Below are 84,182 nucleotides of genomic sequence, written 5' to 3'. Positions count from 1 at the left end.
GGGCCACGATGTCGGGCGCGGGTTGCAGCTCCAGCGGCCGGGTCTCCACGGACGGTGTCCGGAAGCCGTCCGGCACGACATGCTCGGTCATTCCTGCTCGCCCTCCGACAAGACGCATGAGGTCAGGTCGTGCCCGATGGTTACGATACCCGTGACCGCCCGAATGCCCAGCCGTGAGTAGGACGTCCATGCCCGTCGAGTCCCTGTTCGAGCAGCTCGAGCCGTTGCTGGCCCGGGTGTCCAAGCCGATCCAGTACGTCGGCGGCGAGCTCGGCGCGACGGTGAAGGACTGGGACGGCGCCGAGGTCCGGTGGGCGCTGATGTACCCCGACGCGTACGAGGTCGGCCTGCCGAACCAGGGCGTGCAGATCCTGTACGAGCTGCTCAACGAGCAGTACGGCGTGCTGGCCGAGCGCACCTACGCGGTCTGGCCCGACCTCGAGCAGCTCATGCGCGAGCACGGCATCGGCCAGTTCACCGTCGATGCGCACCGTCCGGTCGCCGCGTTCGACCTGCTCGGCGTCTCGTTCGCCACGGAGCTCGGCTACACGAACCTGCTGACGGCGCTCGACCTCGCCGGCGTCCCGCTGCTGGCCACCGAGCGCGGCGACGAGCACCCGGTCGTCGTCGCCGGCGGGCACTCGGCCTTCAACCCCGAGCCGGTCTCGGACTTCCTCGACGCCGCCGTGCTCGGCGACGGCGAGGAGATCGTGCTCGCGATCACCGAGGTGGTGCGCGAGTGGAAGGCCGAGGGACGTCCCGGCGGCCGCGACGGTCTGCTGCTGCGGCTGGCCGCCGGCGGCGGGGTCTACGTGCCCAAGTTCTACGACGTCACCTACCACGACGACGGCGCCATCGCGGCGGTCGTGCCGAACCGGCCCGGCGTGCCGGACACCGTCCGCAAGCACACCGTCATGGACCTCGACCAGTGGCCGTACCCGCGCAAGCCGTTGGTGCCGCTGGCCGAGACCGTCCACGAGCGGTACAGCGTCGAGATCTTCCGCGGCTGCACCCGCGGCTGCCGGTTCTGCCAGGCCGGCATGATCACCCGGCCGGTGCGCGAGCGGTCCATCGAGACCGTCGGCGCCATGGTCGCCGAGGGCGTCAAGAACTCCGGCTTCACCGAGGTCGGTCTGCTGTCGCTGTCCAGCGCCGACCACTCCGAGATCGGCGCCATCGCGAAGGGCCTGGCCGACCAGTACGAGGGCACCAACACGTCGCTCTCGCTGCCGTCCACCCGGGTCGACGCGTTCAACGTCACCCTCGCCGACGAGCTGTCCCGCAACGGCCGCCGGTCCGGACTGACGTTCGCGCCCGAGGGCGGCACCGAGCGCATGCGCCGCGTCATCAACAAGATGGTCAGCGAGGACGACCTGATCCGCACCGTCAGTACGGCCTACGGCAGCGGCTGGCGGCAGGTGAAGCTCTACTTCATGTGCGGCCTGCCGACGGAGACCGACGACGACGTGCTGGCCATCGCCGACCTCGCCAAGCGCGTCATCGAGGCGGGCCGGAAGGCGTCCGGGCGCGGCGACATCCGCTGCACCGTGTCCATCGGCGGGTTCGTGCCCAAGCCGCACACCCCGTTCCAGTGGGCGGCGCAGGCCTCGCACGAGGTGGTGGACGCCAGGTTGCGCAAGCTGCGCGAGAAGGTGAAGTCCGACCGCCAGTACGGCAAGGCGATCGGCCTGCGCTACCACGAGGGCAAGCCGAGCATGGTCGAAGGCCTGCTGTCCCGCGGCGACCGCCGCGTCGGCCGGGTCATCCGCGCGGTGTGGGAGGACGGCGGCCGGTTCGACGGCTGGGGCGAGCACTTCTCCTACCAGCGCTGGGTCGACTGCGCGGAGAAGGCGCTGGCCGGCGAGCCGGTCGACCTCGCCTGGTACACGACGCGTGAGCGGGACCGCGACGAGGTGCTGCCCTGGGACCACCTCGACTCCGGGCTGGACCGCGACTGGCTGTGGGACGACTGGCAGGACGCCCTCGACGAGGTCGAGCTGGACGACTGCCGCTGGACCCCCTGCTTCGACTGCGGCGTCTGCCCGTCGATGGGCACCGAGATCCAGACCGGCCCCACCGGCCGGACGCTGCTCCCGCTGACGCCCGTCTGACCCGGTCATCCGGCAGGCCGCCCCGTGGTCGTGCGTGAACTGATCGCCGGTGTCCGGCGCCTGCCGCCGCGCGCCTCGTCGCATGAGCGGCAGTACGAGCTCAGGTTCCACGACGGTGGTGCCGCCTCGTGCTCGGTCGAGCGTCTCGGCGACCTGCTCGAGGGCGCACGGACACCGAGAGACCTCCAGGCGGTTGTCGACGCGGCCGACTCCGCGTTCGCGGCCGGTGACTCGTGGACGTTGTTCGAGTGGCCGTCCGGCCGTCCGCTCCCAGCACAGCCGCCGTCGTCGTCGCCGGGCGAGACCCTGCGGCACCGCGGATCCCACGCTCGTCCTCTACCGCGACTCGATCCCGCCGGATCGGCCCGAGGTCCTCGAGCGGGTGATGCGTCTCTGGCTCTGGTCCGGCGTCGATGTCGACCTGTCCCCACCGTGAGGTGGGGGCATTCCGGACCTGTGGGATCGCGGCCGAGGGCGGCCCGGCGGCCTCGTAGGCTGGGAACCGTGCGGATCCTCGTCGTCGACGCGTTCACCGATCAGCCCTTCGGCGGCAACCCGGCCGGCGTGTGCCTGCTGGACCGCACGGTCACCGACGAGTGGATGCAGTCGGTCGCGGCCGAGCTGAAGCACTCCGAGACCGCGTTCGTCGAGCCGGTCGACGGCGACGAGGCGGCCCGGGCCACGCCGGCGGTCGACTACCGGCTGCGCTGGTTCACTCCGGAGGTCGAGGTCGACCTGTGCGGCCACGCGACGCTGGCGACGGCGCACGTGCTGTTCGAGCGCGGCGAGTCGGGCCCGATCCGGTTCAGCACCCGCAGTGGCGTGCTCACCGTCACCCCGGACCGGTCCGGCGCCGTCACCATGGACTTCCCGGCGCTGCCGGCCCGGGCCGCGGCCGCCCCGGACGGGCTGGCCGAGGCGCTCGGCGTCACGCCTGTGTGGACCGGCCGGAGCCGGTTCGACGTGCTCGTCGCCGTCGCCGACGAGGCGACGGTGCGCGGGCTGACGCCCGACCTGGCCGCGCTCGCCGCCGTCGACGCGCGGGGCGTCATCGTCACCGCCCGCGCGGACGAGGAGCCGTACGACTTCGTGTCGCGCTTCTTCGCCCCGTCGCAGGGCATCCCGGAGGACCCGGTCACCGGGTCGGCACACTGCGTGCTCGGCCCGTACTGGGCGAAGGAGCTCGGCCGGGGCGACGGCAAGCGGCTGACCGGCGCGCAGCTGTCGGCCCGCGGCGGCGTCGTCGGCGTGACGCTGCGCGGCGACCGGCTGGAGCTCACCGGGCACGCGCGCACCGTCCTCGAGGGCGAGCTGAGGGTCAGGCCGGGGTGATGTTGTGGTTGCGCCGGAACAGGTTCGTGGGGTCGTACCGGGCCTTGACGGAGGCCAGCCGCGCGTAGCCGACCTCGCCGAACCCGGCCACGACCCGCTGCCTGCCCTCGTCGCCGATGAAGTTGAGGTAGACGGCGCCGGTCCGCCAGGGCCGCACGGCGGCGCAGACGTCGTGGGCCCACCGCCGGCCGCGGGCGTCGTCGGCGGGGTCGGTCCACAGCCCGAACGGATGCACCACCCAGCCGGCCTGACGCCACGGGATCGGGTAGTCGTCCGGGCCGCGGGCCACCGCGCCACCCATGCAGAACAGCACGTGCTGCGACGCCGACGGCACGATCATGCCGGCCGCCTGGGCACAGAAGGTGTCGATGGCCTCGTCCGGCAGCGACTCCAGGTGCTCGGCGGACCAGTAGTTGCGGTAGCCGGGCGGATCGTCCAGCGCTGACTGCAGCTCGTCGTAGGGCAGCTCGGCCACCATGGCGCCGGCCGGCGCCGCTGCGAACAGCGGCGCCGCCAGCTCGCGCAGCGACCGCTCGCTCCCGGCGTGCACGAGCACGACGGCCAGCGCGAGCCGTCCGGCCAGCTCGGCCGGCACGAAGTCCTCGCCCTCCGGGCCGGTGAGGTAGATGGCGCCGCCGCCGAGCGTGTCCGGCGCGTCGTGCATCAGGTCGCGGAACGCGCGGACGATCGCCGGCCCGTCCTCCGGCGGCCAGAGCAGCAGCGCCAGCGTCGACTCCGGCAGCGGGCGCAGCCGCAGCGTCATCGACGTCACGACGCCGAAGTTGCCGCCGCCGCCGTGCAGCGCCCAGAACAGGTCGGGGTGGCTGTCCGCCGCGGCCCGGACGATCTCGCCGCCGGCCGTCACCACCTCCGCCTCGACCAGGTTGTCGCAGGCCAGCCCGAACAGCCGGTCCAGCCAGCCGGTCCCCCCGCCGAGCACGAACCCGCCGACGCCGGTCGTCGAGACCCGGCCACCGGTGGTGGCCAGGCCGTACGGCGCGCAGGCACGGTCCAGGTCGGCCATGGTGGCGCCGCCGCCGACGGTGGCCGTGCGGGCCTCCGGGTCGACGCTGACGGCGTTCAGCCGGCGCAGATCGACCACCAGGCCGCCGTCGGTGAGCGCCAGTCCGCTGACGCTGTGGCCACCGCCGCGCACGGCCAGCTCGAGGCCGTTCTCACGGGCGAACGTCACGGCCAGCACCACGTCGGCGCGGCTCGCGCAGCGCACGATCACGCCCGGCCGGCGGTCGATCATGGCGTTGAAGACGGTCCTTGCGTCGTCGTAGCCCGGGTCGGCCGGGGTGAGCAGGTCGCCGTCCAGCAGCGACCGCAGGCCCTCATGAAGTCCGGTCATCGCTCTGCCCCCCGAAGTCGGATGACTGGTGGGATGGAACGTACGCCCGCCGCATCCGCGTGACAATGGGTCCTTCGACCCGCACCGCCGAGAGGACCGACCCCTGAGCACCGCACCGCACCAGCAGCTACCCGCCGTGCAGCGGCTGCGCGTCCGGTTCGCCAAGCGCGGCCGGCTGCGTTTCACCAGCCACCGCGACTTCCAGCGCGCGTTCGAGCGGGCGCTGCGCCGCGCCGACGTGCCGATGGCCTGGTCGCAGGGGTTCACGCCGCACCCGCGGGTCTCCTACGCCGGCGCCGCGCCGACAGGGGCGGCCAGCGAGGCGGAGTACCTGGAGCTGGCGGTCACCCGGGTCTGCGACCCCGACGAGATCCGCGCCGCGCTGGACGCGGCGCTGCCGCCGGGGCTGGACGTCGTGCAGGTGGTGGCGGCCGGCCCCGGCGCGCTGGCCGACCGGCTGCAGGCCTCCAGCTGGTCGATCGAGCTGCCCGGCGCGGCGCCGGAGCAGGCCGCGGCCGCGGTGACGGCGTTCCTGGCGGCGGAGTCGGTGCCGGTCGAGCGGCTGACGAAGAACGGCGTGCGGAAGCTGGACCCGCGGGCCGCCGTCCTGTGGCTCGCCGCCGACACCGCCGCGGACCCGGTCACACTGCACGCCGTCGTCCGGCACCAGTCGCCGACGGTGCGGCCGGACGAGGTGCTGGCCGGGCTGCGCCTCGTCGCCGGGTTCACCCCGCCGCAGCCGCCGCGCGCCGTCCGGCTGGCCCAGGGGGAGTGGGACGACGCGACCGGCACGCTGGCCGATCCGCTGGCGGACCCGCCCGAGGGCCGCGACACGTGACATTGCGCGACGTGATCTACCGCACACCGTAAGGCGACGGTGCTGACCTGCGGCGATGCCTGACGCCCGAAGCGGGGTCGACACGGTGCGGGCGGCCGCCGTCACGGTTTCCGGGCGGACATGTGCGATACTCGGAACTGGCCGTGCGGTACACGCCGCTCGGTCCGACGACGTCCTCGCCGACGTCCCGCGCGGGTCCGGCTCGGCGCCACCGCATCACCGCACCGGTGATCGGCAGGCGACACTGGTCCCCGCGGAGTCGCTCGGCACGCTGGGATCGCCATGGCGGACCAGCCGCGAGGCGCCCCACCCAAGGGTGCGCCGCCGCGGCGGGCGCTGAGCGGCCCGACGACGCACAGTCCGGTGGACGTCGCCGATCACAGGCTTTCCACCTGTAGCGGCCGAGCCCGGGCGCTCCAGGTGGCCCGATGTAGTCCCCGGTGGACGAGGAGCAGCGCGCCGACGATGGCGCGGCGCCCCATCCGCTGGGCCGACAGGAGTGCACCACATGACGGAAGAGACCCCCGGCTCGTCCGGAGATGTCACCACCCAGCCACGCCGCCGCCGCGCCGCGAGCAGGGCCGCCGGACCGCCGGTCGAGCCGACGCTCCACGACGCCGGCGAGCCCACGACCAGCGCGGACGCTCCGGCCAAGAAGACGGCGAAGAAGGCGGCGGCCAAGAAGACCGTCGCGAAGAAGGCCGCCAAGAAGGCCCCGGCCAAGAAGACGGCCGCCCGCAAGGGCGCCGCGCCGGACCCGCTGCCCGACCCGGAGGCGGCCGACCTCGTCGCCGCGCCGGAGGTCGCCGAGGCGCCCGCGCCGCGCAAGCGGTCCCGCTCGCGCAAGGCCGCGGCGCCGGCACCCGAGCCGATCGCGGTGCCGGCCGACGAGGCCGACGAGGAGCTGGCCGAGGCCAGCCCGGCGTTCGCCCCGTCCGGCCTGGAGAGCGCCGAGACCGAGGCCCGCGCCTCCGCCGTGCTGTTCCAGGCCCCGGCGTTCTCCGCGGCGCCGCTGTTCGCCGCGCCCGACCCCGAGGCCGCGCAACCGGTCCGCGGCCGCCGCCGCGCGAAGGCCGAGCCCGAGCCGGAGCCCGAGGTCGAGGAGACCGAGGAGGAGCCCACCGCCGCCGAGGCTGACGACGCCGATTCCGACATCGACTCCGACATCGACTCCGACGACGACGGTGACGGCACCCGCCGCCGGCGCCGCCGCCGGGGTGGCCGCGGCCGCCGCCGTCGCTCCGACGAGGGCGCCGAGGCCGGCGACGACGACTCCGACGACGAGCAGGGCCGCTCCGACGACGGCGAGCACGAGGCCGACGACGCGGCCGGCGACGACGACCAGTCCGACTCCGACTCCGACGAGGGCGGCAGCCGCCGTCGTCGGCGGCGCCGGCGCCGGCGCAACGACGACGGTGACGAGTCCCGTCCGGACGACCCGCCGAACACCGTCGTGCGGGTGCGCGACAGCCGCGACGTCGACGACGAGGTCACGTCGGTCAAGGGCTCGACCCGGCTGGAGGCGAAGAAGCAGCGCCGCCGCGAGGGCCGCGAGGCCGGCCGGCGCCGTCCGCCGATCCTGTCCGAGGCCGAGTTCCTGGCCCGCCGCGAGGCCGTCGACCGCGTCATGGCGGTCCGGCAGTCCGGCGACCTCACCCAGATCGCCGTCCTCGAGGACGACGTGCTGGTCGAGCACTACGTCAGCCGCGCCTCCCAGCAGTCGCTGATCGGCAACGTCTACCTGGGCCGCGTGCAGAACGTGCTGCCGGCCATGGAGGCGGCGTTCGTCGACATCGGCCGCGGCCGCAACGCCGTCCTGTACGCCGGCGAGGTCGACTGGAGCGGTCTGGGCAGGAACGACGGCCCGAAGCGCATCGAGGACGTGCTCAAGTCCGGCCAGGCGGTGCTCGTGCAGGTCACGAAGGACCCGATCGGCCACAAGGGCGCCCGGCTGACCAGCCAGGTCAGCCTGCCGGGCCGGTACGTCGTGTACGTGCCCGGCGGGTCGATGAACGGCATCAGCCGCAAGCTGCCCGACGTCGAGCGGACCCGGCTGAAGAAGATCCTCAAGCAGGTCGTCCCCGAGGACGCCGGCGTCATCGTCCGCACCGCCGCCGAGGGCGCCTCGGAGGAGGAGCTGACCAACGACGTCGCGCGGCTGAAGGCCGAGTGGGCGGCGCTGCAGAAGAAGGCCTCCGGCAACGCGCCGCAGCTGCTGCACGGCGAGCCCGACCTCGCCATCAAGGTGGTCCGCGACCTGTTCAACGAGGACTTCACCAAGCTCGTGGTCTCCGGCGACCGTGCCTGGGACACCATCGACGAGTACGTGTCCAGCGTCGCGGGGTCGCTGCGCGACCGGGTCGAGAAGTGGGTGGGCACCGACGACGTGTTCGCCGCCTACCGCATCGACGAGCAGATCGCGAAGGCCATGGACCGCAAGGTCTGGCTGCCCAGCGGCGGCTCGCTGGTCATCGACCGCACCGAGGCGATGACCGTCGTCGACGTCAACACCGGCAAGTTCACCGGCTCCGGCGGCAACCTCGAGGAGACCGTCACCAAGAACAACCTCGAGGCGGCCGAGGAGATCGTGCGCCAGCTCCGGCTGCGCGACATCGGCGGCATCATCGTCATCGACTTCATCGACATGGTGCTCGAGGCCAACCGCGACCTCGTGCTGCGGCGGCTGGTCGAGTGCCTGGGCCGCGACCGCACCAAGCACCAGGTCGCCGAGGTGACGTCGCTGGGTCTGGTGCAGATGACGCGCAAGCGCATCGGCACCGGCCTGCTCGAGGCGTTCAGCGAGCCGTGCCCGCACTGCAAGGGCCGCGGGCTGCTGATCCACGCCCACCCGGTCGAGTCCGGCTCGGGGTCGTCCGGTTCCGGCTCGGCCGGCTCCTCCGGGTCGTCCGACGAGGGCCGGTCCGGCCGCGCGGAGCGGCGCGGGCGGCGGCGCAAGGCCGAGCAGCCGGCGGCGCCGGCCCCGGTCGAGGCGCTGACGCCCAAGCTCGAGGCGCTGGCCAGTCCCGGCGAGGCGTCCCCGGCGGACCTGATGCCGGTCGGCGCCAACGGCAACGGCCACCACCACCCGGCCGAGCCCGCTCCGGGCGAGGCGGAGCCGACGCCCCAGCCCGGCGCCGGCCCCGGCACCGATGCGGAGGACGCGACGGCCACGCCGCCCGCGCCGCGACGCCGCCGGCGGGCTCAGCGCGCCGCCGGCAGCAGCACGGCCGCCGGCACCGGCCAGGCGATCGTGACCGGGGGCGACCCGGCGGCACAGCCGGCGGACCAGGCGTCCACCGGCGACTCCGGCGGGCCGGGCTCCGGCCAGCCCGCCACGGCCACCAGCGCCGCCGGTGCGAGCGACGCCACGCCGGCCGACGCCGGCGGCGCCGGCCGGTCCGGCGCCGTGGACGCCACGGCACGGTCCACCAGCAGCGCCGGCGACGCCAGCGGATCCGGCGCCGTGGACGCCACGGCACGGGCCACCAGCGGCGCCAGCGGCATCGGCGCCGGGGACGCCAGCGGGTCCGGCGCCGACGGCGCCGCGCCGTCGTCGTCCACGCCGCCCCCTCCGCCTCCGCCACCCGCGCAGGCGCTGGTCACCGGCCCGGCGCAGGTCGAGGCCGGCGCCACCGGCCAGCCGGCGGCGACCCAGCCGCCGTCCGGCCAGTCCGGCGACCAGGCGGGGGAGCAGACCGGCGAGCAGGCTCCCGAGCCGACCCGCCCCCGTCGTACCCGCCGCCGGGCCGAACGGCCCGCCGGCAGTCCCGTCCCCTGAGTTTGACCCGACCCTGACCAATTCCGTACCCTAGGGCGTCGGCGCTCTTCGCGCCCATACCCGCGTGCCCGCTCCACAGCGGCGGCATGCGCGCCCGAAGCCGAGTGAGAGAGTGAGTCCGCGGTGTACGCGATCGTCCGCAGCGGCGGTAACCAGAGAAAGGTCTCCGTCGGAGACGTCATCGACGTCGACCGGCTCGACAACGCCGAGGTCGGCGCCACCGTCACGCTGCCGGCGGTCCTGCTCGTCGACGGCGAGACCGTGACCACCGACGCCGCCAAGCTGGCCGGTGTCTCCGTCACGGCCGAGATCGTCGGCGCCACCAAGGGCCCGAAGATCCACATCCTCCGGTACAAGAACAAGACCGGGTACCGGCGGCGCCAGGGGCACCGCCAGAAGTACACCCAGGTCAAGGTCACCGGCATCGAGACGAAGTAGGCAGGAACTCGAGATGGCTCACAAGAAGGGCGCCTCGTCCAGCAAGAACGGGCGCGACTCCAACGCTCAGCGGCTCGGCGTGAAGCGCTTCGGCGGCCAGCAGGTCAACGCCGGCGAGATCATCGTCCGCCAGCGCGGCACCCACTTCCACCCGGGCGACAACGTCGGCCGCGGCAAGGACGACACCCTGTTCGCCACGTCCTCCGGCGCCGTCGAGTTCGGCGTCAAGCGTGGCCGCAAGGTCGTCAACATCGTCGTGCCGGCGGGGGAGTGACCCCCGCTCCACGCGAGCAACACACCTGACTCATCAGGGCGGGCCGGTCACATGACCGGCCCGCCCAATTTTGTGAACGACACAGACTGAGGACATACCAGACATGGCCATTCCGTCGTTCGTGGACCGCGTCGTCCTGCACCTGGCTGCGGGTGACGGAGGGCACGGCTGCGTGTCGGTCCACCGCGAGAAGTTCAAGCCCCTGGGCGGCCCCGACGGCGGCAACGGCGGGCGCGGCGGTGACATCGTCCTCGTCGTCGATCCGAACACGACGACGCTCCTGGAGTACCACCGCTCGCCGCACCGCAAGGCGAAGAGCGGCGCCCAGGGCGAGGGCAGCAACCGCGACGGCGCCAACGGCGAGGACATCGAGCTCAAGGTCCCCGACGGCACCGTCGTGAGCACGCGCGACGGTGAGGTGCTGGTCGACCTCGTCGGCGCCGGCACCCGCTACGTCGTTGCGCAGGGCGGCAACGGCGGCCTGGGCAACGCCGCGCTGGCCAGCAAGCGCCGCCGGGCGCCCGGCTTCGCGCTGCTCGGCGAGCCGGGCGAGACCAAGGACGTCGTGCTGGAGCTGAAGAGCGTCGCCGACATCGGCCTGGTCGGCTTCCCGAGCGCCGGCAAGTCCAGCCTCATCGCCGCGATCTCCGCGGCCCGGCCGAAGATCGCCGACTACCCGTTCACGACCCTGGTGCCCAACCTCGGCGTCGTCGAGGCCGGCGACGTCCGCTACACCGTCGCCGACGTGCCCGGCCTGATCGAGGGCGCCAGCGAGGGCCGTGGCCTGGGCCACGCGTTCCTGCGCCACGTCGAGCGCTGCAAGGCGCTGCTGCACGTCGTCGACCTCGCGACCATGGAGCCCGGCCGCGACCCGCTCACCGACATCGACCTCATCGAGTCCGAGCTGGAGAAGTACGGCGGTCTGGACAAGCGGCCGCGGATGGTCGCGCTGAACAAGATCGACGTGCCCGAGGCGCGCGAGCTGGTCGAGCTGGTCCGCGCCGACATCGAGGCGCGCGGCTGGGAGGTCTTCCCGGTCTCCGCCGCCACGCACGAGGGGCTGCGCGAGCTGACCTACGCGATGGGCTCGCTGGTCGCCGCGGCCCGGGCGGCCGCGCCGCCGCCGGAGCCGACCCGCCTGGTGCTGCGCCCGTCCGCCGTCGACGACTCCGGGTTCACCGTCACCGACGAGGGCGAGCGGTACCGCATCCGCGGCGTGAAGCCCGAGCGGTGGATCCGGCAGACCGACTTCACCAACGACGAGGCGGTCGGCTACCTCGCCGACCGGCTGGCCCGGCTCGGCGTCGAGGAGGCGCTGCTCAAGGCCGGCGCCAAGGCCGGCGACGAGGTGGTCATCGGCGGCGAGGACGCGGTCGTGTTCGACTGGGAGCCCAGCGTCGAGTCCGGCGGCGAGCACCTCGGCCCGCGCGGCACGGACTCCCGGCTGTCATGAGCGACGCGGCGGCGACGCGCGCGAGCCTGGCGTCCGCGCAGCGGGTGGTCGTCAAGGTCGGGTCGTCGTCGCTGACCACGGCGCACGGCGGGCTCGACGACGCCAGGGTCGCCCTCGTGGTCGACGCGCTGGCGAAGGCGCGCGCGTCCGGCCGCGAGGTGGTGCTGGTGTCGTCCGGCGCCATCGCGGCGGGTCTGGCGCCGCTGGGGCTGGCCACGCGGCCGCGGGACCTGGCCCGGCAGCAGGCCGCCGCCAGCGTCGGCCAGGGGCTGCTGATGGCGAACTACACGTCCGCGTTCGCCGGCCACGGCCTGCGGGTCGGCCAGGTGCTGCTGACCGTCGACGACGTCACCCGCCGTTCGCACTACCGCAACGCCTACCGGACGCTGCAGCAGCTGCTGAAGTTCGGCGTCGTGCCGGTCGTGAACGAGAACGACACCGTCGCCACCCACGAGATCCGCTTCGGCGACAACGACCGGCTGGCGGCGCTGGTCGCGCAGCTCGTGCACGCCGACCTGCTGGTGCTGCTCTCCGACGTCGACGGCCTCTACGACGGCAACCCGCACAGGCCCGGCGCCACCCGGCTGACCGACGTGCACGGCCCGGCCGACCTCGACGGCATCGACGTCGGCTCGGCCGGCCGGTCCGGGCTCGGCAGCGGCGGCATGGTGACGAAGATCGAGGCAGCCACGATCGCGACCGGCTCCGGCATCGACGTCGTGCTGGCCTCGGCGCCGGAGGTGTCCGCGGTGCTGGCCGGCGACTCGGCCGGCACCTGGTTCCACCGCCGGGCCGCGCGCCGGGCGACGCGGCTGCTGTGGCTGGAGCACGCGACCGACGGACGGGGCTCGCTCACTCTCGACGCGGGCGCCGTCCGCGCCGTCGTCGAGCGCGGCGCGTCCCTGCTCCCCGCCGGCATCACCGCCGTCACCGGTACGTTCACCGCCGGCGACCCGGTCGACCTGCTGGACGAGGCCGGCCGCGCGGTCGCCCGCGGCGTCGTCAACTACGACGCCGCCGAGCTGCCGGCGTTGCTCGGCCACTCGACCAAGGAGCTGGCCCGCGACCTCGGCCCGGAGTACGAGCGCGAGGTCGTCCATCGCGACGACCTCGTCCTGCTCGGACGCCCCCGCCGCTGACGTGGCCTGCGCCGTGCCGTTACATGTAACATCGATGGCATGGCGACGGAGAGCAAGGCTCGGGTACGGGCACATCGCGAACGGCTGCGGGCACAGGGCCTGCGGCCCCTCCAGATCTGGGTTCCCGACGTCACCTCGCCCGAGTTCGCCGCGGAGGCACACCGCCAGTCCGTTCTGGCCGCGGCGAGTGCCGACGCTGCTGATGACCAGGCGTTCGCCGATGATCTGCAGGCCTCCGCTTGGGATCAGGGCGAGTGAGGCGTGGCGAGGTCTGGACGTCTGCCGGACCCGGATATGCGAGCAAACCGCGACCGGTCGTCATCGTCCAGGACGACCGATTCGACGCCACGGCCTCTGTCACCGTGGCGCTGCTGACCACAGACCGGACCGAACTGCCACTGTTCCGCATCCCTGTCGAGCCGGCGCAGATCAACGGTCTGCAGAAGCCGAGTTCCGTGATGGCCGACAAGATCATGATCGTCCGGCGGGATCAGCTCGGTGAACGCGTCGGCCGGTTGACCGACGAAGACATGGTGCGCCTCAACCGGGCCTTGGTCGTGTTCCTCGGCATCGCCGGCTGAGCCCGTAGCCGCTGACAGGCGCGGTCAGGAGACGATTTTCACGACCTGCTCGGCGGCGCCGCGGGCGGACTGCGGGTTCTGGCCGGTGACCAGGCGGCCGTCCACGACCACCTGCTCGGTCCACATCGGGCCGGGAACGTGCGTCGCACCGTGCTCGACGAGGGCGTCGGCCAGCAGGAATGGGACGACGTCGGTGCGGCCGGCCGCGGCCTCCTCCTCGTTCGTGAACGCCGCGACCCGCTTGCCCGCCACCAGGTGGGTGCCGTCGGAGAGGCTCAGGCCGACCAGGGCGGCCGGGCCGTGGCAGACGGCCGCGACCACGCCGCCGCGCTCGTAGACGCCGGCGGCGAGCCGCTGCAGCGCGGCGTTGCCCGGGAAGTCCCACATGGTGCCGTGCCCGCCGGCGAAGAACACGACGTCGTAGGACGACGGGTCGAGGCCGGCGGCCGCCGGCAGGGCGTCGAGGTCGACGGTGGCGAAGAACTCCCGCTGGTCGGTGTCGGACTCGTCGTGGCCGTCGACCGTGGGCCGGCCGCCGGCAACGGAGGCCACGTCGACGTCGAGGCCGGCGCGGCGGAACGTGGCCCACGGCTCGGCGGCCTCGCCGGCGTGGAAGCCGGTGCTCAGGCCGGTGTCGCCGAGCCGGGAGTGGCTGGTGAGAACGATCAGTGCTCGTGTCATGCTCCCATCGTCGGCGCGTCGAGCCATAGCGCACCAATAGCCTTACATGGTCGAGCCATAGAATTCCTGATGTGAACGTCTCCCTGGACCTGCTCCGCAGCTTCCTCGCCGTCCATCGGTCCGGGTCGGTGACGGCGGCCGCGCAGGTGCTCGGGCTCGCCCAGCCGACCGTGACGGCGCAGCTCAAGGCGCTGGAGGCGGCCCTCGGCCGGACGTTGTTCGACCGGCTGCCGCGTGGCGTGGCGCCGACGGCGGCGGCCGACGAGCTGGCCCGCCGCGTCGCCGAGCCGCTGGACGCCCTCGAGTCGGTCACGCTCGCCGACGACGACCCGGCGGCGGTGCACGTGGGCGGCCCCGCGGAGTTCGTCTGCGAGCAGGTGCTCCCGGCCCTGGCCGGGCTCATCGCCGGCGGACTGCAGGTGCGCACGACGTTCGGCCTGCCCGACGGGCTGCTCGACGGGGTGGCCGACGGACGGCTCGACCTCGCCGTGCTCAGCGTGCGGCCCCGGCGTCGCGGCATCGTTGCGGAGGCGTTCTACGACGAGGAGTTCGCGCTGGTGGCGGCGCCGGTCTGGGCCGACCGGCTGGGGCGGGTCGCCGCGCCGGGCGAGCTGAGCTCCGTCCCGCTGATCGCGTACGGCGAGGAGGCGCCGATCCTGCGCCGGTACTGGCGCACCGTCTTCGGCGTCCGGCTGACACGCACGCCCGAGCTCGTCGTGCCGGACCTCCGGGGCGCCCTGGCCGCCACGCTGGCCGGCGCGGGCGCCACCGTCCTGCCGGAGTACCTGTGCCATGCCGGGCTCGACGACGGCGCGCTGCGGCTGCTCGCCGAGCCCGAGCTGCCGCCGCTGAACACCCTCTTCCTCGCCTACCGCCCGCCGGCCACCGCACGGCGGGCCGTCGCCGCGGTGCGCGAGCGGCTGCTCGGCGAACTGCGGCGGTGACGGGCCACTAGAATGGCGGGGTGACCTCCACCGTCGCCGACCTGGGCCGCGCGGCCCGTACGGCCGCCGCCGACCTCGCCGTCCGCACCCGCGCCGAGAAGGACGCCGCGCTGCACGCGATGGCCGACGCGCTGGTGGCGAACGCGCCGGCGATCATCGAGCGCAACGCCGCCGACGTCGAGCGGGCCCGCGAGACCGGCACCGCCGAGGCGATGATCGATCGGCTGCGGCTGGACGAGGCGCGCATCGACGGCATGGCCGGCGGCCTGCGCCAGGTCGCCGGGCTGCCGGACCCGGTCGGCGAGGTGGTGCGCGGCTACACGCTGCCCAACGGCCTGCAGGTCAGCCAGCGCCGGGTGCCGCTGGGCGTCGTCGGCATCATCTACGAGGCCCGGCCCAACGTCACCGCCGACGCCGCCGGGCTGGCGCTGAAGAGCGGCAACGCGGTGCTGCTGAAGGGTTCGTCCAGCGCCGCGGCGTCCAACGAGGCGATCGTCGGCGTCCTCGCGCGGGCGGTCGAGGCCGCCGGGCTGCCCGGCGCCGCCGTCCAGCTGGTCCCGGGCGGGCGCGAGCAGGCCAAGGAGCTGATGCGCGCCCGCGGCATCGTCGACGTGCTGATCCCGCGCGGCGGCGCCGGGCTGATCCGCAGCGTCGTCGAGGAGTCCACCGTCCCGGTCATCGAGACCGGCGTCGGCAACTGCCACGTGTACGTCGACGCCGACGCCGACCTCGCGATGGCGCTGCAGATCCTGCTGAACGCGAAGACGCAGCGGCCGAGCGTGTGCAACGCCGCCGAGACGCTGCTCGTGCACGCCGGCGTCGCCGCCGACTTCCTGCCCACGGCGCTGACCGCGCTGCGCGACGCCGGCGTCACCGTCCACGGCGACGAGCGGGTGCGCGGCTACGACGACACCGTCGTGCCGGCCACCGACGACGACTGGGCCGCCGAGTACCTCTCGCTGGACCTCGCCGCCGCCGTCGTCGACTCGCTCGACGACGCCGTCGCGCACATCCGGCGCTGGGGGAGCGGGCACACCGAGGCGATCGTCACCGGCTCGCTGGCCGCGTCGCGCCGGTTCGCCGCCACCACCGACTCCGCCGCCGTCATGGTGAACGCCTCCACCCGGTTCACCGACGGCGAGCAGCTCGGGTTCGGCGCCGAGATCGGCATCTCGACGCAGAAGCTGCACGCCCGCGGCCCGATGGGGCTGCCGGAGCTGACCACCACGACGTACGTCGTCACCGGTGACGGCCACGTGCGCGGGTGACGGTAGGCTTGCCCACCATGAACACCGTCGTGCTGCTGGCCGAGGAGGCGCACTCCTCGTCGTCGGAGGGTTTCCCCGCGTGGGGCTGGGGCCTCTCCGCGTTCGGCATCCTCGTGCTGCTGCTGTGGATCGTCGTGTCGTTCGGCAAGGGCCGGCCGCACGCCTGAGCAGCGGACAGGCACTACGGTGTCGTCGGTGAACAGTCCGAAGCGCCTGGGTGTCATGGGGGGCACGTTCGACCCCATCCACCACGGCCACCTGGTCGCGGCCAGCGAGGTGCAGCACTGGTTCCACCTCGACGAGGTGGTGTTCGTGCCCACCGGCGAGCCGTGGCAGAAGAGCGACCGCGTGGTCACCCCGGCCGAGGACCGCTACCTCATGACGGTCATCGCGACGGCGTCGAACCCGGTGTTCTCCGTCAGCCGGGTCGACATCGACCGCGGCGGGCCCACGTACACCGTCGATACGCTGCGTGACCTGCGCGCGCACTACGGCGAGGACACCGAGCTCTACTTCATCACCGGCGCGGACGCGCTCGGCCAGATCCTGTCCTGGCGCGACCACGACGAGCTGTTCGAGCTGGCCCACTTCGTCGGCTGCACCCGTCCCGGCCACGATCTGTCCGCCGTCGGGCTGCCCGAGGGCAAGGTCACGCTGGTCGAGGTGCCGGCGCTGGCGATCTCGTCCAGCGAGTGCCGCCACCGGGTCGTCGGCGGCGAGCCGATCTGGTACCTGGTGCCCGACGGCATCGTCCAGTACATCAACAAACGTGGCCTCTACGTCGAGGCATGAGACGCTGGACCGGTCACATCCGGTCCCCGGAAGAAGAGAGGAACGCCGCTTGAGCGCAACCGATCGCGCGATCCAGCTGGCGGTCGCCGCCGCGGAGGCAGCGTCCGACAAGCTCGCCGACGACATCGTCGCCTTCGACGTGTCCGAGCGCATGGCCATCACCGACGTGTTCCTGGTCTGCTCGGCCTCCAACGACCGCCAGGTGCGCTCCGTCGTCGACGCCGTCGAGGAGAAGCTGCGCGGCCTCGGCGCCCGCCCCGTCAGCCGTGAGGGCGAGCGGGAGGGCCGCTGGGTGCTGCTCGACTACGTCGAGATCGTCGTGCACGTGCAGCATGCCGAGGAGCGGGTGTTCTACGCCCTGGAGCGGCTGTGGAAGGACTGCCCGACGATCGAGCTGCCGGAAGAGGTGAACGCCGGACGAGGCCCCCGCTCCGGAGACGGGGCGTGAGCCGCCGCGTCGTGCTCTGGCGGCACGGCCGGACCGAGTGGAACGCCACCGGGCGGTTCCAGGGCCAGACCGACGTCGACCTCGACGATCTCGGCCGGGAGCAGGCCCGCGAGGCGGCCGCCCGGCTGGCCGCGCTCGCGCCGGACCTGCTCGTGTCGTCCGACCTGCGCCGGGCCCAGGACACCAGCGCGCCGCTGGCCGCCCTCGTCGGCCTCGACGTCGAGCTGGACCCGCGGCTGCGCGAGACCTTCGCCGGCGCGTGGCAGGGCTGCACGTCGGCCGAGATCGCCGCGCGCTGGCCCGACGAGCACAAGGCCTGGCGCGGCGGCGACCCGCTGCTGCGCGTCGGCGGCGGTGAGTCCCGCCAGGAGGTCGCCGAGCGCATGTTCGCCGCCGTCACCGACGCCGCCGCCCGGCTGCCCGAGAACGGCCTCGCCGTCCTCACCTCCCACGGCGGCTCCTCCCGGCTGGGCATCGCCGCGCTCATCGGCATGCCGCTGCATCGCTTCACCAACATCGGCGGGCTGTCCAACTGCTCCTGGTCCATGCTCCGCGAAGGCGACGACGGCTGGATCCTGGTGGAGCACAACGCCGGCACGCTGCCCACTCCGGTGGTGATCGAAGAGGGGTGACCTGATACTCTCTCCGAGGTCGTTCGGGCCGCCGATGGGCGGTGCAGCGGCCGATTATGAGGTTCACCTCGCCGTCGGCTAAGCTTACGAAGCCGTTCGGCACGGGGCTGTGGCGCAGCTGGTAGCGCACCTCCATGGCATGGAGGGGGTCAGGGGTTCGAGTCCCCTCAGCTCCACCCAATCCGCTGGTCAGTGGCCATGTTCGAAGTCCTCATCGAGGACCGCATGGCCGCTCACCACAACTCCCCACTTTCCGACGCGCGCCCCCATCGAGCACGTCGCGCGCCGTTGGATCGTGGCCACCATGCCCGGTTCCTCCGGACGCGATTCACCCTCCGGGGGTGATGCGGCTCCTCGCCGCGGGGGAGAGGGTCTGGAGCAGCCCGGTGCGAACCACGTGCCGGCAATCGACCGCCCGAGGGCAGGTGCGACATGACAGACCCGCACATTCCCGGAGAGCTGCAAGACGACTATCGCGAGCCGAGTATGTGGGCCGTGGGCTGGACCGTCTTCGCCTCAGTCATGATGGTCATGATCGGCGTGTTCCACGCCATCGCCGGACTGGTCGCCATCTTCGACGACGACTTCTTCACGCAGGTGCGTGAGTATGTCTTCGACTTCGACGCGGACACCTGGGGCTGGATCCACCTGATCCTGGGCATCGTGCTGGTGTTGGCCGGCGCCGCCCTGTTGACCGGGTCCGTCGCGGCGCGCGCCGTGGGTGTGATCCTGGCCGCCCTGAGCATGCTGGCGGCGTTCGCGTGGCTCCCGTACTACCCGATCTGGTCCGTCGTGATCATCGCCGTGGCGGTCACCGTTGTCTGGGCGCTGACCGTCCACGGCCGAGACGTCACGGCCGTCAGATGACTCCGGCACCTGACGTCAGCGCCGGATGGCGATCATGGAGCGGACGGCTTCAGCCGCCTCGGCGCGCGAGTTGACACCCAACTTGCGGTAGATGAGCTTCACGTGGAACTTCAGGGTGTTGACCGAGATGCAGAGCTCGTCGGCGATCTCAGGAAGAGAGAGCCGACTGGGCAGGAACCGCACTACGTCGCGCTCACGTCGGGTGAGTGCTTCCCCGGCAGCCCCGCCTCGACCCGCAGGCAGCTCGCCGCGGAGCGGCGCCGCGATCCGTCGCAGCCGGTCCAGCCAGGAGCTCGGTAGTTGCCAGGCGGCATGTTCGATGAGCTCCACGACCTCCGGGCCCTCCGAGACGACGGTCTGGACCAGGCCGTTGACGGCCGCCGTCTCAGCTGCGGCGGCGGCGTACGACACTGCCCTCTCGCGTGTGTCGGTGGCGCGCGACAGCAGGAGATTGCGTACCACCTGGTGGCGTACACAGCGCGGTCGCGCGGATTCCAGGGACGCGGTCGCAGCCAGCTGCTGTCCTTCGGCGAGCAGCAGCCTGGCGCCGCAGACCTCCCGCCAGAACGGATCGATGATCTGAGCCGACCAGCGGCGTGCCCGCTCGATGTCGCCCGTGGCGAGACTCAGCCGGGCAGCGACGCGGGCCACCAGAGCTCGGCTTCCCGGACCGGTCAACTCGGCCTCCGCGAGGCTCTGCGCGCGGTCGAACACCTGCCGGGCGGTCTCGAGGTCGCCGTCGTCGACGTGGGCCTCTGCCCGGTTGAGTAGTGCCAGCACTCTGCAGTACAGCACCGGGTCCGGCGCCGTCTCGGCGATCTCGGCCGACTCGGCGACAGCACGAGCGCGATCGCCGAGCTCGCGGTGCGCGAGCGCTTCGGCCGTCGACACCTCCGCTCCCAGGATCGTCATACTGGCGACAGACGCGGCGTGCCGCACACCTGAGGCGACCCGTACGGCATTGATGGGTCGTCCCGCCAGGGCTTCACCGAGTGCCCTGGTGCCCTCGAAGGCCAGCCGGCGACGAGGATCGATACTCAGTGCGATGCCGGCGGTGCGGATGTCCTCGGAGCTGTCATCCCACCGCTCATCGAGGGCGAGGGCACGTGCGACGGAGTTCCATCCGAACCTCCCGATCGGGTCGCGCCACCACGCCGAGTCCAGGTCGTCGCTGGTTCGGAGGGCCAGGTTCGTCCCGGATGCCCAGTCGCCCAGCATGGTCGCGGCGATCGCACGGAGCATCGTCAGCCGAGCAGACGCGACGCGGGCCAGGTGCTCGGACCGCGCCGCCCACCAGCTGATTCGATCGACGGCGTCGAGGAACCCGCGGCGATCGACCAGGACGTGGCACCAGGCAAAGTCCAGCATCGACGCGAAATCGGCCATGGCCACCCGCGGCGGGATCTTGCCGAGCGTCTGGACGATCGTCGCCTCCTGACCCGCGTCGTACAGCTCGACGTTCTTGGCCGCCAGGAGCCGGAGCGCTGCTCGTGGCAGGCCCGCACGCAGCCAGTGATCGAGTGCCAGAGGGGTCTCGTCAGCCCCTTCGAACCACCTCGCCGCGCGCGCGTGCAGATCCGCCAGGAGATCGGCGGACTGTCTGCTGAGCTGGGCGACAAGGACCTGGCGAACCAGCGCGTGCAGCTCGAACCATCCCGAGGTGTCGACGCGCGTCAGGAAGAGCCCACGCGCCTCGGCCTGGAGGAGCAGGTCGAGGATGTCATCGCGGTCGGTGAGCGCCTTCGCGAGGCTGACGTTGACGCGTTCGACGACAGCGATGTCCGCGAGCGCCGTGGTCACGGCGGGGCTCTCCGCGCCGAGCACCTCGCGCACCACGTAGTCCTCGATCATCAGGCCGGCGTGGGCGGCGGGCCGCGCGGCTCGCTGCTGCGCGTGGGCCGCACGTGCCGCGAGGGCCATCAGCCGGATCCCCGCAGCCCAGCCGTGTGCGTGACGCACCGTGTCGGTCACCTGGTCGCGCGTCAATGCCGGGGCAAGCCGGGACAGCATCTCCGCTGCCTCATCGGGCATGAACCGCAACTCGGCGAAGTGGATCTCGCGGAGTTGGCCGCGGGCGCGCAGGCGGTCCAACGGCAGCCGTGGATCGCGCCGCGAGAGCAGCACCACATGCAGCCAGTCCGGCAGATGAAGCAGGAACAGAGCCAGCGACCGGGCGGCGGTGGTGTCGCCGTCCACCAGGTGAAGATCGTCGACGATCAGCGCGGCCGGTGGCCGGCCGTCGGCGTCGAGACCGTCCACGAGCCGGTGGACGGCCGTGGTCACCGTGCTGGGACGCAGGAACAGGGGAGACGCGTCGTGTCCGCAGCCCGGTGCCAACGTCTCCAGGGCGGCTACCACACCTGACCACAGCCTGGCGCTGTCGGCGTCGGTCTCGTCGAACGACAACCACGCGGTGGGCGTCGTCGTCTCCGCGGCCCAGCCGGACACGAGCGATGTCTTGCCGGCCCCCGCCGGAGCCGTCACGACGGTGAGCGGAGCTCTCACCGCTTCGTCCAGGAGCGAGGTGAGCCGCACCCGGCGCACGTGGTGCTCTGGTGTCCACGGCGGCCGAAGCTTCGACCTGAACGACGACGACGTGGCAACTGACGTGCGCGGCGGCTGGCTCTGCGTCTCTCGGTGCACCGTCCCACCCCCCTGACGGTGCCCCCATACTAGCCCTGATCTTGCGTGTGCAGATCGCGTATGGGCTGGTGATCGCTCCCTTCACCCGGCCTTGGGGCTCACCCCTCGATCAGGGGATCGAGCGCGGCGGCGGCCGTGATCAGCGCCAGGTGACTGAACGCCTGGGGGAAGTTGCCGAGCTGCTCGCCGGCGCTGCCGATCTCCTCTCCGTACAACCCGAGATGGTTGGAGTACGTGAGCATCTTCTCGAAGGTCAGCCTGGCGTCGTCGAGCCGTCCCGACTTGGCGAGTGCGTCGACGTACCAGAAGGTGCACATCGAGAAGGTGCCCTCGCTGCCGCGCAGGCCGTCGGGCGAGGCGCTCGGATCGTAGCGGTAGACCAGGCTGTCCGAGACCAGTTCGTCGTCCATCGCGCGAAGCGTGGACCGCCACATCGGATCGCGCGGCGAGACGAATCCGACCAGCGGCAGATAGAGGTTGGCCGCGTCGAGCACCGACGTGTCGTAGTGCTGCACGAAGGCCTGCCGGTTCGGGTCCCAGGCCCGGTTCATGACCTGTCGGTAGATCGCATCGCGCGCGCCGGTCCAGCGGGACAGGTCGGCCGGCCGCGCGCGTCGCGTCGCCATGCGAATCGCGCGATCGAAGGCCACCCAGGACATCACCCGCCCGTAGGTGAAGTGCTGACGCCCTCCGCGGGTCTCCCAGATCCCGTCGTCAGGGGAGTCCCAGTGGTCGTACAGCCAGTCCACGAGGCGCGTGATGCTCTCCCAGCCCCGGTGCGTCAGCGGCAGACCGTGTGCATCGCCGAGCTCGACCGAGTCGAGGGCTTCGCCGTAGATGTCGAGCTGCAGCTGGTCGAACGCGCCGTTCCCGATGCGAACCGGCCGGGATTCGCGCCATCCTGCGAGGTGGCCGAGAATCTCTTCCGTGAGGTCGGACGACCCGTCGACGCGATACATGATCTTGAGTGGCGAGACGTGGTCGCCGCCGGCGGAGTCGACCGCCTCGTCGACCCGGTCGCCGAGCCAGCGCAGGAATGCCTCGGCCTCGGCGGCGTACCCCAGACCCAGCAGGGCATAGATGGAGAACGACCCGTCGCGGACCCAGGTGTAGCGGTAGTCCCAGTTGCGCTCACCGCCCACCTGCTCGGGCAGGCCGGCCGTCGGCGCGGCCACCACCGCACCGGTCGGCTGGTACGTGAGCAGCTTCAGCGTCATCGCGGACCGCTCCACCTGCTCGCGCCAACGCCCGCGGTACCGCGAGCTGGCCACCCATCGCCGCCAGAAGTCCCGGGTGTCTTCGAAGACCGCCAGGATCTCGTCGCGGGTGAGCTCCCGCGGCGGGCCCTCCGGTGCGGTCTCCAGGACGATGCCGCCGACGTCACCGGCGGAGGCGCTCACGACGGCGCGGAACCCCTCACCGCTCGGTGACAGCCGCGCCTGGTCCGCGGCGGCCCCGCCTGGGCGACGGACCACGTGCACGGCGACGTCGGGACCGTTCGCGCCGTGGAACAGCACGCCTGAGTCGGAGATCTCGGTCTTGTGCGATCCCCTGCCGTAGTCGAAGCGCGGTTGACAGTCGATGACGAACCGCATGTGCCCGCGGACGACGCGGACGACGCGGACGATGCGGTGATGCCGGGTGGCGGAGCCCTGGAGCACCGGCATGAAGTCGATGACCTCGCCCACACCCTCCGACGTGAGGAACCGCGTGATCAGGATCGCGGTCCCGGGAAGATAGAGCTGCTTGCTCTGCCAGCCGTCATGGTCGGGCGCGATGCGGAAGTGGCCGCCCCCCTCGGCATCGAGCAGCGACGCGAAGATGCTGGGCGAGTCGAACCGGGGGCTGCAGAACCAGTCGATCGTGCCGTCGCGCGCCACCAGCGCGCTGGTCTGGAGGTCGCCGATCAGCCCGTGATCCTCGATGGGTGGATAGCGGTTCATGGGTCCTCCCGATGCCTTGCGGCCTGCTGCCTGGGAGGATCGCTGTCGCCATCTCGACCTCCCCGCCTGAGACCACGACGCGATCCTCCTGCCCGATCGGGTGGCGCGGCACCACCCGCGGAGGGGCGGAGCGCCAATCTCCGCGGCCGGCGACGTCGACGTGGCCGTCAGCCGCTCGGCCGGCGTCGCGATGGCAGGCGCAGGGCGGCAAGCAGGCCGATCAGCCCGGCGGCGGCGAGGACGGACATGGCCAGGCCGTAGGACCGCTCCGGTGTCGCGGTGAGCCCGGCCACGAGCACGGTGCCGGCGATCGCCGTCCCCAGAGTCGAGCCGAGATTCGAGATGCTGCGAGACAGCCCGGAGATCTCGCCCTGGAGGTCCTCGCCGAAGCTGGACTGCACGACGTTCACCGACGGCGTCAGCATCGCGCCGAGCCCGAGGCCGATCAGCAGCAGGCCGGGCGCGAAGGCCCACGCCGAGGGCGAACCGACGACCATGAGCAGCAGGACACCGATGCCTGCGATGGTGAGGGCGAATCCGGTCACGATGAGGGTCCGCTGGGCGCGGCGCCTGGCCAGGCGCTCGGCTGCCAGCGACGACATCAACAGCCCGGCGGTGGCGGCGGTGAAGATCAGGCCGGTCTCGATGGCGTTGTATCCCCGTACCACCTGCAGGAACGTCGCTACGACGAACGAGGACCCCATGAGCAGCAGCCACTGGGCGTTCTGCGTCACCAGGGCGAGGTTCGCCGTCCGGTTGCGGAACACCGCCGTCGACAGCAGGGCCTCCTCGCCGGCTCGTTCCTTGGCCCGGATGAACAGCACGAACCCTGCCAGGATGAGCGCGCCGACGACCAGCAGCACCAGCATCAGCCAGGCGTTGTCGTCGGCGGCCAGGATGCCGGTGACCATGAGGATCAGGCCGGTCGCCGAGAGCACCGCGCCACGGACGTCGAAGGTGCGGTCCGGCTCGGGCGGCAACGGGTCGTGCAGGTCACGGCTCATCCAGACGATCACCGCGATCACGAGCGCCTGGAACACGAACGCCGCCCGCCAGCTGATCGCCGACGTGATCAGGCCGCCGATCAGGGGGCCGGCAGCGCCGCCGATGCCGCCGAGCGCGCTGATCACGCCGAAGGCTCGCGCCCGCGAGGTGACCTCGGTGAACAGCAACGTCGCCAGGATGTAGACCGGCGGGATCAGCAGCGCTGTGCCGATGCCCTCGAGGATCGAGTTGCCGAGGATCAGCACTCCGAGCCCGGGTGCGGCCGCACTCAGCAGAGCCCCGACACCGTAGATGATCAAGCCGGCCAGGAAGCACCGTTTCCGGCCGTATTTGTCGGTCAGCTTGCCGCCCGGGATCATCAGTGCCGCCATGACCAGGAGGAAGATCGTGATGGCCACCTGCACGCCCTGCACCGTCGTGTCGAGGTCGCGGCTGATGTCGTTGATCATCACGTTCATGTTCGAGCCGGCGAAGCTGCAGATGAACTGCGCCAGCGCGAGCGGGACGAGGACCCTGCGCAAGGCCTTCGGCGGCCGCCCCGACGACGTCGTGTTCTCGACCACGATGCACCCCCTTGCCGGGAGATCGCCTGCGACCCGGCCCGGCGGACGCCCTCGCGGGACGCGCTCCACGGCTGTCTCGATGCTGTCACGATCACCGGCACGTGACCAGGTGTTCGGCGGGTCGATCCCGCCGGGCCGGCCACGGCGTGCTCAGGACTGCGAGTTGGACGCGAGCGCCAGGACGCGTGTCCGGGCAGCGTGGAGGTGCTCACTCAGCCGCGCACCGGCGGCATCCTCGTCGCCGGCGAGGATCGCGGCGAGAATCGCGGCATGCTCGGCAGGGATGGACTCGCGGGACGCGGCCTTGTGCGCGGAGAACAGGCCCATGGTGAGCTCGACCTCGCCCAGGATCAGCTCATGCATGCGGCTGAGCCGCTCACTGGCTGTGCCGCGGACGAGGGCGGCATGGAAGGCGATGTCCGCGGCGACGATCTCCTCGTAGTTCCCGCCTGACGTCGCGGTCTCGAGCGCGCGCTGCGCTCGGCTCGCGGGCTCGGGTACGCGCGCTTCACGGGCAAGGATGCGGACGGCGGCACTCTCGACGGTCTCGCGGCTCAGGAAGAGGTCGACGATGTCACGCTGGCTCAGCTCGGGGACGACGGCGGTCTTGTGCGCCGATCGCCTCAGCAGGCCGACGACCACCAGTCGCTCGACGCACGCCTTGGCGGTGGGTCTGGCGACTCCGTATTCGCTGGTGAGACGGGCTTCGGTGACCTTCTCGCCCGGCTTGAGCTCCTCGTTGATGATCCGCCGTCGCACGGATTCGTACAACGCGTCGGTGAGTGACGCGGGAGCGAGCGCGAAGGCCTGCCGATTGCTCACGGACCCATTGTGCCAGATCGGCGACCAAAGCTCGTTGTCATTCAAGCTGACTTGCCTGGCATTTCAGGAGAGCCAGTGTGATCGAGCATGGCGGACGCGATGCGCTCAGGTGCCGCCGCGGGAGCCATGTGGGCGACGTCGTCGAGGATCATGAGCCGAGCGTCGGCGATCCCATGGGCGATCAAGCGCTGGTCCGACGGTGGTGTCGCGGTGTCCTCGCGTCCGCCGATCACCAGCGTCGGTGCGGTGATCGACGGGAGGTCGGGCCTCACGTCGGCGTCGGCGAGCAGGTCGCAGGCGAGGCTGTAGCCGGCGGGATCGGTGGCTCGTAGCATGCCCACGAAGGCGCGCACGACCTCGGGTGAGCGCCGGACGAACGCCTCGGTGAACCACCGCTTGGTCACGGTCGGGACGAGTGGCCCCAGGCCGGCGGCGCGCACCGCGGCGGCGCGCTGGAGCCAGGTGTCGCGGGGCAGGACCGGCGCGGCGCAGATGACGGCGAGGCTGGCGACGCGGCCGGGGAACCGGGCCGCGGCACGGATCGCGGTCATGCCGCCGAGCGAGATGCCGGCAAGGTGCGCTCGGTCGACGCCGGTCGCGTCGAGAACCTCGACGAGGTCGTCGACGAGGTCGTCCAGGCCGAACGGTGTGCGGGTCACGTTGCTCCCGTGCCCTCGCAGCTCGAAGCGGACGACGTCGACCCGCGCCGTCAGCACCTCGAGCAGCTGGTCCCACATCCTGGTGGTCGTGCCGAGGGAGTTGACCAGGACGAGGGTCTGGGATGAGCCCTCGGTCGCACTCGACGGGTCGTGGCGGATGCCGAGTGCGGACGTGGTGAGGTCAGTCAAGGCGCACGACCTCGACATCGGTGACCGCGACCTCGATCGCGAGGTCCGGGCCGTCGAGGGCGGTCTCGAGCCGGGCCCGGCGCGTCAGCGACGTCGCGACCGGCTGGGCGGAGAGGAGCCTTCCGGGCACGTGCACGATGCCGGCGGCGGGCTGGGGATCGATCAGCCGCTCCGGCACACCGCCGGAGTGGTTCAGCAGGTGAATGACGAGCGAACCGCCGGCACGGCCGAGGACGATCTCAACGGAGCTGCTGATCGTCGCGCGCACGGTGCGTTCGTCACCGAGGAGGTCGAGGACGGTGTCGGTGACGAGGCCGGCGACGGAGGACAGCCCGGAGCGGCGTTTCGTGACGCCTGCTGTCCATGGCAGGTAGGCGATCGTGCCCTCGCCGATGCGGTGGCGGAACCGCAGCGGATGGGCGGTCAGGGTCTCGTTGCCGTAGGTGAGCTCGGGCGGGCCGAACGGCGCCTGGTCGGAGAGGAACCAGCCGTCGCCGGTCGCACCCGCCACGGCCCAGAACGTCCCGAGGACGGGCAGGCGGTCACCGAACGCGCCGTCCGGGCGGACTCCGAACCGGCCGCCGAGCTCGCGGACCCCGTCGAGTGTGCGCTCGACCCGGATTCCCGCGGGCAGCGTTCCGGCGGCGGCGGGATCGCCGGTGAGGACCACGGCGCCGCCCTGCTCGGCGTACCGCCGGACGGAGACGGAGAGGTCGTCGGTCGCCACTCCGCCCGGCATGGCGATGACGCGGTAGCGACTGAGCACGTCGCGGGCGACGAGTTCGCCCATGAACTCCGCTCCGAGCACGTCGAACGGCACGTGCGCCTGCTGCAGGGACTCGAACAGGCCGCGGTACTCCTCGAAGTCGGATCGGTCCTGGAGGGCAGCGAGTGCGGATCCGCCCCGCGGGCGCACGACGGCCACTCGTGCGGCCGGCTCGAGTGCGCCGTACATCGCGTGTTCGCGCTGGTAGAGCTGGAGGAGGGGTACGGCTGCCGGCAGCGCGGCGAAGTGTTCGGTGGTCGGCGGCCCGATGACGACGGCGGACGGTCGTGCTCCCCGGGCCAGCGCCTGGCCGACGTACCGGGTGTACTGAGCGGGCTGCTCGCCGATGAGGCGGTACGGCAGCCCGACGTTGACCGCCGAGTGCACCATGGCCGGCACCTCGGGATGCGCGATGACGTTCGCGCTGGCCAGCTCGCTGGGGGTGTGGGCCCACCAGTGGGCGGCGCCGCCCAGCGGGCTGTTGGTCTCCAGGAACACCATGTCGACCCGCGCGTCGGCGAGGAACAACGCTGCTTCGGGCCGCCGCGCCTTCAGCAGGGCGGCGAACCGGTCCGCCAGCCGCTGCAGATGGCGGCGGTTGAGCGCGACGAGGGAGCCGTAGGAGTCCCGATCCGGGCCGGTGGGGTAGTCGGCGGACGGGTGCTCCCGCGCGAACGCGTCGAGGCACCGCGTGCAGTGACACGGGCCGTAGTAGTCCATTCGATAGGAGGCCTCGGGGAACTGCAGCCAGTTGAAGAACAGGCCGTCGACGTCGTAACGGTCGACGAAGTCGGTGAGGATCTCGGCGGCCCGGATCTCGTAGTAGTCGCTGCGCGGACAGATGTTCGTCAGCCCATCCGCGGTGCAGACGTCGCCGTCGGCCGTCCGGTAGGCCCACTCCGGGTGAGCGTCGACGAAGCGGCTGGGCAGCCGGGAGAAGTCGAACCGGGCGACGAACCGCAGCCCGTTCGCCCGGCTGTCGCGCAGAGCGTCCCCGATGAGATCGCCGGACTCGCGCTGTTTCAGGTACGGGCTCGTCTCCTGATCCGGGCCGTCCACGGGATAGAAGTAGGTGATGCCGCCGGCGTTGAGCAGTCAGACGTTGAAGCCGAGGTCGCGGATGAGCCGAGTGCCGGCGGCCGTATCGAGCCCGGCGTCGATCACCCTGATGTTCGATTGGAACAGCTGAAACGGTTCCTGCCACCAATGCGTCACTTGATTCCCGTCGTCGCGATTCCGGCGATGAAGTACTTCTGGAAGAACAGGAAGACCAGAACGATGGGCGCGATCGTGAGCACGGACCCCGCGAGACTCACGCCGTAGTTGATCGTGCCGTCGCCCTGGGAGAGGAAGGCGAGGGCGACCGGCAGCGTGTAGAGGTCCTTCGTCTGGGCGACCACGAGCGGCCAGAGCAGGCTGTTCCACGATCCGAGGAAGGTCAGGATGCCGACCGTGGCCAAGGCCGGCCCGCACAGCGGCAGGACGACCCGGGTGAAGATGCGGAACTCGCCCGCGCCGTCGATCCGCGCGGCCTCGAGCAGCTCGTCGGGGATGTCGAGCAGGTACTGGCGCATCACGAAGACGCCGCCGGCGCCGACCAGGAACGGGATGATCAGTCCGCCGTAGGAGTTCGCCAGCCCGAACGCGTTGACCGTGACGAACAGCGGCACGAACATCACCACACCCGGCACCATGATCGTCACCAGGACGGCGAGCAGCACGATGCGTTTGCCCGGGAACGACAGCTTCGCCAGCGCGTAGCCGACCATCGAGCACAGCGCCATGTTGCCGACGACGCTCGCGACGGCGACCACCGTGCTGTTGGCGAAGTACCGGACGAAGTCGTCGGCGAGGAGGTCGGCATAGTTCCCGAGCGTCGGATTCTCGGGGAGCAGCTCCGGGGGAATTCGGATGATCTCGGCCGACGGCTTGAACGAGCCGAGGAGTGACCAGGCGAGCGGGAAGACCGTCAGCCCGGCGGCCACCGCAAGGAAGCAGTAGACGAACCAGGAGCGCCACCGGCGTGGCCGCCGCGACGGGCTGTGCGGAGGGCTCGCCACCGGGGCCGGGGCGACGGGTGTCTGCAGCGCGGTCATGTGCGCCTCCTGAAGACCCGGAACTGGACCAGTGCCAGCACGGCGATCGCCAGGAAGAGCACGTAGCTGGCCGCGGACGCTTCGCCGTACCTGCCGAAGCCGAACAGGTCGTAGACGAACAGTGACGCCGTGGTGGTGGAGGAGAGCGGCCCGCCCTGGGTGAGAACGAACGGCTCCTCGAAGACCTGCACGAACGTCACGCTCAGGAGCACCCCGGCCAGCAGCAGCGTCGGGACCAGCAACGGTACCGTGATCGAGCGGATCTGGCGCCAGGTGCCGGCGCCGTCGACCCTGGCGGCCTCGTACAGGTCGGACGGGATGCCCTGCAGGCCGGCGAGGAACAGCACCATCACCAGGCCGGTCATGCGCCACACCGCGAGCAGGATGATCACCGGCATCGCCCAGGCCGTGTCCTGCAGGTAGTTGGGCCCGTCGATGCCGACCAGGCCGACGGCCCAGTTCACGACGCCTCGATCGGCGAACAGGAACTTCCACGACACCGCCACGGCCACGGTGCTCGTCACGACCGGGACGAAGAACGCGGCCCGGAACACGCCCTTGAGCCGGCGGATGCCGCTGTTCAGGGCGATGGCCAGCGCGAGCCCGCACACCATCGTCAGCGGGATGGCGACCACCACGAACACGCCGGTGTTGAGCAGCGCGCGCCGGAACGTCGGATCCGCGAGGAGCCCGGAGAAGTTCTCGGTGCCGACGAAGTTCACCGCGAACGGCGAGCGGAGGTCGCGGCTGGTCATGTCGGTGAAGCCCATGGCGAACGACGACAGGATCGGCCACAGCTGGAACAGCAGGAAGAGGACCATGAACGGCGCCACCATCAGCAGGCCGGCAATGGACTGCGGCCGCCGCTGCGGCCCGAACCAGTTGGTCCGGGTGGGTGCGGGGGCGCCGCGGCTCACGAGGTCTGCCCCGTGCCGATCGACTCGGCCTGCTGCTGCAGCTGCGCCGCCGCGTCCTCCGGGCTGATGGCGCCGCGGGCGAGCTGCTCGCCGATCTCCGACATCATCGTCCGGACCTCCAGCCAGGTCGTGATCGTGGGCGGCGCCAGTGCGATCTCCAGGGAGGACCGGAACACGTCGAGCTGGGGATCGGCGGTGAGCGGGGACTCGTCCCAGGCCGCCGTGGCTGCGGGCAGGACGCCGGCGGCCTCGAAGAACGCCGCCTGGACCTCCGGCTGGGTCAGGTAGCGGATGAACTTCCAGGCGCCGTCCGCGTTGGGTGCCTCCTCGAACACCGAGAGACCCGACCCGCCCAGGTAGGAGCTGTTGCCTGCCGGCCCGCCGGGCAGCGGCGCGATGCCGATCAGGGCCGGGTCGAAGCCGGCGGCCTCGGCCGTCTGCTTGAGGAAGCCGTAGGCGAAGGATCCGGACGTGTAGGAGCCGATGCGCCCGTCGGCCACCGCGGACTCCGTCTCGCCGAGCTGCGTGGGCGCCCACTCGGTCGAGGCCGCGCCGGAGGTGAAGAGGTCCTGGTAGGTCGTGAGCGCCTCGACGACCTCGGCGGTGTCCAGGCGGAACTCGCCGTCGTCGACGACAGCGCCGCCGTGCTGGTAGATCAGCGGCAGGATGAGGTTCCACGACCCGGACGGATCGAAGGGCGCGGCATAGCCGAACTCGGCACCTTCCGACCCGACGGCCTGGCTGAACGCCGCCATGTCCTCCCACGCCTCGGGCGGCTCGACGCCGGCGGCTTCGACGAGATCGGTGCGGAAGTACAAGGCCTGGACCGTCACGTACCACGGCACCGCGTACTGCACCCCGTCGACCGCACCGGCGTCGACGGCGGCGGGGAAGAAGCCCGCCGGGTCCATCACGCCGTCCGGCACCTCGGCCAGGCCACCGGTCGCCACATACGTCGGCAGCGCGGTGCTCGGCTGGACGATGTCGGGCACGTTGCCGGTCGCGAGGGCCGCGTCGACCTTCCTGGGCAGCTCATCGTTGGGCACCGGCGTGATGACGACGTCAGCGTCGGGATTCTCCACCTCGAAGTCCGCCGCGATCGTCTCGAGGGCCTCGCCCTCGCTGCCGAAGGCCCAGACCTGGATCTCCCCGGTCGCCGGCGAGTCGTCGATGGCCTGCGCGGCGGGCTCGCCGCCGGACGTACCGGAGGTGTCCGCGGAGCGGCCGCAGCCGGCGACGACCGCGAGGCTCATGAGTGCTGCGACGACGGCGCAACCCATACGGAGGTGCTGGTTCGCGGTAGGCACGATCACTTCTCTCTTCCTCGAGAGACGCTCGGCGAGCGTTTGGTGGAGCGTATGGCAGGTATTCTTGTATGTCAATCTCTCCTGGCATGCAGGAATACGGGCAGAAGGCGCCCTTCGGAAGTCAGAGGTCGGCGACGATGAGCCGGTTGAGGTGACCCCGTAGCTCCTCGGCCATGTCCACCGAGTCGCGGTCGAGCAGCCACTGGATCTGGAGGCCGTCCATGAGCGCGATGGTGGTGCGGGCCGCGCTTCCGGCGTCGACCCCGGGGTTCAGGGCGCCGGCGGCGGCCAACCGCTCGAAGGTCGCGGTGAGGCGGCTCCGGGCAGACTCGTAGCGGCCGACGAAGTAGGCATGTGCCGGATGGTCCGGCGACGTCGCCTCGGCGGAGAGCATGCAGTAGAGCTCGACGACGCCGGGTGTCGAGGCGTTGTAGCCCGCCAGCCGCACCAGCCACCGCAGCGACTCGGGGCCGTCCTCGTCGTCCGGCGGGACGAACCGCTGCGATTCCGCGTCGCGGTGTTCCAGCACTGCGACCAGCAGCGCGCCCTTGCTGGGGAAGTGGTGCAACAACCCCGCCTCGCTCATCCCGACCCGGTCGGCGACCGCGCGCAGCGCACCGCCCCGGTAGCCGGACTGGGCGAACACCTCCAGTGCCGCATCGAGGATCGCGCGGCGCACGCCCTCGCTCTTCGCATACGGCCCGCGCGTGCCGGCGGCGCGCGCGGGCGAGCCGTCCGAGCCGGTCATGGTCCTCCTGTCGATGGCCGCTCGGGTCACCATACCGACGGCTGCGGTCATCCCGCAGGCCAATATCTAGTGCTCACTCGGTTTTGGTGTTACGGTCCCGGATGTGACCGCTGACGACCACGCACGGCTGACCGGACTGATCCGGCAGCTCACTCTCGAGGAGAAGGTTGCGCTCGTCTCGGGCGCCGACGTCTGGACGACGACGCCGATCGAGCGGATCGGGCTGCGCGCCATGGTCCTGTCCGACGGCCCGGCCGGCGTGCGGGGACCGGTGTGGGATGAACGCTCACCGTCGCTGAGCCTCCCGTCCGGGACGGCCCTGGCGTCGTCCTGGGATCCGGCGCTGGCCTACCGCTTCGGTGCGGTTGCCGCCGCCGAGGCGCGCCGGCAAGGGGTCGACGTCGTGCTCGGCCCGACGATCAACCTGCACCGGTCGCCGCTCGGGGGCCGGCACTTCGAGTGCTTCAGCGAGGACCCGCTGCTGACCGGCGAGCTGGCGGCCGCCTATGTTCGTGGCCTGCAGGATCACGGTGTCGCGGCCACGCCGAAGCACTACGTCGCGAACGACTCCGAGACCGAGCGGTTCACCGTCGACGTCCGGGTCGGTGAGCGTGCCCTGCGCGAGCTCTACCTGCGGCCGTTCGAGCTGGCCGTGGAGGTGGGCGCCTGGGCGGTCATGAGCGCCTACAACTCCGTCGGAGGCGTGACGATGACGGAGAACGCGTTGCTCGAGACGCCGCTGAACACGCAGTGGGGGTTCGACGGCGTCGTCGTCAGCGACTGGACCGCGGTGCGCAGCCTCGACGCGGCGACGGCTGCCCAGGATCTCGCCATGCCCGGCCCGGCGCCGGCGTGGAGCGATGCGCTGCTCGCGGCCGTCCGGGACGGGCGGGTGGGTGAGGAGCAGGTCGACCGCAAGGTGCTGCGACTGCTGCGGCTGGCCCAGCGCGTGGGCGCGCTGGACGACACCGCGACGCCGGCGAGTCCGGTCGCCGTCGACGGTGTCGCGTTCGCGCGGGAGGCGGCGGTCGAAGGCACGGTGCTCCTGCGCAACGAGGGCGAGCTGCCCTGGGACCGGCCTGCGCTGCGGCGGGTCGCCGTCATCGGGCACAACGCCAAGGTCGCGCGCACCCAGGGCGGCGGCAGCGCCACCGTGATCCCCGAGCACGTCGTCAGCCCGCTCGACGGCATCCGCGCCGCGCTGCCGGAGACGCAGGTCGACTACGAGCTCGGTGCGGTGGTCCAAGAGGGTGTCGCGGAGCTGCCGCTGGACCGGCTCACCAATCCGGTCACGGGCGAACCGGGCATCCGGGTGGCGTTCCTCGACACCGACGGCGCCGAGCTGCTCGGCGAGGACCGCCGGTCGACGGCGCTGGTCTGGCTGGGCGGCGACGCGCCGATCGCCGCGGCCAGCCGGATCGAGCTGACCACGACCTTCACCCCCGAGGCCGACGAGGACGCCCGCCTCGGGTTCGCCGCCGTCGCCACCGGGCGCGTCTACGTGAACGACGAGCTGATCATCGACGAGACCCCGGCACTCGACGGGGGCGACCTCGCCGCCGCCTTCCTGGCGCCGCCCTCGGTGACCGAGCCGGTCCGGCTGGTCGCGGGCCGGCAGCTGCGGATCCGTGCCGAGTTCGACCTCGGCCCGGCGGAGGGCCCGCTGACCGCCTTCGCCGTCACCCTGGGGCTTGCCTCTGGCGCCGCGGACCCCGACGATCTCATCGCCGGCGCCGCACGCGCGGCTGCGGACGCCGACGTCGCGGTCGTCGTGGTCGGCACCAACGCACGGGTCGAGTCCGAAGGCTACGACCGCACCGCGCTCGCGCTGCCCGGCCGCCAGGACGACCTCGTCCGGGCGGTCGCCGCGGCCAACCCGCGCACCGTCGTGGTCGTCAATGCCGGCGCACCGGTACTGCTGCCGTGGCGCGACGAGGTCGCGGCCGTCGTGCTCGGCTACTTCGGCGGCCAGGAGGCCGGCGCGGCCCTCGCCGACGTGCTGCTCGGCGCGGCCGAGCCCGGCGGCCGGCTCACCACCACCTGGCCCGCCGCCGTCGAGGACGTGCCGGTACTGGACGTCACGCCGCACGACGGCGTGCTCGACTACGACGAGGACATCCACATCGGGTATCGGGCCTGGCTCAAGGCCGGCACGGAGCCGGCGTTCCCGTTCGGGTTCGGCCTCGGCTACACGACGTGGTCGCTGGACGCTCTGCAGGTGGACGGCGACGTCGCCTCGGGGGCCGCTGTGGCTCGGGTGACGCTGACCAACACGGGCACGCGTCCTGGCAAGCAGGTCGTGCAGCTGTATGCCGAGCGGGACGAGTCGGCCGTCGACCGGCCGGTGCGTTGGCTGGTCGGCTGGTCGGTCGTGCGCGCGGCCGCCGGTGAGCATGGTGTGGTCGACATTCCCCTGCCGAGCCGCGCGTTCGAGCACTGGGACGGCGGCCGCGACGGGGGCTGGGCGCTCGAGCCGGGCGACGTGCGCCTCCGCGCCGGCGTGTCGGTCACCGACCTGCCGCTGGACGTCACCGTCACGGTCCCGGGGGTGGACCTGAACGCCGTGCGATGAATGGGTTCACGGCATCCGGGATGATGAGGCCGGGAGACCAGCACCTCCGACGAGGAACAGGTGACGATGCACGACAAGGCGGACACGCCGGCGTCTCGTACGCTCGCGGTCAACTGTTCGATCCTGCTGAAGCAGCTCCCGATCGCCGAACGCCTTCGAGTCGTTCGCGATGCGGGGTTCGACGCGGTGGAGTTCTGGTGGCCCTTCAGCTCGGCGCGGCCCAACCGAGCCGACGTCGACGGGTTCGCCACCGAGATCGAGCGGTCCGGGCTGCGGTTGGTGGGATTGAACCTCTACGCGGCGAACATGGCCGCCGGCGACCGCGGCGTCCTCTCCTTGCCCGGACGCGAGGAGGACCTGATGGCCAGCGCGCGAATCGCGGTGGAGCTCGCCGCGCGGCTGGGCACCCGCCGCTTCAACGTGCTCTACGGGAACCGGCTCGACGAGGTCGCGCCGGACGATCAGGATGCGCTCGCCGAGGCGAATCTGCGCCGGATCGCGCCGCTCTTCGAGTCGCACGAGGGAGTCCTCATGATCGAGGCCGTCAGCGGCGCTCCGGCCTACCCGGTCAAGACCGCCGCGGACGCCGCGGGGATCGTCGCACGTGCCCGGGCCCGCGGCGGACCGGACAACATCGGCGTCCTTCTCGATCTCTATCATCTGGCGGCCAACGGGGACGACGTCGATGCGGCGATCGAGGCGCACGGTCCGGACGCGGCACACGTGCAGATCGCGGACGCCCCGGGGCGGGGAGCGCCAGGCACCGGCGACCTCCCGCTCGTCGGCTGGGTGCGCCGTCTGCGCGAGCTCGGCTACGGCGGCCACGTCGCGCTGGAATACGCCGACTCGTCGGCCGACCCTTTCGACCGCCTCGACACGGCCAGCTGGAAGGAACTCGCATGACCACCATCGGATTCATCGGGCTCGGGGTCATGGGTGCTCCGATGGCCGCCAATCTCGTCGGCGCGGGCTACGACGTCATCGGCTACAACCGTTCGCGTGGCAGGGTGGACGCCCTCGTCGCGAAGGGTGGCCGGGCCGCGTCCTCCGTCGCCGAAGCCGTCCGCGGCGCGGAGGTCGTCATCACGATGCTCCCCGACAGTCCCGACGTGGAGCAGGTGGTGATGGGTGAGGACGGTGTCCTGCACCATGCCCAGGCGGGCACCCTGCTCGTCGACGCGAGCACGATCCGTCCCGACGTGAGCCGCGCCATCGCCCAGGCGTGTCGAGCGCGTGGTGTCCGCGCGCTCGACGCGCCGGTGAGCGGCGGCGAGGCGGGCGCGATCGAAGGGACTCTGTCGATCATGGTCGGCGGAGACCCCGCCGACTTCGACGCGGCGCACGAGGTCCTACGGGCGGTCGGCTCCACGATCGTCCACGTCGGGCCGGCGGGCGCCGGCCAGACCGTGAAGGCGGCCAACCAACTGATCGTGGCCGGCACCCTCGAGCTCCTCGCCGAGGCGCTCGTGTTCCTGTCCGCGCACGGGGTCGATCTGGCCTCCGCGGTCGAGGTGCTCGGCGGCGGCCTCGCCGGCAGCGCCGTCCTCCAGCGCAAGGCGCCGGCGATGCTCGACCGCCGCTTCGAGCCGGGCTTCCGCGTCGACCTGCACCACAAGGACCTGGGCATCGTGCTCGACGCGGCGCGAGCAGCCGGCGTGGCCATCCCGCTCGGCGCGCACGTGGCCGACCTCCTCGCCTCTCTGCGGGCCCAGGGCGGTGGTCAGCTCGACCACTCGGCCCTGCTGCTTCAGGTGGAGAAGCTGTCCGGCGAGGACAACGAATTGGCGCCGAACCGGGCGGCCTCGCGATGAACCCTGGATGACGGGGGCAGCCTCATGGCAACGAGACCCTCGCCGCGGCGGCGGGCTGCGTGGGAGCCCGGAACCTTAGGTTAGGCTAACATTCTCGCGTGCCGCCGACTGCCTCCGTGCTGACGGAGGAGATCCCCCGAATCGAGCGCCGTGGCCTGGTGGGCCCGGCGTCGCTGCGTGGGCTGGGGCTGGTGGCGGGCCTGGTGTGTCTGGCGGTCGTCACGCTGCTGTCGCTGCGCTACGGCGCGAAGCCGATGTCGACGGGCACGGTGTTCGACGCGGTGGTGGCGTACGATCCGGCGCTCGAGGATCACGTGATCTTCCGGGAGTTGCGGCTGCCGCGGACGGTGCTGGGGCTGCTGGTCGGCGTCGCGCTGGGGGTGTCCGGCGCGGTGATGCAGGGCGTGGCGCGCAACCCCCTGGCCGACCCCGGCATCCTGGGCGTCAGCGCCGGCGCCGCGCTGGCGGTCGTCGTCGCGATCTCGGTGCTGGGCATCACCAGCCTGATCGGCTACGTGTGGTGGGCGTTCGCCGGGGCGGCGATCACGTCGGTCTTCGTGTACGCCGTGGGGTCGCTCGGGCGGGCGGGTGGCACGCCGGTGAAGATCGCCCTCGCGGGCGCGGCGATCGCGGCGTTCCTCAGCTCGATCACGTCGGCGATCCTCGTCGTCGACCTGTCCACCCTCGACCAGTTCCGCTTCTGGGCGGTCGGCTCGCTCGCCGAACGGGGCTGGGACATCGTCGCCCAGGTGGCGCCGTTCATCGCGCTCGGCACGGTGCTCGCGCTGGTGTCGAGCCGGCAGCTGAACGCGCTCGCGCTCGGCGACGACGTCGCACGATCGCTGGGGCAGCACGTGGGCCGGTCCCGGGTCCTCGCGGCCGTGTGCGTCGTGTTCCTGGTGGGCGCGGCCACGGCCGCGGCCGGGCCGATCGGGTTCGTGGGCCTGACGGTGCCGCACGTCGCGCGCGTGATCACCGGTCCCGACTACCGCTGGGTGGTCCCGTACAGCGCCGTGCTCGCGCCGATCCTGCTGCTCGGCGCCGACGTCATCGGCCGGGTGGTCGTCCGCCCCGGCGAGCTGCAGGTCGGCATCGTCACCGCCCTGATCGGCGCGCCGTTCTTCATCGCGCTGGTGCGCCGCCGGAAGCTGGCCCAGCTGTGAGCGCCGTCCTGTCCAGGATCGACGAGGCCGACCGGGCCATCGTCCGCGGCGCCCGCACCACGGGCCGCGGCCGCGCCGTGGTCGTGTCGGCGGTGCTCGCGGTCGTCGGCTTCGTGGCGTTCTGCCTGTCCATCTCCGTCGGCGACTTCCCCATCCCGGTCGCCAACGTCCCCGGCGCGCTGGTCGGCCTCGGGGACCCCGGCGCCGTGTTCGTCGTCCAGGAGCTGCGGCTGCCTCGTGCCCTGGTGGCGCTGCTGGTCGGCGTCGCGTTCGGCCTGTCCGGCGTGATCTTCCAGTCGCTGGCGCACAACCCGCTGGCCTCTCCCGACATCATCGGCATCACCTCGGGCGCCTCCGCCGCGGCGGTGGTGGTCATCGTGGTCATGCACGGGAGCGGGTCGGCGGTGTCCGCCGGCGCACTGATCGGCGCGACGCTCACGGCGCTGGCGATCTACGTCCTCGCCTGGAAGCGGGGCGTCTCGCCGTACCGGCTGGTCCTCGTCGGCATCGGGATCACTGCCGTGCTCAATGCAGGCATCTCCTACCTGATGACGCGCGCCGAAATAACCGAGGCGGCGCAGGCCACCGTCTGGCTCACCGGGTCGATCAACGGCCGCGACTGGGGCCACGCCGGCCCGCTGGCATGGTCGCTGCTCGTCCTGGTCCCGATCACCCTCCTTCTCGCCCGTCCGCTGCGGGCCCTGCAGCTGGGCGAGGAGACGGCACGCGGACTGGGCGTCCCGGTGGAGCGCAGCCGCGCGGCGCTCGTGCTCACCGGGGTCGCGCTCGCCGCGGTCGCCACGGCGGCGGCGGGCCCGGTCGCCTTCGTCGCGTTCATGGCCGCGCCGGTCGCACGCCGGCTGGTGCGGGCGCCGCTGACGATGATCCCCGCCGCCTTGGTCGGCGCGCTGGTCGTGCTGGCGGCCGACACCGCGGGCCGCAGGGTCTTCGCCCCGGTCGAGCTGCCGGTCGGCGTCGTGACGGGGATCATCGGCGCGCCCTACCTCATCTGGCTGCTCGTCCGCGCGAACAAGCTCGGGACCGGAGGCTGACATGCACGGCACGCACACCCTCGTGGGCGAGGGCCTCACGCTCGCCTACGACCGCGTCGAGGTCGCCCGCGACCTCAGCGTCGACATCCCCGCCGGGCGGATCACCTGCATCGTGGGCGCCAACGCGTGCGGCAAGTCGACGCTGCTGCGGGCGCTGGCGCGGCTGCTGCGGCCGAAGGCCGGCACCGTGCTGCTCGACGGCGAGAGCATCCACCGGATGCCGACCAAGGACGTCGCCACCCGGCTCGGCCTGCTGCCGCAGGCGCCGATCGCGCCCGAGGGCATCACGGTCACCGACCTGGTCGCCCGCGGCCGCTACCCGCACCAGACGTGGTTCCGGCACTGGGGCGAGGCCGACGAGATCGCCGTCACCGAGGCGATGCGGCTGACCGGCACCATCGAGCTGGCCCGCCGGCCCGTCGACGAGCTGTCCGGCGGCCAGCGCCAGCGCGTCTGGATCGCGATGGCGCTCGCCCAGGGCACCCAGGTGATGCTGCTCGACGAGCCGACGACCTACCTCGACCTCGCCCACCAGGTCGAGGTGCTGGACCTGCTCACCGACCTCAACCAGCGCGACGGCCGGACGATCGTGCTGGTGCTGCACGACCTCAACCAGGCGGCCCGCTACAGCGACCACCTGATCGTCATGCGCGACGGAGCCGTCGTCGTGTCCGGCCCGCCGGGCGAGGTCGTCGACGCCGAGCTGGTCGAGGCCGTGTTCGGCCTGCCCTGCCGGGTGGTGACCGACGAGGTCTCGGGCACCCCGCTGGTGCTGCCGATCGGCCGGCACCACCGGCCCGCGGCCGCCGAGATCCGTACACAGGAGGAGCCGGCGCGATGACGGACTATGCGGGGGCGCATCCGCTGGCCCGCACCCTCGGCCGCGCCAGCAGGGCGCACGACTGGCTGGGCCTCACCCTGTCGCCCGGCCGGGTGCCCGACGGGTTCGTCCGGACCTCGGACGTCGACGAGTCGTACGTGACGACGTGGGAGGCGGCGGCCGTCGCCGGGCAGGTGACCGAGTACGGGCGATCCCACCCGCTGACCACCTCCGGCTACGTGCTGGGCTGGTACGCCGACGTCGTGTCGGTGACGGCCGCGCGCTGCTTCTTCGTCGACCGCCGGGTGCCCCGGCTGGGCCGCGAGAGCCTCGCGTTCCGCTGCCACCCGGAGCATCCCTATCCCGACGACGTCGCCGTGCTCGATCCGCGGTTCTGGTGTCTTCCCTGCGACGACGCGGCCGCGCACCCGGACGCCACGGTGGTGGACGACGAGGCCGCCCTCGCCGCGGTCCTGCGGGCCGAGGTGCGCGCCCACGCCGACGCCTTCCTGGCGACGTTCCGCACGGGCGCCCGGCTGCCGCGTCGCCACCTGCTCGGCGCGTTCTTCGACGGCATCGACAGCGGCTTCTGGCTGCACACGTCCGCGCTGGCGGCGACGGAGGAGCAGGTCGTCGCCACCGCGCGCACGACGCTGCCCGGCGGCGCCGACCACTTCGCCGACCCGTCGAGCTACTACACGGTGGTCGACGACCGCGGCCGGTCACACCTCACCCGGCGGCGGATCAGCTGCTGCTTCTACTACAAGGTCGCCGACGACGGACTCCCGTGCACGACGTGCCCGCGCACCTCGGACGCCGACCGGGCCGCACAGCTGTCCCGGTTCGCGGACGAAGAGCGTCACGATTGACCCGATTGGACCGTGTCATTAGGCTAGCCTCGCCTAACTTCGGATCCAAGGAGCGCTCCCTGATGACCACGCTGTCGGCAGCCGTGCCGGAGATCCACGACGACGCCACCCGGCGCCAGTTCCTCGCCGTCCTCGCCGCCGCCGGTCTGGTGGCCGCCTGCGGCGCCGATGACGACACCGGCGCGACGGAGGAGGCCGGCACCCGCACCGTCGCCGGGGCGTACGGCGACGTCGAGATCCCCGTCGCCCCGCGGCGGATCCTCGCCGACCTGATGACGCTGGACTACCTCGTCGCCCTCGGCTTCGACACGTCGCGAATCGTCGGGGTGTTCGGCGCGACGTGGTTCGCCCAGGACCCGTCCCACTACCTGTACGACGAGGTGTCGCGGGAGGGCCTGGTGGATCCGGGGTTCGCCTTCGAGGCCAACCTCGAGACCGTCGCCGCGGCCGAGCCCGACCTCATCCTGGCCCCGTTCGACCAGATCGACGGCATGGAGCAGCAGGACGAGCTGGCCCGGATCGCGCCACTGCTGGTCGTGCCGACGAGCCAGACCCGCGATCCCGCGACGAGGTACGGCGGGACGGCGTCGTTCCAGGACTGGCGCAGCACCCTGCGGGCGTACGGCGCGCTGCTGGAGCTGGAGGACGAGGCCGAGGCCTACATCGCCGAGAGCGAGCGCCTGCTGGCCGACCTGCGCGACGAGCACGCCGACGCGATCGCCTCGACCACCGTGACAGAGGCCAAGAGCACGCCGGACTCCATGGCGATCAACGCGTTGTCGACGGCGGGGGAGTCCGGCGTGCTGGGCACGATCCTGCTCAGTGAGCTCGGCTTCACCGCTCCGCCGCAGCTGGACGGCGTCGTGCCCGACGAGTACGGCACGATCGCACTGTCCGCCGAGAACCTCGGCCTCGTCGACGCCGACCTGCTCTTCCTCGAGGTGCGCGAGGAGTCGACCGAGCACGAGCAGAGCCCGCTGTGGCCGACGCTGGACGTCGTCCGCCGCGACCGCGTCGTGATCGTCGGCAACCACTGGGAGTTCGGCGGCGCCGTCGCGGCCCGCCGCGTGATCGAGGACATCGACGACGCCCTCACCCTGATGGGCGCGTGAGCGAGGTGGCAACCATGGCAACGACCCTGCTGACGCGGCCCGCCCAGATCGACGACGACGCGACCCGCCGCCAGTTCCTGGCGATCCTGTCCGCCGCCGGCATCCTCGCCGGCTGCGGCACGTCGGAGCCGCGGCCGCGGGCCACCAGCACGACCCGCTCGGTCCAGGACGTCTTCGGCGCGACGATCGAGGTGCCGGCCGACCCGCAGCGGGTCGTGGTCATGGACCAGCAGATCCTCGGCAACCTCATCAGCCTCGGGTTCGAGACCGACCGCATCGCCGGGTTCGCCAAGGCCGACGTCGCGGATCTGTCGACGCTGGACTACCTCGGCGTCCCCGACCTCATCGCCGGCCTCACCGACGTCGGCACGCATGCCGAGCCCAACGCGGAGAAGATCCTGCTGGCGAACCCGGACCTGATCCTCATCGTCGCCGAGACCGGCTTCGACGACTACTACGGCCCGATCTTCAAGACGCTCGAGACCATCGACGTGCCCACGGTCGCCGTGCGCAACGGCTACCGCACGTTCGACGAGTCGATGGAGCTGCTGCTCGGCGTCGGCACGGTGGTCGGCCGCGAGTCCGCGGCGCGTGACGTCGCCGCCGCGCTGCGCGAGCGGATCGACGACGTGGCGAGCGCGGCGCAGGCCGGCGGCGCCCTCCCGACGGCTGCCTACCTGCGCGTCTTCGGCGACAGCTACGGCTCGGTGTGCAGCCCGATCCTCGACCGGCTGGGCCTGCCCGGCACGCGGCCGACGCCGGAGGAGTTCTTCACCGAGGTGTCCGGCGAGGAGCTCGGCCGGTTCGACCACGAGGTGCTGTTCGTCAGCGCCAGCCAGGACCCGGACGAGACAATGGCCCAGCTGGAGGCGCACCCGCTGTGGAGCCGCCTGCCCGCCGTCAGCGCCGGCCGGGTCCACGTCGTCGACGACGCGGTGTGGGGCGCCGGCTACTCGGTGCCCGCCTACGAGGCCCAGCTGGAGGACGCCGCCGATGCGCTCCGGAACTGACGCCGGCCGCTGGCGGCGGCTGCTCCTGACGATGCTCGTCGCGGTGGGACTCACCGTCACCGCGTGCGGCGCGGACGAACCCGACGACGAGCCGGCGGCCGGGACGGCGGCCGAGGGCGCCTTCCCCGTGACGGTGGAGCACAAGTTCGGCGAGACCGAGATCGAGGCCGCTCCCGTGCGCGTGGTCAGCGTCGGCTACAAGGAGCAGGACTGGCTCTACGAGTTCGGCGTGTCGCCGGTCGCCGTGCGGCAGTGGTACGGCGTCTACGACCACGAGATCAACCCGTGGGCGGCCGACCTGGCGGAGGGCGATCCGCCCGAGGTGCTCGGCACCGAGCTCGACATCGAGCGCGTCGCCGAGCTGCGGCCCGACCTCATCGTGGCCGTCTACTCCGGCATCACCGAGGAGGAGTACGAGACGCTGTCGCAGATCGCGCCCACGGTGGCCGGCCCCGTCGGCAGCACCGACTACAACGAGCCGTGGCGCGACATGACCCGCCTGATCGGCGCCGCGCTCGGCCAGGCCGACCGCGCCGACGAGATCATCGCCGAGGTGGAGGGGCTGTTCGCCGCGGCACGGGAGGAGCACCCGGAGCTCGTCGGCGCGGAGGTCGCGGCGTGGAGCGCATGGGCGGCGGACACCATCGGCATGTACTCCTCGGGCGACCCGCGGTCCCAGCTGCTGGCCGAGCTCGGCATGCAGACCCCCGCCGCGATCGACGAGCTGGCCGGCTCGCAGTTCTGGGCGCCGGTCTCGCCGGAGCTGGTCGGCGACAACCTCGACCTCGCCGGCGACGCCGTCGTCGTCATCGGCGGGACGTCGACGGAGGAGGAGGCGGGTGCGGCCAACGTCATCTCCGGCAACCCGACCTACGCCAACAGCAGGGCCGGCCGGGAGGGTCGCGTCGTCTTCCTCGACACCGCGGCCACCGACGTGGCGTTCTCCTTCGCCAGCCCGCTGTCGATCCGGTTCACCCTCGACCACCTCGTCCCCCAGCTCGTCGCGGCCCTGGACGGCGACCCGGCCACCGAGGTCCCCGCCTCGCCAGAGGAATGAACCCGGCGCCGGTCACAGGACGGCCGCGAGCTTGTCCAGCGTCTGCTCCAGCCCGAGCCGGGACAGGTGGACGGTCTCGGCCGTGCCGTAGCCGCGCTCGGTGACGGTGAGCTCCGTCCCGCCGGCGGACGGGTGAAGCGTCAGCTCGTGCGGCACGCCGGTCGCGGGGACGTCGGCGGGCAGGCCGAGCGACGACGGTGGCACCGGGCGGCCGGTCGCGTCACAGAAGCGCAGCAGGTACTCCAGCCGGCGCGGCGGGTCGACCAGACCGTACGTCCAGGTGTTGTACAGCTCGAAACCGTCGGGCGAGCGCATGGACACCAGCGAGACGCCGCCGGGGCGGACGTCCATGCGGGCGACCGGCGCGGTGAAGCCGGCCGGACCCCACCAGCGCGCCACCAGTGCCGGCTCGGTCAGCGCGGCCCACACGCGGTCCGGCGGCGCGTCGTACTCGCGGGTGACGGTGAGGTCCATCAGCGCGCCACCCCGATCAGCTCGTCGAGCAGGTCGTGCGCGTCGCGGATGCCGGTCTCCATGCCGGTCGGGATCCAGCCGTCGCGGTCTTCGACGGACTGGAAGAGCGCGACGTTGACGTAGCGGGTGCCGTCGCCGTCGGGCTCGAACGACTCGCTGACGAGCTGCAGGTGGCCGGGGCCGCCCATCTCGAACTGCAGCGTCGAGACGATCAGCGAGGCGGGCACGACGTCGTGGTAGACGCCGCGGAAGACGTACGGCGTCGCGGGTCCCTCGCGGTGCCTGGTGACGAACCGCCAGCTGCCGCCGCGTCGCACGTCCATCTCCTCGACGGTGGTGTCGAAGCGGCGCGAGCCCCACCAGCGCGGGATCAGCGCCGGGTCGGTCATCGTCGCGAAGACGACGTCCGGTGGTGCGGCGAAACCCCTGGTGACGACGATGTCCTGCCGTCCCGGCTCGAAGAGCACCTCAGTCGTCCGCATGGTCCTGCCTCCCCTGGATCCGGTCGATCTCCTGCTCGAGGCGGCCCAAGGAGTCCTCCCAGACCGCGCGGTACTGCTCGATCCAGCCGCCGGCCCGCTCCAGCGGCGCCGCCTCCAGCCGGCACGGGCGCCACTGGCCCTGCCGGCTGCGGCTGATCAGCCCGGCCCGCTCCAGCACCTTGAGGTGCTTGGAGACCGCCTGGGCACTGATGTCGAACGGCCGGCCGAGCTCGGTCACCGGCGCCGGCCCCTCGGCCAGCCGGGCCAGGATGGCCCGCCGGGTCGGGTCGGCGAGCGCCGCGAAGACCAGGCTCAGTCCGTCGTCCATCGTCTCTCCGATACTCAACCGATCGGCTTATAAACCAATAGGTTGAGTATCGATGCGACGACGGCCTGCGTCAACCGCCCGTGCTGTGGGACGGTGGAGGGATGACGCTCCACACCGACATCCCGGCTCGGGCCCAGCTCGAGCGGCTGATCGGGGCACGCGATCCGGTCAGCGTCTCGCTCTACGTCCCGACGAGCCCGGTCACCCAGCAGGCGCAGGCCGCGCGGATCGAGCTGAAGAACCTGGCCGCCGAGGCGACCCGGCAATTGGAGGCAGCGGGCGCGGACCGCGCCGCGGCCGCCGACGTCCGCGAGTCGCTGCACGACCTCGTCGAGGACGACGACTTCTGGGCCGAGCAGGCCCGCAGTCTGGCGGTGTTCGCCGCGCCCGGCGGCGTGACGGTGTTCCGGCTGCCGAACGAGCTGACCAGCGTCGTCGAGGTGGGTGACCGGTTCTACGTGAAGCCGCTGCTGCGCGCCGTCACGTTCCCGCAGGCGGCGTTCGTCCTGGCGCTCGCGGCGGGCTCGGTGCGGCTGGTCGAGGTCACCGGCGACGGCCCGCCGTTCACCGTCGACGTGCCCGGGCTGCCGTCCGACGCCGCGTCGGCGGCGGGCAAGTCGTCGCTGGCCGACCGGGCGCCGGTGGGCCGGATCCAGGGCTCTGAGGGGCAGAAGGTCCGGCTGCGGCAGTACGCGCGCAAGGTCGACCAGGCGCTGCGCGGCGTGCTCACCGGCCTGGAACTTCCGCTGATCCTGGCCGCCACCGAGCCGCTGGACGCGATCTACCGCTCGGTGAACAGCTACCCGCACCTGGCCGGACCGGGGATCGCCGGCAGCCCGGAGGGCGCCACCGACGACGAGCTGGCGGATCTGGCCCGGCCGGTCCTCGACGAGGTCTACGCGGGGCAGCTCGCCCGGTTCCGCGACCTGTTCGAGGTGCGGAGCGCGCAGGGCCGCGCGTCCACCGACCTCGCGAGCATCGCCCGTGCCGCGACCTACGGCGTCGTCGACACGCTGCTCGTCGACATCGACGAGAAGGTGCCCGGCTTCGTCGACGCGGAGTCCGGCGCGGTGACGTTCGCCGACGACGACGCCGCCAGCTACGGCGTCGTCGACGAGATCGCCCGGCGGACGCTGCTGGCCGGCGGCCGGGTGCTGGCCGTGCGCGCCGCCGACGTGCCGGAGGGCGGGCCGGTCGCGGCGGTGTTCCGGTACGCGTTCTGAGTGTCCAGCGCCCTGCTGATCGCCGTCGGTCTCGCCGGTCTGCTGGGCGGGGCCGAGCTGCTGGTGCGCGGCGGGACCGGGCTGGCGCTGCGGCTGGGGATCGCGCCGATCGTCGTCGGGGTGACGGTGGTGGCGATCGGCACCAGCCTGCCGGAGCTGGCCGTCGGCATCGACGCCGCCCGCCAGGGCAGCGCCGGGCTGGCGGTCGGCAACATCGTCGGCACGAACCTGGTCAACCTGCTGCTGATCCTCGGCCTGAGCGCGCTGCTCAGCCCGATCGCGCTCGACTCGCGCACGGTGCGGCTGGACCTGCCGCTGATGGCGGCGGCCGCGGTGCTGCTGCTGGTCCTCGCGCTCGACGGCGCCTTCGGCACACTGGACGGCCTGCTGTTCGTGGTCTTCGCCGTCGGCTACACGGTGGCGGTGCTGCGGGTCAGCCGCCGCGAGCCGGTCGCCGTCCGGGCCGGGTACGACGCCGCCTACCGGCCGGGTCGGTCCTGGCGCGATGTCGCGAGTCTGGTCGTGGGCATCGCGATCATCGTCGTCGGCGCCACGATGCTGGTGGACGGCTCGGTCGACGTCGCCCGCTCGCTCGGCGTGAGCGACGCCGTCATCGGGCTGACGATCATCGCCATCGGCACGTCGGCGCCCGAGCTGGTCACCACCGTCGTCTCGACGGTCCGCGGCAACCGCGACATCGCGCTGGGCAACCTGCTGGGCTCCAGCGTCTACAACATCGCCGCCATCCTCGGGGTGACGATCCTGGTGGCGCCGGGGGACGTCGAGGTGCCCGACGAGGTCCTCGGCGGCGACCTGCTGCTGATGGTCGCGGTGGCGCTGGCCTGCGTGCCGGTGTTCCTGACCGGCCGCCGGATCAGCCGGCTCGAGGGCGGGTTGTTCGTCGCGGCGTACGGCGGCTATCTCGGCTCGCTGCTCGTCACCCAGACGTGACGGACGGCGGTGTCGTTTCCGTCCAAGACGGCGACGGCGGCAAGGGCTAGCGTGGCCGCCAAGCAGACAGTCCGATCCGAGGGGAACAGCACCATGCGCGATCTGGTCTACACCGGCTTCATGTCGCTCGACGGCGTCGTGGACTCGCCCGGCGGCGGGCCGGGGGAGGAGCACCGCAGCGGCGGGTGGGTCTTCAAGGACCTGGAGTTCGTGCCCGAGGCCTGGACGCTCAAGGCCGAGGAGCTGGCCGACACGACGGCGCTGATGTTCGGCCGCCGCAGCTACGAGTCGTTCGCCGCGGTCTGGCCGGACTCGGAGGACCACGCCGACTACAAGGAGCTGCCGAAGTACGTCGTGTCGACGACGCTGGCCGAGGACGCGCTGGTCGGCGGCTGGGGGCCGACGACGATCCTGCGCTCCACCGAGGACGTCGCCGCGCTGAAGCAAACCGAGGGCGGCGCGATCTTCATCCACGGCAGCGCAGACCTGGCCCGGCGGCTGGCCGACGCGGACCTGATCGACCAGTACAACCTGCTGGTCTTCCCGGTGCTGCTCGGCGCCGGGGCGAGCGCGTTCAGTCATTCGGACAACCCGAAGCGGGTGCTGAGCCTGCGCGAGTCGGAGAGCTACTCCAACGGAATCCTCAAGCTGATCTACGACGTCAAGCGCTGACGTCGAGGGCGATCGCGCCGCCGGCGCCGTCGCGCAGCTGCCCGGCGGTGCGCCCGACGTACGTGCGCAGGGCGCGGGCCAGGTGCGGCTCGTCGAAGTAGCCGAGCTTGGCCACGACGGTGTCCGCGGCGGCGCCGGCGGCCAGCAGGCCGGCCGCCGTCCGGGCCCGCTCGATCTGCCGGACGGCGCCGCGGGTCAGCCCGGTCGCCGCGCGGAACCGGCGCTCCACGGTGCGCCCGGAGACGTCGGCCGGTGTGCCTCGCAGCACCTGCGCGACGAGCGGGTCGCGGACCACGATCCCGGCCCTGACCAGCCGTTCGACCAGCGCCTCGGCGTCGTCCGGGCCCGGCGTCTCCCAGCGGGAGCCGTCCAGCCGGAACGTCCGGCGGGTGCTGTCGGGTAGCTCCACGCCGCCGTCGACCAGCATGGCCGCGGGCATGGCCCGAAGCGACGTGCCGATGGCGAAGTCGATGCCGACGAACGTCGCGTCCTCGGGTACCGGCGCGGTGCCGGTCCTGGTCTCCGGGCCGGTGACGCTCGTGTACGCCCGGCCGTCCTGGACCCAGAACACCAGCCCCCAGCGCACGCAGGCGACCGACGTCATCTCGGTGACGGGTCCGCTCGTGCAGGTCCAGACGGTGTCGACCCACGGCGAGCCGGACTCCCGCGCCTCGATCCGCAGCCTCACGGCCGCAGGATACGCCGCGGCGGCCGGCTACCCGCGAGAGCGCGGTGCGAACCCGAGTTCGCCCGGCGTTCATCCGTTCTTCCGGATCCGGTTGTTTCGTCCCTCTTTGCTGTCCGGGGCGGCTGGGGGCCGCCGTCATCGACGAGGGGGAACAGCGCATGAGCGTGCGCAGAGCGCATTGGGTCGTCGCGGCCGTGCTGGCGGCCGCGGGGCTGGTCCCGCCGGCGACGGCCACCGCGAGCACCGAGGCCGCCGGCGTCGTCGTCAACGAGGTGTCGCAGCGGGTCAACCCGGACTGGGTGGAGCTCTACAACGCCGGCGACGCGCCGGTCGACCTGTCCGGCTGGACGCTCCAGGACGACCAGGACCGCGGCCCGGAGTCATACGTGTTCCCGGCCGGCACGGTGCTCGCGCCCGGCTGGTACCTGGTGGTCGACGCGGCGGAGGGCGAGACACCCGGCTTCGAGTTCGGGCTCGGCGCGGCCGACGCGGTCCGGCTCTCCGACGCCGGCGGCGCGCTGGTCGACAGCCTCGCGTGGACCGAGCACGCGGCGACGACGTACGGCCGATGCCCGGACGGCGCCGACACGGTCCGCCAGACCGGCGCGCCGACCCGCGGCGAGGCCAACGACTGCACGTCGCCGGCCCGGATCAACGAGGTCGCCGCCGGGTTCGTCGAGCTGGCCAACCCGAGCGCCGCGCCGGTCGAGCTGGGCGAGCACGTCGTGCGTGCCGCCGGCGCCGACGACGGCTACGCGCTCCCGGCCGGCCCGCTGGCGCCGGGCGAGCTGCTGCTGATCGACGCCGACGACCTGGGCTTCGCGCCCGACGAGGCCGACGGCGTCGAGCTGGTCGACGGCGCCGGCGCGGTCGCCGACGCCCACGGCTGGGACGACCTGCCGTCGCCGAGCACCGGACGCTGCCCGGACGGCACCGGCGCGTTCGCGGTGACCGCGTCGGCCACGCCGGGCGCGGCCAACGACTGCGTGCCGACGGCCGGCCAGGACGCCGTCAAGGTCAACGAGGTCGAGTCCAGCGAGGGCGACCCGGGCGACTGGGTCGAGCTGGTCAACACCGGGGCCGAGGCCGTCGACGTGTCCGGCTGGCTGGTCCGCGACAACGACGACACCCGGTTCTCCACCATCCCGGCCGGCATCGTGATCCAGCCCGGCGGCTTCTACGTGCACGAGGAGACGGCGCTGGGCTTCGGCCTCGGCGGCGCCGACGCGGCCCGGCTCTACACGCCGAACGGCACCCTGGCCGACTCCTACACCTGGTCCGAGCACGCCCCGACGACATACGGGCGCTGCCCCGACGGCGCCGGCGAGTTCGCGACGACCACCTCGTCGACGAAGGGCGCGGCGAACGACTGCGGCCCGGCGGTGCGGATCAACGAGATCGAGTCCAGTGGCGGCGACCCGGGCGACTGGGTCGAGCTGGCCAACCCCAGCGCCGCCGACGTCGACATCGCCGGCTTCCAGGTCCGCGACGATGACGACACGCACGTGTGGACCGCGCCCGCGGGGACCGTCGTCCCGGCCGGCGGGCACCTCGTCGTCGAGGAGACCGAGCTCGGCTTCGGGCTCGGCGGCGGCGATGCCGTCCGGCTCTCCGGCGCCGACGGAGCGCAGCTGGACTCCTACACCTGGACCGAGCATGCGCGGACCACCTACGGGCGCTGCCCGGACGGCGCCGGCGCGTTCGCCGTCACCGTCGCGCCGACGAAGGGCGCGGCGAACTCCTGCGCCGGCGACCCGGACGCGCCGGCGCCGTGGCCCGGCGGCCCGGACGTCAGCACCGTCGACCGGGCCGACGACTTCGACGGCGACCTCAGCGGCCTGGACTACGCCGACGGCGTGCTCTGGGCGGTCGACAACGGCCGCGGCCTGTTGCACCGGCTGGAGTGGGACGGCGCCGTCTGGACGAACACCGCCGAGGACGGCTGGGCCGAGGGCAAGCAACTGCGCTACCCCGGCGGCGTCGGCACCCCTGACAGCGAGGGCGTGACCGTGACCGGCGACGGCTCGATCGTCGTCGGCACCGAGCGCGACAACGACGCCGACGACGTCAGCCTGCTGAGCCTGCTGCGCTACGACGTCACCGGCGCCGACGCGAGCCTGACCGCGACGACGGAGTGGGACCTCACCGCGGACCTGCCGCCGACCGGCGCGAACGCCGGCATCGAGGCGGTCGAGTGGGTGCCCGACGAGGCGCTCGTCGACCTGGGCTTCTCCGACGCGTCCACCGGCGCCGCGTACGACCCGGACGGCTACCCGGCGCACGGCGGCGGCGTGTACTTCGTCGGCGTCGAGGGCACCGGCCTCGTCCACGCCTATCTGCTGTCCGACGACGGTGACGCGCACCGGCTCGCGACGCTCGACCCGGAGCTGGCCGGCGTCATGGCGCTGGACTTCGACCTCGCCACCGGCACGCTCTGGGTGGTCTGCGACAACGGCTGCGACGGCACCTCCTCGCTGCTCGAGGTCGGCGACGACGGCGCGTTCGCGGTGATGGGGCAGGTCGCACGGCCGGAGGGCATGGCGAACCTCAACAGCGAGGGCTTCGCGATCACGCCGGTGGAGCAGTGCGCCGTCGGCGTCCGGCCGGTCTACTGGGCCGACGACGACGACACCGACGGCCACTCGCTGTGGGCCGGCACGCTGCCCTGCCCGGACGACCCGGAGCAGCCCGGCGGCGAGGACGGGACCGATGACGGTTCCGACGCGGGCACGGACGACGGGACGGACGACGGTGGCGCCGACGACGGCGGGGCCGGCGGCACTGAGTCCGGCGGCGACGACGGGACCGGCGACGGCGGCGAGGAACTGCCCGACACCGGCGCCGGCAGCGGCCTGCTGGTCGTCGGGGCGCTGCTCACGCTGGCCGGGCTGACCGTCGCGGTGGCCGGTCGGCGGCGGCGCGGGCTCGGCCTGAGCTGAACGGCGGACCTCCGGACCACCGTCCTCCCCGGGACGGTGGTCCGGGGCCGCGGTCCGGGCCGTGATCCGCAGCCGGCCCGGGCCGCCGTGGCGCGCCGACGCCGCACTTGGCACGCTGTAGGTGACCAGTCGTGCCCGGAATGCCGCATGTGTGGAGCACTGCGGTATGCCAAGGCCGGCACCGGTGCGGCTCGGGCGGCCGTCAGTCGCGCCGCGCGACGACGACGACCGTCGTGTACGTCATGGTGAACGCGCCGCCCAGCCGGTCGATCGCGGCGCCGATCCCGGCCAGCAGCGTGGCCTGCTCCTGGTCCGGCAGGCGTGCGTACCCGCCCTGCGTCGGCAGCTGGTCCAGCCACTCGTCCCGGGTGTACGGCCGCTCCCACTCGTATCGCCACTGCGCCGGCTCGCCGAAGCCGCCGGCCGTGCGCACCCCGTCGGCCGCGGCGGCCGCCAGCTGCGCGTAGCCGTCGATGGCCGGCGCCGACCACAGCCGCGCGAGCGGCCCGGTCAGCTCGCGATGCACCGCAGCGAACGCCGCGGCCACCTCCGGCGCGGCGTCGAACACGTTCCAGAACAGCGCCAGCAGCCCGCCGGGCCGCAGCACGCGCGCCGCCTGGGCCGCACCGGCGACCGGATCGACCCAGTGCCAGGTCTGGCCGGACACGACCGCGTCGAAGGTCCGCCCGGCCGGCGCCCAGTCCTCGAAGCGCGCGACCTCGGCGGCGAACCCGTCGCGGCGGGCGGCCGCGACCATCCGCTCGTCCGGGTCGACGCCGAGCACGTGGCAGCCTGCGGCGCGGAACTGGCGGGCGGCGATGCCGGTGCCGATGCCGACGTCGAGCAGGTCCGGCCCGGGCGCGGCGGCGAGGATCCGCTCGACCATCGCCGCGGGGTAGCCGGGTCGGGCCCGGTCGTAGCGGCGCGTGTCGGAGCCGAACGACTCGGCGACGTCGCGCTGCCGATGCGGCTCGCCGGAGGCTAGAGTGGGCATGCGCCCACTCTAAGTGGGCAAGCGCCCATTCAGCAACGGGGAGAGAACACATGCCGACCGGGATCGCCCTCGGCGACGCGCGCGACCGGCTGTTCGCGGCCGCCGAGCGGCTGCTGGTCAGCGCCGGGCCGGGCGCGCTGACCAGCCGTGCCGTCACCGACGAGGCCGGCGTCGCGAAGGGCGTGCTGCACCGGCACTTCGCCGACTTCGACGCGTTCCTCGCCGAGCTGGTGCTGGACCGGATCGCCCGGGTCCAGGCGCGTGCCGCCGCCCTGCGGCCCGGCGAGGGCACTGTCGCCGGCACCCTCACGACCGCACTCACCGAGCTGTTCGACCCGGTCGGGACGGCCGTCGTCGGCCTGGTCATCGCGCGCGACGGGCTGCGCGCGCGGCTGCGGGCGGCCGGCTCGACCGGGCTGCCGCTGATGAGCGAGGCCGCCGCCGGGCTGGCCGGCTACCTGGTCGCCGAGCGCGACCTCGGCCGGCTGCCCGCGGGCGCCGACGTCGACGCGCTGGCGGCGACGCTGATCGGCGCGGTGCACCTGCAGGTCGCCGGCGCGGACCGGGCGCCGGCCGACGCCGACGCCGTCCGCCAGGTCGTCGCGACGGTGCTCGGCTGACCGGCCGATCAGCCGGTCAGCGTCACCCGCCACGGCCGGACGGTCACGGTGAACAGCCCGTCACGGACGCTGGCGTCGTCCTCGGTGGCGAGCCGGACGATGTCGGCCAGCCGGTCCGCGCCCGGCAGCCGCAGCACCGTCATGCCCTCGCCGGCGGCGTCGCCCAGCGGACCGGCCGCGACGAGCTGCCCGGCGGCCCGGCGGCGGTCGAGGAACGCGACGTGCTCGGCGAAGCGCGGGTCGGCGAAGACCGAGCCGGCCGCCTCGTCGGCCGCGCGGTGCAGCAGCAGCGCCCACGTCTCGCCGCCGGCCCGGGCGACCTCGTCGCCGAAACGGCCGAGGACGCCGGGCCAGCCCTGGTCGTACTCGGCGCGGGCCGCGGCCGGGTCCGCGTACGACTCCCAGCCGCTGTGCCGCAAGGTGACCAGGGTGCGGCCGTCGTCCGTGCCGGTGAAGCTGACCGAGACCAGTCCGGCGCCGGCGGCGGGCCGGCCCGGATGCCAGCTGAACGCGACCAGCCCGGGCGGCTCCCACCGCGTGACCGTCCCCCAGACCGACTCCTCGCCGGCGGTGGAGCGCTCCACGAGGACGCCGTCCTCGAACCCGACCGACGCCGCCGACTCGCCGTAGACGCCGTGCCTGGCCAGCGGCCACCAGCGGCCGACGCCGGCGGTGAACACGTCGAACGCCACCGCCGGGGCGGCGTCGACCAGGATCTCGCGGCGGATCTCGGGCACGCGGCTCATCGGTCGTTCTCCTCCGGTTCGGACGTGGCGCGGGCGACCTCGGCGGCGTAGGCGTCCAGGGCGACGTCCCAGGTGCGCACCAGCCACTGCTGCACCGCGGCGAGGCCGTCCGGCGCCAGCGCGTAGAGGTTGCGGGTGCCGGCGCTGCGGTGCTCGATCAGCCCGGCGCCGCTGAGCACTCGCAGGTGCTTGCTCACGGCGGGCCGGCCGACCGGCAGGCGCTCGGCCAGTTTGCCGACGGGCGTCGGGCCGTCGCGCAGCAGCTCCAGGATGCGCCGCCGCACGGGCTCGCCGAGGGCGTCGAACGCCGCATCCGCCGATTGGTTACTCATGGGCAACGGTTACTCTAGAGCAACCATTAGCCTTCTGTCGAGATGAGCGCCGCCAGCCGCTCCCCGGCCATGACGGCGGTCGCGGCCGGCCCGCACGACGGCACCGCCGGGAAGATCGACGTGTCCGCGACCCGCAGGCCGGTGACGCCGTGCACGCGGCCGTGCTGGTCGACGACGCCGTCCGGGCCCATCGCGCAGCCGCCGCTGAGGTGGATCGCCGTGCCGACGTGCCGGCGCAGCCAGTCGTCGTCGTCCGGCGGCGCGGAGTGCGCCGCGACCAGCGGCCGGAACGCCGTCGTCGCGAGCAGCTCGACCGCCACCCCGACGCCGTGCCGCAGCCGGGCCCGGTCGTCGGGAGTGGCGAGGAAGTTCTGCGAGATCCGCGGCGGCACCGCCGGGTCGGCCGAGACCAGCTCGACGGCGCCGCGGCTGGTCTCCTGCTGCAGCGCGACCCGCAGCGCCAGGTCGTCGCCGGCGCCCGGGACGACGGCGCCGAGCGGCCGCGTCCATGCCAGGATCTCCAGATCGCCCGGGTACGGCGACCCGGGCGCGGTGAACGCCAGCCGGCCCTGCAGCGGCAGCGCGGCCGTCCGTTCCAGCGCGGCGCCGGCCGGCCGGTAGACGACGGTGATCTCCGGGTGGTCGCTGGTGCCGCGGCCGACGCCGGGCGCGTCCACGACCACCGGCACCCCGAGCGCCGTCAGGTGGGCCGCCGGGCCGACGCCGGACACCATCAGCAGCTGCGGCGACGCCACCGCGCCGGCGGCCAGGATGACCTCGCCGGCTCGCACCTCCGTCAGGCGCCCACCGGACGAGACGACGACACCGGTCGCCCGCGTGCCCGCGAACAGCACGCGCCGCACGACCGCGTCGCCGCGCACCGTCAGGTTCGGCCGCGCCCGCACCGCCGGCGTCAGGTACGTGGCCGCGGTGCTGTGCCTGCGGCCGCCGGCGACCGTCAGCGGGACCGGCCCGTAGCCGGGCGGCCCGCCGTCGTTCGCGTCCGGCTGCGCGGGGAACCCGAGCTCGGCGCAGGCCGCGTAGAACGCATCGGTCACCGGGTGCGGCGCGGCGTCGCGCCGGACGGGGACCGGCCCGCCGCGCCCGTGCCCGGGCCGGTCGCCGTAGTCGCCGTCGTCCTCCAGGGCGGCGAAGAACGGGCGCACCTCGTCCCACGACCACAGCGGGTTGCCCAGCGCCGCCCACCGGTCGAAGTCGGCCGGCGCGCCGCGGACGAAGTAGCCGCCGTTCACCGCCGTCGACCCGCCCACGACCCGCCCGCGCGGCACCATCGCCGTCGCGTCCGGCGTGAGCCGGGCCGGGAACGCCCAGGCCAGCGGGTGGCCGGGCGCCGCCGCGGGCAGCGTGTACGGGTCCAGCAGCTCCGCCGGCGCGACGTCCGGTCCGGCCTCCAGCAGCAGCACCCGCCGGTCCGGGCGCTCGCTGAGCCGGGCCGCGAGCGGCGCGCCGGTCGCGCCCGCGCCGACAACGATGACGTCGAAGAGCTCGGTCACATCTCAGCCGTCGGCGAGCGGGGCGCCGCCGTAGCCGATCTCGTTGCCGTCGGGGTCGCGGTAGGTGATCTTGCGGACGCCGTTGCCGTAGGTCTCGCGCAGCGCGGGCTCGATGCCGCGTGCCGCGATGCCGTCGACCAGCGCGTCCAGATCGTCGACGAACACAGTGATGTGGGTGTGGCCGGCGTGCTCGGGCGCCTGGTGCACGGCGACGTAGCGGTGCTCGGCCAGCTCCCACACCACCTCGGTGTCGTGTGCCTGGAACGCGAACGGCCCGCCGAAGAGCTTCTGGTACCACGCTGTCGCAGTGTCGAAGTCGGTGACCGGGACGACGGGGAACAGATCGAGGGGCATGCGCGCGATGGTAGCGAGCCGGCCGCCCGGCGGCGGTTGCAGTCAGCCGCCGGGCGGCCGGGGTCAACCTCGCCCGCTGCTGGCGCGGGCGCGCCGGGCGATCGCGTCGATCGACACCGCGAGCAACAGCACCGCGCCGGTGACGATGTAGCGGACCGACGAGTCGACGCCGATGCGGTTGAGGCCGCTGTTGATCGCCGTCAGCACCAGCACGCCCAGCAGCGCCGAGTACGCCGACCCGCGTCCGCCGAACAGGCTCACGCCGCCGATGACGGCCGCCGCGATCGCCGTCAGGTTGACGTCGTTGGAGCCGCTGGCCTGCGACACCGACGTCAGCCGGGCGAGGAACATCAGGCCGCCGGTCGCGGCCAGCAGGCCGGTCAGCGAGAACGCCGAGATGTAGATCAGGTTGACGTTGATGCCGGAGCGGCGGGCCGCCTCGACGTTGCCGCCGACGGCGTACAGGTGCCGGCCCCAGGTGGTCTTGCGCAGCACCAGGTCCATCAGCACGACCAGCCCGACGAAGAACACGACGGCGAAGCCCCAGCCGCGGTCGATGTTCAGGTAGTAGGTGAGGAAGCCGAGGCCGGCCACCAGCACCGCGGCCTTGACCAGCACCAGCGTCACCGACTGCGCCGGCAGCCCGGCCGCCGTCCGCCGCCGGATCCCGGCGATGCTCACCAGCGCGTACCCCACCGCGACCGCCGCCACGAGGGCGTAGGAGACCGCCGGGCTGAGGAAGTCCTCGCGGGCGAACTGCGCCAGCGCCGACGAGCGCGGCAGGTTGATGGTGCCGGTGTCGCCGAGCACGACGTACTGCAGGCCGACGAAGCCGAGCAGGCCGGCCAGCGTGATGACGAAGCTCGGCACGCCGATCTTGGTGAAGATCAGCCCGTACAGGATGCCGATGGCGGCGCCCGTCCCGGCGCCGGCCAGCAGCCCCAGGACCAGCGGCTGGTCCTGCTGCACCACCAGCACCGCGGTGATCGACGCCGACAGGCCGCTGATCGAGCCGACCGAAAGGTCGATCTCGCCGAGCAGCAGCACCAGCACGATGCCGACCGCGATGATGCCGTACGGCACCGCGTTCAGCGTGATGTTGACCAGGTTGCTCGACGACAGGTACGTGACGTCCTGGAGGTAGAACACCAGGCCGATCACGAACAGCCCGACGACCACCGGCAGCAGGCCGAGGTCGCCGTCGCGGACCCGGCGCCGGAACGCGTCCAGCGCGCCCCGCAGCCCGGTGTCCTGGGCCAGGCGTTCGTCGATCAGGTCGGACCGGGCGGCGGTCTCGTCGACCTGGGTCCTGCTCATGCGGGCCCTCCTGACGCCTCGCGGCGGGCATTGCGTTCGGCCACGACGTTGTCCGACGCGCCGGTGATGGCCGCGACGAGCTGCTCGGTCGTGACGTCGTCGGCGTTGAACTCGGCCTCGTTGCGGCCCAGCCGCAGCACCACGATGCGGTCGGCGACGGCCTGCACGTCGGCCATGTTGTGGCTGACCAGGATCACGCCGAGGCGCTGCTCACGCAGCCGCTCGACGAGGTTGAGCACCTCGGCGGTCTGCGCGACGCCCAGGGCGGCGGTCGGCTCGTCCAGCATGACGACCTTCGGGTTGCCGACCAGGCTGCGGGCGATCGCGACGGTCTGCCGCTGGCCGCCGGAGAGGCTCGCGACCGGGATGCGCACCGTCGGGATCTTCGCGCCCAGCTCGCGCAGCAGCCGCCAGGACTCCTTCTCCATGGCGACCTCGTCCATCCACGTCTTCGCGCCGAGCTCGCTGCCCAGGAACAGGTTCGCGACGACGTCGAGGTTGTCGCAGAGCGCGAGGTCCTGGAAGACCGTCGCGATGCCCAGCGCCTGCGCCGCGCTCGGGCTGTGGACGTGCACCTCGCGGCCGTCGACCCGCATCGAGCCGGAGTCGGCCTGGTACACGCCGGACATGATCTTGACCAGGGTCGACTTGCCCGCGCCGTTGTCGCCGACGAGGGCGACCACCTCGCCGGGGTGGACCCCGAAGTCGACGCCGGCCAGCGCCTGCACGGCGCCGAAGTGCTTGCCGATCCCGGTGAGCTCCAGGACCGGCTGTGTCGTGGCGGCGGCGGAACCGCCTTCGTGTGTGGCGACGCTCATCGGCACCATCTCCTCACGGTCAAGGGTGGCACCGGCCGCGGCCGGCGCCACCCTCGTCCTGTCGTCGGATCAGCTCAGACCCGCGGCCGTGCAGGCGTCCGCGTAGTCGTCGGTGCAGATGTCCTCGACGCTCCAGAACTCGTCGGCCACGACCGTGTCGGCGATGTTGTCGACGGTGACGACGATCGGGTCGAGGATCAGCGACGGCACGCCCTGGAAGTCGGTGGTGCCGGCGACCTCCTCCCCGTTGACGATCGAGATGGCCATCTCGGCGGCGCCCTCGGCCTCGCCCTTGATCGGCTTGTAGATCGTCATGTACTGCTCACCGGCCACGATGCGCTGGATCGCGGCCAGCTCGGCGTCCTGCCCGGTGACCGGCGGCAGCGCGTCGGCCGCGATGCCGGCGCCGGTCAGCGCGGCGATGACGCCGCCGGCCTGGCCGTCGTTGGCGGCGTAGACGCCGGCCAGCGAGGCCGGGTCGATGGTGTTGAGCTGGTCCGTCGTCCAGGACTGGGCGTTGTCGGGGCTCCAGTCCGGGTTGTCGTACTCACCGACGACGGTCAGCTCGCTGGCGTCGATGATGCCGTGCGCGCCGGACTTGAACATGGCCGCGTTCGGGTCGTCGGGCGAGCCGTTGAGCATGAGGATGTCGCCGGCGCCGCCGACCGCGTCGACCAGCGCTTGGCCCTGCAGCTCGCCGACGCGCTCGTTGTCGAACGAGGTGTAGTAGTCCGCACCCTCGATGAAGCGGTCGTAGGCGATGACCGGGATGTCGGCGGCCTGCGCGTCGGCCACCAGGGCCGCAGCGGACTGGCCGTTGACCGGGTCCAGCACCATCACGTCGACGTTCTGCGAGATCGCGGAGTCGACCTGCTCGGCCTGCTGGGCCTCGTCCTGGTCGGCGTTGAAGTAGACGACCTCGCAGTCGGCGCAGAGTTCGCTGATCTTGGCCTCGAACAGCGGCTTGTCGAAGGCTTCGTAGCGGGCGGTGGCCGACTCGGGCAGCAGCAGGGCGATGGTGCCGCCGCCGCTCGCGGTCTCGTCGTCCCCGCCACCGCCGCTGTCTTCGTTGGCGCCACATGCGGTCGCCACGACGGCGGCCAGGCTGAGGACTGCGAAGACGGCAGCCCGTCGAATGGGCTGGTGCACGTGGAAACCCTCCTTTGGGTTCGGGCCGGCCCCTGCCGATCGGGTCGGCTGGGACGAGTCTGGAACTCCGCAGGATTGCCGTCAAGGCTCAAATACATTACGCGTTTACATCTTGTTTATGCGTTCGTATTTCGACGTTAATGACCCGATTGGACGGGAACGGCCAGGCTCGCCACGAGTGCGCCGACGGCCTCGGTGTCCTCGCCCAGCGGCGAGATCGTGACCCGGGTCCGGGCCGCGACGCCGGGGAGGACGGCGCGGCGGAAGCCCTGGCGCACCGGGCGCAGCCAGGCGTCGCCGGCGGCGATCAGCGGTCCGCCGAGGGCGATCTCGGCCGGGTTGACGATCATCGCCAGCCAGCCCAGGGCGCGGCCGAGCAGTTCGCCGGCGTCCTCCAGGACGTGGACGGCGACCGGGTGGCCGTCGCCGATCAGCGCCAGGACCTCGGCCAGGCCGAGCTCGCGCTGCAGCGCCGAGCTCAGCGCCGTCCGGACCGACTCCGCCGAGCCGACGGTCTCCAGGCAGCCGCGGCGGCCGCACCGGCACACCACGGACAGGCTCGGGTCCAGCGCGAGGTGGCCGATCTCGCCGGCGCTGCCCGCGTCGCCGCGCAGCAGCCGGCCGTCGACCGCGACACCCGCGCCGATGCCGGAGCCGACCTTGACGAACACGACCGCGCCCGGCGCGCCGCCGGCGGCCCGGCGCGACAGCGCGAGCGCGCCGAGGTTCGCGTCGTTCTCGACCACCACGGGCCGCCCGAGCAGCGCGGACACCTCGTCGCGCAGCGGGAAGCCGACGAGCGCGGGCAGGATCGCCGTCTCCGTGACGGCGCCCGTCGCGGGGTCGACCGGCGCGGGGACGCCGACCGCGACGCCGTCGACCTGGTCCGCCGCGAGTCCCGCCTCCTTCCGCACCGCCGCCGCCAGCTCGCCGACGACGTCGAGCAGCGTGTCCGGGCGCGGCCCGCCCGGTAGGTCGCCGGCCGCGGCGGCCAGCACCTCGCCGGGATCGCCGCCGGCGACGACCTTCACATGGGTGCGGCCCAGGTCGATGCCGATGCCGTAGCGCTGCCGGGCCGGCGCCCGCTCGACCAGGCGGCTGCGCCGTCCGTTCGCCACACCCTGGCGGACCAGCAGCTCGCCGGCCTCGACGAGGTCGCGCACCAGCCCGGAGACGGTCGCCGGGGCCAGCCCGGTCAGCCGGGCCAGCTCGGCCTGGCTGACCGCGTCGCCGCCGGCCAGCGCCAGGAGGAGGCGCTCCCGGTTGGCCAGCCGCAGCGCCGACAGCGACCCCGGCCCGGTGGCGTCACGCACGCCGAATCCTTGACGTCATGCTCTGAACGCTACACCCCGGCTTGAGTGGGGGTTGTGCTGGTTCGCCGTCGATTGCTGCCGTTGGCCGATGGGCTGCGAACGTTGGCGTTGAGGGATCCCGAACGTTGGCCCGATGGGCTCGGGCGTCGTGTTGGCGCCTCGTCGGGTTCGCTGGCCGGTTCCGGTCCGCCGCCCGCTGTGGATTCCCATGATCATCAACCTTCTGTGCTGCCCTGGCGACGCAAAAGGTTGATGATCATGGAACGGGGCGAGTTACGGCCCGGGTCGTGAGTGCTCCCGGAAGGGTGTCAGCTCGGCCCGGTGCGCCAGCGTGTCCAGCCCGACGGCGAGGGCGAGGACCAGGCCGGTCGCGATCAGCCGGATCGGCGACGACGCGCCGAGCAGGTCCAGCCCGTTGGCCAGCGAACCGACGACGAGCGCGCCCAGCAGCGCGGACCACACCGTGCCGCGGCCGCCGAACAGGCTGGTCCCGCCGATCGCGGCCGCCGCCACCGCCGTCAGCATCAGGTCGGTGCTGCCCGACGACTGGTTGACGGCGAGCAGCCGGGACGCGGCGAGGATGCCGCCGGTGACGGCCAGCACCGAGGCCAGCATGAACACCGCCAGCCGGATCCGGTCCACCTTGATGCCCGCCCTCCGCGCCCCCGACGCGTTGCTCCCCGTCGCGACCGCGTGCCGGCCCAGCCGCGTGCGCCGGACCATGAGGTCGCCGCCGGCCAGGAGCAGGAGGAACACCACGACCGCCAACGGGACGCCGCGGTCGGCGTTGAACACCGCGACCGCCACCGGCGCGCCGATCGCCGCCACGACCCACGGCCAGACCCGCCGGGCCGGGCGCGGCCGCACGCCGCGCAGGTAGCCGACGATGGCCAGCACGGCGCCGCCGGTCACCAGCGCGGCGAGCAGCCAGCCCAGCGCCGGCGACAGGAACGTCCCCGCGATCGCCACCAGCTGCGGGTCGTCGATGTTGACGCTGCCGGTGTCGCCGAGCACCAGCAGCAGCGCGCCCTGCCACGTCAGCAGCCCGGCCAGGGTCACGACGAACGACGGCACGCCGACGCGCGTCACCATGGCGGCGTGCAGCAGCCCGACCAGCGCGCCGGTGGCCAGCCCGGCCAGGATCGCCAGCACGGCCGGCCAGTCCGCCTTCACGCTGAGCACCGCGGTGACGGCCGCGCCGAGGCCGGACACCGCGCCCACGGACAGGTCGATCTCGCCGATCAGCAGCACCAGGACGACCGCCACCGCGACCGCGCCGACCGCGACGATCTGCAGCATCAGGTTCGTGAGGTTCACCGCGGAGAGGAAGCGCGGGTTGCTCAGGCTCATCACCAGCCAGATGACGACGAGCGCGGCAGGCGGCGCCCACCGGCCGAGCCGGGCCGGCGAGACCGAGCCGCTCACGGCGCCGCTCCGTCAACGACGACGCCGGCCGCGGCACACTCGGCCGCCAGCCCCTCGCAGATCTCGCCGGCCGACCAGAACCCGTCGGCGACGACGGTCTCGGCGATCGTGTCGCGGGTGACGGCGACCGGGTCCAGCATCAGCGCCGGGATCCGGTCATGGCCGTTGTCGACCCAGCTGTTGCGCAGGCCGTCGGGCGGCTCGCCGGTGCGGGCCAGGCTCACGGCGACGTCGGCGGCCCGCTCCGCCTGCGTGCGGACCGCCTTGTACACCGTCATGTACTGCTCGCCGGTGAGGATCCGGCGGATCGCGGCCAGCTCGGCGTCCTGCCCGGTCACCGGCGGCAGCGGGTCCAGCCCGGCCGCCTTCATCGCGGCGATCGCGCCGCCGGCCATGCCGTCGTTGGCCGCGTAGACCCCGGCGACGCGGTCCCGGCCAAGCGTCGTCAGGGCCCGCTCCATCGCCTCCTGCGCCTGGTCCGGCGACCAGTCCGGCACGTCCACCTCGGCGCCGACGGCGACGCCGGCGCCGTCGAGGACGCTGTGCGCGCCGCGGCGGAACAGCGCCGAGTTGTCGTCGGTGGGCGAGCCGTTCAGCACCACCAGGTCGCCGTCGGTGTCGCCGACGGCGGCCAGCAGTACCTCCGCCTGCAACGCGCCGACCTGCTCGTTGTCGAACGTCACGTGGAAGTCGACCGGGACGTCGAGCACCATCCGGTCGTAGCTGACGACGGGGACGCCGGCGGCCTGCGCCTGCCGCACGATCACCGCCGCGGACCGGGAGTCGACCGGGTCGAGCACGAGCACGTCGGCGCCGTTGGTGATCGCGGCCTCGGCCTGGGCCTGCTGGTGGGCCGCGTCCTGGTCGGCGTTGCTGACCAGCGTCTCGCACTCGGCGCAGATCTCGTGGACCCGGTCGACGAAGGCGGGGCGGTCGTGCGACTCGTAGCGGGCGGTCTTGTTCTCCGGCAGCAGCAGGGCGATCTGCAGCTCGCCGTCGTCACCGGCCGGCGCGCCGCAGGCCGCCAGGCCCAGCGCCAGGGCGGACACCGCGAGCAGAGCGGGGAGGCGGCGCATCAGCCGTCCGTCGTGAACCGGTAGCCGGCCCGCGGCTCGGTGACGATCAGCTCCGCGCCGTCCGGGCTCTCCAGCTTGGCCCGCAGCCGGCCGACGTACACCCGGGTGTACTCCGTCTGCGTCTCGTAGCCGGGGCCCCACACCCGTTCCAGCAGCTCGGCGTGCGACAGCAGCCGGCCGGGGTTCATCGCCAGCTCGCGCAGCAGCGCGTACTCGGTGCGGGTGAGGTGGACCCGCTTGCCGCCCTTCGTCACCAGCTGGGCGTCGAAGTCGATGCGGACGTCGCCGGCCTGGACGTGCGGCGCCGCCGGCCGCGGCTCGGCCGGGCGGGCCCGGCGCAGCATCGCGTGGATCCGGGCCAGCAGCTCCTCGATGCCGAACGGCTTGGTGAGGTAGTCGTCGGCGCCCAGGTTCAGCGCTCGCACCTTGTCGGTCTCGCCGCGCCGCGCCGACAGCACGATGATGCCGACGTCGGAGCGGTCGCGGATCGCCCAGCACAGGTCGAAGCCGTCGCGGCCGGGCAGCATCAGGTCCAGCAGGACGACGTCGGGCGCGGCGTCGTCGAGCAGCCCGAGCACGTCCGAGCCGTCCGTCGACACGACGACCCGGTAGCCGCGGGCGGTGAGGTTCGACCGCAGCAGGTCGACGATCGTGCGGTCGTCCTCGACGATGAGGACGCCGGGCGCCTCAGCCATCGCTCTCCTCGTGCTCGACCGGCTCGACCGGGAGCGTCACCCGGAACGTCGCCTCGGGGCCGGCGACCAGCTCGCACCGCCCGCCGTGCGCCTCGGCGATGCCGCGGACGATCGCGAGGCCCAGCCCGGCGCCGGTGCTGCCCTCGCCGCGCACCCGCGGCTGGAAGATCCGCTCGGCCACGTCCGGCGCGATGCCCGGGCCGTCGTCGCTGACCAGCACCTCGACGGCGGCGCCGGCCGCGGCGGCGGTGACCCGCACCGTGCCGCCGTCGCCGCCGTGCCGGACCGCGTTCTCCAGCAGGTTGACGAACACCTGCTCCAGCCGGTCGTGGTCGGCCCAGATCGGCGGCAGCTCCGCGGCGACGCTGACCTTGACCCGCTCCGGGTGCGGCACGCAGCTGCGCGCCGCCTCCAGCACCAGCCGCACGTCGGTCCAGTCCGGCCGCAGCCGCAGCAGCCCGGACTCGATCGCCGACGAGTCGAGCAGGTCGCCGACCAGGCGCTCCATCCGCGCGGACTCGGTCGTGATCGCGGCCAGGAACCGGTCGATCGAGCCGGGGTCCCAGACGAGGTCGCGCTGCTGCAGCGTGGAGGCGTAGCCGTGGATCGCGGTCAGCGGCGTGCGCAGCTCGTGGCTGATCTGCTCCAGCACCTCGCGCTGCAGCTGCTGTGAGCGCCGGGCGGCGGCCGCCTCCCGCCGGGCCCGCTCCAGCTCCTCCCGCTCCAGCGCGAGGGCGAGCGAGCGGCGCGCGTCGTCGAGCAGCTCGACGGCGTCGCGGCCGGGCTCGGCCGGATCGTCCCAGCGGGCCAGCAGGAGCCCGGTGCCGCCGGGGATCGGCAGCCCGGCGATGGCCAGGCCGTCGCCGATGCGCCGCGGCCGGTCGATGCCGGCGGGCGCGGTCTCGGCCAGCTCCCGCAGGTCGGCGCCGTCCTCTTCATCGAGGTCCAGGTGCACCCAGCGCGGTCCCGTGACGTCGGTGAGCAGCATGCCGGCCGCGCGGGCGCCGAGGCCGCGGCACAGTGCCAGCAGCGCGGCGGACAGGCCGCCGTCGACGCGGTCCGGGCCGGCCAGCGTCTCCAGCATCGCCCGCAGCGACTCCAGGATCTCGTTGCGCCGGCTGACCTCCTCGATCAGCCGCTCCCGCTCGATCGCGCTGGCCGCGTGGCCGGCGTACAGCGAGACCAGCTCGCGCCGGTCCGCGTCGAGGCGGCCGGCGGATGTGCTGAACCCGGTGATGGTGCCCAGCACGCCGGCCGCGCCGGCGATCGGCGCGGACCAGGCGCTGCGCACCCCGGCGGCGGAGGCCTGCTCCAGGTAGCCGGTCCAGGACGCCTCGTCGCCGAGATCGTCCATGACGACGAGCTGGCCCAGCGCCGCCGCCGTACCGGCCGGTCCGCCCGCCGTGCCGACCGGTAGGACGGCGATGTCGTCGGCCAGCACCGCCGGCACGCCGATGGCGGCCGTGCGGCGCAGCACCGGCCCGCGCGGCGCCCGGTCGAGCAAGTGCACGCAGAGCATGTCCTGGTCCAGCGCGGCCGCCGTCGCGGACACGACCAGCGGCAGCGACGCGGCCGGGTCGGCGGCCGAGAGCTGCTCGACCAGGCTCTTGAGCCGGTTGAGCTGACGGCGCGCCGCGGACTCGGTCTCGATGCCCGACATCAGCGCCGCGACGTCGTCGGAGTGCACCTCCGCCGGTGACACCCCGGCGACGACGCGGCCGTGCCGCAGCACGACGATCCGGTCGGCCAGCGCGAAGACCTCGTCCAGGTCGTGGCTGACCAGCACGATCGCCCGGCCGGCGTCGCGCAGGTCGCTCAGCACCCGCATGACCTCGGCCCGGCGCAGCACGCTCAGCGACGCCGTCGGCTCGTCCAGCACGAGGATCTGCGCGCCGGTGGACAGCGCCCGGGCCAGCGCGACCTCCTGGCGCTGGCCGCGCGACAGCGTGTCGACCCGGGCCCGGACGTCGGTGACCTGCGAGCCGAACCGCTCCAGCGCGCTGCGGGCGTCGGCGGCCATCCGCCCCTCGGCCAGCAGCAGCCGGGAGTGCTCGCGGCCGAGGAAGATGTTCGCCACCACGTCGAGGTCGTCGCAGAGCCCGAGGTCCTGCCAGACGACCGCGACCGGCGCCCGGGCGCCGTCGGCCGCGGCCACCGCGACCTGGCCCTCGTCGACGTCGGTGTCGCCGGCGATGCAGCGGACCAGCGTCGACTTGCCGGCGCCGTTCTCGCCGACGACGGCGACGATCTCGCCGCCGCGCACGCTCAGCGTCACGCCGTCGAGCGCACGCAGCCGCCCGTAGCGCTTGGTGACGCCCCGCAGCTCGAGCACTGGCGCGGCGCCGCCGCGGCGGCCGTCGCCGTCGGTCATCCCACCATCTTCGCCGAGGACGGCCGGGCTTGCCATCGGCGCATCATGCCAGGGAGCGGACGAACTCCTCCACCGAGGTCGCCGGACGGCCGAGCAGCCGCTCCAGGTCGGGCGTCGGCGTGCCGAACTGCGGCAGCCGCAGCAGCGGCAGCACGAAGGCCATGCCGGACTCGTCGTCCGAGACCTCCCGGTACGGGACGCCGAGCGCCTCGGCCAGCTGCCGGTACGTCCAGGCCGGCCCGCGCAGCTCGTACACCGCGCCCTCGTGGCCGTCGCCGGTGAGCACCGCGCTCGCGGCCAGCGCGAGGTCGGCGATCGTCGCGGTGACCAGCGGCTGCCCGATCGCCGGCGCGACCACCTCGGCCGCCGTCGCCAGGTCGGGGGAGACCAGTTCCTCGGTGTAGAACGTGTTGCGCAGGAACGTGTGGGTCAGCCCGGCGTCGCGGATCGCGTGCTCGGTGGTCGTATGGTCGGCGAGGAAGCTCTGCCCGTCCTCGGCGGTGATCGCGCTGGTGTAGACGACGTGCCGCACCTTCGCCGTCGCCGCCGCGGCGACGACGTTCGCGTGCTGGCGGGCCCGCACGCCCGGCGTCGTGTCCGACGCGGACACGAACAGCAGCCGGTCGGTGCCGTCGAAGGCACGCTCCAGGCTCGCCGCGTCCTCGTAGTCGGCCTGGCGCACCTCGACGCCGCGCTCGGCGAAGCGCCGGGCCTTCTCCGGGTCGCGCGCGACGACGGCGACGTCGCCGGCCGCCCGTGCGACCAGGTCGTCGACGACGACGGGCCCGAACCGCCCGGTTGCGCCGGTCACCACGATCATGTCGGTCTCCGTTCTCTCTTTGTCTCGGTCGAAATCGACGTTAACCTGGAGACTCACCAGATGAAAGTACGTACCTTGAGGTAACCATCGGAGGCAGACGTGAGCGTCGAGGTCAGCGGCGGGCTGCAGGCACTGGCGGGTGACGTGTTCGACAAGAACTGCCCGTCGCGGGGCGTCCTGGAGCACGTCACCAGCCGCTGGGGCGTGCTCGTCCTGGCCGCGCTGGGGGAGCGGGAGCTGCGCTTCGGCGAACTGCACCGCCGCATCGGCGGGGTCAGCCAGAAGATGCTCGCGCAGACGCTGCGCACCCTCGCCGACGACGGGTTCGTCGAGCGCACCGTCATCCCGGCCGCGCCGCCGCAGGTGAGCTACCGGCTGACGGAGACAGGCGAGCAGGTCGCCGGCCACGTCGTCGGCCTGGTCGGCTGGATCGAGCAGCACCTGCCGGAGATTCTCGCCGCCCGCGAGGCGACGCCCGCCAGGTGACCGGCGGCGGGTGATCGGTCAGCGCGGTTCGTCCTCGTCCGGCACCGGATTGCCCGGCGATGGCGTGTCCGGCGGGTCCGGTACCACCGTCGGGTTGCCGGGCGACTGAGTGCCGGGCTCGGGCGGCGGCGCCGGTGGGCCGGGTGACTGCGTTCCGGGTTGCGTGTCGCCCTCCGGAGGGCTCCCCGGCGACTGCGGGCGCGGCTCCTCCTGCTCCTGCTCGTGCTCGTCGTGGGACATGGTGTGTTCCTCCCCGTCGACGGTTCTGCGCTTGGCGACGTACCCGCGTACGGCGGCCCGAAACGCCGAGGCACGTCAGGTCAGGGCAGCGGGCCGCGGCGCTCCTGGTCGCGGAACCGGCTCGGCGGCAGGCCGACCCGGCGGGTGAAGAGACGGGTGAAGTAGCCGGGGTCGTCGTAGCCGGTGCGGGCCGCGACGGCGACGACGGGCAGGTCGGTGCTGGCCAGCAGCTCCTTCGCGCGCGTGAGGCGGACCCGCAGCAGGAACTCCTTCGGGCTGCAGCCGGCCGCGCGCCGGGTCGCCTCGCGCAGCGCCGCCTCGGTCATCCCGAGCCCGCGGGCGTGCGCGGCGACGGTGACCGGCAGGCAGGCGTCGCGCAGCAGGGCGGCCAGGACGGGGTCGGCGCCGGGCTCCGGGACGGCGGCGCGGTGGGCGGCGAGGATCAGCCGGTGCATGGCCGCCGCGGCCTCGACGTCGGTGGCCGGGTCGTCGGGACGGCAGGCCCGGGCCAGCGCAGCGAACGCCACCTCCATCGCGTCGGCGTCCGCGACCGGCGTCACCGGCTCGTCCCGCGGGACGTAGCCGAGGTCCTGGTAGGTGCGCGCCGCCGCACCGTCGAACAGCGCCCACGACTCGTTCCAGCCGCCGGCGTCCGGCCCGTACCCGTGCTCGACGCCGGGGAGCAGCCAGAACAGCGTCGGCGCGACCAGGGGCAGCGTCCGCCCGCCCCACCGCAGCGTCCCGGCACCCCGGGACAGGAACACGACCGCGTAGCAGTCCAACGTCCGCGACGGCAGCCTCGCCACCCGGCCCGCGATCCCACCCACGCTGAGGCAGACCAGCCCGAGCCGCCGGTGCCGGGCGTCCGGCGTGAGATACCGCGACCACGACACCACGCCGCTCATGGGCACAGAGCCTAGAGCGTCCCCCGCGGCCCACTCGGGTGACGCCGCGCGTCCCACCCCGCCTGCACCAAGTCGATCTTGGAGTTGTTCGTCCATCTATCGGGCATTTCGGGCGGCATATGGCGAACAACTCCAAGATCAACTCCGGTGGGCGCAACGGGTGAGCCGGGTCGTTGCCCACAGGCGGAACTGGTTGGCGGCGTTGTCCACAATCTGGCGTTCGGGCGTGGTGGCGGCTCCGATGCGCGGCGACGTTGGAGGCATGCGACCCGAGCGACGTGTTCCCGGCCAGCGACCGGCGCCGGTTCCTGAGGCGCTGGCCGGCGCCGAGTTCCGGTACGCCGATGCCCGGGCCGCCGGCGTCACGAAGGACCGGCTCCGCGGGCGGTCGTATCGCCGGCTCCATCGCGGCGTCTACGTCGAGAGGCGGCGACCCGATGACGATGAGCTGCGAATCCGGGCGTGGATGCTGGCGCTGCCGGCCGACGCCGCGTTGTACGGTGCGACCGCGGCCGTGTGGTACGGGCTGCCGGTTGCGGCGCCGCCGTTGGTGCAGGTGATCGTGCCGCCGGGGACGGTGCCGCGTCGGCGGCCCGGGCTGGAGCCGCATGAGGGTCTGGCGGCGGACGATGTGACCGTCCATCGCGGGGTGCGGGTCACCACGCCGGAGCGGACCTGGCTGGACCTCTCGCTGACGCTCGGCGACGCCGACCTGGTCATCGCCGGTGACGCGATGGTGCGGCAGGGGTTGACGACGCCCCAGCGGCTGGTCGAGGCCGCGGACGTCGCCTGGCGCCGGCGGCGGATCGTGCGGGCGCGGTCGCTGGCCCGCCTGGTTCGCTCCCGGGTCGACTCTCCTCAGGAGACCCGGCTGCGCCTGATCCTCACAGGCCACGGCGGCCTGCCCGAGCCGTTGATCAATCCCGACGTCGCCGATGAGCACGGCGGGTGGATCGGCCGGCCCGATCTCGCCTACGTGGACGCCCGGGTAGCCATCCAGTACGAGGGCGACGTCCATCGCACCAAGAAGCGCTGGCGTTCGGACATCGCGCGCGACGAGGTCATGCGCGATCACGGCTGGGAGGTGATCCGGGTAACTGCCGACGACCTCAGCCACCGAGGCCGGCTGTGCGACCGCATCCGTCGCGCGATCGCCCGCCCGCGCCGCTCCAGCCGAAGTTGATCTTGGAGTCGTTCGGCATATCCCGCCCGAATTGCCCGATAGATGGACGAACAACTCCAAGATCAACTAGTCGGCGTGGGCGCGGAAAGTCCCAGGGCCGGGCGGATCGGTCCATGTCGCCGCTGGGCGGGCGCGGGCGAGGCTGAGGTGTGGCGATCACCTCGAACGGCTACGTGCTCGACGAGTCCGCGCGGCGACTCGGCGAGCTGGTCCCCGTCCCCGACGCCGAGCGGCACGACCGCGACGCGCTGTGGGAGCGGCTGCGCCGCGACGGCTACCTGTTCCTGCGCGGCGCCCTGGACCCCGGCGTCGTCGACGGGTTCCGCCGGTACTACCACGCGACGGTGGCCCCGTCCGGCGTGTGGAACGGTGCCGAGGACCGTGCCGAGTACCGCCGGCTGCTGTTCCGCGAGGTCGTCCCCGGCCCGGAGTACGCGGCGTTCTGCGCCCAGCCGGCGGTCCGGGACTGGTACGCGTGGTTCCTCGGCGCGGAGACGTTCCTGCACAAGCGGAAGCTGATCCGGCACGTGCGGCCGGGGGAGTCCGGCGTCGGCACCGCCACCCAGGCGCACTACGACCTCGTCTACCTGCGCGAGGGCACCGACCGGGTGCTGTCGTCGTGGATACCTCTGGGCGACTGCCCGGTCCGGCGCGGCGGCCTGACCTACCTGGAGCGCAGCCACCACTGGGTGCTGGCGCGGGAACGCGCCGGGACTCTGCGGCTGCCGGCGAGGTCGATCACCGCCGACCTGCCGGGCCTGGCCGACGAGCACGACGCGCGCTGGCTGGTCGCGGACTACCGGGCCGGCGACGTGGTGGTGCACTCGGCCTTCACGGTGCACGCCGCGCTGGACAACGTCGACGACGACTACCGGCTCTCGACCGACATCCGCTACCAGCGGGCCGGCGACCCGATCGACTGGCGCTGGCAGCAGCACTGGCGGGACGACGACGGGCTCTGACGGCCGTGCCCGTGCCGCACCGACTCGGCGCGGCAGGGGCACGGCGGCCATGGGGTCAGCGCAGCGACGGCTGACCCGGCTCGGGCTCGTCCTCCTGGGCCGAGAGGTCGAGGACGGAGATGCCGGTCGCGGCGTTCGCGCCGCGGCCGATCGCCTCGTACACGTCCGGCCGGCTGGTCTTGAGCGCCTGCGCCCACAGCAGCCCGGCGCCGGCGGCGACGACGAACAGGCCGGGCAGGATCCACCGCTCCGGCGCGTCCGACGCGACGCCGATCAGGATGTCGTAGTTCGCGATCGCCAGGATCACCACGATCACCAGCAGGATCATCGCCAGCACCGGCGCGATCGCCCGCCGCCACACGTTCTCACCGGACGGGTGCCGGGCGAAGAACGCGATCACCGCGACGGAGGTCAGCGCCACCAGCGTCAGCACGCCGAACCCGCCGGTCGTGCCGAGGTAGAAGAACAGCTCCACCAGCGGGTCCAGGTCGAACGCCGCGTAGATCACGATGACCACGAGACCGATGACGCTCTGCACGATCGACGCGGCCACCGGCGCGCCGGACGACGGCGACGTCCGGCCCAGGACGCTGGGCAGCACCCGCTCCCGGCCGAGCGCGAACACGTACCGGGCGACGGTGTTGTGGAAGGAGATCATCGCCGCGAACACCGACGTCACGAACAGGACCTCGCCGATGTCCACCCAGGTGCCGCCGAGGAACTCGTCCGCCTGGACGAAGATCACCCCGTTCTGCAACTCCTGCGCCATCCCGACGATGTTGTCCGGGCCGGCCGCGACCGTCATCGCCCACGACGCCAGCACGTACACCGCGGCGACGACCGCGATGGAGATGTACGTGGCCAGCGCGATGGTCCGCTTCGGGTCGCGCGACTCCTCCGAGTAGACGACCGACGCCTCGAAGCCGACGAAGCCGAGCACCGCGAGCACCAGGATCGCGCCGACGCCGGACTCGAACAGGTTCCCGATCTGCAGCGCCTCGAACGAGACGTCGTCGCCGGCCGGGTTCCCGAGACTGGCCAGCGCGTAGATGAGGATGATCGCCATCTCGGCCAGCAGCAGCACCGCGAGGATGGTGCCGTTGACGTCGATGCGCAGCACGCCGAGGATGCCGACGATCGCCCACGCGACCAGCGCGATCACCCACCAGTCGACCGTGATGCCGAACCACTCGTCCAGCTTCGGGCCGGCCGCGATGCCGATGATGCCGTAGAGCCCGACCTGCAGCAGGTTGTACGCGAGCAGCGCCATGTAGGCGGCCGCGACTCCGGCGGGCCGGCCCAGGCCGTGCGTGACGTAGGTGTAGAACGCGCCGGCGTTGGTGATGTGCCGCGACATCGCGACGTAGCCGACGCTGAACAGGGCCAGCAGCAGCGCGATCGCGACGAACGCGATCGGCAGGCCGATGATGCCGGTGACCGCGAAACCGGTGGTCACGACGCCGGCGACGACCGTGAGCGGTGTCGCGGCGCTGAGGACGAAGAACACGACGGCGGGAACGCCGAGCCTGTTGCTGGCGAGCGTCCGCGACACGCGGTCGGCGCCCAGGCGGCTCGAATGGGACACGGGGGACTCCTCGGGAATGTGCGCTATCGGGGACTGAGGGTGGCGTCACCCACAGCTGCTTCGGTATGGGCCAGGACCTCGCGCATCGACATGGGCATCGATCCGACCGCGGCGGCGATGTGGCGCAGCGTGACGGCGTCGCCGTCCCACCACACGCCCTTGGTGAAGCCGGTCACCGCGACCAGCCCGGCCAGCATGGCGTCGTGGAAGTCGAGCGGATCGCCGCGGTTGACCAGGCCGTACAGCCGGTCGGAGGGCCACGCGGCGACCTTCGGGTCGACCGGCAGGTACCGGACCGAGGACCCGAACAGCTTGCGGCTCTTGACCGGCTCGATCTCGCCCTCGCGGGCCAGCCTGACGGCGACCCGTTCCAGCGCGCTCTGCGACAGGAACGCCAGCCACGTGCGCAGCGACCGGGTCTGCTGATCGGCCGTGAGCTGGCGGACGATCCGATATCCAAGATCGTCGGCCGGCGGCTGGGCACCCGTCAATGACAGGGTTCCCGACGCGACGTGCAGGTTGTTGTTGAGGATCAGCTCGCCCAGCAGCGCGCCGGCGAGCCCAAGCCCAGCGGCACGACTGTTCAGCCGGAGCTTGCCGCTACCGACGTCGTGGACGATATGGAAGAAGTCATTGGCCAGCAGCACTCCGCCTGCACCTCCACCCCGGGCGCGAGGACCAGGATGAGACGGGACGGCCGGGGCCATACGGGACAGGGACATGCGCGCTCCCACCCATGAGACGCGCGTTTCGAACCGTCAGCGGTACTCGCGATGCCGCGTTACGATTCACGCCCGGTAGTTTGTCGGCCTTTGTCCGCTAAGACAAGAGGCAATTTCAGCGGTAATGCGTGGGAAGCCTGAGACGCCTTACCTAGCGGTGTTGCGCACGCAATGTCTTGACGACATCGGTGCCGGGCGGCGAGTCTATGGGCTTGTGACGGTCACGCCTGTGCGTACGCACCCGCTCCAGCGCCTGTCCGCGGACGAGATCCGCGCGGCCCGGTCCCTCCTCGACGACAACGGCCTGGTGACGGCGGCGACGAAGTTCGCCCTGCTCGGCCTGGAAGAACCGGACAAGCTGACGGTGCTCGGGCACCGTCCCGGCGACCCGATCGACCGGCGGATCCGCGCCGTCCTGCTGGACCTGGAGACCGGCGCCGCGCGCACGGTCATCGCCTCGCTCACCCGTGGCGCCATCGACTCCATCGTCGACATCGACCCCGTCACCGACGGCCAGCCGCCGATCCTGCTGGAGGAGCTGGTCACGGTCGACGAGATCGTCAAGGCCGACCCCGGCTGGCGTGCCGCGATGGAGCGCCGCGGCATCACCGACCTCGACCTCGTGCGCCCGTGCCCGCTCGCGGCCGGCAACTACGGCATCGCCAGCGAGCGCGGCCGCCGCATGCTGCACGTGCTGTCATTCCTGCAGCACCGGCCCGAGGACCACGCCTGGGCGCACCCGATCGACGGTGTCGTCGCCTACGTCGACGTGATCGAGAAGAAGGTCATCGAGCTGATCGACGATGCGGTCCTCCCGATCCCGGACGAGGAGGCGAACCACGACGACCCCGCCTACACCGGCCCGCCGCGCACGACGCTGCGCCCGATCGAGATCACCCAGCCGGAAGGTCCCAGCTTCACCGTCGACGACGACGTCGTCACCTGGGAGAACTGGTCCTTCCGGGTCGGCTTCGACCCGCGCGAGGGCCTGGTGCTGCACCAGCTCGGCTGGCGCGACGGCGACCGCGTCCGGCCGATCGTCTACCGCGCCTCGGTGGCCGAGATGGTGGTCCCGTACGCCGACCCCAGCCCGGTGCGGTTCTGGATCAGCTACTTCGACGCCGGCGAGTACCTGCTCGGCCAGCAGGTCAACTCCCTTGAGCTGGGCTGCGACTGCCTCGGCGAGATCCACTACTTCGACGCCGTCCTGGCCGACGGTGACGGCGCCCCGCGCGAGGTCCGCAACGCCATCTGCCTGCACGAAGAGGACTTCGGGGTGCTCTGGAAGCACACCGACATCTTCACCGAGTCGTCGGAGACCAGGCGCCAGCGCCGGCTCGTCATCTCGTTCTTCGTCACCGTCGGCAACTACGACTACGGCTTCTACTGGTACCTGTACCTCGACGGCACCATCCAGCTCGAGGTCAAGGCCACAGGCGTCATGGCGACGTCGTCCTACAAGTCCGACAGCGCCTACGCGACGGAGGTGGCGCCCGGCCTCGGCGCGCCGTTCCACCAGCACCTCTACTGCGCCCGGCTGGACATGATGGTCGACGGCCTGGACAACGCCGTAGACGAGGTCGAGGTGCAGCCGCTGCCGATCGGCCCGGCCAACCCGAACGGCAACGCGTTCACCCGCCGGGCGACCCGGCTGCGCAGCGAGGCCGAGGGCGCCCGGACCGCCGACCCGATGGCCGGGCGGACGTGGCACATCTCCAGCTCCGACTCGACCAACCGGCTGGGCCGGCCGGTCGCCTACGAGCTGCGCCCCGAGGGCCGGCCCCTGCTGCTGGCGGACCCGGCGTCGGCGACGGCGCACCGCGCGGCGTTCGCGACCCGGTCGCTGTGGGTCACCCGGTACGACCCGGACGAGCGGTTCCCCGCCGGCGACCTCGTCAACCAGCATCCCGGCGGCGCCGGCCTGCCCGAGTACGTCGCGGCCGACCGCGCCATCGAGGACCAGGACGTCGTGCTCTGGCACACGTTCGGCGCCGTGCACTACCCACGACCGGAGGACTGGCCGGTGATGCCGGTCGAGTACTGCGGGTTCACGCTGCGCCCGGTCGGCTTCTTCGACCGCAACCCGACGCTGGACGTCCCGGCGACGCCGGCCAACCACTGCGGCCACCACGGCGGCGGCGAGCACCACCATTGATCCTGCAGATTCGCGGCGTCGACAGCGCCGACCTCGCGATCCTGCGCCGACGAGGTGCGCAGCTTACATCGAGGCGGAGCGCCCTTGGTGACCGAGGTCGACGCGTAGGTCATCGTGCGACTGCTCCAGGCCGGCCGACGAGCTGCGGCTGACCTGTGACGCGAAGTTCGCCCGGGCGCCGAACGGCGTGCATCGCGCCGAGATCCGCACGTATCCCGGCTGAAGCACGATCCGACGAAGGACGGAGCGCGGCGGCCGAGCTTCCGTCATCTGACGGGTGCAATGTCACCGTGCGCCCGGTAGCGTCCCTGAGCACCATTCTCAGCACGGGCCGGCCCGCACCCGGTCCGTGCCGAGTCACGTGCTCGGTGAGACGGAGACCATATGAAGAAGATCGTCGCCGCGCTCTCACCGATGGCACTGGCGGCAGGCCTGTTGACGGTGCCCATGGCGGGCGTGCCGTCGGCGAACGCGGCCCTGCCCCAGTGGCCGGAGGTGGGCAGCGCCAGGGTCGTCCCGCTCCAGGAGACCGGGTCGCCGAACGAGCGGCTCAACCTGATCGTCATCTGCGACGGCTACCAGGCCGACGAGATGGACCAGTGCGAGACCGACGTCGACCGCAACCAGGCCATCCAGTGGGGCGTGGAGCCGTTCCGCACCTACCGCGACTACGTCAACGTCTACCTGCTGCAGATCGTGTCGGAGGACTCCGGTGTCCGCCGTGACCCGGAGGAGGACGCGTCCGACGAGGTCAGGGACGCGAAGAACACGCCGCTGCGGCTCTGGTACTCCGACGGCCTGACGAACCCGCTGGCTCGCGGCATCACCTACGGCCCAGCGCTGGCCGGCGCCACCGGCACCTGCCCCGGCCACCCGAACCCCACGTACCCGCTGGCCGACGGGATCCTCGGCGACCCGCGCTGCAGCGGCAGCCAGCAGCGTCAGATGTACCTGAACACGTACGTCGCGCCGGTCCTCGGGCTGGCGCCGGGCGTGTTCACCGGCCAGGGGCCGCAGAACGTCCAGACGCTGGCCATCTCGAACACGTTCACCTACGGCGGCATCGGCGGCCGGGACGCGACGGCGTCGGGCGGCAGCCCGCAGTCGCCGCTGATCTCGCTGCACGAGCTCGGTCACTCGCTGGGCACGCTGGCCGACGAGTACCCCTATTCCAACCGGCCGACGCCCGGGCCGCCGCACGGCGACAACGAGCCCAGCTCGTTCCACCACACCCGGCAGACGTCGGAGCAGATGATCGCCAACCAGCACAAGTGGTGGCGCTGGCTCGGTGAGGAGAGCCTGTCCGGTGGCCTGATCCGCGGCGCCGACCCCGACGGGCACGAGAGCGGCACGTACAACGGCTCCAACGTCTGGCGGCCGAGCTCGCACTCGATGATGCGGTGGATCGGCTTCTACTTCGACCAGGTCGGTCTGGAGCACATGGTCGCCCGCATCACCGGCCAGCGCGACAAGGGTCAGATGAGCCTGCTCTCCACGCCGCCGGGCACGGTCGCCCGCGACGGCGTCCTCTGGCTGCAGACCCCGCACCCGCGCTTCCACGACCTGCAGGTGACCTGGCGCAGCGGCGGGCCGACCGGCCCGGTGCTCGCCACCGGGACCCGCCACCTCGACCTCGGGGCGCTGGGCCTGGCGCCCGGCACGACGGTCCACGTCGAGGTCCGCGACCCCGTCGGCCCGGACGGCATCGACTGGGTGCGCAACCCGTCGACCGGCACCTCGGCGACCAACTCCGGCTTCAACGGGCCGCGGTTCGTGCAGACCCGCAGCTGGACCGTCGGCGCCGAGACCGCACCGGCCGACGCCGTCGCGCCGGAGATCACCGCGTCGACGCCCACCGTGCGCCCGGTCGCCGGCGACGAGGTCGTCTACGTCGAGACCTCGCGCGCGGCGGACCGTCTCCTCGACGTCGCCTGGACGCTGAACGGCGACGACGTCGACGCCACGGGCGACAGCCGGGTGCTCGACCTCGGCGCGCTGGACCTGCCGGCCGGCACGCACCAGCTGACGGCGACGGTGACCGACCCGGCCGCGCCGGGCGCCTCGGACTCCGTCACCTGGACCGTCGACAACGCCCTGCCCACCGCGCCGCGGACGCTGTCCGAGCCGCTCACCACGATGACGTCGGACGACGGCCACGGCATCTACTTCGACGGCTGGGACATGCTGCTCACGCCGCAGGACGACCGCACCGGTTACGAGGGCGAGCCGTACGTCGTCGGTGAGCTGCGGCTCAACGGCGACGGCTGGTTCAACTACTTCGGGTTCCCGGAGAAGCCGATGCCGGTCTCGCCGTTCGAGTTCCGGCACTCCGGCACCGACGTCAAGGCGCTCACGTACGGCAACCTGGGCACCGGCGGCCTGTCGAAGGCGACCTTCGAGCAGAGCTACGGACCGGACGACCCGAACGGCCCGTTCGTGCCCGGCTACGGCACGCACACCGTCGAGCACCGCGCCGTCGACCCGGCCGGGAACATCGGCGCGGCGGAGTCGTACCAGGCGACGGTCCTGCCGGGTGCGGAGCTGGAGTGCACCCAGACGATCACCGGGCCGCGCGCCGGCTCGCTACTCGTCACCAGCGGCGTGACCTGCCTCGACGACGCTCGGGTGGCCGGCACGGTGACCGTCCGCTCCGGCGCCTCGCTGGTCGTGAAGGACAGCACCGTCGCCGGCAGCCTGCTGGCCGACGGCGCCGGCGAGGTGCAGCTGCTCGGGTCGACGGTGGCCGGCCAGGTGCGCATCGCCGGCACGGCGAACGGCGTCACGGCCGCCGGGTCCACGTTCGGCGGCACGGTCGCGCTGACCGGCAACGGGCGGGTCCCGGGCAACGCGTCGGAGGAGCGGTACACGCAGTACGGGCAGGCGTACGGGCCGATCCTGGCGGGCAACTCGTTCGCCGGCCGGCTCAGCTGCTCCGGCAGCAGCGCGCCGGTCCGCGACTTCGGCGCGGCGAACGAGATCAGCGGCGTCGCGACCGGGGAGTGCTCGGCGCTCTGACCGGCCTGAGGGGCCGCCGCCGTTCGTGGCGGCGGCCCCTTACGCTGCTCGGGTGGGGTTCACTCGAGCCGAGTTGGAGGCGTTCCGCGACGGCACGCTGCCGGACCTGATCGGGCCGGATCTGCGGCTGCTGTTCGTGGGCATCAACCCCGGCCTGATGACGGTCGCGACGCAGACCCATTTCGGCCGGCCGGGCAACCGGTACTACCCGGCGCTGATCCGGGCCGGCGTCATCGCCGCGCCGTCCGACCTGACCCGTCGCGGGCTCGGGGTCACCAACCTGGTCGCCCGGGCGACGGCCCGGGCGGACGAGCTGACCGCGGCCGAGCTGGCGGCCGGCGCCGCCGTGCTGACGGAGAAGGTGGCCCGGCTGGCGCCGCGGGTGGTGGCGGTGCTGGGCCTCACCGCGTACCGGACGGCGTTCGGCCGGCCCCGCGCCGTCGCCGGACGTCAACCCGAGGACCTGGCCGGCGCGCAGCTGTGGGCGCTGCCGAACCCGAGCGGGCTGAACGCCCACGAGACGCCGGACAGCCTCGCCGCGGCCTACCGGGCGGCGGCCGTCGCCGCCGGCGTCGAGCCCGCCATGTCCACGATCACGGCCGATGGCGGAAGCTGATGCGCATCAGCCGGCTGTCGGCCCAGTCTTCGAGCCGAGTCGGCCGGATGGTGCCGGGGTCGTGCGGCTGATTGAGATCCGCGACGATCTCCGCCAGCACGGCCTGACGTTCAGCGCGGTCGGTGACCGGCGTGGCCCGTGCCGGCAGGTCGGCACGGATCCCGTTCTTGAGGTGGAAGGTGAAGTCGGGATGGGCGAGAAGGTTCGCATGCCAATCGGTGGCAGCCCCGCCGGCGCCGCTACACAGGTAGGTGGCGCCCGCGGCACGGTAGAAGAAGATCTCGATGCGGCGTGCTCGGCCGGTGCGCCGCCCCAGCGTCGTGATGTCGATGATCCGCTCGCTGGTGCCTGCGGCGGGGGTGATCTCGATGGCCCGCCGAATGTGATCGGGCAGGTGCGACAGAGACGAGTCCCGTGCCGAGTCGTTCCATCCGGTCGTGTCTGGCGTGCTCATGCGGTCTCGGCCTGAAGGGCGGGGCCGAGGAGGAGTCCACCGTCGATGACGTACTCCGACCCCGTGATGAACGACGCGTCCGATGACGTGAGGAACAGGAGAAGCCGGGTGACCTCGGCCGGCTCCCCGAGCCGGGGGACGGCGAACGGCTCGGGTGAGTAGAAGTCGGCGATCGCCGCTACCGCGCCGGCTGCAGGTTCGTGGATGAAGGGGGTCGCGATCACGCCGGGGTGGATGGTGTTCACCCGGATGCGGTCGCGGCCGAGCTCGAGCGCCGCCGTCTGTGTGAGGCCACGCACGGCCCACTTGCTGGCGACGTACGGCGCGTAGTGCGCCGTGCCGCCCAGGCCCATGGTCGAGGCGATGTTGACGATGGCTCCTCCGGCCGCGCGGCGCAGAGCGGGGGCCGCGGCCTTGATGCCGAGGAAGGTCCCGGTGAGGTTGACGTCGAGGATGCGCGCCCACGTGGCCTGGTCCGTGTTCTCGATCGGCGCCGGCGGGTTCTGGACTCCCGCGTTGTTGACGAGCACGTTCAGGGCGCCGAAGGCGCTCTCGGCGGCCAGCACGGCGGCGGACCACGAGCTCTCGTCGGTGACGTCGAGGCGGGTGAAGCGAGCACGGGTCCCGAGCTCGTCGGCGAGAGCGGCGCCGCGTTCGGGGTCGATGTCGCCGATCACCACGTTCGCTCCCTCCGCGTGGAAGGCGCGTACGTGGCTGGAGCCCTGGCCGCCGGTTCCACCGGTCACGAGCACGGTCTGGTTGTCGAAGCGGGGCATCAGCTGTTCCTTCGGTGTCTGGCCGCCAGTGGTGAGCCGAGCGACTCACCACTGAATCGACACTAGGCCGGCCACAGTGGTGAGTCAAGCCACTCACCTCGTATGCTCGCCCCATGAGCAGGGTCGTGCCGACGTACCACCAGCGCGTCGCCCAGGAGAAGCGCGCGCTGATCTTGACCGCCGCGACCGCACTGTTCCTCGAGTTGGGCTATGACCGGACGTCGCTGGCGCGGATCGCAGAGCGCTCGGGCGTTTCGCGAGCCACCTTGTTCAAGCAGTTTCCGAGCAAGGCTGCTCTGTTCGACGCCATGGTCACCGAGTCCTGGTCAACCGCTGACGACGGAGATCCTCCGCCGGCGGGCGACATCGTCGACGGGCTCAGCACCATCGGTCGCCGCTACGCCGAGCTGTTGAGCCGCGCCCAGATGACCGACCTGTTCCGCATCGTCATCGCGGAGCTGCCGCGATTCCCCGAACTCGCCAATGCGCAGTTCTCGCAGGGGAAGATGCCCTACTTCGAGTCCGTGCGCAGCTACCTCCTGGCTGAGCACGAGGCGGGAACGGTGCGGGTCGAGGACGTGGACCTCGCAGCCACCCAGTTCCTGGGCATGATCTCCAACTACGTCTTCTGGCCGACACTCCTCGTGCCGGGCTGGAAGGTGAGCGCCGAACGCGCCGCTCAGGTCGTCGACGAGGCCGTCCGCACCATCGCCGCCCGGTACACCGCGACTGGGCCGGGGCCGTCGACCAACGACTGAGGCGACGCGTCATCGGTGAAGAGGCGTCATACCACCAGGCGAGAAAGGCCTTGAGGAGCAAACGGGTCGTTCACTACTGTCGCCCTGGTGAGTCGTCCGAACCCTGCGCGCGGCGTCGCCTACGTCGCCCTCGCCGCGGTGTTCTTCTCCGTCAACGCGTCGATGTCGAAGGTGGCGCTGGAGGCGGGGGTGGAGCCCGCGGTGCTGGCGGCGCTGCGCTCGACCGGCGCCGCGCTGATCCTGCTGGTCGCCGTGCTGGCGATCGCGCCGGGCCGGCTGCGGATCGGACTGCGGGAGCTGCCCTTCCTGGTCGTGCTCGGGGTGGCCGGCGGCGCACTGGTGCAGTGGCTCTACTTCACGGCGATCGACCGGCTGCCGGTGGGCATCGCGCTGCTGCTGGAGTTCACCGCGCCGGCGATGGTGGCGCTGTTCAGCTGGGCGGTTTTGCGCCAGCGGATCCGGCGGCAGACGTGGCTGGGCATCGGGCTCGCATTGATCGGGCTGGCGCTGGTCGCCCAGGTGTGGACCGACATCGGGCTGGACGCCGTCGGCGTGCTGGCCGGCTTCGGCGCGGCCGCCTGCCTGGCCAGCTACTATCTCGTCGGGTCGCGGATGTCCGGCCACCGCGACTCGCTGTCGCTGACGTTCTGGATGTTCGGCTTCGCGGCCCTGTTCTGGGCCGTCGCACAGCCGTGGTGGACGGTGGACCTCGCCCCGCTCAGCCGCTCGACGTCGCTGCTGGGCGCGTTCTCGTCGGTGTCGGTGCCGGCGTGGTCGACGGTGCTGTGCATCATCGTGTTCGGGACGATCGTGGCGTACGGGCTCAACCTCGCCGCGCTGCGGCACATCTCGCCGACGGCGTGCGGCGTCATCGGGATGTCCGAGCCGGTCGGGTCCGCGGTGGTGGCGTGGGCGTGGCTGGGGCAGAGCCTCACGGCGGCACAGATGGTCGGCGGTCTGGTGGTGCTGGCCGGCATCGGCCTGGCCGAGTTCGGCGGGACGGGCACCCCGCCGGCGCCGTCGTCGCCGGAGCCGGCCGCCGACGCCGTCCCCGCCGTCCCCGCCTGGCGGCCGGTACGGTAGGTACGTGCTCTCGCCTCACTTCGTCGTCGCGGCGGTCTGCTTCCTCGACGCCGAGCGGCGGGTGCTCACCGTCCGCAAGCGCGACACCGACGCGTTCATGCTGCCCGGCGGCAAACTGGAGCCCGGCGAGGACGCGGCGGCCGCGGCGCTGCGCGAGGTGGCCGAGGAGATCGGCGTCGCGTTGCGCCACGCCGACCTCGCCGAACTGGGCGTCTGGACCGCGCCGGCCGCCAACGAGCCCGGCGCCGCCGTCACGGCGACCGTCTACACCGCCGCGCTCCCCGCCGAGCCCGTCGCGGCCCGGGAGATCGCGGAGCTGCGCTGGCTGCACCCCGCCGGTTCCGCCACGGTCGCGCCGCTGCTGCGTGACCACGTCTTCCCCGCGCTGCTGAGGAGCTGACGCGGGAGCGGCTAGGTTCCAGGTGCGGCGACGCGGAGGGTGTTGTAGCGGCAGGCCTCGGCCAGCCGGTGGTCGTAGGTGATCATGAGGTCGGCGTCGAGCAGAAAGGCCGTCGCCAGGTGGATGGCGTCGAGCGAGCGCAGCATCGGCGGCCGGATGCGGCGGGCCAGCCCGACGACGTCCTCGGTGATGTGCCGTTCGGCGATGCCGGCCAGGGCGTCGTCGACCCCGTCCTGCACGGGGTAGCCCTCGGCGATGCGCAGCAGCGCCCGGCCGATCTCGAGCCCGGCCAGCGTCGATGTGACGAGGGCGTCGTCGTTGTCGATGTGCTCCTCGAGCGCCTGCTCCAGCGCCTCGGACTCGTCCTCCTGGACGGCGCGTTTGAGCAGCGCGCTCGTGTCGAGGTAGACCCGCACGTCAGATCCGGTCGTCGCGGTCCAGCACGTCTGCCGTCGTCGTGCCGGGCGGCAGCGTGAGCCGCCGGGCCGGCCGCCGGTACGGCGCACGCGGCGGCCGGATCATCTGTGCGGCGATCAGCTGCTCAAGGTCGCTCGCGCCCTCGGGTGCGTCCCGGCGATGCACTGGCTCGGTGTTGAGGCCGGTGTCGATGCCTTCGTCGATGCCGAGATAGCTGTCGAGGGCCGCGCGCAGCACCTCCTGCTGGGACCGGCCGCTGCGCTCGGCCTCGGCCCGCAGCGCCTGCGCCGCCTCGGGGCGGAGTCTCAGGTTCGTTGCCATATCACCGACGGTACCACGGGCGGTACCGCCCGTGGTACCAGTCGTCAGAAGCAGGTCTCTACGACGTCGGTGACGCTGCCGTCCGGGCTGGTCAGCGGGATGCTGCGCCACTTGTCGAACGTCGTGCAGGGGTGCGAGATGCCGAGCTGCACCCGGTCGCCGACCGCCACCTTCGCGTCCGGCGGTACCGCCAGGAACGCGTGCTGGTCGTTCAGTGCCGTCACCTCCGCACCCTCGAGCGGCAGCACCGACGACGACCCGCGTGGGAGCACCGCGAGCGGGATCGGCAGGCCCTGGTCGAAGGAGGCGTCGCGCCGGCCGACGTCGAGGAAGGCGCGGCCGGGCTCGGGCGCGGAGACGACCGTGCCCCAGACGGTGAGCGCTGCGCGCAGCCGCGCCGGTGCGTCCGGTCCGTCGAGCGGGGAGTTGCGGTGGAACATGCCGGAGTCGTGCGTGACGTAGCAGCCGCTGCGCAGGATCACCCGCCCGGCGCCGCCCAGCACGTCCGCCACCACGTCGTAGAACATGCTGCCGCCCGCCGACAGCACGACCTCGCCGTCGACGTCCGAGGCGACGGCGGCGCCGGCCTCGCGCACCGACTCCAGATAGGCCGTGACGGCGGACAGCGACGGCGGCGTGCGGTCGCCGGCCACCGAGCCCTCGTAGCCCGCGACGCCGGTGAGCCGCACGTTCGGCGCCCGGTCGATCGCGGACCGGACGGCGTCGACGTCGGCGGGCCCGCGGGTGCC

General features: G+C 72.8%; 80 protein-coding genes and 1 tRNA gene. 42 read left to right on the top strand and 39 right to left on the bottom strand.

Annotated elements, in window-relative coordinates:
* Positions 1–188 precede the first annotated feature (188 nt).
* Both C1I92_RS11255 and C1I92_RS11250 read left to right on the top strand, forming a co-directional pair.
* A complete protein-coding gene (locus C1I92_RS11255; RefSeq protein ID WP_111254746.1) occupies positions 189–2,111 on the top strand; it encodes a TIGR03960 family B12-binding radical SAM protein in 1,923 nt (640 codons plus the stop codon).
* A 504-nt stretch (positions 2,112–2,615) separates the two neighbouring features.
* Complete coding sequence (locus C1I92_RS11250) at positions 2,616–3,443, top strand: PhzF family phenazine biosynthesis protein (protein WP_111254745.1); 828 nt, start codon at positions 2,616–2,618, stop codon at positions 3,441–3,443.
* Here the strand turns inward: C1I92_RS11250 and C1I92_RS11245 are convergent.
* A complete protein-coding gene (locus C1I92_RS11245) occupies positions 3,430–4,797 on the bottom strand; it encodes an FAD-binding oxidoreductase (protein ID WP_111254744.1) in 1,368 nt (455 codons plus the stop codon). The two genes, C1I92_RS11250 and C1I92_RS11245, sit on opposite strands and share 14 nt — an antisense overlap.
* A gap of 136 nt (positions 4,798–4,933) precedes the next feature.
* Here C1I92_RS11245 and C1I92_RS11240 point away from each other — a divergent pair, with 136 nt between their 5' ends.
* The 8 genes from C1I92_RS11240 (at position 4,934) to C1I92_RS11205 (ending at position 13,298) form a co-directional block, all read left to right on the top strand.
* Positions 4,934–5,635, top strand: a complete 702-nt coding sequence (locus C1I92_RS11240; protein WP_111254743.1) for a TIGR03936 family radical SAM-associated protein — start codon at positions 4,934–4,936, stop codon at positions 5,633–5,635.
* Between the two features lie 508 nt (positions 5,636–6,143).
* Positions 6,144–9,413, top strand: coding sequence for a ribonuclease E/G (locus tag C1I92_RS35270; protein ID WP_111254758.1), 3,270 nt, complete (start codon positions 6,144–6,146; stop codon positions 9,411–9,413).
* Positions 9,414–9,536: 123 nt separating this feature from the next.
* Positions 9,537–9,851, top strand: a complete 315-nt coding sequence (gene rplU / locus C1I92_RS11230) for a 50S ribosomal protein L21 (RefSeq protein WP_111254742.1) — start codon at positions 9,537–9,539, stop codon at positions 9,849–9,851.
* Between the two features lie 13 nt (positions 9,852–9,864).
* Complete coding sequence (rpmA, locus tag C1I92_RS11225; protein ID WP_111254741.1) at positions 9,865–10,125, top strand: 50S ribosomal protein L27; 261 nt, start codon at positions 9,865–9,867, stop codon at positions 10,123–10,125.
* Positions 10,126–10,234: 109 nt separating this feature from the next.
* The gene (gene obgE / locus C1I92_RS11220; RefSeq protein ID WP_111254757.1) at positions 10,235–11,578 is read left to right on the top strand and encodes a GTPase ObgE; all 1,344 of its coding nucleotides are present in this window, start codon (positions 10,235–10,237) and stop codon (positions 11,576–11,578) included.
* The gene (gene proB / locus C1I92_RS11215) at positions 11,575–12,717 is read left to right on the top strand and encodes a glutamate 5-kinase (protein ID WP_111254740.1); all 1,143 of its coding nucleotides are present in this window, start codon (positions 11,575–11,577) and stop codon (positions 12,715–12,717) included. The genes obgE and proB overlap by 4 nt, the downstream gene beginning before the upstream one ends.
* Positions 12,718–12,756: 39 nt before the next feature.
* Complete coding sequence (locus C1I92_RS11210) at positions 12,757–12,975, top strand: antitoxin MazE family protein (protein WP_111254739.1); 219 nt, start codon at positions 12,757–12,759, stop codon at positions 12,973–12,975.
* Positions 12,972–13,298: a type II toxin-antitoxin system PemK/MazF family toxin gene (locus C1I92_RS11205; protein ID WP_111254738.1), complete on the top strand. Its 327-nt coding sequence runs from the start codon at positions 12,972–12,974 to the stop codon at positions 13,296–13,298. The genes C1I92_RS11210 and C1I92_RS11205 overlap by 4 nt, the downstream gene beginning before the upstream one ends.
* Before the next feature lie 24 nt (positions 13,299–13,322).
* Here the strand turns inward: C1I92_RS11205 and C1I92_RS11200 are convergent, their stop codons facing one another.
* Positions 13,323–13,979: a type 1 glutamine amidotransferase domain-containing protein gene (locus C1I92_RS11200; RefSeq protein ID WP_111254737.1), complete on the bottom strand. Its 657-nt coding sequence runs from the start codon at positions 13,977–13,979 to the stop codon at positions 13,323–13,325.
* A gap of 71 nt (positions 13,980–14,050) precedes the next feature.
* Here C1I92_RS11200 and C1I92_RS11195 point away from each other — a divergent pair, with 71 nt between their 5' ends.
* The 8 genes from C1I92_RS11195 (at position 14,051) to C1I92_RS11165 (ending at position 18,930) form a co-directional block, all read left to right on the top strand.
* On the top strand, positions 14,051–14,923 hold the full coding sequence (locus tag C1I92_RS11195) for a LysR family transcriptional regulator (protein WP_111254736.1): 873 nt from the start codon (positions 14,051–14,053) through the stop codon (positions 14,921–14,923).
* Between the two features lie 20 nt (positions 14,924–14,943).
* Positions 14,944–16,191, top strand: coding sequence for a glutamate-5-semialdehyde dehydrogenase (locus tag C1I92_RS11190; protein ID WP_111254735.1), 1,248 nt, complete (start codon positions 14,944–14,946; stop codon positions 16,189–16,191).
* 17 nt (positions 16,192–16,208) lie between these two features.
* Positions 16,209–16,358 carry a hypothetical protein gene (locus tag C1I92_RS34400; RefSeq protein WP_199521140.1) on the top strand — a complete coding sequence of 50 codons (150 nt, stop codon included), beginning with the start codon at positions 16,209–16,211 and terminating at the stop codon, positions 16,356–16,358.
* Positions 16,359–16,377: 19 nt separating this feature from the next.
* On the top strand, positions 16,378–16,983 hold the full coding sequence (gene nadD / locus C1I92_RS11185; protein ID WP_111254734.1) for a nicotinate-nucleotide adenylyltransferase: 606 nt from the start codon (positions 16,378–16,380) through the stop codon (positions 16,981–16,983).
* Positions 16,984–17,032: 49 nt separating this feature from the next.
* Positions 17,033–17,431: a ribosome silencing factor gene (gene rsfS, locus C1I92_RS11180; RefSeq protein ID WP_111254733.1), complete on the top strand. Its 399-nt coding sequence runs from the start codon at positions 17,033–17,035 to the stop codon at positions 17,429–17,431.
* The gene (locus C1I92_RS11175; RefSeq protein ID WP_111254732.1) at positions 17,428–18,063 is read left to right on the top strand and encodes a histidine phosphatase family protein; all 636 of its coding nucleotides are present in this window, start codon (positions 17,428–17,430) and stop codon (positions 18,061–18,063) included. Before rsfS ends, C1I92_RS11175 begins: the two co-directional genes overlap by 4 nt.
* A 103-nt stretch (positions 18,064–18,166) precedes the next feature.
* Positions 18,167–18,239, top strand: a tRNA-Ala gene (locus tag C1I92_RS11170).
* A 310-nt stretch (positions 18,240–18,549) separates the two neighbouring features.
* Positions 18,550–18,930 carry a DUF7144 family membrane protein gene (locus C1I92_RS11165; protein WP_369124095.1) on the top strand — a complete coding sequence of 127 codons (381 nt, stop codon included), beginning with the start codon at positions 18,550–18,552 and terminating at the stop codon, positions 18,928–18,930.
* A 15-nt stretch (positions 18,931–18,945) separates the two neighbouring features.
* Here C1I92_RS11165 and C1I92_RS11160 read toward each other — a convergent pair whose 3' ends face one another.
* The 10 genes from C1I92_RS11160 to C1I92_RS11115 form a co-directional block, all read right to left on the bottom strand.
* A complete protein-coding gene (locus tag C1I92_RS11160; RefSeq protein WP_111254730.1) occupies positions 18,946–21,465 on the bottom strand; it encodes a winged helix-turn-helix domain-containing protein in 2,520 nt (839 codons plus the stop codon).
* A 206-nt stretch (positions 21,466–21,671) separates the two neighbouring features.
* Positions 21,672–23,516, bottom strand: a complete 1,845-nt coding sequence (locus C1I92_RS11155) for a glycoside hydrolase family 15 protein (protein ID WP_111254729.1) — start codon at positions 23,514–23,516, stop codon at positions 21,672–21,674.
* 167 nt (positions 23,517–23,683) lie between these two features.
* Positions 23,684–25,084, bottom strand: a complete 1,401-nt coding sequence (locus tag C1I92_RS11150; protein WP_199521139.1) for an MFS transporter — start codon at positions 25,082–25,084, stop codon at positions 23,684–23,686.
* Between the two features lie 150 nt (positions 25,085–25,234).
* The gene (locus C1I92_RS11145; RefSeq protein ID WP_199521138.1) at positions 25,235–25,906 is read right to left on the bottom strand and encodes a GntR family transcriptional regulator; all 672 of its coding nucleotides are present in this window, start codon (positions 25,904–25,906) and stop codon (positions 25,235–25,237) included.
* Between the two features lie 41 nt (positions 25,907–25,947).
* The gene (locus C1I92_RS11140; RefSeq protein WP_158564093.1) at positions 25,948–26,754 is read right to left on the bottom strand and encodes an alpha/beta fold hydrolase; all 807 of its coding nucleotides are present in this window, start codon (positions 26,752–26,754) and stop codon (positions 25,948–25,950) included.
* Positions 26,747–28,597: an alpha-amylase family protein gene (locus C1I92_RS11135; RefSeq protein ID WP_267896737.1), complete on the bottom strand. Its 1,851-nt coding sequence runs from the start codon at positions 28,595–28,597 to the stop codon at positions 26,747–26,749. Before C1I92_RS11135 ends, C1I92_RS11140 begins: the two co-directional genes overlap by 8 nt.
* A 134-nt stretch (positions 28,598–28,731) precedes the next feature.
* Positions 28,732–29,616, bottom strand: coding sequence for a carbohydrate ABC transporter permease (locus C1I92_RS11130; protein WP_111254725.1), 885 nt, complete (start codon positions 29,614–29,616; stop codon positions 28,732–28,734).
* A complete protein-coding gene (locus C1I92_RS11125; protein ID WP_199521137.1) occupies positions 29,613–30,533 on the bottom strand; it encodes a carbohydrate ABC transporter permease in 921 nt (306 codons plus the stop codon). The genes C1I92_RS11130 and C1I92_RS11125 overlap by 4 nt, the downstream gene beginning before the upstream one ends.
* On the bottom strand, positions 30,530–31,786 hold the full coding sequence (locus C1I92_RS11120) for a sugar ABC transporter substrate-binding protein (RefSeq protein ID WP_158564092.1): 1,257 nt from the start codon (positions 31,784–31,786) through the stop codon (positions 30,530–30,532). The genes C1I92_RS11125 and C1I92_RS11120 overlap by 4 nt, the downstream gene beginning before the upstream one ends.
* Positions 31,787–31,961: 175 nt before the next feature.
* Positions 31,962–32,588, bottom strand: a complete 627-nt coding sequence (locus tag C1I92_RS11115) for a TetR/AcrR family transcriptional regulator (RefSeq protein WP_111254723.1) — start codon at positions 32,586–32,588, stop codon at positions 31,962–31,964.
* 103 nt (positions 32,589–32,691) lie between these two features.
* Between C1I92_RS11115 and C1I92_RS11110 the strand changes: the two genes are divergently transcribed.
* From C1I92_RS11110 to C1I92_RS11065, 10 genes are all read left to right on the top strand, one after another.
* A complete protein-coding gene (locus tag C1I92_RS11110) occupies positions 32,692–35,160 on the top strand; it encodes a beta-glucosidase H (protein WP_111254722.1) in 2,469 nt (822 codons plus the stop codon).
* A gap of 66 nt (positions 35,161–35,226) precedes the next feature.
* A complete protein-coding gene (locus C1I92_RS11105; protein WP_111254754.1) occupies positions 35,227–36,063 on the top strand; it encodes a hydroxypyruvate isomerase family protein in 837 nt (278 codons plus the stop codon).
* Entirely contained in the window at positions 36,060–36,971 is a 912-nt protein-coding gene (locus C1I92_RS11100) for a 2-hydroxy-3-oxopropionate reductase (protein ID WP_111254721.1), read from the top strand. Before C1I92_RS11105 ends, C1I92_RS11100 begins: the two co-directional genes overlap by 4 nt.
* 98 nt (positions 36,972–37,069) lie before the next feature.
* Positions 37,070–38,134 carry a FecCD family ABC transporter permease gene (locus C1I92_RS11095; RefSeq protein WP_233506915.1) on the top strand — a complete coding sequence of 355 codons (1,065 nt, stop codon included), beginning with the start codon at positions 37,070–37,072 and terminating at the stop codon, positions 38,132–38,134.
* Positions 38,131–39,186 carry a FecCD family ABC transporter permease gene (locus C1I92_RS11090; protein ID WP_199521136.1) on the top strand — a complete coding sequence of 352 codons (1,056 nt, stop codon included), beginning with the start codon at positions 38,131–38,133 and terminating at the stop codon, positions 39,184–39,186. Before C1I92_RS11095 ends, C1I92_RS11090 begins: the two co-directional genes overlap by 4 nt.
* Position 39,187: 1 nt before the next feature.
* A complete protein-coding gene (locus C1I92_RS11085; protein ID WP_111254720.1) occupies positions 39,188–40,027 on the top strand; it encodes an ABC transporter ATP-binding protein in 840 nt (279 codons plus the stop codon).
* Entirely contained in the window at positions 40,024–40,875 is an 852-nt protein-coding gene (locus tag C1I92_RS11080) for a (2Fe-2S)-binding protein (RefSeq protein ID WP_111254719.1), read from the top strand. Before C1I92_RS11085 ends, C1I92_RS11080 begins: the two co-directional genes overlap by 4 nt.
* A gap of 62 nt (positions 40,876–40,937) precedes the next feature.
* Positions 40,938–41,987, top strand: coding sequence for an ABC transporter substrate-binding protein (locus C1I92_RS11075; RefSeq protein WP_111254718.1), 1,050 nt, complete (start codon positions 40,938–40,940; stop codon positions 41,985–41,987).
* 14 nt (positions 41,988–42,001) lie between these two features.
* Positions 42,002–42,997 carry an ABC transporter substrate-binding protein gene (locus tag C1I92_RS11070; protein WP_111254717.1) on the top strand — a complete coding sequence of 332 codons (996 nt, stop codon included), beginning with the start codon at positions 42,002–42,004 and terminating at the stop codon, positions 42,995–42,997.
* Complete coding sequence (locus tag C1I92_RS11065; RefSeq protein WP_111254716.1) at positions 42,981–44,054, top strand: ABC transporter substrate-binding protein; 1,074 nt, start codon at positions 42,981–42,983, stop codon at positions 44,052–44,054. The genes C1I92_RS11070 and C1I92_RS11065 overlap by 17 nt, the downstream gene beginning before the upstream one ends.
* Before the next feature lie 12 nt (positions 44,055–44,066).
* On the opposite strand, the gene C1I92_RS11060 is transcribed toward C1I92_RS11065, so the two are convergent.
* Genes C1I92_RS11060 through C1I92_RS11050 form a run of 3 tightly spaced genes read right to left on the bottom strand, consistent with a single transcriptional unit; the run spans position 44,067 to position 45,338 of the window.
* A complete protein-coding gene (locus C1I92_RS11060) occupies positions 44,067–44,528 on the bottom strand; it encodes an SRPBCC family protein (protein ID WP_111254715.1) in 462 nt (153 codons plus the stop codon).
* Positions 44,528–45,010, bottom strand: coding sequence for an SRPBCC domain-containing protein (locus C1I92_RS11055; RefSeq protein WP_111254714.1), 483 nt, complete (start codon positions 45,008–45,010; stop codon positions 44,528–44,530). The genes C1I92_RS11060 and C1I92_RS11055 overlap by 1 nt, the downstream gene beginning before the upstream one ends.
* Positions 44,997–45,338, bottom strand: a complete 342-nt coding sequence (locus C1I92_RS11050) for an ArsR/SmtB family transcription factor (RefSeq protein ID WP_111254713.1) — start codon at positions 45,336–45,338, stop codon at positions 44,997–44,999. Before C1I92_RS11050 ends, C1I92_RS11055 begins: the two co-directional genes overlap by 14 nt.
* A gap of 101 nt (positions 45,339–45,439) precedes the next feature.
* Here C1I92_RS11050 and C1I92_RS11045 point away from each other — a divergent pair, with 101 nt between their 5' ends.
* From C1I92_RS11045 to C1I92_RS11035, 3 genes are all read left to right on the top strand, one after another.
* Complete coding sequence (locus C1I92_RS11045; protein ID WP_111254712.1) at positions 45,440–46,561, top strand: baeRF11 domain-containing protein; 1,122 nt, start codon at positions 45,440–45,442, stop codon at positions 46,559–46,561.
* Complete coding sequence (locus C1I92_RS11040; RefSeq protein WP_111254711.1) at positions 46,562–47,512, top strand: calcium/sodium antiporter; 951 nt, start codon at positions 46,562–46,564, stop codon at positions 47,510–47,512.
* Positions 47,513–47,605: 93 nt separating this feature from the next.
* On the top strand, positions 47,606–48,184 hold the full coding sequence (locus C1I92_RS11035; RefSeq protein ID WP_111254710.1) for a dihydrofolate reductase family protein: 579 nt from the start codon (positions 47,606–47,608) through the stop codon (positions 48,182–48,184).
* Here C1I92_RS11035 and C1I92_RS11030 read toward each other — a convergent pair.
* On the bottom strand, positions 48,174–48,872 hold the full coding sequence (locus tag C1I92_RS11030) for a helix-turn-helix domain-containing protein (protein WP_199521135.1): 699 nt from the start codon (positions 48,870–48,872) through the stop codon (positions 48,174–48,176). The two genes, C1I92_RS11035 and C1I92_RS11030, sit on opposite strands and share 11 nt — an antisense overlap.
* A gap of 158 nt (positions 48,873–49,030) precedes the next feature.
* Between C1I92_RS11030 and C1I92_RS34395 the strand changes: the two genes are divergently transcribed.
* Complete coding sequence (locus C1I92_RS34395) at positions 49,031–51,811, top strand: lamin tail domain-containing protein (RefSeq protein ID WP_199521134.1); 2,781 nt, start codon at positions 49,031–49,033, stop codon at positions 51,809–51,811.
* Between the two features lie 202 nt (positions 51,812–52,013).
* On the opposite strand, the gene C1I92_RS11010 is transcribed toward C1I92_RS34395, so the two are convergent.
* Positions 52,014–52,805 (bottom strand): class I SAM-dependent methyltransferase, encoded by a 792-nt coding sequence (locus tag C1I92_RS11010; RefSeq protein WP_111254709.1) that lies wholly within the window; start codon positions 52,803–52,805, stop codon positions 52,014–52,016.
* A 50-nt stretch (positions 52,806–52,855) separates the two neighbouring features.
* Between C1I92_RS11010 and C1I92_RS11005 the strand changes: the two genes are divergently transcribed.
* Positions 52,856–53,425, top strand: a complete 570-nt coding sequence (locus C1I92_RS11005; protein WP_111254708.1) for a TetR/AcrR family transcriptional regulator — start codon at positions 52,856–52,858, stop codon at positions 53,423–53,425.
* 8 nt (positions 53,426–53,433) lie between these two features.
* Here the strand turns inward: C1I92_RS11005 and C1I92_RS34390 are convergent, their stop codons facing one another.
* The 13 genes from C1I92_RS34390 to C1I92_RS10940 all read right to left on the bottom strand — a co-directional run bounded on the left by C1I92_RS34390 (position 53,434) and on the right by C1I92_RS10940 (position 67,355).
* Entirely contained in the window at positions 53,434–54,171 is a 738-nt protein-coding gene (locus tag C1I92_RS34390; protein WP_111254707.1) for an SRPBCC domain-containing protein, read from the bottom strand.
* Positions 54,168–54,503: an ArsR/SmtB family transcription factor gene (locus tag C1I92_RS10995; RefSeq protein WP_111254706.1), complete on the bottom strand. Its 336-nt coding sequence runs from the start codon at positions 54,501–54,503 to the stop codon at positions 54,168–54,170. The genes C1I92_RS34390 and C1I92_RS10995 overlap by 4 nt, the downstream gene beginning before the upstream one ends.
* A gap of 26 nt (positions 54,504–54,529) precedes the next feature.
* Complete coding sequence (gene mftG, locus C1I92_RS10990; RefSeq protein ID WP_111254705.1) at positions 54,530–56,017, bottom strand: mycofactocin dehydrogenase MftG; 1,488 nt, start codon at positions 56,015–56,017, stop codon at positions 54,530–54,532.
* A gap of 3 nt (positions 56,018–56,020) precedes the next feature.
* The gene (locus C1I92_RS10985; protein ID WP_111254704.1) at positions 56,021–56,371 is read right to left on the bottom strand and encodes a VOC family protein; all 351 of its coding nucleotides are present in this window, start codon (positions 56,369–56,371) and stop codon (positions 56,021–56,023) included.
* A 63-nt stretch (positions 56,372–56,434) separates the two neighbouring features.
* Positions 56,435–57,688 carry a sugar ABC transporter permease gene (locus C1I92_RS10980; protein ID WP_111254703.1) on the bottom strand — a complete coding sequence of 418 codons (1,254 nt, stop codon included), beginning with the start codon at positions 57,686–57,688 and terminating at the stop codon, positions 56,435–56,437.
* Positions 57,685–58,506, bottom strand: coding sequence for an ATP-binding cassette domain-containing protein (locus C1I92_RS10975; RefSeq protein ID WP_111254749.1), 822 nt, complete (start codon positions 58,504–58,506; stop codon positions 57,685–57,687). The genes C1I92_RS10980 and C1I92_RS10975 overlap by 4 nt, the downstream gene beginning before the upstream one ends.
* 69 nt (positions 58,507–58,575) lie before the next feature.
* Positions 58,576–59,655 carry a sugar ABC transporter substrate-binding protein gene (locus tag C1I92_RS10970; protein ID WP_199521133.1) on the bottom strand — a complete coding sequence of 360 codons (1,080 nt, stop codon included), beginning with the start codon at positions 59,653–59,655 and terminating at the stop codon, positions 58,576–58,578.
* Positions 59,656–59,792: 137 nt separating this feature from the next.
* Complete coding sequence (locus C1I92_RS10965; RefSeq protein WP_111254702.1) at positions 59,793–60,968, bottom strand: ROK family transcriptional regulator; 1,176 nt, start codon at positions 60,966–60,968, stop codon at positions 59,793–59,795.
* Between the two features lie 273 nt (positions 60,969–61,241).
* On the bottom strand, positions 61,242–62,393 hold the full coding sequence (locus C1I92_RS10960; protein ID WP_111254701.1) for a sugar ABC transporter permease: 1,152 nt from the start codon (positions 62,391–62,393) through the stop codon (positions 61,242–61,244).
* On the bottom strand, positions 62,390–63,469 hold the full coding sequence (locus C1I92_RS10955) for a substrate-binding domain-containing protein (protein ID WP_111254700.1): 1,080 nt from the start codon (positions 63,467–63,469) through the stop codon (positions 62,390–62,392). Before C1I92_RS10955 ends, C1I92_RS10960 begins: the two co-directional genes overlap by 4 nt.
* The gene (locus C1I92_RS10950) at positions 63,469–64,164 is read right to left on the bottom strand and encodes a response regulator transcription factor (RefSeq protein WP_111254699.1); all 696 of its coding nucleotides are present in this window, start codon (positions 64,162–64,164) and stop codon (positions 63,469–63,471) included. Before C1I92_RS10950 ends, C1I92_RS10955 begins: the two co-directional genes overlap by 1 nt.
* Complete coding sequence (locus C1I92_RS10945) at positions 64,157–66,535, bottom strand: ATP-binding cassette domain-containing protein (RefSeq protein WP_158564091.1); 2,379 nt, start codon at positions 66,533–66,535, stop codon at positions 64,157–64,159. Before C1I92_RS10945 ends, C1I92_RS10950 begins: the two co-directional genes overlap by 8 nt.
* Positions 66,536–66,578: 43 nt before the next feature.
* Entirely contained in the window at positions 66,579–67,355 is a 777-nt protein-coding gene (locus tag C1I92_RS10940) for an NAD(P)H-binding protein (RefSeq protein ID WP_111254697.1), read from the bottom strand.
* Between the two features lie 99 nt (positions 67,356–67,454).
* Here C1I92_RS10940 and C1I92_RS10935 point away from each other — a divergent pair, with 99 nt between their 5' ends.
* Complete coding sequence (locus C1I92_RS10935) at positions 67,455–67,841, top strand: winged helix-turn-helix transcriptional regulator (protein ID WP_233506912.1); 387 nt, start codon at positions 67,455–67,457, stop codon at positions 67,839–67,841.
* An 18-nt stretch (positions 67,842–67,859) separates the two neighbouring features.
* Here C1I92_RS10935 and C1I92_RS33355 read toward each other — a convergent pair whose 3' ends face one another.
* Together C1I92_RS33355 and C1I92_RS10930 are read right to left on the bottom strand one after the other, a co-directional pair.
* A complete protein-coding gene (locus C1I92_RS33355) occupies positions 67,860–68,081 on the bottom strand; it encodes a hypothetical protein (RefSeq protein WP_146605099.1) in 222 nt (73 codons plus the stop codon).
* 80 nt (positions 68,082–68,161) lie between these two features.
* Entirely contained in the window at positions 68,162–68,986 is an 825-nt protein-coding gene (locus C1I92_RS10930; protein ID WP_111254696.1) for an AraC family transcriptional regulator, read from the bottom strand.
* Positions 68,987–69,248: 262 nt separating this feature from the next.
* Between C1I92_RS10930 and C1I92_RS10925 the strand changes: the two genes are divergently transcribed.
* Complete coding sequence (locus C1I92_RS10925) at positions 69,249–70,169, top strand: type IV toxin-antitoxin system AbiEi family antitoxin (protein ID WP_158564090.1); 921 nt, start codon at positions 69,249–69,251, stop codon at positions 70,167–70,169.
* Between the two features lie 149 nt (positions 70,170–70,318).
* Positions 70,319–71,131, top strand: coding sequence for a phytanoyl-CoA dioxygenase family protein (locus tag C1I92_RS10920; protein WP_111254694.1), 813 nt, complete (start codon positions 70,319–70,321; stop codon positions 71,129–71,131).
* A 55-nt stretch (positions 71,132–71,186) separates the two neighbouring features.
* On the opposite strand, the gene C1I92_RS10915 is transcribed toward C1I92_RS10920, so the two are convergent.
* Both C1I92_RS10915 and C1I92_RS10910 read right to left on the bottom strand, forming a co-directional pair.
* The gene (locus tag C1I92_RS10915) at positions 71,187–72,716 is read right to left on the bottom strand and encodes an APC family permease (RefSeq protein ID WP_111254693.1); all 1,530 of its coding nucleotides are present in this window, start codon (positions 72,714–72,716) and stop codon (positions 71,187–71,189) included.
* Between the two features lie 23 nt (positions 72,717–72,739).
* A complete protein-coding gene (locus tag C1I92_RS10910) occupies positions 72,740–73,363 on the bottom strand; it encodes a GOLPH3/VPS74 family protein (protein ID WP_158564089.1) in 624 nt (207 codons plus the stop codon).
* Between the two features lie 304 nt (positions 73,364–73,667).
* Between C1I92_RS10910 and C1I92_RS10905 the strand changes: the two genes are divergently transcribed.
* The 3 genes from C1I92_RS10905 (at position 73,668) to C1I92_RS10895 (ending at position 79,224) form a co-directional block, all read left to right on the top strand.
* Positions 73,668–75,593 (top strand): primary-amine oxidase, encoded by a 1,926-nt coding sequence (locus tag C1I92_RS10905; RefSeq protein WP_233506910.1) that lies wholly within the window; start codon positions 73,668–73,670, stop codon positions 75,591–75,593.
* Positions 75,594–75,977: 384 nt separating this feature from the next.
* Entirely contained in the window at positions 75,978–78,608 is a 2,631-nt protein-coding gene (locus C1I92_RS10900) for a M64 family metallopeptidase (RefSeq protein ID WP_111254690.1), read from the top strand.
* Positions 78,609–78,660: 52 nt separating this feature from the next.
* Positions 78,661–79,224: a mismatch-specific DNA-glycosylase gene (locus tag C1I92_RS10895; protein ID WP_111254689.1), complete on the top strand. Its 564-nt coding sequence runs from the start codon at positions 78,661–78,663 to the stop codon at positions 79,222–79,224.
* On the opposite strand, the gene C1I92_RS10890 is transcribed toward C1I92_RS10895, so the two are convergent.
* Positions 79,202–79,678, bottom strand: coding sequence for a nitroreductase/quinone reductase family protein (locus C1I92_RS10890; RefSeq protein WP_111254688.1), 477 nt, complete (start codon positions 79,676–79,678; stop codon positions 79,202–79,204). The genes C1I92_RS10895 and C1I92_RS10890 overlap by 23 nt on opposite strands.
* Positions 79,675–80,454 carry a glucose 1-dehydrogenase gene (locus C1I92_RS10885; RefSeq protein ID WP_111254687.1) on the bottom strand — a complete coding sequence of 260 codons (780 nt, stop codon included), beginning with the start codon at positions 80,452–80,454 and terminating at the stop codon, positions 79,675–79,677. The genes C1I92_RS10890 and C1I92_RS10885 overlap by 4 nt, the downstream gene beginning before the upstream one ends.
* A gap of 113 nt (positions 80,455–80,567) precedes the next feature.
* Between C1I92_RS10885 and C1I92_RS10880 the strand changes: the two genes are divergently transcribed.
* The 3 genes from C1I92_RS10880 to C1I92_RS10870 all read left to right on the top strand — a co-directional run bounded on the left by C1I92_RS10880 (position 80,568) and on the right by C1I92_RS10870 (position 82,695).
* Positions 80,568–81,212: a TetR/AcrR family transcriptional regulator gene (locus C1I92_RS10880; RefSeq protein ID WP_111254686.1), complete on the top strand. Its 645-nt coding sequence runs from the start codon at positions 80,568–80,570 to the stop codon at positions 81,210–81,212.
* 87 nt (positions 81,213–81,299) lie between these two features.
* The gene (locus C1I92_RS10875; RefSeq protein WP_199521132.1) at positions 81,300–82,295 is read left to right on the top strand and encodes an EamA family transporter; all 996 of its coding nucleotides are present in this window, start codon (positions 81,300–81,302) and stop codon (positions 82,293–82,295) included.
* Between the two features lie 4 nt (positions 82,296–82,299).
* Positions 82,300–82,695, top strand: coding sequence for an NUDIX hydrolase (locus tag C1I92_RS10870; RefSeq protein ID WP_111254685.1), 396 nt, complete (start codon positions 82,300–82,302; stop codon positions 82,693–82,695).
* 11 nt (positions 82,696–82,706) lie between these two features.
* On the opposite strand, the gene C1I92_RS10865 is transcribed toward C1I92_RS10870, so the two are convergent.
* The 3 genes from C1I92_RS10865 to C1I92_RS10855 all read right to left on the bottom strand — a co-directional run.
* Positions 82,707–83,111, bottom strand: a complete 405-nt coding sequence (locus C1I92_RS10865; protein WP_111254684.1) for a type II toxin-antitoxin system VapC family toxin — start codon at positions 83,109–83,111, stop codon at positions 82,707–82,709.
* Between the two features lies 1 nt (position 83,112).
* Positions 83,113–83,433, bottom strand: a complete 321-nt coding sequence (locus C1I92_RS10860) for a ribbon-helix-helix protein, CopG family (protein WP_111254683.1) — start codon at positions 83,431–83,433, stop codon at positions 83,113–83,115.
* 44 nt (positions 83,434–83,477) lie between these two features.
* A partial coding sequence (locus C1I92_RS10855; RefSeq protein ID WP_499797861.1) for a type III PLP-dependent enzyme domain-containing protein occupies positions 83,478–84,182 on the bottom strand: 705 nt, incomplete at its 5' end.

The sequence above is a fragment of the Jiangella anatolica genome (assembly GCF_003236295.1).
GTDB classification, from domain to species: domain Bacteria; phylum Actinomycetota; class Actinomycetes; order Jiangellales; family Jiangellaceae; genus Jiangella; species Jiangella anatolica.
Note: the sequence above shows the minus strand (reverse complement) of the source record. Positions and strands in the feature narration are given on the sequence as shown.

What these genes read in the sequence shown, in the direction of transcription:
- C1I92_RS11255 (WP_111254746.1), top strand. Translation starts at nt 189, where the DNA reads ATGCCCGTCGAGTCCCTGTTCGAGCAGCTCGAGCCGTTGCTGGCCCGG.
- C1I92_RS11245 (WP_111254744.1), bottom strand. Translation starts at nt 4,797, where the DNA reads ATGACCGGACTTCATGAGGGCCTGCGGTCGCTGCTGGACGGCGACCTG.
- C1I92_RS35270 (WP_111254758.1), top strand. Translation starts at nt 6,144, where the DNA reads ATGACGGAAGAGACCCCCGGCTCGTCCGGAGATGTCACCACCCAGCCA.
- rpmA (WP_111254741.1), top strand. Translation starts at nt 9,865, where the DNA reads ATGGCTCACAAGAAGGGCGCCTCGTCCAGCAAGAACGGGCGCGACTCC.
- proB (WP_111254740.1), top strand. Translation starts at nt 11,575, where the DNA reads ATGAGCGACGCGGCGGCGACGCGCGCGAGCCTGGCGTCCGCGCAGCGG.
- C1I92_RS11210 (WP_111254739.1), top strand. Translation starts at nt 12,757, where the DNA reads ATGGCGACGGAGAGCAAGGCTCGGGTACGGGCACATCGCGAACGGCTG.
- C1I92_RS11200 (WP_111254737.1), bottom strand. Translation starts at nt 13,979, where the DNA reads ATGACACGAGCACTGATCGTTCTCACCAGCCACTCCCGGCTCGGCGAC.
- C1I92_RS34400 (WP_199521140.1), top strand. Translation starts at nt 16,209, where the DNA reads ATGAACACCGTCGTGCTGCTGGCCGAGGAGGCGCACTCCTCGTCGTCG.
- C1I92_RS11165 (WP_369124095.1), top strand. Translation starts at nt 18,550, where the DNA reads ATGTGGGCCGTGGGCTGGACCGTCTTCGCCTCAGTCATGATGGTCATG.
- C1I92_RS11155 (WP_111254729.1), bottom strand. Translation starts at nt 23,516, where the DNA reads ATGAACCGCTATCCACCCATCGAGGATCACGGGCTGATCGGCGACCTC.
- C1I92_RS11130 (WP_111254725.1), bottom strand. Translation starts at nt 29,616, where the DNA reads ATGACCGCGCTGCAGACACCCGTCGCCCCGGCCCCGGTGGCGAGCCCT.
- C1I92_RS11120 (WP_158564092.1), bottom strand. Translation starts at nt 31,786, where the DNA reads ATGAGCCTCGCGGTCGTCGCCGGCTGCGGCCGCTCCGCGGACACCTCC.
- C1I92_RS11115 (WP_111254723.1), bottom strand. Translation starts at nt 32,588, where the DNA reads ATGACCGGCTCGGACGGCTCGCCCGCGCGCGCCGCCGGCACGCGCGGG.
- C1I92_RS11105 (WP_111254754.1), top strand. Translation starts at nt 35,227, where the DNA reads ATGCACGACAAGGCGGACACGCCGGCGTCTCGTACGCTCGCGGTCAAC.
- C1I92_RS11100 (WP_111254721.1), top strand. Translation starts at nt 36,060, where the DNA reads ATGACCACCATCGGATTCATCGGGCTCGGGGTCATGGGTGCTCCGATG.
- C1I92_RS11085 (WP_111254720.1), top strand. Translation starts at nt 39,188, where the DNA reads ATGCACGGCACGCACACCCTCGTGGGCGAGGGCCTCACGCTCGCCTAC.
- C1I92_RS11080 (WP_111254719.1), top strand. Translation starts at nt 40,024, where the DNA reads ATGACGGACTATGCGGGGGCGCATCCGCTGGCCCGCACCCTCGGCCGC.
- C1I92_RS11075 (WP_111254718.1), top strand. Translation starts at nt 40,938, where the DNA reads ATGACCACGCTGTCGGCAGCCGTGCCGGAGATCCACGACGACGCCACC.
- C1I92_RS11070 (WP_111254717.1), top strand. Translation starts at nt 42,002, where the DNA reads ATGGCAACGACCCTGCTGACGCGGCCCGCCCAGATCGACGACGACGCG.
- C1I92_RS11065 (WP_111254716.1), top strand. Translation starts at nt 42,981, where the DNA reads ATGCGCTCCGGAACTGACGCCGGCCGCTGGCGGCGGCTGCTCCTGACG.
- C1I92_RS11060 (WP_111254715.1), bottom strand. Translation starts at nt 44,528, where the DNA reads ATGGACCTCACCGTCACCCGCGAGTACGACGCGCCGCCGGACCGCGTG.
- C1I92_RS11055 (WP_111254714.1), bottom strand. Translation starts at nt 45,010, where the DNA reads ATGCGGACGACTGAGGTGCTCTTCGAGCCGGGACGGCAGGACATCGTC.
- C1I92_RS11050 (WP_111254713.1), bottom strand. Translation starts at nt 45,338, where the DNA reads ATGGACGACGGACTGAGCCTGGTCTTCGCGGCGCTCGCCGACCCGACC.
- C1I92_RS11045 (WP_111254712.1), top strand. Translation starts at nt 45,440, where the DNA reads ATGACGCTCCACACCGACATCCCGGCTCGGGCCCAGCTCGAGCGGCTG.
- C1I92_RS11035 (WP_111254710.1), top strand. Translation starts at nt 47,606, where the DNA reads ATGCGCGATCTGGTCTACACCGGCTTCATGTCGCTCGACGGCGTCGTG.
- C1I92_RS34395 (WP_199521134.1), top strand. Translation starts at nt 49,031, where the DNA reads ATGAGCGTGCGCAGAGCGCATTGGGTCGTCGCGGCCGTGCTGGCGGCC.
- C1I92_RS11010 (WP_111254709.1), bottom strand. Translation starts at nt 52,805, where the DNA reads ATGCCCACTCTAGCCTCCGGCGAGCCGCATCGGCAGCGCGACGTCGCC.
- C1I92_RS11005 (WP_111254708.1), top strand. Translation starts at nt 52,856, where the DNA reads ATGCCGACCGGGATCGCCCTCGGCGACGCGCGCGACCGGCTGTTCGCG.
- C1I92_RS34390 (WP_111254707.1), bottom strand. Translation starts at nt 54,171, where the DNA reads ATGAGCCGCGTGCCCGAGATCCGCCGCGAGATCCTGGTCGACGCCGCC.
- C1I92_RS10995 (WP_111254706.1), bottom strand. Translation starts at nt 54,503, where the DNA reads ATGAGTAACCAATCGGCGGATGCGGCGTTCGACGCCCTCGGCGAGCCC.
- C1I92_RS10985 (WP_111254704.1), bottom strand. Translation starts at nt 56,371, where the DNA reads ATGCCCCTCGATCTGTTCCCCGTCGTCCCGGTCACCGACTTCGACACT.
- C1I92_RS10980 (WP_111254703.1), bottom strand. Translation starts at nt 57,688, where the DNA reads ATGAGCAGGACCCAGGTCGACGAGACCGCCGCCCGGTCCGACCTGATC.
- C1I92_RS10975 (WP_111254749.1), bottom strand. Translation starts at nt 58,506, where the DNA reads ATGAGCGTCGCCACACACGAAGGCGGTTCCGCCGCCGCCACGACACAG.
- C1I92_RS10955 (WP_111254700.1), bottom strand. Translation starts at nt 63,469, where the DNA reads ATGCGCCGCCTCCCCGCTCTGCTCGCGGTGTCCGCCCTGGCGCTGGGC.
- C1I92_RS10950 (WP_111254699.1), bottom strand. Translation starts at nt 64,164, where the DNA reads ATGGCTGAGGCGCCCGGCGTCCTCATCGTCGAGGACGACCGCACGATC.
- C1I92_RS10945 (WP_158564091.1), bottom strand. Translation starts at nt 66,535, where the DNA reads ATGACCGACGGCGACGGCCGCCGCGGCGGCGCCGCGCCAGTGCTCGAG.
- C1I92_RS10940 (WP_111254697.1), bottom strand. Translation starts at nt 67,355, where the DNA reads ATGATCGTGGTGACCGGCGCAACCGGGCGGTTCGGGCCCGTCGTCGTC.
- C1I92_RS33355 (WP_146605099.1), bottom strand. Translation starts at nt 68,081, where the DNA reads ATGTCCCACGACGAGCACGAGCAGGAGCAGGAGGAGCCGCGCCCGCAG.
- C1I92_RS10930 (WP_111254696.1), bottom strand. Translation starts at nt 68,986, where the DNA reads ATGAGCGGCGTGGTGTCGTGGTCGCGGTATCTCACGCCGGACGCCCGG.
- C1I92_RS10925 (WP_158564090.1), top strand. Translation starts at nt 69,249, where the DNA reads ATGCGACCCGAGCGACGTGTTCCCGGCCAGCGACCGGCGCCGGTTCCT.
- C1I92_RS10900 (WP_111254690.1), top strand. Translation starts at nt 75,978, where the DNA reads ATGAAGAAGATCGTCGCCGCGCTCTCACCGATGGCACTGGCGGCAGGC.
- C1I92_RS10890 (WP_111254688.1), bottom strand. Translation starts at nt 79,678, where the DNA reads ATGAGCACGCCAGACACGACCGGATGGAACGACTCGGCACGGGACTCG.
- C1I92_RS10885 (WP_111254687.1), bottom strand. Translation starts at nt 80,454, where the DNA reads ATGCCCCGCTTCGACAACCAGACCGTGCTCGTGACCGGTGGAACCGGC.
- C1I92_RS10880 (WP_111254686.1), top strand. Translation starts at nt 80,568, where the DNA reads ATGAGCAGGGTCGTGCCGACGTACCACCAGCGCGTCGCCCAGGAGAAG.
- C1I92_RS10860 (WP_111254683.1), bottom strand. Translation starts at nt 83,433, where the DNA reads ATGGCAACGAACCTGAGACTCCGCCCCGAGGCGGCGCAGGCGCTGCGG.